This window comes from Myxococcus sp. AM010 (genome assembly GCF_013372585.1).
Taxonomy (GTDB): domain Bacteria; phylum Myxococcota; class Myxococcia; order Myxococcales; family Myxococcaceae; genus Myxococcus; species Myxococcus vastator.
Genome location: NZ_JABXEO010000023.1, coordinates 1 through 93,579 on the forward strand (window position 1 = coordinate 1; position 93,579 = coordinate 93,579).

The window sequence follows — 93,579 nt, forward strand, 5'->3', positions numbered from 1 at the left end:
ATGGGGGCGGACTCTAGCCGGTACGCGGCACCCCAGGCACCTACGCCCACCTGTCGGGCGGGCCCGAACCGACCCCATCCCACCTGGGTCCGGAACGTCCCCCAAGGGCTGCTGGCTGTGGTAGTTCCGCCCGCGCCGTCGGGACCCACGCGGTGGGCGGTGTCACAGGGCCAGGGAAGCGCCAGGGTGTTGCATCTGTAGCCCTGCTGGCGCCTGATGGGTGGCAGGCGGGGCGAGCGGCCGTGCGCGGTCCGCGGGCGGTAGGGAAGTGGCGTCCATCGTGTACGCTCGGCCTCCGGAGGGCTTGGGGGCGGCGGGGACCGACGTGGCCACATCCTCCCACCCATGCCCGCCGTTCTGGCCCCAGGGCGTGTTCAGCGGCATGATCGGGATCCGAACCATGAACTCTTTCGCACGCAGCGCGTTTTTGCAGCCTCTCTACCCAGCGCCATGCCGCCGGGGCTGGGGTTCACCGTGAGAGTCGAGATGCAGGCTGATCAGCGGGGACGCGTGCTGGTGGTGGCCGCCAAGGAGGCGGGCGACGCGCTCATGGAGCGGCTCACCTCGAGCGGCTACCAGTGCGCGTCGGCGGAGAAGGAGAGCGGCCTGGCCCAGGTCGCGGACACGTTGCAGCCAGAGGTCGTCCTGCTGGCGGTGACGGCGAAGCGGGCCGCGGAGATGCTGGAGTCGCTGCGCAAGGTGGACCGGCTCCAGCGCCTGCCGGTGCTGGTGGACCTGGGCCGCGCGCGCTCGGCGGAGGCCTTCAAGCGGCTGGCCGTGGACGATTGGATCCGCGGCGCCGACGAGGTGGTGCCCCGTCTGGAGGCCGCGCTGCGCGCGGGCCGGCTGCGCGACCGGGAAGAGCGGATCCGTCTGCGGATGGGGATGCTCCTGGAAATCACCCAGGCGGCCACCAGCTCGCTGGAACTGGAGGAGATTCTCCGCATCGCCGTGGACAAGGTCGGCCGCGTCACCGGGACGGACCGCTGCTCGGTGGTGCTGGTGGAGGGCAGCCATGCCCGCACCGCGAAGGTGGTCGCCACGCAGGAGGACCCGAGCCTCGTCCAGCTGGACATCGAGGTGATGCGCTACCCGGAGCTGCGCCGCGCGCTGGAGACGCGGGAGGCGGTGGTCATCGAGGAGGCGCAGCGCGACCCGCTGATGGCGGAGGTCCGCACCAACATCCTGCCGCTGGGCGTGAAGTCCATCCTGGTCCAGCCCCTCATCTGTCAGGGCGACCTGCTGGGGGCGCTGTTCCTACGCGTATCGCGCGCGGACGCGTCGTTCGGCCGGGACGAGCAGGAGTTCGCCCAGGCGGTGGCCGGCGTGCTGGCCAACTCCATCCGCAACGCGCGCCTTCACACGGCGGTGAAGAAGAAGCGCGAGGACCTGGAGGAGGCCTACGTCCAGCGCTACCAGGAGCTGAGCGAGGCCAACCGCCGGCTCAAGGAGCTCAACCGGCTCAAGGACGAAATCATCGCGGTGTGCAGCCATGACTTGCGCGCGCCGCTCCAGGTGCTCCTGGGGCACGGCCGGCTGTTGCAGGAAGGGCCGCTGGAGCCGCAGCAGCGCCAGTCCTCCGAGGCGATGATCCGCCAGGGCAAGAAGATCCTCGGCCTGGTGGAGTCCCTGCTGGAGAAGGGCAAGGGCGAGGCGGCGCGGCTGTCCATCGAGCCCCGAGTCCTGGACGTGGCGCAGCTGTGCCGCGATGCCGTCAACGAGCTGGAGATTCTCGCCGCGGAGCGGGGTGTGTCCCTGCGCGCCGACTGTCCGGACAGCCTGATGCTCATCGGCGACGAGGTGAAGCTGCACGAGGTGCTGCAGAACCTCATCACCAACGCCATCCACCACGCGCGCCAGGACGGCGAGGTGGTGGTGAGCACCCAGCGGCTGGGGCGTCCGGACGGAGACGCCGCCAAGGTGTGCGTGCAGGACGACGGCGTGGGCATTCCGCCGGACGAGCTGCACCTCGTCTTCGACCGTTACCGCCACGGCGGCAAGGGCACCGGGCTGGGGTTGGCCATCTGCAAGGAGTTCGTGGAGCTGCACGGCGGTGAAATCTGGGCGGAGAGCCCGCCGGACACCGGCTGCATCTTCGTCTTCACGCTGCCGCTGGCGCAGGAAGCGCCGCGCAACCCGCGTCCGCCGCCCGCCGCCGCGCCCTCGCCGCAGGAGCAGCCGCGCGTGCTGGTGGTGGAGGACGAGCCGGAGATCGCCGCGGTGCTGTCGGAGGTGCTGCGCTCCAAGTACCGCGTGGAGGTGGCGCGCGACGGCGCGGAGGGCCTGGCCCGGGCGAAGGCCCAGCGGCCGGACCTGGTGGTCATGGACGTATTCCTCCCCAAGCTGGACGGCCTGGACGCGGCCATGGCGCTCAAGTCCTCGACGGACACCGCGCGCATCCCCGTCATCCTGCTGTCCGCCCACCAGGGCGTGGCGGAGAAGGTCCGCTCGCTGAACCTGGGCGCGGTGGACTACATGAGCAAGCCGTTCAACGCGGTGGAGCTCCTCAACCGCACCGAGCGCGCCCTCAAGCTGCGCCAGGGCGAGCGCGAGCAGCAGGAGAAGGAGAAGGCCAGCGCCCTGCAGCGGCGCACCGGCAGCGACCCCGCAACGGGCCTGCACGACCGGCGCGGGCTGCTGCTGCGGCTGGAGCAGGAAGTGGCGCGCAGCCGGCGCTACCACCGCGCGCTCAGCCTCGCGGTGCTCCGGCCCGACCGGCCGGTGGAGCCCGTGCCGTCCACCATCGCGGACGTCATGCGCAAGCGGGTGCGCCACCCGGACGCCATCTCCCACCTGGGCGGAGGCGTGTTCGCCGTCGTCCTGCCGGAGTGCCAGGCGGAGGCGGCGCGCGCCGTCATCAGCCGCATGTTGCCGGATGTGGAGAAGGCGACAGACACGGAGTACCGGTCGGCGGTGGCGGATGTGAGCCAGGACAGCGACTCGGTGGAGAAGCTGCTGGAGAAACTGGGCGCGCCGGCCCCCGAGGAGACCTGAGGCGACTGCACGCGGGGCGGGCTCACGCTAGACTCAGGCTCGCGTGCGCCCCTCTCGCCTCCTCGTGTCCGCCCTGCTGGCCGTCCTCGTAGCGCCGGGTGTGTCCGCGGCCGCCCCGTCACGGCGGCCGCGCGTGGACCCGGAGGCCATGCGGGAGGCCATCGACGCGGGCGCCGCGGACGAAGGCCGCTACGCCTCGTCCGCCAGCTACACGAACTACCTCCAGTCCCGGCTGAAGCACCATGCCGGGGACCACCGGGGCGCGGTGGACGCGCTGCGGCTGGCCCTGGCCACGGATGACGGCAACCCGCTGCTGCTCACCCGGCTGGGCGAGGCGTACGCCCGGCTGGGCGATTTGACGCGCGCGGAGCGTGAGCTTCGCCGGGCCGTGCTGCGTGCCCCCGCCTACTACCCCGCGCACGTGCTCCTGGGCCGCGTCCTCACGGAGTCGAAGCGGTTCGCCCGGGCCCGGCTGCACCTGCGGCGCGCGGTGTCCCTCAAGCCGCGCGAGCCGGAGGCCTACCTCGTCCTGGCCCAGCTCCACCTGGAGACAGGGGCCACGGACGCGGCGGTGAAGGTGGTGGACGCGCTGGCGCTGGCGCTGCCGGGGGAGGCCTCTGGGTACCAGCGCCTGGGGTTGGCCCTGGCGGAGCGGGGCGACACGGCGCGTGCCGAACGCCTGCTGGTGGAGGCCGCCACCCGGGCCCCAGGCGACGTGGAGGTGCTGACGGCGCTGGCTCAGCTGTACGTGGACACCGGCCGGCCCGTGCAGGCGGAGGAGTCCCTGGCTCGGGCGCTGGAGCGGGAACCGGACAGCCGCGAGGTGCTGCTGGGCGCCGGGCGCGCGGCGCTGAAGGCGGGCTCCGCCGTCCGGGCGCGGGCGTACTTCGACCGGCTGTTGTCGCTCTCCTCCGAGCCGGAGATGCCGGTGCGGGTGGCCTTCAGCTACCTGGCCGCGCGCGAGCCCGGGGCGGCCGCGGAGGTGCTGGAGGCGGCGCGCAGAGGGGACCATGCGGACCCTCGGCTGGCCTACTACGCGGGGCTCGTCCATGAGCGGATGCGCCGCTTCGCCGACGCGGCGGAGGCCTTCGCCGGTGTTCCCTCGGAGTCGGATGTCCATGCCGACGCGCGCCTGCGCCGTGCCCGCAGCCTTTCGCTGCTGGGGGAGCACTCCCGGGCGCTCACGCTCTACCGGACGGCGATGCGGGTGTCACCGGAGGACGTGGAGGTCCGGATGCAGTTCGCCCGGGCGCTGGAGCGCGGCGGCACGCCGCACCGCGCGGAGCTGCTCCTGCGCGAGGCCCTGGCCGCCAGTCCCTCCGCGGCGCTGTATGACGCCCTGGCCGCCACGCTCCACCGGCAGGGCCGAGGCGACGAGGCGTTGACGCTGCTGCGCGAGGCGGTGGCGCGCGCTCCCCGGGACGCGGACCTGCTGTACGTGCTGGGCGCTGCCCACGAGCGGCAAGGCGACGTGACGGGCGCGCTGGCCCGCATGCGGGCGGTGCTGGCCGTGTCCCCGGACCACACCGCCGCGCTGAACTTCCTGGGCTACCTGCTGGCGCAGGCGGGGCAGCACCTGGACGAGGCCGAGCGGCGCGTGCGGCGCGCCCTGGAGCTGCGGCCGGACACCGGGGCCTACCTGGATTCACTGGGCTGGGTGTACTTCCGGCGAGGAGACTACGCCCGGGCCGTGGACGCGCTGGAGCGGGCCTCCACGCTGGCTCCGGACGAGCCCGTCATCCTCGAACACCTGGGAGACGCCTACCAGCGGGTGGCGAGGACGGACGATGCCGCGGCGGCCTGGCGCCGCGCCCTGGAAGTGCTGACGCTGGACCCCGAGTCCGCCGAGCCCCCCGGTCAGCGCGCCGCGTTGGAGCGCAAGCTCAAGGCGCTACCCACGCGTGCGCCAGACCGCTAAGTTGGTGCGCCTATGGCGCGTAGCGACGAGGGCTTTTTTCCCGGCAGGGATGGGACACGGCTGTACTGGAAGTCCATCCTTCCTGATGCCGAGCCCCGCGCGCATGTCGCGGTGGTGCATGGGTATGGCGACCACTTTGGCCGCTATGGCTTCGTGACGGACGCGCTGCTGGCGGACGGCTTCGCGGTGCACGGCTTCGACTACCGGGGCCATGGCAAGGCCGACGGGCGCCGGGCCTACTGCGAGAAGTGGCCGGACTACCTGGAGGACCTGGAGGTCTTCTGGGCGCGGGTGCGCGCGGTGTCGGAGGGCAAGAAGGCCTTCATGCTGGCGCACAGCCACGGCGGCCTGATGTCGGCGACGTGGGCCTCCAGCCGGCCTGTGGAGGGTTTGACGGGGCTGGTGCTGTCGGCGCCGTACCTCAAGCTGGCCATCACCCCTCCGGCCTCGAAGCTGATGGCCGCGCGCGCGGTGGGCAAGCTGGTGCCGTGGCTGAGCATCTCCTCCGGGCTCAAGGTGGAGGACCTCACCCATGACACCGACGTGCAGCAGGCCACCCGGGAGGACCCGCTCCACCAGGCCATCGCCACGCCGCGGTGGTTCGTCGAGTCCACGCGGGCACAGGGCGAGGCCGTGCTGCTGGCGCCGAAGATTCAAGTGCCGCTGTTCGTCCTGTGTGGCGCGGAGGATGGGGTGGCCGCTCCGGCGGCGGCGCGGGAGTACTTCGAGCGGGCGGGGTCGCCCGACAAGAAGTTCAAGGAGTACCCCGGAATGCGGCATGAGCCGCTCAACGAGGTGGGCCGTGCGGAGGTGTTCCGGGATATCTCCGGCTGGATCTCCGCGCATCTCTGACATAATCAGGTCGCCCGGCTCCTAGGGAGGAGCTGGCGCTGGGTGAGGTCACCGCATGGCAACGGGTGAAACGGGCATCATCGGCAAGGGCATCGTCATCAAGGGCAACCTCACGGGAGGTGGGGACCTGGTGATCGAGGGACGCGTGGAGGGGCAGATTGCCCTGAAGAACCACCTCACCATCGAGAGCACCGGCAAGGTGCAGGCGGACATCCGCGCCGAGGAGTTGACCATCAACGGCGAGGCCAGCGGCAACATCGACGCCTCGTCGCGCGTGGCCATCAACGCCTCGGCCAAGGTGGCCGGCGACATCAAGGCGCCTCGCGTCGTCATCGAGGACGGGGCCGTGTTCAACGGCTCCATCGAGATGGACGTTCGGCTTCCTGACGACATTTGAGCTTCACGCCGCGCGCGCCGCGGCACACACCTTTCGAGAGGCGGACAACACTCATGGCGAATACGGTCATTGGCTCGAGCATCGTCATCGACGGGGAGATCTCCGGCGACGAGGACCTGGTCATCCAGGGCACCGTGAAGGGGAAGATTTCCCTCAAGGAAAGCCTCTACGTGGAGGGCAGCGGCGTCGTCGAGGCGGACATCGAGACGCAGAACGTGGAGATCGCCGGCCGCGTCACGGGCAACATCGTCGCCAGCGACAAGGTGGAGCTGAAGACGGACTGCCGCGTGGTGGGCGACATCAAGGCGCCCCGAATCCTCATCGCCGACGGTGCCTCCTTCAAGGGCAACGTCGACATGGACATGAAGGAGCGCTGATTCGTGGCCACCGCGAAGGAGCTCTCAGCGAGCAACAACGTCGACAACACCGTGGTGGGGCCTTCCATCCTCATCAGCGGCCGGTTGACGGGCGACGAGGACCTCACGGTCCGAGGGCGCGTCGAGGGTGAGCTGACGCTCAGCCGCACCCTCATCGTGGAGCCCTCGGGGGTGGTGAAGGCGAACGTGGCGGTGAGGAACGCCATCGTCAGCGGCGTGGTGGTGGGCAACATCAACGCCACCGAGAGCGTGGAGCTCACCCGCGAAGGCCGCATGGTGGGCGACATCCGCGCCCCGCGCGTCATCATCGTGGACGGAGCCAGCTTCCGCGGCCGCGTGGACATGGGGGATGTGGAGCCGGGACGTCTGCCGGCCGAGCGCCCCGCGGTGGTCCGCCCCACGGCGGTGAGCCGTCCCTCGGTGACGCCCGCGCGTCCGACGATTCCCGCCGCGCGGCCCACGCCTCCGCCGCCGCCGTCGCGGCCCACGCCTCCTCCGCCGCCCGCGCGCCCCTCGGCGCCTGCCGCGACGACGCGCCCCTCGGCGCCCATCACCCGTCCGGGGTTGGGTGGCCTGGGAAGCAAGCCGCTGCCGCCGCCTCCGCCGACCCGCGTGGAGCGGGCGGAGTCGCAGGCTGAGCAAGCGGGCTCTGCCGAGCCGCCGACGCCAGTCCTGGTGGGTGCTGGCGCGAAGAAGAAGGTCGTGGTGAAGAAGAAGACCCGCTAGCGCGCACCGCCCGCGCCGTCAGTCGTTGGCGGTGCGGGCGCGTGGGCTTATCAGGGGTGCCACCATGGACGCCGAGCACAGGGTTGATGGACAGGATGGGACGGCGGGTGCTGGGCCCGAAGGCGGCTCACAGGCGTCGTCCGGGCAGGACGGCGGCCAGGGTGGTGCCGTGAGCACCGAGCCGCACGCTTCGGGGAGCTCCCCGGAGCAGGGCGAGCACAAGCGCGAGGACGCGTCACCGGAGTCCGGTGGCGAGCACCGCGCCGAGGGCTCGCCGCCAGCCGAAGGTTCCGAGCAGCGGGCCGCCGAGGGCGCGCCGTCGGAACAGGGCGCTGAGCAGCTCGCCGAGGGCACGCCGCCCGTCGAAGGTTCGGAGCACCGAGCCGCCGAGAGCACGCCACCCGCCGAAGGGCTGGAGCCTCGCGCCGAGGGTACGCCACCGGAACAGGGCGCTGAGCCGCGCGCCGAGGGCGCGCCTTCGGAACAGGGCGAGCCCCAGAACGCCGGCTCGGCGCAGGGGCAGGGCGGTGAGCCTCCCGTTGACGGAACGCCTTCATCGCAGGATTCGTCCCCGGCCACTGGCGACACGCAGGGCGAAGGCGCGCGGCCGCACGATGCGGGTAGCGGAGCGCCGGGCTCCGCGGACGCCTCCGTGAGCGAGGCGTCGAAGGACCCGACAGGTTCGCAGGAAGGTGGACTTCAGGCCGAGGGCACCCCGTCCCACGGTCAGGGGGCTCCACATGCCAAGGATGCGTCTCATGCGCAGGGCGAGCACCAGGCCGTGAGTGAGTCCCACGGGCAGGACGGAAGCGAATCAGGAGGCGGGTCCGCCGCCAACGCGGAGGCGCGCGCCGAGCAGGCCCTCTCCGACAGCGAGTCCCGCGCCACGCCCGGGCTGGACGAGCGCCCCCAAGGCGCGTTCTGGACGGGTGATGCCGACGGAGACAAGGCCAGCGACTCCGGCGAGGAGTCTCAGGAGGACGTCCTCGCCGAGCCCGAGCAGCGGCTCTCAGGCCGGGTGACGACGGTGCTCCTGTCGCTGGAGAAGCTGCAGGACGAAAGCGCGTTCAAGCTCCGCCCGGAAGGAGACGTGTCGGGGCTGGCCACGGACATCGCGCGGCTGGGGCAGCTGTTCCCGGTGGATGTCCGCCCGGCGGGGGAGGACCGCTACCAGCTCGTCTGCGGCTTCCGTCGCGTCGCCGCGCTGCGCTTCCTCAAGCGGGACGCGGTGCAGGCGCGGATCCACCTGCGGCTCTCGGACGAGGACGCGCTGGTGATGTCACTGGCGGAGGCGATTCACGCCACGCCGGTGGGCCCGGAAGTCCTTGAGGCGAAGCGCGACGAGCTCGAGGCGCAGGGGCGCTTGAGCGCGGCCGTCCGCGACATGCTGGAGAAGGCGCTCGCCACCGAGGACACGCTGGCGCCGGAGAGCGTGGAGGAGGAGATTGACGCCGACGAGCTGGCGCAGGAAGTGGCGCAGCGGCTCGGGGCCATCAATCAGGACCTCTCGCTGCTGGCGGACGTGTTCGCCGCGCTGGATGAGTCGCGCAAGGCGGAGCTCCTGATGCAGCTCCGCTACTCGTCCGAGCTGGTCACCTATCTGGAGGGGCTGTAGGCCATGGTGGAACCGCTCGTGCGCGACCGCGCCCGGCTGTTGGAGCTGCTCACCGAACGCTCCTTCGAGCAGCGCCGCGTGGTGCTCTCGTCCGGCAAGGAGTCGGACTTCTACATCGACTGCAAGCGCACGGCGCTGCTGGCCGAGGGCCACTTCCTCATTGGCCGGCTGTTCCTGGAGGCCATCCGGCGCGAGGCCCCCGAGGCCGTGGGCGTGGGCGGGCTGACGCTGGGCGCCGATCCGCTGGCGTCCGCGGTGAGCCTCACGGGCTACCTGTCCGGCACGCCGCTGGCGGCCTTCATCGTGCGCAAGGAGCCCAAGGGCCACGGCACGGGCCAGTGGATTGAGGGCCTGAGCGGGCTGGGGCAGGGCGCGGCGGTGGCCATCGTGGAGGACGTCGTCACGACGGGCGCATCCACGCTCAAGGCCATCGAGCGGGCCCAACTGGAAGGCCTGAAGGTGCTGGGGGCCTTCGCGCTGGTGGACCGGTTGGAAGGGGGACGTGAAGCCGTGGAGGCCTCGGGCCACCGGCTCCACACGCTCTTCACCCGCAAGGACTTCATTCCGTGAGGCGTCCGTTCCTCACCGCGGCGCTGCTGGGGCTGCTCGCGGGCTGTGTCACCACGCCGCCCACCGCCATCAGTGATCCGCCGCCGTCGCTGCCGGACGAGCACGCGGAGCACTCCTACCGGAAGATTCTCGCGCGCTACACGGGGCAGCAGGAAATCTACGACGGCTTCGACACGCGCGTGTTCGCGGGCGTGACGCTGCAGACGCAGTCCTTCCGCGAGGCGCGCGTGCATCGTCAGGCCGCCTTCCAGCAACTGCCCACGGTGAAGGTGGAGCAGATGCTCGCCGAGGAGCGGGCGAAGGCCGCGCAGGTCCATGAGTTCTTCCTGGGCGTGCACTTCAACGACTTCGTCTACGCCGACTTCGACTACAAGCACTCCATCTGGCGCCTGGCGCTGGTGACGCCCGCTGGCGAGGTGACGCCCTCGCGCATCCGCCGGCTGGGCCGGGTCAACATGCAGACGCGGGCGTACTACCCGTACACGTCGATTTTCTGGGTGGGGTGGGAGATTCAGTTCCCCACGCAGATGTCCGACGGGAGCCCCGTCATTCCGCCCGGCACGCAGACGGTGACGTTCCGCATGGCCTCGTCGTTGGGCAAGGCGGACATGCAGGTGAGCGCGCAGTAGCGCGGCTCACGTCTGGCTGGGGCGCTTCAGCCACTTCTCCGCGGGCGGCATCGTCGGGCCCGCCAGCAGCCGGTCCATCAGGGCGGTGGGCGAAGCGCTCACGGCGAAGGGCACGGCCTGCTCCACGGGGACGAAGCCTTCCTCCGCGTGGTGCCGCGCCATGGCCAGCAGGGGCTGGAAGAAGCCGCGCGTGTCCAGCAGGCCCATGGGCTTGCGATGCAGGCCCAACTGGGCCCAGGTCACGATTTCGAAGAGCTCATCGAGCGTTCCAAAGCCCCCGGGCAGCGCGATGAAGGCGTCCGAGCGCTCCGCCATCAGCGCCTTGCGCTCGTGCATGGAGCCAACGGAGTGCAGCTCCGTGAGGCCCCGGTGGGCCAGCTCCTTGGCGCCGAGGAAGCCGGGCAGCACGCCCACCACCTTGCCTCCTGCGGCCAGCGCGCCGTCCGCCACCGCGCCCATGAGGCCCACGCTGGCGCCGCCGTAGACGAGCGTCAGGCCTCGTCGCGCCAGCTCGGCGCCCATGCGGGTGGCGGCGTCCAGGTACTCCGGACGCGCGCCGGGCCGGGAGCCGCAGAACACACAGACACTTCGCACTTCCATGTCAAAAGCCTCCACGTCGCTCGGGGTGGGCCGCGTAGAGCGCCACCACCACCGAGAGAAAAAGAAGGATGGGCAGGGCGCGCGCGTAGACTTGCCGCCCCATGCGCAGGGCCAGCCCGCAGGGCAGTCCGAAGAGGAAGCCGCCCAGGTGCCCCGCCCAGCTCACGAAGGGGAGCAGGCTGAGGACGGCCACCTGCGCCAGCCAGATGAACAAGTCCCGGCGGCCCTCTCGCGTGGCGACGGGCAGCATGGCCCCCGCCCAGCCCAGAATCATTCCGGACGCGCCCACCGTGGGCACGTCGAAGTCGAAGATGAGCGAGAAGGTGGACGCCCCCAGCGCCGTCACGAGCGACAGGCCGAGGAAGCGCAGGCTGCCGATGCCCCGCTCCAGCGTGAAGCCAAGCGTCACCACCACCGACATGTTGAACAGGAGGTGGAGGGGACTGCCGTGCTCCAGCACCGCGCCCAGCAGCCGCCAGTACTGGCCCGCCTGCACGAAGGGGCCGTACAGGCCCAGGGGCGGAATCTGCATCCGCCCGAGCTCGCTCCGGACCACCTGGGAGATGGGCAGCACCTGCTCCGCCACGAAGAGCGACACCGCGCAAGCGATGAGGGCGTAGCACACCCAGGGCCGCGGCTGCGGTGGGCCTGGCACCGGTGGGCCAGGGGGCCGCGCGCCGGGGCCTTCACCGCCCGAGGCGGGGGAGGGTGCATCGAGAATGCGTCGTGGACGGGAGGACATGCGGGCTCACGGCTCCCTGGACACGACGGTGTCTCGCAGCCAGCGGTGGTCGTCCGGGCGCGGGTAGTCCAGCGTGTAGTGGAGGCCGCGGCTCTCCTTGCGGCGGCTGGCGCAGTCGACGATGAGGTAGGCGACGTCGGCGATGTTCCGCAGCTCGATGACGTCGCGAGTCACCTTGAAGCGCCAGTAGTAGTCGCGAATCTCCTCGCGCAGCAGCTCCAGCCGGCGCCGCGCGCGCATCAGCCGCTTGTCCGTGCGGACGATGCCGACGTAGTTCCACATCAGCCGGCGAATCTCGTCCCAGTTGTGGGTGACGACGACGCTCTCATCCGACTCCACCGCGCTGCCCGAATCCCAGGGCGGCGGGTCCTCGGTGGGAGCGGGCTGCGCGCGCACTTCGTCCGCGGCCACCTGCACGGCGCGGTGGCCGAAGACGAGCCCCTCCAGCAGCGAGTTGGACGCGAGCCGGTTGGCGCCGTGCAGGCCCGTACAGGTGACTTCACCGATGGCGTACAGGCCGGGCACGTTGGTGCGTCCCTCCAGGTCCGTCACCACGCCGCCGCACATGTAGTGGGCCGCTGGGACGACGGGGATGGGCTGCACCGCCATGTCGATGTTGAAGGCCTTGCAGGTGGCGTAGATGTTGGGGAAGCGCTCGGCGAGGAAGGCGCGCCCCAGGTGCGTCATGTCCAGGTAGACGCAGTCGTCGCCCGTGCGCTTCATCTCCGCGTCGATGGCGCGCGCCACCACGTCACGCGGCGCGAGCGCGCCCATGGGGTGGTAGCGCTCCATGAAGGACGCGCCGCTCTTGAGCTTCAGCTTGCCGCCCTCGCCGCGCAGCGCCTCGCTGATGAGGAAGCTCTTGGCCTCCGGGTGGTACAGGCAGGTGGGGTGGAACTGGTAGAACTCCATGTTCGCCACCTTCGCCCCCGCCCGGTACGCCATGGCCACGCCGTCACCGGTGGCCACGTCCGGGTTGGACGTGTACAGGTACACCTTCCCGGCGCCGCCGGTGGCCAGCACCGTCACCTTGGCCAGGAAGCGCTCGATGACGCCGTCCTCCAGCAGGGCGTAGACGCCCAGACACCGACTGACCCCAGGGGAGGGGCCGCGCCGCTCCTGGATGAAGTCGATGGCGGCCGTCTGCGGGAAGAAGGTGATGTTGGGGACTTCGTCACACGCGGCGAGCAGCGCGCGCTGCACCTCGCGGCCGGTGATGTCGCCCGAATGGATGATGCGGCGCGCGGAGTGGCCGCCCTCGCGGGTGAGGTCGAACTCGCCGGTGATGCGGCGGTTGAACTCCGCGCCCAGGTCCGCCAGCTCCCGCACCCGGCTGGGGCCTTCCTTCACCGTGACTTCCACCGCGTCCTGGTGGCACAGCCCCGCGCCCGCCACCAGCGTGTCCTCGATGTGGGCCTCGAAGGTGTCGGACGGCGCGAGCACGCTGGCGATGCCGCCCTGGGCATAGGCGGTGTTGCTTTCGGAACGCTCACGCTTGGTGAGGACGGCCACCGTGCCATGGCGGGCCGCCTGGAGGGCGAACGACAGGCCCGCCACGCCGCCTCCCAGGACGAGGAAATCGAACCGATGGGGCATGGTGAGCAGCCTTAACGACTGTAAGTGCTGGAAACAAGGCGTTTTCTTGAGGACTTTCCCGCGGGTGTCTAAGGTTCGTGGGCCGATATGCGTGCCTATTCCGCGTTCCTCTCCTTCGCCGTGCTGGCCCTGCCCTTGTCGGCGGGGGCGGATGCCATCTACCGGTACGTCGAGAAGGACGGCACCATCATCTATACGAACGTGCAGCCCACGGGCAGCAAGCGGGCCAAGACGCTGAAGGGTACGTTCACCAAGGCCCCCGCGAAGAACACGCCGGTGGTGGGCCGCAAGCGGACCCCGCCGGAGTTGGATCCGCACATCACCGCCGCGGCGCTGCGCTACCGCATCCCGCCGGCGCTCGTGCGCGCCATCATGCACACCGAGAGCAACTTCAACCCCAACGCGCTCAGCCACAAGGGCGCCAGCGGGCTGATGCAGCTCATGCCGGCCACGGCGACGGACATGTACGTGAAGGACATCTTCAACGAGCGCGACAACATCGAGGGCGGCGTGCGCTACCTGCGCGTGCTCGCCAACATGTTCGACGGCGACATGGTGAAGATGGTTGCGGCGTACAACGCTGGCCCCGAAGCGGTGAAACGCTACGGTGGCAAGGTGCCCCCCTATCAGGAGACGCAGGGGTACGTGCGCAAGGTGCTCAAGCTCTACTACCACTACAAGGAGCGCGAGGCGGCCGTCTCGAGCGGTCCCCGCGAGCCCACATCCCAGAATGACGACGCGCGCGAAGGGGCGGGGGGAGACGAGCCCCGCTGATGATGAGTTCCTCCAGCAGCTCTCCCGCGGTGGCGAGTTGTTGGCCGCAGGCCGGGTCCACGAGGCTCAGCCGTTCCTGGAGCGTGCCCACGAGCTCCAGCCCCGCATGGAGAAGGCGCAGAACCTGCTGGGCCTCTGCTACTTCAAGCTCGGCCTGTACGACAGGGCGGCCGAGCTGTACGAGATGCTGGTGCGCGACAACCCGGTGGACCCGACGCTGCGGGTCAACCTGGGCCTCGTGCACCTGAAGACGTCCGCGCTCCAGCGCGCGGCGCGCGAGTTCGAGACGGCCACCGACCTGGCCCCCGAGCACCAGAAGGCCCAGAACTACCTGGGCCTCACGCTGGCGCAGATGGGCGAATACGGCCGCGCCCGAGAGCACTTCCTGCTCGCCGGCAGTGACGTCATGGCGGAGAAGATGTCGCGCGCCATCGCGGGGGAGAGCTACGCGAAGCCGGCCGCCGCCGCCGCCACGCCGCCGCCCCGGAGCACACCAGTGGAGCCTCGCGCCGCCGAGCCGGCGCCGCCCGCGCCGTCATCGCCGCCAGCCGCCGCCGAGCCGGAGGACGAGGAGATTCGCTTCGCCGAGGACGAAGGCCCCAGCGCGCTCTCCGGCGCAGCGGTGGCCGAGGCGCCGGAGGCAGCGGCTGACAGTGGCGCGGCGCGGGAGCCGCCGCCCGAGTCGGCCTTCGATGAGACCTCCGAGCCGGTGGCGACGAGCGTGCCGCTGACGCCGGTGCCCCTGACGCGGCTGCAGCTGCGCAAGGTGCCCGCGACGTCGCTGGCGCCCGCGACCCCGGCGCCGGAGTCCTCCCCCGCGCGGGAGGGCGCGCGGTCGTCGCTGGCCGAGCTCGCCGGCTCGGTCGTCCTTCCTGGCGCGGAGGCGTCGCGGCCCTTCTGCGCGGGGCCGGGCTGCTACACCGTGGCGGTGGAGGGGGAGCTCCTGACGCGCCTGGAGGGTCTGGTGGCGCTGGCGGGGCAGCTCTCCTTCCAGCCGGAGATGAAGCGCTTCCGGGGCCGGGCCACGGACAAGGCGTTCGGGGAAGGGGCGGCGCGGATGGTGCGTGCCCGGGGGCAGGGCGTGCTCTACCTGGAGCCGGCCGCGACCCGTACCTTCCTGGCGGTGGACCTGGGCGAGGACTCCGCGTACTTCCGCGACGAGTGCGTGTTCGCCTTCGAGGAGCCGGTCATGTTCGAGAACGGCCGGGTTCCGTCGGACATCGCGCCGGACCTGGACCTGGTGCACCTGCGAGGGCAGGGTCAGGTGCTCTTGAGTCTCCCGGGGCCGCTGCGTGCGGTGGCGGTGTGTCAGGAGCAGCCGGTGACGGTGCCGCTGACGCACCTGGTGGGCTGGCAGGGGAACCTCACGCCGCGCATGGTGCCCGTGCTCAAGTCCCCCTCCGGAGAGCCGCTTCGAGCGGCGGTAGAGCTGGGCGGTGAAGGTTTTGCCCTCATCGCCCTCGGTGTCCGCTAGAAGGGCCCCTGCCATGGCCACGGACCGAGCGGCACGGAAACAGCGGAAGCGAGAGGAGCGCGCCCGGAAGCGCGCGGCTCGCAAGCCCAGCGTGTTGGTGCAGGAGTTCTGGAACCTGCCCAACATGCTCACGTTGGGGCGCATCCTCATCATTCCGCTCTTCGTGTGGCTGACCTACGACGCGGACCCCCTCAACTCGCTGCTGGCGGGGCTCCTCTTCGCGGTGGCCGCCATCACCGACGTGGTGGACGGCTACCTGGCGCGGAAGTGGAACCTCATCACCGTGGTCGGCAAGTTCATGGATCCGCTGGCCGACAAGCTCATCGCCATGGCGGCCCTGGTGATGATGGTGCGGCTGGGGCGCATCGCCGCGTGGGTCGTCATCGTCCTGCTGGCGCGGGAGCTCATCGTCAGCGGGCTGCGCACCATCGCCGCCAGCGAGGGCATGGTCATTGCCGCGGGCCAGGAGGGGAAGTGGAAGACGTCCCTCCAACTGGTGGGCATCATCTCGCTCTGCGTCCACTACGTGCATCCCCTGGAGTTCGGCAGCTTCTCCGTGCCGGTGGACTACAACCTGGTGGGCCAGGTGCTCGTCTACCTGTCGGGGGCCTTCTCGGTGTGGAGCGCGGTGGTCTATTTCCGGGCATTCCTGGCCATGCTGGCGAAGCGTGGGGGGGAGCCTGACGCCGCGAAAAGTGTTTGACGGGTCCGGAAGGGCTCTGTATACCCCACCTCACTTTCGGCCCGGCGGTCACACGGCGGTGACGAAAGCGCGGCACCTGATGCGGGAATAGCTCAGCGGTAGAGCATCGCCTTGCCAAGGCGAGGGTCGAGGGTTCAAATCCCTTTTCCCGCTCCAAAATCGGGCCCTCTGGGAAGCCAGAGGGCCTTTTAGTTTGCAGGGTCTGACGCGGGAATAGCTCAGCGGTAGAGCATCGCCTTGCCAAGGCGAGGGTCGAGGGTTCAAATCCCTTTTCCCGCTCCAAATTGAGGCCCTCTGGGAAACCAGGGGGCCTTTTGTTTTTCCGGTGCCCTGGTGGCTCAGGCGCTGGAGCCAGGGCCGGACATTCGCTCGGTGGGTGGCTTGCTCTTCATGTGAGCAGCCGTCCCAGGGCGCCAGCGGGGTAGGGCCGGGGGCGCCGGGCGTCCTCGCAACGGCAAGTGTCCCTGCTATAGAAGGCCCTCTCATGATTCGGCTCGTCCGTGAATTGTATCAGTACCGGGGCTTGCTCTTCAGCCTCGTCCAGCGGGAACTGAAGGCGCGCTATCGCGGCTCGTTCCTCGGCTTCCTGTGGACGTTCCTGAATCCGACGCTCCACATGCTGGTGTACGTGCTGCTGTTCACCGTGGTGATGCGGCAGAACATCCCGAACTTCCCGTTCTTCATGTTCGTGGGGTTGTTGCCGTGGATCTGGTTCTCCACGTCGGTCGGCGGCGGGGCCAGCGCCATCAGTGACCGGCGGGACTTGCTGACCAAGGTCCGCTTCCCGGCCCAGGTGCTGCCCACGTCGGTGGTGGTGACGAACCTCTGCAACTTCGTCTTGTCGCTTCCGCTGATGGTGGGGCTGGGCATGGCCTACGGACAGTGGCCGACCTGGCACGTGGTGTTGTTCCCGGTGGTGGTGCTCATCCAGCTCACCTTCACCCTGGCGCTGACCTTCATCCTGGCCGCCATCAACGTGACGTTCCGGGACCTGCAGCACATCGTCAGCAACCTGCTGACGCTGTGGTTCTTCGCCACGCCCGTGCTGTATCCGCTCTCCACCATCCAGGATGAGGGCGCCCGCTCGTTGATGCGGGCGCTCAATCCCATGGTCAGTCTGATGACGTCGTACCAGGCCATCTTCTACGAGCACCGGCTGCCGGACGCAGGGCCGTTGATGGCGCTGGCGGCCATCTCCGTGGTGCTGCTGTGGGGCGCCTCGTCCATCTTCGAAGCCCGCCGCGAAGAGTTCGCGGAGTCCATCTGAGCGTCGGTATGACTGAATCCATGGACGCCATCATCCTGAAGGACGTCGTGAAGAGCTTCCGGAAGCGGACCATCCGGGGCGAGTACACGACCTTCAAGTCCGAGCTGCTTCGCTGGTTGCGCGGCAAGCGCCAGTCGCGTGATGCGAGCCTCATCACCGCGCTGCGCGGCATCAACCTCACCATTCCCAAGGGGAAGACGGTGGGCATCATCGGGCGGAACGGCTCGGGGAAGAGCACGCTGCTCAAGCTCATCACCGGCATCTACACGCCCACCGCTGGCGACCTGCAAATCAACGGTCGCATCTCCGCCTTGCTGGACCTGGGCGCCGGTTTCCATCCGGACTTCTCTGGCCGGGAGAACATCCTCATCAACGGCATCATCCTGGGCATGACGCGCGCCGAGGTCCGGGCCCGGATGGATGAAATCATCGCCTTCAGCGAGCTGGGCGAGTTCATCGACGAGCCGGTGCGCACCTACTCCAGCGGCATGTACATGCGCCTGGCGTTCGCGGTGGCCACGCACGTGGACCCGGACATCCTCATCATCGACGAAATCCTCGCCGTGGGCGACGAGCACTTCAGCAAGAAGAGCCTGGCGAAGATGATGGACTTCAAGCGGCAGGGGAAGACCATCGTCCTGGTGACGCATGAGCTGGGCACCGTGGAGCGTTGGTGTGACCTGGCTGCGTGGATTGATGGCGGCTATGTCCGCCGCGTGGGCAAGCCCTCGGAGGTCACCGCCGAGTACCGTGAGGCCATCTCCCTGGCGGAGGCGCAGTCCGCCGCGTTCACGCCTCCGGCGCTCACGGAGGGCGGCGGTGCGCTGCCACAGGTACCGGTCGCGACGCTTCCCTCCGAAGGACCTGTCCGTATCCACCGGGTGCGGTTGTTGGACGCTCGGGGCGAGTCCCTGGAAGTCCTGTCTCCGGAGCAGGGACTGGAGGTCCGTGCGGATTTCTCCGTGGAAGGGCCGTGCGAGGACGAGGACGTGGACTTCCACGTGCGGCTGCAGGCCGCGGACGGACGTACCCTGTATGAGACGAGCACCCGCCGGGAGGCGGTGGTGCTCTCTCGGATGCCGACCCAGGGGGTGCTTCGCTTCGTGGTCGAGCGCCTGGGTGCGCTGGGGGGCGACTACTCGCTGGTGGTGTCGGCTCGGTCCTCGAAGGGTGAGTCGTCCGGGCGCTGTGCGTTCCGGGTGGTTTCGACGACCGAGGACGAAGGGGTGTTTCGTCCTCCTCACCGGTGGTTGGTGGAGCCGGGGACCGAGTCCCAGGCGGGCGTCCCGTTCGAGCCAGGCACGTCTCCGCGTGTGGAGGTGGGATGAGGGTTCAGGAGCGCGCCGGTACCCAGGGGGAGGGGTGAGTCATGTGGCAGAAGTGGGCTGATGTGACGCGGGGGCACGTGGCGGCGCCGGGGCCGGGGGAATTCGCTCAGATGGTGGCTGTCCTCCGGAAGGTGCTGGAGGAGCGTCAGCCGTGCGCGCCCGAGCAGTGCGACGAGCGCAGCGCCCTGGAAGGCGCGCTGCGCCTGGCGACGGAGCACCTCCACCGCGCGCTCCCCGATGGCGGCCAGGGCCTGTCCTCGCTCCAGGAGGCCGCGAGGCTGGCGGACCCGGCTGCGTTCTCCATCCCGGCGTCGCATCGGGCGCGTGGGGGGAAGCTGGTGACGTCCGCCAAGCGTGCCTTCGTCAACGGGCTGGAGCCCTTCCACATCGAGATGCTTCGGCCCCAGGCGAACTTCAACCGCGCGCTTGTGCGGGTGCTGGAGTACCTGACGGTGCACCGGGCCCTGGGCTTGCGTGATGACGTGTCCTCCTGGGCCGTCGCTCAACTGGAGCCGCTGGCGGTGCCCACCCGGTGGGCAGTGGGGTCGCATCGCGGGCGCGTGGCGGGAGCGCTGGTGGGCTTCGCCAAGCGGGGCTACCTCTACACGTTGGGGCCCGTGCTGGAGGCCGTGCTCCAGGGGCAGGCCCGGTGGAACCTGGCCATGGTGGAGGCCGTCCGCGCGGCGGCGGGTGCGCAGGCTCCAGGAGAAGCCGAGGCCCGCGGCCATGTGGCGGACGTCGAAGCGCTGCGCGAGCCGCTGGCGGGCCGGACCCTTCCCGGCGCCCTCCGTGTCACCCAACCGCTGTGGGGCGAGGTGCTTCGGCGCCAGTCCCGCTTCAATGCGGAGTCGGTGCTCGCGCTCGCCAACCTCCTGGGCACGCGGACGGCGCCGCCGCCGCCGCCGTCGCTGGCGGACTACCCCGCCTGGTGCGCGGCGCGGGAGCCGGCGCGTGTCACCGCGGCGCATGAGGCCGTCGCGCGGCTGGCTCGGCGACCGCTCATCTCACTCATCACGCCGGTCCACGACGCCTCGGAAGCCTTCCTTCGTGAGTGCCTCGCCTCGGTGGCCGCGCAAGTGTACGCCGACTGGGAGTGGCTCCTGGTCGATGACGCCAGCACCGCGCCGCGCCTGGTGCGCATCCTTCGGGAAGCGGCGGCGCGGGAGCCTCGCATTCGCGTCCTCACCGCGTCGTCCCATGGGGACATGTCCCGAGCCACCAACGAGGGGCTCGCGGCGTGCCGTGGTGACTTCGTGGGGTTCCTGGGCGCCGAGGACACGCTCTCTCCGCATGCCCTGGCCGAGGTGGCGCTGGCGTTCCTGGCGCGGCCCGAGCTTGCGCTCCTCTACACGGACGAGGACGTTTTGGACGCGCAGGGCCACCGCGCCGCGCCCTTCTTCAAGCCGGACTGGTCGCCCGACCTGTTGCGCTCCGTGGATTACGTCCGTCACTTCCTGGTGGTCCGTCGCGAGACGCTGGCGCAGGTGGGCGGCGTGCGAGAGGGCTTCGATGGCGCTCAGGGCCATGACCTGATGCTGCGGCTGAGCGAGGCCACCTCGTCCATTGGCCACGTCACGGAACCGCTGTACCACGCGCGTGTGGGGTCGGCGGCTTCGGGCAACCAGGGCGCTGGGCTGGACGCGGCCACGAAGGCGGGCGTGCGGGCACTGTCAGAGCACCTGGCTCGTCGGGGGGAGTCGGCGGAAGTGACGAACCCGGCGCCCAGGCAGTACCGGGTCCGCTATCCGGTGCGGGGCACGCCGAAGGTCTCCATCATCGTCCCTTTCAAGGACCGCCCGGACCTGCTGCGCACGCTGGTGGACAGCCTCCTGGCGCGCACCCGCTATCCACACTTCGAGGTGCTGCTCGTCTCCAACAACAGCACCCGGCCAGAGACGTTCGCGCTGCTGGAGCAATGGGTGGACCCGCGGCTGGTGAAGCTGACGTGGAATCACCCCTTCAACTACCCGGCCATCAACAACTGGGCCGCGAAGCAGTCCTCCGGGGAGCTGCTGCTCTTCCTCAACAACGACATGGAGGTGGTGGACCCCTCCTGGCTGGATGAGCTGGTCTCCCAGGCCCAGCGGCCCGAGGTAGGCGCGGTGGGGTGCAAGCTGCTCTTCCCCGAAGGCACCGTGCAACATGCGGGCGTCGTGGTGGGGATGACGGGCTTCGCGGGGCATCCTTTCTGGCGGCTGCCGGAGGGGCCCATCTCCACGCCTTTCGGGCACACCGAGTGGACGCGGAACTGGCTGTCCGTCACCAGTGCGTGCGTCATCCTCCGCCGCGAGGTCTTCGAGTCGCTGGGGGGCTTCGACGAGCGTTTCCAGGTGTGCGGCAGCGACGTGGAGCTGGGCCTGCGGCTGAATGCGAAGGGCCTCCGCGTGGTGTGCACGGCGCACACGCGGCTCATTCATCATGAGTCGGCCAGCCGGCGCGCGGACGCCATCCCCGAAGCGGACTACTGGCTGTCTTATGCCGCTTACCGACCGTGGCTGGGGCCGAAGGGCGACCCCTACTACAACCCTCACCTCACGTTGACGGCCACCGACTGCGGCCTCCGCCGACATCCGGAGGATGGCGAGCAGCTGGCGGTTCGGACGCTGGGGCGCGACGTTCCGAGCGCGCGGGATGTCCAGGGTGAGCAGCGGGCGCGAGCGCAGCGGCACCTCATCGAGCACCTGGACGCCTGGGACTACACGCCCGAACAGGCCCAGGCCTCGCGCGAGTCCGCGCCGGGGGCGCTGGCGGCGCTGCGCGCCAAGGGGCGTGTGGAGACGGCGACCTGGTTCGTTCCCGCCTTCGGCCATGTCTACGCGGGCATCCACACCATCTTCCGCTTCGCGGACCTGATGCAGCGCCGCCACGGCGTGCGCAGCGACTTCGTCATCTACGACCAGCCGAACGTGAGGCCAGGGGACATCGAGGCGCGTGTCGCGGCCATCTGCCCGGCCGCGGCGGGCGCCGTGCGGGTGTTGCAACGGCCCGAGGACGTGGCGTCCTTGCCCGCATGCGATCTGGCGCTGGCCACCGCGTGGACCTCCGCCTATCGCGTGCTGCACCACCCGCGCGCCGGCGTTCGCGGCTACTTCGTCCAGGACTATGAGCCGCTGTTCCACGCGGCGGGCACCCCCTCCGCGCTGGCAGAACAGACGTATGGCCTGGGCTTCTACGGCATCTTCAACACGCCCGGACTCCACGAGCACGTCGTGGGCCTGCACGGGATGGAGGGCGCCTGGTTCGAGCCCGCGGTGGATGGGGCTGTGTTTCATCCGCGCCGGCCCCCGCGCCAGGGGCCTGTGCGCGTGTTCTTCTATGGACGCCCGGGCAACGAGCGCAATGGCTTCGAGCTGGGGCTGGCCGCGTTGGCGCAGCTCAAGCGCGAGCTGGGCCCCGCCGTCGAGGTGCTCGCGGCGGGCGCGGAGTGGGACCCCGAGGCCTACGGCGTCCGGGGGCTTGTCACCAACTTGGGAATGTTGCCGGCGGAACGGACGGGGGCGCTCTACCGCGAGTGTGATGTCGGGGTGTGTTTCATGTTCACCCGGCATCCGTCGTATCTGCCGCTGGAGCTGATGGCTTGCGGTGTCACTGTCGTCACGAACGACAATCCCACCAATCGGTGGTTGCTGACGCATGGTGACAACTGCCTGCTTGCCGAGCCGACCCCGAGTGGCGTACTGGCCCGGCTTCGCGACGCGGTCTCGGACGGCGCGCTCCGGGCCCGGCTCGGCGCGAAGGCCGCGGAGCGGGTCAGCCAGACGACATGGGAGGCCGAGGTAGACCGGGTCATGAAGGGCTTGCTGAACACAGGGGCGCACCCAGCGGCGACGCGGGACGACCGGGCTTCAGCTTCATCCTAGGAACACGCCAGCTGAACACAGGGGCACTGGCGGTTGAACATTGGCCCTGGGGGGCCGCGGCAGAAGGAATCTCCACCATGCGGGATGACACCCAACTTCAAATCGCGTCGTCGCCGGAGCCGAGCGCGTCGCGGCAGCCGCAGGCGGAAGAAGCGGCGAGCAGCCAGTATTGGAAGGCCACGAGCGGCTACACCTACCGGGAGATGATCCGCACGCGTCAGGAGGCGGGAAACCCCGGGTATGGCCAACAAGAGGCGCTGCTCACGAAGCTGATGCAGGCCGAGCAACGCGCCCTGGGGAGGCCGCTGGACGTCCTGGAGTTTGGTTGCGGCTTCGGGCGGCATGCCTCCTATCTGGCGTCGCTCGAAGGCGTTCGCTACCACGGCTACGACTTCTCCGAGGCGATGATGGAGCCCCTGCGGCAAGCGCCGCCCGTGGGGTTGGAGACGCTGGACACGCGGCTCTTCAGTGGGCCGGATGCCCTGGAGGCAGTGGGGGACAGGACGTTCGACGTGGTGTTCACCGTGTCCGTCCTCATCCACAACCCGCCGGAGCGTCTGCCTGGCCTGATGGAATCGCTAGGCAAGCTCGTGCGTCCCGGCGGATTGTTGTGCCTGGTCGAAAACCAGCTTGTGCCCTTCGGCATCTGGGAGAACGCCTGGCACCAGGGCTGCTGGCTGCACCCCTACGCGGAGCTGACTCCCGCTGGCTGGGACATGCACCACGGCGGTGGCCTCCTGGCCACGCATGACGTCTACGTCTTCAAGCGCAACGCGTCCCAAGGCCGCCGCTTCTTCCAGCTCCAGTCCGTCGAGCACGCACGGGACGAGCACCGGGAGGTGACGTTGGAGTCGCTGAGCGTCCAGTCCCTGCCGCGGCTGCGGGCGTGGACGGAGCACGCGGGCGAGGCGCTCCGGGCCGGGGACGGACTCACGGGGATGCGGGCCTCCGAGCTGACGGAGCGCCTGACGGTCGAGCTGAAGCGCTCGGAGCGGCGGCAGCGCTTGTTGTCGCTTTCGGATGAGCTGGTCCGCCTTCGCGCCGCGTCGGTGGAGCCTGCGCGGGCGCCGGTCGACGCGCCCGCGCCGCGTTATGGGCATGACGCCGTAGCGGAGGCCGTCGTCGTCGATGCCCCGCTGGATACGACGTGGGCGCACGTGGACCCGCGGCTCTCCCGCGTGGTGCATCTCTTCCACCAGGAGTGGTACGGCATCCGCGCTGCGTCTGGCTATGCGCCGGGACACAAGATTGGCATTACCGCGAATCGCGCGTTGACCGCGGCGGACCACCAGCACATCGCCGAAACGTGTGAGCGGCTGGGCGCGCGGTCCATCATCTTCCAGGGGTTTTCGCCCAATGCCCTGGAAGTCATGCACATGCTTCGTCGCGTGTTCGGCAGCACGCTCAAGCTGTGCTGTGTGTGGCACGGCTCCACGGCTCAGTTCCACTTCGACTTCGAACTGGAGACCTTCAGCCGCTTGTTGGCGCTCCGGGAGCAGGGGCTTCTTGATTCCGTGGCGTGCGTCAAGCCAGAGATGCACTTGATGTCACCGCTGCTCTTCCAGAAGGTCCTGCTCAACCTTCCTCCTCGGGTCGCGCCGGCGGACCAACGTCACCGCGCTCCGCCAACGCGGGCCGCCTTCGTTCCCACGCCCAACAACTGGTGGAAGAACTTCTACTCCAACGTCTTCGTCGCCGCGTCACTGCCGGGGATGGAGCGCGTCTTCGTCACCAGTCCCTTCACGGCCCGTCCGGAGCTGCCCCTCAAGGCCTCCGTCATCAACGTGGGGCCGTTGAACCGTTCGGAGCTGTTCAACCTCATCCGGGAGACGGACGTCGTCCTCAACGTGACGCTCGCCGAGTGCCAGCCGATGACCGCCCTGGAGGGGCTGACTCACGGTGTGGCGTGCCTGACAGGGCCGCTGACCCTGGGGTCACTGGATGAACACCCCTTTCAGCGATTGGTTCAGGTCGCGGGCACCGGCTCGCTCGGACAGATTCGCTCGGCGCTGGAGCGGGTCGTCGGCCTCCGGGAGCGTTCGCCGGAGGAGTACGCGCAGATGCTGGAGGACTACACCCAGATGCTCTGCGCCCAAGCGATCAACCACTATCTTGAGTTCGCACAGCCATGAGCCTGACCCGCGTCTGCCTCGTCACCGATGAGCTCTACCCATTCACCGCAGGGGGCATTGGCCGCGTCGCGCACAACCTCATCATGGACTCGCAGCGCCACGGCGCGAACGTGGAGTTCCATGTCCTGTTCCCGCCCACCGTTTCCGTGCAGACGGCCCAGGTGGAGCTCTTCTTCGGGGGGCGGGTGAAGGCGCATCTGTGCGACTTCCGCGAACCGCAACAGACCGCCGCGGATGCGCATGGCCTCTATCCGCCCACGGAAGCCTTCCGGGATTCACGTTGGCACGGCGAGTCGTTGGAGGTGATGCGTTACCTGAAGGCGCGCGAAGCGGAGGGCCTGCGCTTCGACGTCATCGAGTTCGCGGACTTTCGCGGCTGGGCCTTCGCCGCGCTGCAGGAGAAGCACCTGGGGCTGGCTTTCGCGCAGACCACCCTCTCGGTGCGGCTGCACTCGAGCTACGGCACCATCATGCACCACGAGCCCAACACGCTCGAGGTCGAGAACCTGGGGCGGTTCGAGCTCGAGCGGAAGTCCTTGCTCGATGCGGACCTCGTGGTGGGGCATCTTCCCTGCATCGCCGAGTTCAACCGGCGCTTCTACGGCTTCGATGAAGCGTGGATGCGCAAGGTGCGGGTGGAGTTTCCCCCGGTGGTCCTGGAGTCTCCGGCGGCGCCGTCCCGGCAGGTCGACGTTCCCGCGACCCAGCGCAACCTGGTGTTCGTCACCAAGATTCAGCACTTCAAGCAGCCGGATGTCTTCGTCCGGGGCGCCGTGTTGTTGATGCGCACGTGGCCGGAGTACGAGGGCAAGGCCATCCTGGCGTGCCATGCCTTCGACCCGGAGTTCCTCTCCGAGGTCAAGGCGCTCATCCCTTCGGACCTGACGGACCGCTTCGTTTTCATCAAGCCAGGTCCTGACCGGGAAGCCCACATGCGCGCGGGGGTGGTGGTCATCACCTCCAGCTATGAGTCACTGAATCTCACGGCCTACGAGGCTTCCGTCGCGGGCACCCGGCTGGTGCTCAACTCGGCCTGTCTGGCCTTCGGTGACGACAGCCCCTTCGTCGACGGGGTCCACTGCCACAAGTATGACGGCAGCCTGGAGGCGCTGGTGGTGGCCATGCGCAAGGCGCTGGAAGGGCAGGAGTTGGCCCCCGTCCGCTGGACGGTGGACCGTCCCTACTGGGAGCGCCACGCGCCGGAGACGCCGCCCACGCGGGCCCCGCAGGCTCCGCTGGTCAGCGTGGTCATCATCAATCATGACCAGGGCCTCTTCCTGCCCATCGCGCTGCAAGGTGTCGCCGCCAGCACGTACCCGGAGGTGGAAGTCGTCATCGTGGATGATGGGTCCACGAGCGCCTTCGACATGCAGGTCCTGCAGCGCCTGGAGCGGTCCGCGGCTGAAGGGGAGGGGCTTCGTGTCGTTCGCTCCCCGGTTCACCGTGGTTTCGCGGGGGCTCGCAACCTGGGTGTCCGCGCCGCGCGCGGGGCGTATGTCGTGTTCCTGGAGTCGGACGACAGCCTGTCCCCGGACTTCATCCAGCACGCCGTCGCCGCGCTGGAAGCGCGACAGGCGTACGCGGGCGTGGTCCCCACCGGGGGCCGCTTCCACTCCAGCGAAGAGCTGGCCAACCGCCAGTTCAAGGGGTTCATGACGTACCTGGGGGACTGTCCGACGTACGCGCTGGCCGCGAACCAGGTCTCCGCGCCCACGGCGCTGCTGCGCCGCACCGTCCTGGAGCAGCACGCCTTCAATGAAACCCTGTCCGGCTACGCGGACTGGGATTTCTTCCTGCGGCTCGCGCAGGGGGGACACCGCTTCCTGGTGACGAACCAGGTCCACTTCTTCTCGCGGCGGGGGCAGGACATCACTCCGTCCGCGTCCCAGAAACGCCAGCACTTCCGCTGGCTGGTGCGGCTCTTCGAAGGCGTGCCCGCGCCACTGCACCCGTCGACGCGGCTCTTCGCCCTGCTCGCGCACTCCCGCGAGGCCATGGTCGACCCCCATGGCGCGCTTGACACGCAGGAGCGTCGGCCGTCCTCCGCGGCGTCCGCGGCCCTGGAGTCCGCCCATGTACTGGTCGAGGCCGTCCGGCCGCTGCGCTATGACGTCGTGGATTTGATGAACGCGGCCTTGAAGCGCCTGCCCCTCGTGCACCCCTTGCTCAAGCAGGCCGTCGCGGGCAAACCCGCTCCCGCCAGCGGAGCGCCGGGGAGCGGGAGCCCCGTGGAGACGCCTCCGCTTCGCTACGTGCTCGTGGACCGCGCGAACACGCTCTTCAAGCGGATGCCCGTCATTCACCGCGCGATTCGAAGCACCGTCAACCGGCTGACCTGAGCGTTGACGTGTCGTGCGAGCTGGAAGGCGCGCGTCGCGGTGCTTCAGCCGAGGGCGCCGCATTCAGTCGCATCCCCGCGAGCCACGCGGGAACGAACATCAGGGCCACGAGGAACACGGGGTACTGGTAGCGCACGTCGGGTGACGGGATGAGCGCGGCGAGCGCCGCCGTATGCAAGATGACGGGGAGCGCCACGGTGGCAAGCCGCCAGGTTCGGTGGCGGATGCATGCCACCGCGCACGCGAGCAGCAGCAGGTAGAGCGGCAGCGCGGGGCGCCAGAGCAGCCAGGCCAGGTCTGGCCGAAGCGTCCGGACGGTCCACCGGAGCAGGGGCTCACGGAGGGCTGGAAGGTGTGAGGTGGTCCGAAGGTGCCGCTCCTCGGGCTCGATGGTGCCCAGCGCCCCGTCGGGCCCCATCCAGATGGGAGGGCCATTGAGGTGGTCCGAGCCTTGCGAGAGCTTCCAGAGCACCGAGCTGCTGCACAGCACGTGTGAGAGCACCGGCGCTGCGTCTCGTTGAGTCAGGCGGACGAGGAGCGGAAGCAACGCCTCGTTGTGCCGCATCAGCGCGTCCATGTCGAAGCGCCCATCCCAGATGGTGAACACGTTGCTGAAACAGCGGTAGTTCCACTTGTCATCAAGCGGGTGGAGCTCCTCGAGGAGGGCGCGTTCACCGGGCTCCAGAGGTGTTCCCGCCGCCACGTGGGCGCCCAGGAAGCCGACCAGCGTCATCCCCTTGGCGAAGGGCTTGATGGTGTACGTCTGGCTCAGCACCCAGCGGGTCCCCGAGGCGACGACGAACGTGGCCACGAGCGCGAGCGCCACCGCTTTGTAGCGCTCCCTCCGGAGGAGCCCCAGCGCCAGGAAGGTTCCGACCACCGCGGGCAGACCGTTGTGACGGAACAACATGGCCATGGCGCCCAGCACCACCATGCTCACCCAGAACGGCACGTCCCAGCGCGTGCTGGTGTCGGTGGCGGAGCGGAAGACCCAGATACACAGCGCGAGGATGCAGAGGCTGAACGGGACGTCCTTCCAGAGGGTGACGGCCATCGTCCCATTCACGGGTGCCAGCGCGAACGCCGTCGCGGTGAGCGCGATGATGCCTCGGGAGACTCCTGCCCGCGAGAGCGCCGCGCAGCCCCAGCCCACCAGCGCCCCCAGGCCGGCAATCTGCGCGAGCGCCACCATCGCGGGTGATTCCCAGAGCTTCTGGAGGAATCGGATGGAGGCGGTGTGGAACAGCGGATGCGCATCATCCATGTACCCGGAAAGGGCGTCACGCCATTGTGCCGTCGAGTCGGGACTCAGCATCCCCGGGTAGACGGTCAGCAGCCAGATGCCAGCCACCACCACGGTAGGAATGGGCGTCAGCAGCCCCACCCATCGCCGTGACAGAGGCGTGGTGGAGGGAGGCGGACGGCTCGTGAGCCAGAGCCCCGTCATGAGCAGGAGCGTGCCGAGGACCAGCGCGTGGGCCGCCAACGTGACAGTGATTCGGAGACTGGCGCTGGCCGTCAAGGTGCTGTCGGGAGGATGGAGGACCAGGTCCTGGCGCGCGTCTGTCCCGGGCGGCGAATAGAGGTCGAGCCGCTCGGTTCGACCGTTCACCGTGTACTCCACGATGCCGGAGAACGCGTGCGCCAACACTTGGAGGACCCTGGGCTCGGGACCTCCGCCTTCCCAATGCAGGCGCGCCGGCTGATCGAGGTACGAAACCCAGGCGCTTCCAGCTCGGTGTTCCCAGCCCCCCTCGGGACGCCAGCCCGCGGGAGGCAGTGGGTTCCCGTTGGCGTCGAGCAGGCCGAGGACCCACACCTCGCTGCCCTGAGAACCGGGGTTCCGCTCGCCCGTGGCCTGGACCGTCACGGACAGCGGCTCCGCGGGCAGGATGACGTGAAGAGGGGTGGCCACCATCAGGAGCACGGCGACCAGGAAGACGACTCCCAGCCAGGTCCGTTGCTGAGCGGCCGAGTAGGGCGCCATCAGACTGCGCAGCCACGGAAGGAGAAAGCGGTACAGCACCGCGCCCAAAGCCAGGCACCCGAGGACGAGCAGGAGGCGGGAGCCCAGGGACTGAAAGGGGGGCGCCCATGCCCCCAGCGTCAATACCCCCGCGGTACTGAGCGCGAGCAGCATGCTCATCGCGGCGCAAGGCCAGCGCCGTGGGGCGGAGCGTACGTCAGGAACTGGCACCTGTGCTTCAGGGGATTGCATTGATGGCGTGAGTACCGTACGGAGGGGGGGGCAATGCAAACCGGAGAAGTGTGAGTGCTTCTCTGTGTGTTCGAACGGTCAGGCCATTGCTGTGGGGGACTCCGGAATGTCGCTGCCATTCATTACCGTGGTGGTGGGCTTCTTCTTCGTGGTCATTTCCCAGTTCGGCTCGCGGCTCGCGGCACGCCATTCCGTGACGTGGTTCATTGCCAGTGGCTTCGTGCTCGTGGCGGCCATCCGTCCGGATGGGTTGGTGCCCGTGGCTCGATTGCTGGGGATCAGCCTGGTCAGCAACATGGTCCTGGCTGGGCTCACCATGTTCCTGTTCGTTCAGATGCTGGCGCACTACGCGGAGAGCACGCGCGTGCAGCGGCAACTGGGGCAGGTCGTGTCATCGCTTGCCGCCCAGACGTTTCCCGACGCGCCAGCGGCCCCCGAGAGTGGTCGTCCTCGCGTGCTGGTGGTCCTCCCTTGCTTCAATGAATCGGAGAGCCTTCCAGCGCTCCTGCCGCGTCTCATGGCGCTGACTCGCGCCACGCCGGACTGGGAGCTGGATTTCTGTATCGTCAATGATGGGTCGGTGGACGGTACGGCCGGGGTTCTTCGGCGGCTGGCACCACGAAACCACGTCACGCACCACACCAACATCGGCGTGTCCGGGGCGCTGCGGACAGGGTTCCTCCTGGCCCAGCGGTTGGAGGTCAGCTGCGTCGTGCAGTGTGACTCCGACGGACAACATCCGATTGAGTCCATCCCTGACCTGGTCCGCTCTGCGTGGGACAAGCAGACCGATCTGCTCATTGGCTCGCGTTTCTGCGATGTCGCGGCGAGCGGGACGGACACGCTGGCCAGCACGACGCCCCTTCGCTGGGTGGGAGGGCGCGTCGTGAACGTGCTGCTGGGGATGTTTGGCCAGAGGGCACGGGTGACAGACCCGACGTCGGGCTTCAGGGTGTACTCGCCTCGGGCCGTGGCCACCTTGCTGCGCCTCATGCCAGATGAGTATCCGGAGCCAGAGTCGATCGCGCTCGTCGCGCTCGCCGGGCTCCGAATCGGAGAGGTCGCGGTCGCGATGCGCCCACGCACCACGGGGACCTCGAGTCTGACGGGGCTCAACGGGCTCCAGTTCATGACGAAGGTGGCGTCCGCCCTGTGCGGGTTGCGGCTGCGCTCGTTGCTTCGCAAGGAGCCGCGCGCGCTCGCGCCGCATTCGGAACACGTCGCGAGCCCTGTGGTGTCGTTCGTCCCACGCGAGCCCGTTTCACGTCCGCCGGCGGAGCAGGATCGGCTGGGCGGGTAGCGAGGGGATGACGTGGTCCGGGCCTGCTTCGTCACGTGGCGCGGCCAGCGTTTCAATTGCGGCGTCTGAAGAACCGCTCCATGACCTGATGGCGCAGTGGGCGGGAAGCGTCGTCGGCACCCGCGACCCAGACCGCGGCGCGGCGCAAGGTGGCATGGGCGAAGTCGAACCGCTTGATCGTGGCGTTCACCGTGTCGGCGAAGCGATTCAGGAGCGGTGGGGACGCCGTGCCTGTGGCGCGCAGGTGGAGTTCCTGCCTCTGGGCGCGCCCGAGCTGCATCCGAAGTGTTCGCTCCGGGTGGAGCGGCAGCGTGGGGTGCTTCTGGCACAGGTAGGCCATCTGCGCGTAGCGGTCATGGACGCGCATGCTGCGGGTCATCGAGTCGGGACGCAGCCGGTAGTGGAAGAGCGGCTCCGGGATGACGGAGCCCACGAGCCCGCGCTCGGCCAGGGAGCAGAAGACGTCCCAGTCTTCATAGGCCGTGAGCCATTCGTCGTAGCCGCCGACTTCTTCGATGCGCTGTCGCTCCATCAGCGCGGTGCAGGTGGAGGCCACGTTCTCCGCGAGGAGCGCGTCACGCTCTGTACCCCAGGGAATCCAACCGCCCACTGGCTGGTCCGGCGTCTCGACGAAGTAGGAGACGAGCGACGTGACGTAGGCCAGCCCAGGTGTGCTGTCCATCACCGCGACGGCTTTCTCCAGGAAAGTGGGCTGGATGAGGTCGTCGGGATCCAGCGGAAGGACATACCGGCCCCGTGCTGCGCGCAGACCGACGTTCCTGGCTGAGCTGAGTCCTCCGTTGGGCTTGCGGAGGATGTGGAGGTCGGGCGCATGGAGCGTCTCCAGTACGTCTCGACTCTCCGAGCCAGTGGAGCCGTCATCCACTAGGATGATTTCGTAGTCCGTGAACGTCTGGGCTCGAATGGACCGCAACGTCTCCGGCAGGTAGCGCCCCATGTTGTAGTAGGGAACGAGGATGGATACGTACGGCGTGGCCGGGTTCTTCTGTCTGGGCGCGGCGGCGCTGATGGGGCCCACGTGACGGTGGCTCCTCGCGCCCTCCACTGCTGCTTCGAACTGGCGGACGATGCTGGTAGGGGCGCAGCAGGCCGCGATACGGGCGGGCGCTGTCTGCCAGACGGCTTCGTGTAGCGCTGGTGTGGACAGGGCTCGAGCGAGCGCGCGGGCGAGCTGCGCAGCATCGTCGCTCCGGAACAGCAAGCCGTTATGGCCGTCCTCGATGAGCTCGGCCATGCCTCCGGCATCGCTGCCCACCACGAGCGCTCCTGCAGCCATCGCTTCCATGCACACAAGGGAGAAGTGCTCCCAGCGAGAGGGGATGCAGCACACCGTTGCTTCGGCGAGTGCCAAGGCGCGGTCTGCTCCCTCTCGCGGAGGTGTGAAGTGGAACCTGTCCCGCCAGACAGGCGCGATGCGCTGCTCCAACCAGTGTCGGAGGGAGCGGCCGAACGGGCCGGTGCGCGTGTCATCTCCGATGAGCCGGACCTCCGCGGTGACTCCTTGCTCGAAGAGTGCCTGCATGGCTTCGACGAGAAGGTGCACGCCTTTTCGGTACTCCAGGTCTCCGAAGTAGAGCACCTGGGGCAGTCCTTCGCGGGAACGAGGGGCTGCGAGGGGCTCCCGAACTGCCGCGAGCGGAGGTGGAATCACGACGCCGGTGCGCTTGAGCGCCAGCCTGGTGCGGACGCGCTCCAGGGCTGCGCCAGAGGGAGACAGCACGAGGTCCGCCTCCCGGATGGACGTGTCCTCCATGTGTTCGCGCTGGGCGGTGTCCATGTCGAGCGTGGCCACCCTGTTGAGCAGCAGTCGGTCGTGGGTGGAGTCGTGCAAGCGCACCGCGAGGACCGCTGGCTCGAAGTGCCCCAGCGTCCGCCGGGCGCGCATCGCGAAGTAGCCTTCGCCTGCGTCGTCGGGGAACTCGATGACGTCGAAGGGATGCCGCGCGTGGAGTTCCAGCAGGCTTCGGTACGCCGACCACGCATGGCGAAGCGGTGCGTGTGGAAACGCGCCCTTGAAGTCCACCTCTCGCTCATCCACGGCGTGCAGGTGCACGCCGGGAAGGTGGGACACGGCGCGCTGCCAGTCGGCATGCGCAGCCGTCAAGACATGAACCTCATGGCCTGCCGCTGCAAGCGCCCGGCTCATGGTTGCCACATAGGTCGCGATGTCGCCTCTGTCGAAAGGGGCGAGTTCTTTGGAGACGAGGCAGATGCGCAAGGACCGGACCTTGGACAGAGGAAAGCGTCGAACAGGTGGGGAATACACCCGAACGGCCGCTCGCCTCAACGCCGCCCCAGCGCCGCATGCTCATCGCACGTCGAGGACCGCGGCGGTCGCGCAGCCACCCGCAGGACGCGGAGTCACGGGGATGACGTGCCGAGGTCTCGAGCCCCGGTCGTCACCGGCCTCGCTTGCGTGTGCGCTTGGAGGACGCGGCGGGCGGGGACGCCTGCTGCTCGGCAGCGATGGCTTCGGTGCGAGTGCCCGTGGCTTCGAGCTTCGCCAGCCTGCGCTCCAGTTCCTTGCGCCAGGCGGCCTGGGCCCGCGCCTGTTCGCGCTGCACATCGTGCAGGGTCGCCAGCGCGTCGAGGATGGACTCGTTGAACTCCACCTGCTTGCGCAGCACCTCGTTGATGAAGGGCTGGAACGTGAGGCGGAAGGCGCGCTTGGCCAGGACGAGCGCGGTCCCCGTGAGGCCTCCCCGGTGGGAGGTCGCCGGCTCCACGTAGCGGCTGTCCATCTTCCCTCGCGCCTCCTGGAGCAGCGCGGGCCAGGGCGTGGGCGTAGGGGGGCGTGCCGCCGCCTCCAGCGTCTGGCGAAGTGCCTCCTGGGTTTCATCGGAGGGCGCGGGAAGTTGCTGCGTTTCGCGCGCCACGGCCTCGGCTGTGGGGCTGCGCGTGATGAGGTCTTCAGTTCGCACGTGAGATGACTCCCGTCGACGCCAGCGTCGTGAACAGTGCCTGCAGTGCCGTCTCGACGTGAGCCGGCTCCTCCTCCACCACCAACCTGTCACCCAGTTGCTCCCGGACGGATGCGAGCAGGGCTGGCTGGCTGGAAGGTGCACAGACGCCCCAGGCTCGAGCCGAGACATGGGGCAGCAGCGTCTGCGCTGACACGGTGTCCGCGCCCAGCAGCACCACGGGCGCGCTCGAAGCCCGCACCGCCGTCTCCAGCGCGGACGACCCCGGCAGGGCCGCCTCGGCGTTTGAGCCAACGGGTTGGTCCGGCGTGAAGTGCGTCACCTCGACACCTTCGACGCTGATGGGCTCCGGCGCCAGGGACGCGGCTTCACCCCAAGGCCGCAGGGCCAGCACCCGAGCCCCTGGCAGGCGCTCCGCCAACCGGCGGGCCAGACGTGAGGCTGGCTCCTCGGGCCGTACCGTGAAGCCTGGGCAGACGAGGTCCACCGTAGTGGCAGTGGTGATGGCCACCGGGCGCCGCGGAGCCGTGCCGGAGCAGAGGCCTTCGAAGGCCACGCGGACCTGTTCGGCCACGGCCTCCTGCGACAGCTCGGCGATGCGCTCACGCTGCGCGGTAATCACCTGCGCGCGCAGCTCTGCGTTGCGGTCCAGCACGGCGAGCAGCTTCGCGACCTCGCGCGGCTCGTCCGTGCACGTGGCGAGCCCCGCGCCGCCCATCGTCTCCGGCACGGCGGCGGCGCCGTAGGCCACCACGGGCACGCCCCGGTACATGGCCTCCAGCAGCGGCACGCCGAAGCCCTCGTGCCGGCTCATGGAGAGGTATGCGGACGCCGTGGCGAAGCAGGCGGAGAGCTGCGCGGCGCTGACGCGTCCCAGGAAGCGGACCTGCTCGGCGCCCAGCACGTCCTTCAGTCCATGCAGGTAGGCGCCATAGGCCCCATCCCGGTGAAGGGCGCCCGCGATGACGAGCCGGCTGCGGGGCTGGTAGAGCCGCTGGTACGCGGTGAAGACGCGCAGCACGTCATCCACCTTCTTGCTGGGCACCGCGCGGCCCACGAAGAGGATGTTGGTCATGCCGTCGTCCAGCTCGGCCTGGAGCGCCGGGTCCGGCGCCGTGTCGAACGCCGCCCAGTCGATGGCGAAGGGCAGCACCGCGACGTTCGGGTAGCCGGCGGCCACCAGCTCCTCGGCGCTGAAGCGCGAGTAGGCGAAGGCCGCATCGACGTGAGGCCGAAGCGCCAGCAGCTCGGCTCGCGCGGCGTCACACGCGGCGGCCACCTTGCGCTCGAAGCCCGCGAACAGCCGCGCGGGCGTCACGTTGTGGTAGACGAGCACCTTGCGGCCGGGGCTCTTCGCGATGCGAGGCACCAGCCGCGATTCGAAGCTGTGATGCACCAGCAGGACGGCATCGCGATCCGCTTCCCGCGTGTAGTTACGCACCGGGCGGACCTGGTCCTTGCAGGCGTCGTCCCAGGACTCGGCGTAGATTTCGGAGGCATGTCCCCAGCGGCGCAGCAGGCCCTGGAGATAGCGCACCTGATTGCCCACGGCGTCGCCCCAGGCGAGCCGGGGGAGCACCTGGTGGATGGCGGGAAGCCCAATCCGACGGGGAGGGGTGCGTGGTGTGCTCACGACCGGCTCCCTTACCGCCGTGCAGGGCCGCCCACAAGCCTTGCCTCCCTCTCGCCTTGACGGTCGTGGACCCCTTCGATACGCAGGCGCTCGCTCCGAGCGCACGAGGTCCACGGGACAATGAACGTACTGGTGACAGGCGGCTGTGGCTTCATCGGGTCCAACCTCGTGAAGTACCTGCGCCGCGAGCGGCCTGCCTGGACGGTGGTCAACCTCGACAAGCTCACGTACGCCGGCAACCTCGAGAACCTGTCCGAGCTGGAGGGCGACCCCCAGCACGTCTTCATCCGGGGCGATATCGGCAACCGCGAGCTGGTGGAGCACCTGCTGTCCGTGCACGCCATCGACGCGGTGATGCACCTGGCGGCCGAGAGCCACGTCGACCGCTCCATCCTCGGGCCGGAGGTGTTCGTCACCACCAACGTGCTGGGCACCCAGCAGCTCCTGGAGGCCAGCCGCGCCCGGGGCGTGAAGCGCTTCCTCATGGTGTCCACCGACGAGGTCTACGGCTCGCTGGGGCCCACGGGCGCCTTCACCGAGTCCTCGCCGTTGCAGCCCTCCAGCCCGTACTCGGCCAGCAAGACGAGCTCCGACCTGGTGGCGCTCGCGTATCACCACACGTTCAACCTGGACGTCGTCGTCACGCGCTGCTCGAACAACTACGGCCGCTACCAGTTCCCGGAGAAGCTGATTCCGTTGATGGTGGTGAACGCGCTGCACGACAAGCCGCTGCCCGTGTACGGCGACGGCGGCAACGTGCGCGACTGGCTCCACGTGGAGGACCACTGCCAGGCGCTGCTGTTGGCGCTGGAGCAGGGCCAGGCCGGCGAGGTCTACAACATCGGCGGCGGGGCGGAGCGCCGGAACATCGACATCGTGAAGGCGATTCTGGGCCTCGTGGGCAAGCCGGAGTCGCTCATCCAGTACGTGAAGGACCGGCCGGGGCATGACCGGCGCTACGCCATTGACCCGTCGAAGATTCGCGCGGAGCTGGGCTGGACGCCCGCGCACACCTTCGAGCAAGGCCTGGCGGACACCGTGCGCTGGTTCGTCGATCACCCGGCGTGGTGGCAGCGCGTCACCAGCGGTGCCTATCGCCAGTACTTCGAAACGCAGTACCGCACGCGCCTGCAGGGGAGGGCCTGAGCCATGCGCTTCCTCGTCACGGGGTCCAACGGATTGGTGGGCAGCCGCGTGTGTTCCTTGCTCCAGCAGGGCGGGCACCCGGTGGTGGGGCTGGGCCGCGGCGCCCGGCGCACCGGTGGGGAGTATGGATATGTGAGCGTGGACCTCACGCGCGAGGCGGACGTCGCCGCCGCCGTGGAGACCGCCGCTCCCGAGGTGGTCATCCACTGCGCCTCCATGACGGAGGTGGATGCCTGCGAGAAGGACCCGGAGGCCGCGTACGCGGGGAACGCCGCCGCCGCCGCCGCCGTGGCGCGGAGTGCTCGCAAGGCCGGTGCGCACCTGGTGCACGTGTCCACCGACTACGTCTTCGACGGCGAGGCCGGGCCCTATGGCGAGGACGCGGTGCCCAATCCTCGCGGCGTGTACTCGGTGACGAAGCACATGGGCGAGCAGGCCGCGCGGGTGCTCGCGCCCGGCTGCGCCATTGCGCGCACCGCCGTGGTGTACGGCTGGCCTCCGGTGGAGGGGCGGCTCAACTTCGGCGCCTGGCTGGTGACGGCGCTGGAGAAGGGGCAGCAGGTGCGCCTCTTCGAGGACCAGCTTGTGTCACCCAGCTTCGCGGACAACGTGGCCGCCATGCTGGTGGAGCTGGGGACGCGGCGGCTGGGTGGCGTGTGGAACACTTGCGGCGGAACGGTCATCGACAGAGTGGGCTTTGGCCGCGCGCTGTGCGAGGTGTTCGGGTTCGATGCAGGGCTCATCGTCCCCACTCGCATGGCGGAGCTGAAGCTCGCCAGCCCCCGCCCGCTGAAGAGTGGTCTGCGCACAGACAAGGTCCGTGCCGAACTTTCCGTTCCTCCCTTGGCGCTCGCGGAGTCCTTGTCGCGCTTCCACGCGACCTGGCTCGCGGCTCGGGGACACTGACGTGCCGAGGTGGACATGAAGGGCATCATCCTCGCCGGTGGCTCGGGGACGCGGCTGTACCCACTGACGCGCGTGGTCAGCAAGCAGCTGCTGCCCGTGCACGACAAGCCGATGATCTACTACCCGCTGAGCACGCTGATGCTCGCGGGCATCCGGGACGTGCTGGTCATCTCCACGCCGCAGGACCTACCGCGCTTTCAAGAGCTGCTGGGCAGCGGCGAGCAGTGGGGCATGCGCTTCAGCTACGCGGAGCAGCCCAGGCCGGAGGGGCTGGCCCAGGCGTTCGTCATCGGCCGGGAGTTCGTGGGCGGTGACTGCGTGTCATTGGTGCTGGGCGACAACATCTTCTACGGCCACGGCCTGAGCGAGCTGGTGAAGCGCGCGGCGTCGCGTGCCTCGGGCGCGACGGTGTTCGGGTACTACGTGAAGGACCCGGAGCGCTACGGCGTGGTGGAGCTGGACGCCGGGAACCGCGCGGTGAGCCTGGAGGAGAAGCCGCTGAGGCCGAAGTCGAACTACGCCGTCACCGGGCTGTACTTCTACGACAACCAGGTGCTGGACATCGCCGCGGGCCTCAAGCCTAGCAAGCGGGGCGAGTTGGAGATTACCGACGTCAACGCGGAGTACCTGCGACGCGGCCAGCTCGACGTGGAGCTCATGGGGCGCGGCTACGCGTGGCTGGACACCGGCACGCACGAGTCGCTGATGCAGGCGTCGAACTTCATCGAAATCATCGAGCGCCGCCAGGGCCTCAAGGTGGCGTGCCCGGAGGAGATTGCGTTCCGCATGGGGTACATCGGCGCGCAGCAGCTGCTGACGCTGGCCGAGCCCATGCTCAAGAACGACTACGGCCAGTACCTGCGGGCGCTCGCGGAGAACCGGGGAGCCGTTTCATGAAGGTGACGCCGCTGGAGCTTCCGGACGTGCTGCTGCTGGAGCCCAAGGTCTTCGGTGATGACCGCGGCTTCTTCATGGAGATGTTCCACGCGGCGCGGTTCGCGGCCGTGGGCATCCCTGGGCCCTTCGTGCAGGACAACTACTCGCGCTCGGCGAAGGGGACGCTGCGGGGCCTGCACTTCCAGGAGCCACAGGCTCAGGGGAAGCTGGTGCAGGTGCTGGCGGGCGCCGTGTACGACGTCGCGGTGGACGTGCGGCGCGGCTCGCCCACCTTCGGGCAGTGGGTGGCGGTGGAGCTGTCCGCGGACAACCGCCGTCAGCTCTGGATTCCGCCGGGTTTTGCCCACGGCTTCTGTGTGGTGAGTGACTCCGCGGACTTCCACTACAAGTGCACCGCGCTCTACGCGCCGGAGACTGAGCGGAGCGTCGCGTGGGATGACCCAGACCTGGCGATTGCCTGGCCGGTGAGCGAGCCGCTGCTTTCGCCCAAGGACGCCCGGGCCCCGAGACTGCGCGACGCGCCGTTGCTTCCGGAGTACGTGGGCTGAACGGTGCCTGAGCATCCGGTCCCCAGTAGCGCCGGCGCAGGTGGAGATGCTCCCCGAGGCTCGCGCCTGGCCTCGATGGCGGTGGCCAGCGCGCTGTTCATGGAGTTCGTCGACTCCACCGCGCTGTCCACCGCGTTGCCCCGGCTGTCGCAAGCGTTCGACACCGACCCCATCCACCTGAAGCTGGCTCTTACGTCCTACATCCTGGCGCTGGCGGTGCTCGCGCCCGCGAGCGGCTGGGTGGCGGACCGCTTCGGACCCCGTCGCGTCTTCATGTTCGCGATGAGCGTGTTCCTGCTGGGCTCGGTGCTCTGCGGGTTCTCCCAGTCGCTGACCCAGTTGGTCATCTTCCGCACCCTCCAGGGGCTGGGCGGCGCGCTGATGACGCCCGTGGGGCGCATCATCGTGGTGAGCTCGGCGCCGCGAGAGCGCCTGGTGGCCGCCTTGAGCTGGTTCACGATGCCCGCGCTGCTGGGTCCGCTGGTGGGGCCACCGCTGGCGGGCCTCATCCTGGGCGTCGCGGACTGGCCGTGGATTTTCTTCATCAACGTGCCCGTGGGCATCCTGGGCATGCTCGCGGTGGCGCGCTTCGTTCCCCCACTGCGCCAGCCGGACCCGGGGCCCTTCGACACGCGCGGCTTCGTGCTCGCGGCCGTCGCCATCACCACGCTGATTGGCTCGGCGGAGACGGTGGGCATCGGGCTGATGCCGCCGCCGGTGCAGCTGGGGCTCGCGGTGGTCGCGCTCTCGTCGCTGGGGGCCTTCGTGTGGCACGCGCTGCGCGTGGAGCGGCCCGTGCTGAACCTCCGGCTGCTGCGCATCGACACCTTCCGGGCCAGCATGATTGGCGGAACCCTGACGCGCATGGGCCTGGGGGCGTCTCCCTTCCTGCTGCCGCTGCTGCTCCAGGTCGGACTGGGCTGGACACCCGTCGAGGCGGGGTTGGTGATGATTGGCAGCGGAGTGGGCGCGCTCAGCTGCAAGTCGGTGGCGCCCTCCATCATCCGGCGCTTCGGCTTCCGGCAGACGCTCATCTTCGCCAACCTGGCGTCCGCCGTCCTGACCTCGCTGCCGGCCTTCTTCCGGGGCAGCACGCCGATTCCGCTCATCGTCGGCGTGCTCGTCGTCAGTGGTTTCATGCGCTCGTTGCAGTTCACCGCGACCAATACGGTGGCGTATGCGGACATCCCCCCGGAGACGGTGAGCAGCGCGTCCACGGTGTCCGTGGTGACGATGCAGATGGCGCTGGGGCTGGGCATCAGCTTCGGCGGGTTGATGCTGCACCTGGCGCGCGGCGCTGACGAGGCGCCGTTGACGCCAGACCGCTTCGTGCTGCCGTTCATCGCCGTGGGCGTCGTCTCGTCGCTGGCGGGTCTGCTCTACCGCCGGCTGTCGCCCAACGCGGGGGCGCACATCGGGGGCCGCAGGGTGGGGTGAGCCGGGCGGCTCATGTGCCCGAGCGAGGGGGCGATGCTGGCAGATACGTCCGAAGGCTCACCCGTGACGAAGGTCAACCAGGCGGTTGTGCATGGCCACGTCCAGGAATATGTTGAACCAAGTAGTTTAGCAAAGGCCTCTCCGGCCCTTGGAGGGAAGAAAGCCCATGTCCGCTGCGCAGAGCGTCCAGGTTCGCGTTACCCGGCAGTTCAATGCGTCGCCCGAGCGGGTGTTCGACGCCTGGCTCAATCCGGAGATGGTGGGCCAGTGGATGATAGGCGCGTCGGTCCGCGACGAAGAGGTGCTGCGGCTCGCCATCGACGCGCGCGTGGGCGGCAAGTTCTCGTTCTTCGTGCGGCGGGCCGGAGAGGAGCTCGACCACGTGGGCACGTACCTGGAAATCGACCGCCCGCGCCGGCTCGTCTTCACCTGGCACATCGACAAGGAAGAGGAAGCGCTCAGCCGAGTGACGGTGGAAATCTCCCCGCGCGCCACCGGCTGCGAGCTGACGCTGACGCATGAAATGGACGCGAAGTGGGCGGAGTACACGCGTCAGACGGAGCAGGGCTGGGCCACCATGCTTGACGTCCTCATCCGCGTGATGGCGCCAGGGCAGGTGCCGGCCGCACCTTGACCGTTCAGTCGGACACCTCTGGAGGCAGCATCTCCTGGCAGCGCCGGATGCCCCGCTGGGCCTCCACGAGGTGCGGATGGTCGCGCCTCAGGGCGCGGTAGAGCGCGATGGCCGGCTCGCAGTTGCCGTCGTTCTCCAGGGCGCGGGCGCGGACCATGCGCTTCGAGGCGTCCTCCACCTTGCTCGCGAGCGTCGCCAGCTCGGGCTCCACGGCTTCCAGCCCCAGGCTCCGTGCCTGTGCCAGCCGCTTCATCGCGCTGTCCAGCCGGCCCTCGTTGAAGTCATTGTTGATGTCGATGGCCTGTCCCGCCGCGAGCACCTTGAGCTGCCGGGTCGCGACGTCGTCTGGGGGCGCCTCCGCCGCTCCCGTCGCGCCGTGAGGTGACGCGCCCGTGTCCGCGGCGGGCGGGGCCTCGGGAGGCGTGGGCCGCGCGGGGACGTTGACGGGGACCAGGGTTCCAGCCTTCACGTCGTCACCGCTTCCGCCCCGGAAGGCTACGACGCCCACGCCGCCCAGGAGCAGGACGCCCGCGATGCCCAGCCCCAGCACCGCGCCGGACTTCGAGCGCTTCGGCTCCGCGTAGGGAGAGGCCGCGTGCGCTGTCTTGTTGAAGCCCTCCGGCCCCACCCGGAGCCCGGTGCCCGAGACGGGCTGGGTCAGGGGAATGGGCGAGGTGCCCGTCACGGGCGCGGCCTCCGCCGGGGCGGCGCGCACCAGCGTGGCCTCGGAGCCCTCCGCGCCGAAGAGGAGCGTCGCCGGGCGCGCTGGCTCCGGGCCGCCCGCGACGGCGGGGTTGACGCCACTGACGGCGCGGCGGCTGGTCAGCGTGGGCAGCGCGTTGACCAGGTCCGACGCGAAGGCCTCCATGGTGGCGTGGCGCTCCTCGCGGCGCTTCGCGGTGGCCTTCTGGATGACGGCGTCGACGGCCGGGTGCTGGAGGTCCGCCACCGCCTGCGCCAGTCGCGGCATGGGCTGGTGGACCTGCTTCTGCATGATTTCGGAGATGCTGGTGCCGTCGAAGGGCTGCCGGCCGGTGAGCAGCTCGAAGAGGACGATGCCCACCGCGTACACGTCCGCGCGGGCGTCCACGTCCAGGCCCATGGCCTGCTCGGGGGACATGTAGCGCGGCGTGCCGGCCACCGAGCCCTGGAGGGTGAGCCGCGTCGCGCCGTCGGTGATTCGCGCGATGCCGAAGTCCAGCACCTTCACGTGCCAGCCGCGCATGCCCTGCCGGACCATGATGTTCTCCGGCTTGAGGTCGCGGTGGATGACCTGCCGGGCGTGGGCATGGGCGAGCACGTCCGCCACCTGGAGGACGATGTCCACGGCCTCGTCGAGCGCGAGCCGGCCACCCGTGGCGAGCAGGCTCTTGAGGTCATTCCCCTCCACGTACTCCATGGAGATGTAGAGGCTGCCTTCCTCGTCCTGCCCGAAGTCGTGCAGCGTCACCGCGTTGGGGTGGGCCACCCGCGCGTAGCTCTTGGCCTCGTTGAGGAAGCGGCGGGCCACGTCCGGGTCCATGGACAGGCCGCTGTTGAGGAACTTCATCGCCACCTGCTGGCCAATGCCCACCTGTTCGGCCAGGTACACCGAACCCATGCCGCCCTGGCCCAGCCGCCGGAGGATGCGGAAGCGGCCCGCCACGACGCGGCCGAGCATCCTGTCCACGGCCGGCGCCACCGTCAGCAGGTCGGTGCCACCACAGGCCGGACAGGCGCCGTCCCACTTCTCATGTTGGACCTCGCACCGCTGGCAGATGAAGAGCGACATGGTGTCCTCGCAGGGCCGGAGGGGAGGGGGGCCGCCGTCAGCGCGTGGCCGGGGCGTAGCGCTGGAAGAGGAGGCGCTCCAGCTCGCGAGCCCCCGCCTCGGGGGACTTCCGCCAGGCGGAGGCCGCGCGGAGGACGTCCGTGCGCGCATCTTGCGGCAGGTCCGACGTCATCACCGTCAGCGCGCCGTCCAGGTCTCCCGCGCGCTGGAGCGCGGCGGCGCGCCACACGCGGTACTCGGTGCGCTTGGGCTCCGCGGCGGCGGCCTGGGCGAACAGGCGCTGCGCTCCGGCGAAGTCTCCCTCCTGGAGCGCCGCGAGCCCTTCCAGGAAAGGCGCCTGGGCCGCGGCCGTGGCGGACGGCTCCCCCGTGTCGCGCGCCAGGTCGAAGAGCGCGCCGGACTCCCGCAGGCGCGCCGTGGGGAGCGCTTCTCCGGCCAGGGCCCGCTGGTGCACGTCATCGGTGGTGGCCTGGGAGGCCACGCTCAGCCGCGCGGCCATGTCTCCCAGGTCCGTGCCCAGGTAGCCCTCGGACACCAGCGTGCGCAGCGTCTCGCCCGCGGCGCCGGGGCCCACCAGCCGGCCCTCCTCCAGCGCGGCGAAGAAGCCGGCCTTCAGCTCCACGTGCCGGGCCGTCATGTCGGGCGGCACCTTGTTGCGCTTCTTGCGGCGCGCGGCCTTCAGCTTGCGCTCGCACAGGGCCAGCTCGCGCTGGGCCTTGGCCCGGTCCCGGATGTCCGGCGCGCTGCGAACGTAGGCGCGGTAGGCGGCGCAGGCCCCGGGGACGTCCTTCGCCCCCATGCGCGCGCGGGCCAGGCCCAGGTAGGCGGGCAGCAGGGACGGGTTGGCGCGCGTGGCCTGGAGCAACACCGCCGCCGCGTCCTTGTGCTTGCGCTTGTTGTAGAGGCGAGTGCCCTCTGCCAGCAGGGCGTCACCCCGGCCGACGGAGGGCCCCACCAGGGGCTCCGCCAGGCAGAGGCCACACGTCAGCAGCACACAGGCCCACGTCAGGCGCCGCAGGTCAGAACGCATAGCCCAGCCCTCCGCGAATGTTGCTCGTCCCGGCAATCTTCTTCAGCAGCGTGAAGCTGTGCTGGTACGCGACGGAGGCGTACAGGCCCTCGTACACGTAGATGCGCGCGGTGGCCTGTCCGGACGCGTGCAGGTCCAGCGCATAGAGGCCGTCCTTGAAGACGGCCGCGTCCCCCGCGCGCTCCTTCACCAGGAGCCCTCTGCCCTCCAGGCCCGCTTGGAGGGCGAAGGACACGGGCCCGAGCACGTAGCGCAGCTGCGGCTGGAGCGCGCGCAGCGACACCGCTTGCACCTGCGTGTCCAGCGACGAGATGCCGTCCGGCCCCACGCCGCCCACGCCAGGCGGCACGTCGATGCCCAGCGTCCACGTGTCGCCGGTGGAGGCGTAGGTGGCGCCCACCAACATGACGCCGAAGAACTGGCCATAGCGGCCGTATTCGATGCCCACGCCGCGCAGGTTGCGTGAGCCCGGCGCGCGCACGTCCTGGGTGCGCAGCCCCTCCAGCTCCTCCGAGGTGCTCAGCGGCTGGGACGCCAGCGACGTGCCGGTGAGGCGCTGCAGCTCGAACGAGGCCTCCAGGTAGCTCTGCCGCGCCATGGTGGCTTCCTCGCGGCGGCGCATGGCCAGCTTGAAGGACTGCATGGAGGTGGGCGTCAGCGCGTGCTCCAGCGTGTACGTCCCGCCGGGGGCAATCTCCGCCGTCACCTCGTGGGGCTCGTAGCCGTCCAGCGTCAGCGACACCACGCGGGTGCCGGGCTGGATGCCCTGGTCCACCGCGGTGGTCCCCACCGGCTGGCCGTCCACGCGAATCTCCGCGCCCTCCGGCTGCGCCTTCACCACCAGCCGCGCGGGCACCTTCTCCAGCGCGGCGTCCAGCTTCACCTGCTGGCGCGAGCGCATCACCCGCGTCTCTTCCTTCGGGAGGTGCGAGGCCAGCTCGAAGCGGAAGGTGTGCTCTCCGGGCAGCACCTCCGTGGTGAAGGGCGTGGTGCCTACCTTCACGCCGTCCAGGAAGACGGTGGCCCCCGCGGGCGTCGTCTCCGCCACCACCGTGGCGTTGAGCGACAGGAACTTCACCAGCACGCCGGCCAGGGCCTTCTCGAACGCCGGGTTCGCCGTCTCCGCCTGTCCGCGGGCGCCGGTGCCGGGCCGGACGCTGACGGCGCGGAAGCGGTAGCCGGCGTCGTCCTGGCCCACCTGCACCAGCACCACTCGCTCCAGGCCCAGTGACTCCAGGTACGCCTCCAGCGGCTCCCGGCAGCGCGCCTCGCCGGACACGCAGCGCAGGTCTCCGCCCTGGCCCTTCAGGTGCGTGGCCAGGGCGTCCCGGCCGATGAGCTGCCGCGCCTGCACGTCCTGCGGTATCAGCGCGGCAATCCCTGCCTCGGTGCGTTGCAGCAGCGCGTCCTGTCCTGGGTACAGGGCCTGGACGAGCCACAGCGTGTGCGAAGGAGTGGGTGCCTGGGGGCCCGGGGGCATTCCGGGTGCGGCGCCGGCGCTCAGCGCCAGGCTGACACTCAGGAGACAGGAGACAAACATGGCGTCCTCGGGGGAGGGGGCCGCGGCGGAACCGACCGGCGGCCCCCTCCCATGGTGTACGCCAATGAACGCTCTCCTGCCTAGGGGGGTGGCCTGAGAACGGGGGGATTTCTGGGAAAGCCTCTCCCAGGTCGTTTCTGCTCGCCTGCCCTGCGGGCGCATGCAGGGAAGCTGGGGGCTGGAGGTCGCCTGGGGTGTGGGGAATGCGCATCGTTCCCCCGGTCGCAACACCTCCGAGGAGGCGGAATGGTTCTCCCTGGCAAGGGAATGAGCTGGAAGAAGTTCTTTCTGGCGCTGAAGGACGAGTGGACCCGCGATGAGGTGGGGGACGTCGCCGGCGCGCTCACCTTCCGGGTGATCCTGGCGCTGTTCCCGTTCCTGCTGTTCCTGGTGTCGCTGGCGGGCCTCCTCATCGAGCCCGCCCAGGCCCAGGTGCTCATCCAGGAGCTGGCGCGGGTGGCGCCCCAGGAAGTGACGTCCATCCTGAGCGAGCGCATCGAGGCGCTCGCGGACAGCCGGCCGGTGGGGCTGCTGACGGTGGGCGGCGTCGGTGCCGTCTGGGCGGCCTCCGCGGGCGTGGTGGCGCTGATGACGGCGCTCAACAAGGTCTACGGCGTGACGGAGTCGCGTCCCATCTGGAAGCTGCGCGGCGTCGCGCTGCTGGTGACCTTGGGCGGCGCGGCGGTGGCCATCCTCGCGGCGTTCGCGGTCGTCGTCACCCCCGTCATCGCCGGCAAGCTCCCCGGCGGGCTGGGCACCGCGCTCATGTGGCTGCGGCTCCCGGTGGCGGGCCTGATGATGATGTTTCTGTGGGCGGTGCTGTACTTCGTGCTGCCGGACGTGAAGCAGCGGTTCCGCTTCATCACCCCGGGCTCGGTGGTGGGCGTGCTCATCTGGGTGCTGGCGTCGTGGGGCTTCTCCCAGTACGTGGCCAACTTCGGCAGCTATGACGTCAACTACGGCGCCATCGGTGGTGTCATCGTCATGCTGCTGTGGATGTGGATCTCCGCGCAGGTCGTCCTGCTGGGCGCGGAAATCAACGCCATCCTCGAGCACCGCTCCCCGGACGGAAAGGCGCCGGGCCAGAAGGATGCCGCGCAGGGCAAGGCGTTGTCCGCCACCAAGACGGAGCTGGAGGCGGGGGGCGCATCGCTTCCGGGCGCTCCGGGCTTCCAGCCCGCGGTGGATCCGGTGACGGGCCGGCCGCTGGCGAGTCCGCCGTCCCCGCCGCCCAGGCTGCGAGACACGCCGCTCGCGGCGGCCATCAAGTGGACCGTGGGCCTGGGCCTGGGGTTGTTCCTGCTGCGTAAGTCGGCCCCCCGGTAGGCCGACTTTCTCTTCCCAGCGAAGAATGGGCAGTCACGCCCCGCTTCCCTCCGCGCCACCTGCCGCGGAGGGGAGCGGGGCGTTCGCGCGTGACGACGGGTGGCGTTTGACTCGCGGCGCCCTGTCGGTGGGACGGGCTGCTGGGGCAGGGGGCTTGCGGAGCGCCCGCCCCCAGTGCGAGCGTGCGCGCCCCGTTGACTGGACGACAGTGCCTGACGTCGTCCACTGGCAGTCCCCCTCGGACATTCTCCCTCGCACCCTGCTTGCCCCGGCGCACAGATGACGTGCGCCCTGGAGTTCCGATGTCTCAGATTCCCTCCTGGCCCCTGCGTCGCGTCGTGGTGCTCCTCACGGCACAACTCGTCGTCGCGTGTGGCGGCGGCGAGCCGAAGCCTCCCCCTGCCACCGACCTCACGCCGCCCACGACGCGCGCCACGCCCGCGGGAGGGGACTTCACCACCTCCGTGGTGGTGACGCTGGCCTGTGACGACGGCGGCGGCAGTGGCTGCGCGGCCACGTACTACACGGTGGATGGCACCACGCCGGGCACCGGCTCCACGCAGTACCGCGAGCCCTTCACGCTGGGGAGCACCACCACGGTGCGCTTCTACTCGCTGGACGCGGCGGGCAACGCGGAGGCGCCAGGGGCGGCGACATACACGCTGGTGGGCGGGGCGGACACGGAGCCGCCCAGCACGGTGGCCAGCCCGGCGGGCGGCGCGTTCAACAGTCCCCGGAGCGTGACGCTGACGTGTGACGACGGCGAGGGCAGCGGCTGCGAGGCCACGCACTACACGCTGGATGGCAGCGTGCCCACGCAGGCCGCGCCGCGCTACACGGCGCCCCTGGCCATCACCACGTCCGTCACGCTGCGTTTCCTCTCCGTGGACCGGGTGGGCAACCTGGAGGCGGCGCAGCAGGCCCGCTACGTCGTGGACACGCAGGCGCCCCAGGTCGCCGCGACGCCCACGGGCGGCAGCTTCACCACGTCGCGGGCCGTCACGCTGACGTGCGACGACGGCGAGGGCAGCGGCTGCGCCGCGATTCACTACACCACCAACGGCAGCCTCCCCTCGCTGGAGTCCCCCGTCTACGCGGAGCCGCTGCTGCTGACGGCCACCACCCGCGTGCGGTTCCTCGCGGTGGACTGGGTGGGCAACACCTCCGACGTGGCGTCGGAGCAGTACACGCGAGACACCTCCGTGGAGGACCGCACCGCGCCCACGACGACGGCCTCTCCCGCGGGCGGTGACTTCTGGAGCCCGCTGTCCGTCGTCCTGTCCTGCACGGACGACGCCGAGGGAAGTGGCTGCGCGGGCACGTACTACACAGTCGACGGCAGCGCGCCGACGACGTCCAGCACCCGCTACGCGGGCCCCATCTCCGTGGCGGCCACCACCACGCTGCGCTTCTTCTCCCTGGACCTCGTGGGCAATGTCGAGCTGGCGAAGACCGAGCAGTACACGATGGACACGACGCCTCCAACGACGACCGCCACGCCCGTGGGCGGCGTCTACCAGGACGCCGTCACCGTGACGCTGGCGTGCAGTGACAGCGGCTCGGGCTGCGCCCAGACGCGCTACACGCTGGATGGCTCCGCGCCGGGCGCGGGCTCGCCGCTGTACACGGGGCCCCTCACGCTCACGCGCAGCCTGATGGTGCGCTTCGCCTCCACGGATGTGGCGGGCAACGTGGAGCAGGCCAAGCAGGAGTCCTACGTCCTGCCCGACCTGGACCGGCAGGCGTCCGACCAGATTCAAGCGGTGCGCGACGCGCCGAGCGGCCCGGTGAACCTCGTCATCAGCGGCGCCTCGATTACCTATCTCAAGCCTGGCGTGGGCAACCTGACGAACGACCCGGCGGGCTTCTTCCTCCAGGCGGAGCGGGCCGGTCCGGCCCTCTTCGTGCCGGTGGACCCGTCGACGTTGTCTCCGGTGCCGCAAGTGGGGGACCGTGTGCGCGTCACGGTGAACGGGAAGAGCGTCGTCAATGGCCAGACGCGCGCGACCCTCTCCAGCTTCAGCGTGCTCGGCAGTGGCACGCCGGTGACGGAGCTCGTCCAGGACGTGAGCGAGGTGGACGTCACCATCGGCGGGACGCTGCCCGCCTACGAGTCCGAGTACATCTCCATCACCGGCACCATCGGCTCGCCTGGGTTCTCCGCCGCTGGGCCGGGGCATCTCCAGGCGCCCTTCACGACGGTGGGGGTGCCCGCGGGTTCGTCGTCCGCGTCCGTGCTGCGGCTGCGGCTGGTGGAGCCCCTCCGTGACAGCCTGTTCCTCACGTCGGGCTGCACGCTGACGGTGACGTCGCCGCTGTGGGTGTTCATGAACGGGGTGCAGACGCGGCCCACCATCCAGCCGTCCGTGTGGACGGCGAGCGATGTCTCGGGGCTCGTGTGCCCCGCGCCCCGCGTCATCAACGCGTGGGCCACGGGCCGCGACACGGTGATGGTGCGGTTCGGCCGGCCGCTCGACCCGACATCGCTGCTGGCCAACGGCAGTCAGTTCTCCGTCCCGGGGCTGAATGTCACGCAGGCCCGGATGGAGGACGACACCGTGGTCGCGCTGACCACCGGCGACCAGACGCCCCGCCAGCCGTACACAATCACCGTGGCGACCACGATTCGGGACATGCGCGGCCTCTTCCTCGATCCGGCGGCCACCCAGACGAGCTTCCCTGGCTACATGCTGGCGGCCCGGCTGCGCCTGAGCGAGGTGGCGCCCAACGTCCCCAATGGCAGGGACCTGGTGGAGCTCATCGTCCGGGAGGGTGGCTCCACCGCTGGCGCCACGCTGATGGATGGCAACTCGACGCTGGCGACGTTGCCGGACGTACAGGTCGCGGCGGGGGACATCATCGTGGTCCACCTCAACCCGGACCGGGTGACGCCGGGGACGGACGCGCCGGCCGCCGAGACGCTCAGCAAGACGCAGTATCCCGCGTCGAGCTACAGCTCGAACTTCGACAACGCCTGGGACTTCCAGGGCGGAACGTTTGGCGTGGGGACCGGCAACCGGACCCTGCGCATCCGGGATGCCTTCGACGTCACCCAGGACGGCGTGGCGGTCGTCGTGACGGGCAACACCTTCGCGGGCTACCCGGCGCTGCTCCAGGCGCTTCAGGGCGAAGGGCAGTGGTCTCCGGCAAACTGCGGCGGCGTGCCGTGTACGTATGAATCCATCCCTTCGGCCATGGATGTCTCGTTCGCCTGGGAGGATGCGTTCATCTACCCGGGCCGCGATTACACGCTTCAGCGCAATGGCAACATGGACAACGGCACACGGGGCGACTGGCGGATCGACTTCGCCACGCTTGGCGCGCCCAACCCCAATTAAGCGCCGCGAAGCGGACTGAAACGCCAATCGCCGCCTCGTCCCGGGAGCGCATCCCCGGGCCGGGCGGCGATTCGTGGTTCCGCCTGTGTCTGACGGCCTACCGGCGGCGCGCGGCGACGTCGGAGTGCTTCTCCACGAACTCCGAGTAGGGCCCGTTGAAGTCGAGCACCTCCTGGCCCGCCTGGAGCGACCAGATGCGGGTGGCCACCTCGGAGATGAGCTCCTGGTCGTGCGTGACGACGATGACGGTGCCCTCGTACTTCTGGAGCCCTTCGGCCAGCGCGGCGATGGACTCCAGGTCCAGGTGGTTGGTGGGCTCGTCGAGCACCAGCACGTTGTCCTGCATGATCATCAGCTTGGACAGGAGCAGCCGCACCGTCTCACCACCGGAGAGGGTGTCGGTGTTCTTCATCCGCTCTTCACCGGAGAAGAGCATCCGGCCCAGCACGCCGGAGATCTCCTCGTTGGTGAGCTTGTCGTGCAAATCTCGCAGCCAGCCGAAGCAGGTGGTGCCCTTGCGCACGACGCCGTGGTGGTCCTGCGGCAGGTAGCCCACGGTGGCCTGGTGGCCCCAGCCAATCTTCCCGCCATCCGGCTCCAACTGGCCGGCGATCATCTTCACCAGCGTGGACTTGCCCACGCCGTTGCGGCCGATGACGCAGACCTTCTCACCCTTGCAGACCAGGCCGTTGAAGGGCTTGATGACCTCCTGGCCGTCGAAGGACTTGTGGATGCCTTCAACCATCAGCGTCTGCTTGCCGCTGACCACCTTCTGGTCGAAGCGGATGAACGGGCGCGCGATGTTGGAGCGCTTGAGGTCGTCCGACTTCAGCTTGTCGATCTGCTTGATGCGGCTCTGCACCTGCGAGGCGCGGGTGCCGGCGTGGAAGCGCGCGACGAAGTCCTGGAGCTGGGCAATCTTCTTCTTCTTCTCCGCCGTCTCGGACTCGACGCGGGTGCGCACCTGCGCCTTCTGCCGGACCATGTCGTCATACCCGCCCGGGTAGTTGATGATGGCCTCGTAGTCGATGTCCGCGATGTGCGTGCAGATGGCGTTGAGGAAGTGCCGGTCGTGGCTGATGGTGATGAGCACGCCCTCGTAGTCGTGGAGGAAGCTCTCCAGCCAGCGGATGGAGTCGATGTCGAGGTTGTTCGTGGGCTCGTCGAGCAGCAGGCCCTCCGGCTTGCCGAACAGCGCCTGCGCGAGCAGCACGCGGAGCTTGAGGCCGCCGGTGAGCTGCTTCATGGGCTCTTCGTGGAAGGCCTGGTCGATGCCAAGGCCCGCCAGCAGGGTGGCCGCGTCGCTCTCCGCCGAGTAGCCGTCCTCCTCGGCGATGACGCCCTCCAGGTCCCCCAGCCGGTTGCCGTCCTCCTCGGTGATGTCGGACTTGGCCAGCAGCTCGTTCTTCTCGGTCATGGCCGCCCACAGGGCATGGTTGCCCATGAGCACCACGTCGAGGACGCGGTTGTCCTCGTAGCGGAAGTGGTCCTGACGGAGGATGCCCAGCTTGCGAGGCCGGACGATGTTGCCCATGTCCGCTTCCTCGTCCCCGGCGAGGATCTTCATGAACGTGGACTTCCCGGCGCCGTTCGGGCCGGTCAGGCCGTAGCGACGGCCCGGCGAGAACGTGACGTTGACGTCCTCGAAAAGCTTCTTGGGCCCGTAGGCCTTGGAGACGTTGATGACGTTGAACATGGCGGCGGCGTTGTAGCGGAAATGGTGCGGTGGGCCAAAGCGGTGAGGTGTTTCGCGTTCTGCAGGTGACCGCGAGGACTCCCTGTAACCGCTGGGGAGGCGGGAGAATGCCGGGCGGCCGGCGGCGTTCCGCCTCGGACGGAATGCCAGGAGGCCTGTACGGTTGTCCAGGAGGGGAGCGGGCGGGGCAGATGGATGCGGTGCCTGCCGGGCGTGACGGGTATAAGGGCCGGCCCATGGCCGTTCGCTTCGAGCTCCTCACCACCGACCCCACGGGCGCCCGTGCAGGCCTCCTGCACACCCGCCGGGGTTCCTTCAAGACCCCCATGTTCATGCCGGTGGCCACCCACGCGGGCTTCCGGCACCTGGCCATGGAGGAGGTGAAGGAGGCGGGCGCCAGCATCCTGCTGGCCAACACCTACCACCTGATGCTCCGGCCCGGCGCCGAGGTCTTCCAGCGCTTCGGTGGCATCCACCCCTTCATGCAGTGGGACGGGGGCGTGCTCACCGATTCGGGCGGCTTCCAAATCTTCTCCCTGCCGGAGGACCGGCTCATCACGGAGAAGGGCGCCCACTTCCGCAGCTTCTACGACAACAGCCGGCAGCTCCTCAGCCCCGAGTCGAGCATCGCCATGCAGCAGGCCATCAACTCGGAAATCATGATGGTGCTGGACGTGTGCATCGACTCGCGGACCGACGAGGCGGGCACGCGCGAGGCCATGGAGCGCACCCACCGCTGGGCGGTGCGCAGCCTGGAGGCGAAGGCGGCGCGGGACACCGGGCAGGCGATGTTCGGCATCGTCCAGGGCGGCGTCTTCCCGCACCTGCGTGACGAGAGCGCGGCCTTCCTGACGAAGCTCCCCTTCGACGGCTTCGCCATTGGCGGCCTGGCCGTGGGCGAGACGAAGGTGGAGCGCGAGTCCATGACGTTGCGCGCCGCCGCGTCCCTGCCCGCCGACAAGCCGCGCTACCTGATGGGCGTGGGCACGCCCACGGACCTGGTGGAGGCCGTGCTGCGCGGCGTGGACATGTTCGACTGCATCATCCCCACGAAGATGGCGCAGCAGGGGTATGCGTACACGTTCAGCGGGCTCGTCCGTGTCTCCCGCAGCGTGTTCCGCCTCTCCGACGAGCCGCTGGACGCGGAGTGCGACTGCTACGTGTGCAAGCGCTACACGCGCGGCTACCTGCAGCACCTGATGCGGGGCAAGCACCACCTGGGCTCGCGCTTCCTGTCCGTGCACAACGTCCGGCACTACCAGAAGCTGATGGGCCGCATCCGCGAGGGCATCCTGGGAGGCACGTACGCGCAGGTGTACCGCGAGCTGAAGGCGGCCATCGCCACGCCCAAGGACTTGAAGGACGAGGCCAACGCGCGCGAGGTGACGTTGAAGGAGGTCGGGTGAGCACCGCGCCCGACGCCAACCCGCGCGACGGCGACTTCGAGCTCATCACCCTGCGCAATGGCGCTCGCGCCGTGCGGCACCTGGGCCATGGCGAGGTGATGCACCCCGCCGTGGGGCCGTGGCAGGAGGCGCTGCGCCTCTATGTGGAGCAGGCGCGGCTGGCGGACCGGCTGCGCCAGCCCGGCCCTCCGCTGGTGATTCATGACGTGGGGCTGGGCGCCGCCACCAACGCGGTGGCCGCGCTCACCTGTGCCAGGAGCCTGGGCGTGGAGCAGCGCCGGCTGTTGGAGGTGGTCAGCTTCGAGGTGGACCTGGCGCCGCTGCGGTTGGCGCTGGCGGACGCGGCGGGCTTTCCCTTCCTCCAGCCGTTTCGCGAGGCTGCGGAGACGCTGATGCGCGACGGGGTGTGGGAGGCGGAGGGCCTCCGCTGGCGGCTGCTGCTGGGGGACGCGGTGCCGCACCTGGACGGCGCGCTGCCCGTGGCCGACCTCGTCTACTTCGACCCGTTCTCCCCGGCGTCCAATCCGGACATGTGGACCGAGGCGGTGCTGGCCCGCGTGCGCCGGCACTGCCGCGAGGACGGGGAGGGGACGTTGCTGCTCACGTACAGCGCGGCCACGCCCACGCGGGTGACGCTGCTGCTGGCCGGGTTCTTCGTGGGCGCGGGCGTGTCGACGGGGACGAAGGGCGAGACGACGGTGGGCGCCACGCGGCGTGAGTCGCTGGCGGCGCCGCTGGGTGAGCGGTGGCTGGCGCGATGGAAGCGCTCGTCCTCCCGGGCGCCTCATGGCGGGCAGCTCACGCCCGACCTCGAGGCGCGCGTGCTGGCGCACCCGCAGTGGCGGTCCGCCTCCGAGTGACGGAAGACATCCGCCGCGGTCCGGGGTAATCGGCAGGTCATGCGCGAAGCACTTCAGATGGAGGACTGGGGCGGCACCGGTCCCGTGCTGCACCTGGCCCACGCCAATGGCTTTCCTCCGGGCTGCTACCGGAAGCTCATCGAGCACCTGAAGCCGCGTTACCACGTCTTCACGCTTCGCACGCGGTGCCTCGTGCCGGGCTCCGACCCGCTGGAGCTGCGGACCTGGGATGACATGGCCGATGACCTGATTCACGCCCTGCGTGCTCAGGGCGTGCAGGGCATCGTGGGAGTGGGGCACAGCATGGGCGGCGTGGCGACGCTGCTCGCCTCCGCGAAGGCGCCCGCGCTCTTCCGGGCCGTGGTGGCGTTGGACCCGGTGTTGTTCACGGGGGCGCGGGAATGGGCGCTCCGTGCCTTGACGCTGCTCGGGCTGCGAAGCCGGGTGCCTCCCGCGAGTCTGGCGAGGCGGCGGCGGGAGGCCTGGGGCGCTCGCGAGGACGCTGCCCGGAGCTACGCCAAGAAGGCGTTGTTCGCGCGCTTCGACCCGGAGTGCTTCCAGGACTACATTACCCACGGCCTCACCGAGGCCCCGGGCGGTGGCTTCCGGCTGACCATCCCCAAGGCCTGGGAGGCGCGTGTCTTCGAGACGTCTCCCAAGGATGTCTGGCGGGAGCTGGGCACCGTGAGCGTCCCGTCCCTGGTGATTCGCGGCGGCGAGTCCGACACGCTGACAGGCGATGCGCTGGAGCGGGCCCGCCTCACACTGAATGACACCCAGACGGAGGCGCTCTCCGGCACGGGACATCTCTTGCCGCTGGAGCAGCCGGAGCGCTGCGCGCAGCGCATCCTCGCGTTCCTCGATGGCCTGGAGTCAGTCCGCGCGGTGGCCAGGGCCGCGCGTTGAACCGCCGGAGCGGGTGCTGACGCCTTGCCTTGGGGACACCTCCGGCAGTGACTCGCACGACGTGCGCTGGCCGCACCCCTCCGGAGCAACCTTGAGAGGTCGCTGTTCGGAAATGTCGGGGGTTTTGGCGCCACAAAAGTCCCGACATTTCCGAACAGCGAGCTCCGAGTGCGCGACCGGCCCCCGTCGGGTCGTGGGGACACTTCGGGCGAGGCGGCCCTGCTCGCGAATGCCCATGCGTCGGCTTCGGCGCTTCCGGGTAGCCGGTTAAAGGCCTTCAATCTCCGGATGGCCGGCGACCTGGTGGAGAAAAGGCGCTTCCTGGCGCCGCGCCCGTGCCTCCTCGCGTGCGAGGAAGGCCTGTCTCGCGCGTTGGATGTCGTGGCCTCGCCGTGCTTCAAGGACGTCGAGATAGGGGCCGACACTCTTCGTGACGCGGCAGATTTCCGAGAAGCGCCGGACCTCGTCCGAGGTGGTGAGCCCTGAGAGGAGGGCGTCGCGAAGTGCTCGCACGGCGATGGGGAATCCCAGCTTGTTGCGATACTTGAAGAGGTCCGCGACGGTCTTCGCGACGCCGTAGACGGTGACGGGCAGTCCCCAGAACAGCCGGTGCTCGACGCCTTCGGTCTGCGCGCGCCCCGAGAAGCGGACCACCTGGAGCGTTGGCTGGTCCCAGCGGGGTTTACGTGCGTGCTCGCCGATGGCCATCCAGACCTCGGCGGAGGACTCAGGCAACAGTCCGTGGACCCACAGCGCGGACTTGAGGCAGAGCACGCCCCGGGGGACGCGCTTCGTGGCAATGGCCTCCGCCGTCACCATGGCGCCCGAGCGCGCCCAGATGCCGGGCGCGACTTCTCGCAAGGCTCTGACGTTGCACAGCAGGTTGAGCTGGCTGCGTGGGGCACCGTGTGCCTCCAGGTCTCGCGACCGCAGCAGCCCCAGTGACTCCGCCAACGTGGCCACGGAAGGCCGGGTCTTGTAACCAGGCCTCCGACGCATTCTGCTCCCCATTCCCCGTCCCTCCCCAGCGCCCGGCGTTCCCGGGACGCATTCCGGGAGCAGCGTACCGGGGTGGCCCGACAGCCTTCCGGTGGCTCAGCGCGTGGCTCGCTCCGCCGAGGAGAAGGAGAACTCCGCGCGGCGGTTCTTGCGGAACGCCTCTTCTGTGTGGGCCTCGGACAGCGGCCGCTCCTCGCCGTAGGAGACGATGGAGAGCTGCTTGGGCTCCACGCCCAGGTCGCGCAGGTAGTCGCGCACCACGGCAGCGCGCCGGTGGCCCAGTGCGACGTTGTACTCCGTGGTCCCCAACTCGCACGTGTGGCCCGACACCGTCACCCGCGTCAGGGGCCGCTCCCGCAGGCCGGTGGCGAGCTGCGCGAGCATGTCGCGGGACTCGGGCCGCAGCGTGGCGGAGTCGAGCTCGAAGTACACCGGCCCGGCGGACAGCGGGCCCGTGGCCCGGCGGGCCGCGTCCGCGTCTTCATCAACGGTCCGGTTGGACGTCGCCGCCGTGGCGGTGGGGCCGCGCTGCCGGTCCGGCAGGTGGTCCGCGACGGAGGTCGTCTTGGGCTTGGAGGCGCAACCCACCAGGCTGAGCGCGGCGAGGAGAGACAAGAGGGCTCGGTTCATGCCCTGTGTCATCTACAAGGCCCATGCCGCGCTCACGTCCCTCTGAGATACCTCCACAATGGACCGCGCACCGTTGCAGCGTGCCCAGGTCAGCGTTGCGGATTGCCCTCCGCGCGCTCGCGCCGGTGGATGGTGGAGACGTCGATGCCGAGCAGCTCCGCCGCCTTCGTCTTGTTTCCCCCGCAGCGGGCCACGGCCCAGGCGATGTACTCCGTCTCCAGCTGCCGCAGGGGGACGATGGTGCGCTGCGCCGCGGCCAGCGGGTGGTTCTCCTGTCGGGTGTCGGAGGGCAGGTGGGGACGCAGCTGCGGCAGGTCCACCACCTCCGTCGAGCCGAGCACGACCAGCCGCTGCACCAGGTTCTCCAGCTCGCGCACGTTGCCCTCCCATGGCAGGGCCCCCAGCGCGGCCAGGGTCTCCGGGGAGAAGCGCTGCACCACGGAGCGCGGGTTGCGTGCCCTGGCCTGCTGGAGGAAGTGCTCGATGAGCGCGGGGATGTCCTCGCGGCGCTCGCGCAGGGGCGGCAGCCGCAGGGTGACGACGTTGAGCCGGTAGAAGACGTCCGCGCGGAAGCGGCCTTCCCTGACGCGTGCCTCCAGGTCCTGGTGCGTCGCGGCCACGACCCGCACGTCCACCGTGCGCGAGCCATCCGCGCCCACGGCTCGCACCTCTCCGTCTTCGAGTACGCGGAGCAGCCGGGCCTGGAGCTCCGGGGCCATGTCGCCAATCTCGTCCAGGAACAGCGTGCCGCCGTCCGCCTCCACGAAGAGGCCACGCCGGGCCGTGGTGGCGCCGGTGAAGGCGCCCTTGACGTGGCCGAACAGCTCGCTCTCCAGCAGGGCGTGGGGCAGCGCGGTGCAGTTGACGGCCACGAAGGGCCCCGCGCGCCGGGTGCCCTCGAAGTGCAGCGCCCGGGCGACCAGCTCCTTGCCGCTGCCGCTCTCGCCACGCACCAGCACCGGGGCGCTGGACCAGGCCACCCGCTCAATCAACGTGTAGAGGTCCCGCATCGCGGTGCTGCTGCCCACCAGGGCGCCCAGGCCCGCGCGGTCGGCGGCCTGCTGCTTGAGGGCGCGGTGCTCGGTGCGCAGGCGGCGCTGCTCCAGCGCGCGCTCCAGGGACAGGCGCACCTCGTCCAGCCGGAAGGGCTTGGTGAAGTAGTGGAACGCGCCGCGCTTCATCGCCTCCACGGCGCTCTCCACGCCGCCGAAGGCCGTCATCATCACCACGGGCAGGTCCGGGTCGAGCTTGCGCGCGGCGTCCAGCACGTCGAAGCCGTCCACGTCCTGCATGCGCAAGTCACACAGCACCGCGTCGTAGACGCGCGCGCGCAGCTGGGCGATGGCATCCGCGCCGCCGGTGGCGATGTCGACCGTGTAGCCGTCGTCCGTCAGCGGCTCCTTCAACATCTGCCCCATCTCGACGTGGTCGTCGACGACGAGGACCCTGGCTCTAGATGACATGTCGCTCCTCTCCGGCGGGCGCCGCGGCGGGCCAGCGCACGGTGACGCGAGTGCCTCGCTCCGACGCGCTGTCCAGTTCGATACGGCCTCCATGGTTGCGCACGATGTGCGCCACCATCGTCAGGCCCAGGCCGGTGCCCTGGCCGCGCTTCTTGGTGGTGAAGAAAGGGTCGAAGACCTGGTGGACGTGGCGGGGGGCGATGCCGCAGCCGTTGTCCTCGACGTCCACGCGCACCATGCCCCAGGCGCCCGGTGCGTCTCCGGTGTCCATGCTCGCGCTCAGCCGGACGCGCCCGCCGGCCTCGCACGCGTCACACGCGTTGAGCACCAGGTTGATGAGCACCTGCTGGAACTGGTCTGGGTCGGCCGCGACCGCGGGCATGGCTGAGGCGACCGTCACCTCCAGCTTCAGGCGCCGCCGCTCGGCCTCCATCCACAGCAGCTCCCGCACGCTGTGCACCAGCGGCTCCAGCGGCACCGCCTGCGCGTCCGCGGGCTGGAGCCGGGAGAAGTCGAGCAGCTGCCGCAGCGTCCGGCTCACCCTGTCAATCTGCTCGACGATGGTGCCCAGGCCCGCCGCCTGCGGGTGCTCGCGCCCCAGCTTCTCCTGCACGTACTCGGCCCGGCCGCGGACGATGCCCAGCGGCGTGCCAATCTCATGGGCGATGCCCGCCGCCAGCACGCCCACCGTGGCCAGCTTCTCCGCGCGCAGCAGCTGTCCTTCCAGCGCCCGCAGGCTGCTCAGGTCCTCGATGACGACCAGCGTGTGGACCTCCGGCGTGTTCGGCTCCAGCGGCACCGCGTGGACGTTGTACTGGCCCGGCTCCTCGAAGAGGCAGAGGGGTTCGCCGTGGAGGCTGCGCACGCGGCCGTCGCTCGTGGCCGCGTGGACCAGGTCCTCCAGGCGCTGGATGACGGGGGCCTGGGCCTGGGGAAAGGCCGCCATCAGGGGCTGGCCCACGGCGTCCGCCGGCATGCGGAGGCTCAGCGCGCGGTTGGCGGCGGAGATGTGCCGGGTGGAGGAGAGCGCGAGGACGCCAGTGGGGATGTTGTCGAGAATCTTCTGCGTCTTGTCGTGCAGGTGCGCCAGCCGCTGCGCATGGCGCAGGCTCTCCCGCAGGGCCTCCGCCCGGCTGCGCGCGAGCACCACGTACACGCCAAAGGCGATGAGGAACGCGGAGACGAGCACCGCGGCCAGCGACAGGCGCAGCACCAGGCCGCGCTCATGGGTCCGGAGCACGCGCGTCGAAGCGAGCGTCGCCACCGGCCACGCCGCGCCATTCTTGAACCGAACCGGGCTGAAGGTGACCACCACCTCCGAGTCGCCCAGGCCGAGCCGGGCGGCTTCCTCGCGCTCGATGATGCGCGTGCCCGACTCACCGTCGCGAAAGGCCTGCGCCAGCGCCGCGAGGCCGGGCGTCTGATGGCCGTCGGTGTCCAGCCGCCGGTACCCGTCCGCCAGGCTCGGGTGCGTCAACGCCGTCGGCGTGCCATGGGCCCCCAGCACCAGCAGCCGCGTCTCCGAGTCCGACGCGAGCAGCTTCAGCGGAGCGAAGAGCGGCTCGGCGTCCACCAGCACGACGACGACGGCGCCGCTGTCCTGCGCGTCCTCCGGCAGCGCGGTGGCGAAGGCGCGCAGCCAGCCCGACTGGGCCCGGGGGAGGGGCGGGGATGAGACGACATGGCCCGGCGGATGACCGCGGGCCTGCGCCACGGTGAGGGCCAGGTCCTCCGCGGTGAACTGGTGCGTCATCGCCGCCGCGCTGCGCCGGTCCACCAGCCGGAGCCGCTCCTGTCCATCCGTCCCGAAGACGAGGATGGCCTTGTACTGACCCACCGCCTCCAGCAGGGCGCGCATCTCCCGCCGGTGCTCCTCGGCGGTGCCCGGCTGGGCCAGCAGCTCGCCCGCGAAGCGCAGGTCCTCCTCCGCGCTCTCCAGCGCGGCGGACACGCCGCGAACGGCCTCCAGCAACTGCGCCTGCCGCTCGCGGGCCATCTGGTCCACCAGCGCCTGCCGGTCGCGCTGCATGAAGTGCAGGACACCCGCGATGATGCCGGAGAGCATCAGACACAGCAGCAGCACGGGGAGGACAGGCAGGCGCATGAACACCGGACCCAGGGGCGACACCGGTGCGGGGGCTCCGGCGCTTGCCGGGTCTCCACGCCGCCAGGCGGCGCTTCGTCCCGAGAGGAAAGACTCCTCCCCTAGCAACGCCCATGCCCCCGGCCTGTCCCTCTGCGCGGCGACGGCGCACCCTGGCGAAGCGCCGCAATCTGCGTGGCCCCCGTTGCATCCTGCCAGAGCCTGCGCGGGTGACGCGCGCTGGCGAAGGCAGGCGGGGCTTGTTTCAGCGGCGAGACGCCTGCCGGGTGAGCTGCTGGGACGCCTCGCGCACCTTGTCCTGGATGCGGCGGAGGTTCCGCGGCCCCATCCGCAGCAGGTGCTTCTGCGCGGCCGTCAGCCCTTCGAGCTGCGGGTCGGCGTAGACGAACACCGCCCCCTTGGGGACGACCTCCACGTCACCGTCGATGACGGGGACGGCGAGCACCTGCTCGAAGGCGAGGTGGAGCGTGGCGTCGAAGGTGCTTCCGGGGCGGGCCGTCTCCTTGTGGAGGCGCTCGGCCAGGTGACGCACCTCGCGGTAGGTGGACACCAGCACGCCCATCTCGAGCGAGCCCACCACCTGGCCGATGACGTCGTAGCGCGCGTGGCTCTGCTTTCCGATGACGAGCTTGCCGGCCTTGCGGCGTGCTTCGAAGGTTCCGGCCGGAGCGAGGAAGCGCACCGCCTCGCGGGGGCTGTCACCGTTGGCCACGTTGCCCACGACGGTGACGAAGCGGCGCAGCAGGTCCCGTTCCTTCAACCCCGCGGCGAACTCCGGCATGAGCGAGGCCCGCGCGAGCCGCGTGCGCAGCAGCGCGTCCAGCTCCGCGGCGGAGGGCAGCGGCGGCTCCGCGCGCGGCGGCGCCACTCCGGGGTGGGACGGCTTGGGGATGACCGCCAGGGACGGCCGCGGCAGCGCCGGCGCCGACTGGCGCAGCACCCGCCATGCGCCCACGCCCGCGGACAACATCACCAGCGCCGCCACGCCCACGCCCCAGTGCATCCGGCGCTGGGACTTCGTCACCACTTCAGGGTTGCTCATGCGTCCATCCTCCAAGGGATGCCGCATGGGATTGCAGCCGCGATGCCAGCAGGTCCGCGCCGCCGTGAAGCCGCGCGTTTCCCTCTGAGACGCGGGCCGCCGTGTGGCCCCGCGGCCACGCTCGCCTGCCTCGCGAGCGTGGCGGGCTGCGCGGCATCCCGTGGCGAAGCGCCACGAGGCGCGCGGGGGGAACGCTACGCGCGAGGCCGGGACGCGCCCGAGTCGCCGTCCGTGGCGGCGAGGGCGGCCTCGGCCGGGGCCTCGGCCCAGCGGATGTGGAAGGTGGCCGCGGTGCCGTCGAACTCCTCGGGGATGCTCACCACCCGCCACCCACCGCACAGCTCCACCGCGCGCGCCAGCAGGCCCGCGGAGAAGGTAGGCAGGTCCGCCAGCACGTCATTCATCCGCAGCTCCACCGAAGTGGGGCTCCGCTCGACGATTTCAACCACACTGAAGTTGTTGCCGGCGCGAAAGCCCATGCCCGCGCGCAGCAGCATCCGCCGGGGCCCTGCCAGCCGGACGACGCCCAGCAGGGCCCGGCCGAAGAAGGTGCCGAAGTACGCGTCCATGAAGCGCTCGCCCAGCGAGTAGTAGGCCGCCTCGGCCGGGACGCCACCGTAGACATGACCGGCGGCGATTCGGAGGAACTCCTTCCACTGCTCCAGGGTGTAGGTCCGCTCCAGCTTCTGGTCGAGCGCCAGCCCCGCCCGGCGCAGGTGCTCTCGGCACGCCGGGGTGAGGCGGTTCTCGAGGGCGCGCACGAAGAGCGCCTCGACGGTCTGGGTGAAAACAAGCTTCTCGGAAGGAGTCATAGAGGCGCTCCGTATACACCGAGCGGGCCGTGGGATGCTTGCCTACTGGTGAATGTTCGTTCAGTGAAACTGTCCGCGAGTGTCAGAACGGCCCGCGTCACGTACTGGCTGTCAGAGCGACATGTGGGTGACGTGCGCAGGGTGCGCCTCGGGTTTTCCGTGCAGGGAGTGCAGTTATTCCTGTTCTAGCCCATTCACGCGAGGACCTGGGAGGGGGGGGCGCTCACGGGCAGGCACGAGAAGGCGATTGCGCCCTGGCGAGCCCGGCCGCAATGACGGAGGCCATGGACCCGCGCGCCCCTGGCTCCTCGAAGACGGACCCGTCCTACAACGTGCTCCACCAGCAGCGGACGCGGCTGCCGCTGGACGTCCTCTTCGCGCCGCGCAGCGTGGCCGTCGTCGGCGCCACCGAGCGGCCCGGCAGCGTGGGGCGCACGGTGCTGTGGAACCTCATCAGCAACCCCTTTGGCGGCACCGTCTACCCCATCAACCCGAAGCGGCCCAACGTGCTGGGCATCAGGGCGTGGCCGTCCCTGGGGGCCTTGCCGGAGCGGGTGGACCTGGCCATCGTCGTCACGCCCGCGCAGGCGGTGCCCGGCGTCATCGAGGAGTGCGCGGCGCTGGGCATCCGGGGCGCCATCATCCTCTCCGCGGGCTTCAAGGAGATTGGGGCGGAGGGGGAGCGGCTGGAGCGGGAGATCCTCCGCATCGCTCAGGCGGCCCAGGTGCGCATCATCGGCCCCAACTGCCTGGGGGTGATGCGCCCGCCCGGCGGCTTCAACGCGACGTTCGCTGGCGCCATGGCCCGGCCGGGCAACGTGGCCTTCATCAGCCAGAGCGGCGCGCTGCTGACGTCCATCCTCGACTGGAGCCTGCGCGAGGCGGTGGGCTTCGGCGCCTTCGTGTCGGTGGGCTCGATGCTGGACGTGGGCTGGGGCGACCTCATCGACTTCCTGGCCGATGACGCGATGACGCGCTCCATCCTGCTGTACATGGAGTCCATCGGCGACGCGCGGGCCTTCCTCTCCGCGGCGCGCGAGGTGGCGCTCACCAAGCCCATCATCGTCATCAAGGCGGGGCGCACGGCGCAGGCCGCGCAGGCCGCGGCGTCCCACACGGGCGCGCTGACGGGCAGCGATGAGGTGCTCAGCGCCGCCTTCCGCCGCACCGGCGTGCTGCGCGTGGACTCCATCGCGGACCTCTTCTACATGGCGGAGACGCTGGCCCGGCAGCCGCGCCCGGCGGGGCGGCGCCTCACGGTGCTCACCAACGCGGGCGGCCCCGGGGTGCTGGCCACGGACGCGCTGGTGTCGGGGGGCGGCGAGCTGGCCACGCTCAGCCCGTCCACGCTCGAGGCCCTGGACGGCTTCCTGCCGCCGCCGTGGAGCCACGGCAATCCGGTGGACATCCTGGGAGACGCGGACCCGGAGCGCTTCGCGAAGGCGCTGGAAGTCACCGGAAAGGACGAAGGCAGCGACGGGCTGCTCGTCATCCTCACGCCGCAGGACATGACAGCGCCCACGCAGACGGCGGACCGCCTCAAGCCCTACGCGAAGCTGCACGGCAAGCCGGTGCTGGCCAGTTGGATGGGCGGCTCGGAGGTGGCGGCGGGGGAGCGCATCCTCAACGACGCGGGCATCCCCACCTTCGGCTATCCGGACACGGCCGCGCGCATCTTCAATTACATGTGGCGCTACGCGTACAACCTGGAGGGCTTGTATGAGACGCCCGCGCTGGCGCAGGCGGCGGGCAGCGCCCGGGACGAGGTGCGCCGGTGGGTGGAGGCGGCGCGCGTGGAGGGGCGGACGCTGCTGTCGGAGTACGAGTCCAAGAAGCTGCTGGCCGCCTATGGCATCCCCACGGTGGAGACGCGGCTGGCGGTGACGGAGGACGCCGCGGTGGCGGCGGCGGCCCTGGGCTACCCGGTGGTGGTGAAGCTCCACTCGCTCACGGTGACGCACAAGTCGGACGTGGGCGGTGTGCGGCTGAACCTCCCGGACGCGGAGGCCGTGCGCGGCGCCTTCCGGGACATCCGGACGCGGCTGGAGGCGACGGGGCAGGGGAGCGCGTTCGACGGCGTCACCGTGCAGCCCATGGTGCGGCTGGACGGCTATGAACTCATCGTGGGCAGCAGCGTGGACGCGCAGTTCGGGCCGGTGCTGCTCTTCGGCGCGGGCGGGACGCTGGTGGAGGTGTTCAAGGACAGGGCGCTGGGGCTGCCGCCGCTGACCACCACGCTGGCGCGGCGGCTGATGGAGCAGACGCGCATCTACGAGGCGCTCAAGGGCGTCCGGGGCCGCCCGCCGGTGGACCTGAAGGCGCTGGAGCAGCTCATGGTGCGCTTCAGCCAGTTGGTGGCGGAGCAGCGCTTCGTGAAGGAGGTGGACATCAACCCGCTGCTGGCCTCGCCCGAGCGGTTGCTGGCCCTGGACGCGCGCGTGGTGCTGCACCCGGCCTCGGTGACGGAGGCGGAGCTGCCGAGGCTGGCCATTGAGCCGTACCCGAACCAGTACGTGGCGCCCTTCCGGCTGCGAAGCGGCGAGGAGGTCCTGCTGCGGCCCATCCGCCCGGAGGACGAGCCGAAGATGGCGGAGTTCCACCGCACGCTGTCGGAGCAGACGGTGTTCCTGCGCTACGCGGGGCTGATGCAGTTGAGCACGCGCGTGGCGCACGCGCGGCTGTCCCGCATCTGCTTCAACGACTACTCGCGGGAGCTGGCGCTGGTGGCGGAGCGAAAGGACGGAGCGCTGCTCGGCGTGGGCCGGCTCACGCGGCTTCGAGGCACGCGCGACGCGGAGTTCGCCATCCTCATCAGTGATTCGGTGCAGCGGCAGGGGCTGGGCGCGGAGATGCTGAAGCGGCTGGTGGACATCGGCCGGGACTGGGGCATGGAGCGCATCGTCGCGGACATCCTCGCGGGCAACCGCGCCATGCAGACCATCAGCCGGAAGCTGGGCTTCGCCATCCTCCAGCACGAGGAGCTGTCGCCGGACATGGTGAAGGCCGTGAAGGTGCTCTGAGGGGGGCCTTGGCCGCTGCGAATCAGGGCCTCCGTCCGGGAGGGGGTGCCCACCCCGGACGGAGGCCTCGCCGCGGCTACGGCTGCCAGGCGTTGTAGAGAGTGGTCTGGATGTTCGAGGCCTCCTGGAGGTGGGCCTGGACCGTCTTCCGAATCGCCATCAGCTCTTCCTTGAGCGCCGGGTTCTGCACTTGCGGCGCGAGCAGCGAATCCCCCAACAGGGCGGTGCCGGCGTGGGCGGAGACCTGCGCATCCATCACCGACACGTCGAAGTAAGGGGCCTGCGTGGCGCTCAGGAGGTCCACGGTCTTCTGCACCGTCTGCTGGAGGTGCTGCGTCACCGGGCTCTCCGCGGGCGCGATGCCCTGGGCCGTGGCCACCTGCTCCAGGCGCTGGATGACCTCTGTGTGCATGGTGACCATGCGTGCGTTGTAGTCACGCGCCGTCGGGTCGGTGGCCTGCGCCTGGCCCACCTGGCTCAGCATCACCTCACCCGCGTTGGCCACCAGGAGCACGCCCAGTATCTGACTGTCCGTGAGCGTCACCGCCTGGCCCGCGGCCGCCTGTTGGGGGCCCAGCGTGTTCTCACTGGCGCTGCTCTCTCCGCAGCCGGCGAACATCACGGCCGCCCCCATCATCGCCACCCCCACCATCGCTCGTGTGATTCGCATGACTGTCGTCCCCCTCATCTGCTGTTCAGCTGAAGGTTGAGCAGTTGAAAAGCACACCGCCATGGCCGGGAAGCACGAGCCAGATGTGCGCGCGACAACGCTTCGGTGGACAGGAGGGAGGCGACGGCCGCTACTTGAAGTCGGCGGGGGACAGCCCGTGGCGGCGCAGGAGTTCGTAGAAGTCTGTGCGGTTGCGGCTGGCCATGCGCGCGGCGGCGGCCACGTTGCCCTTGGAGCGCCGCAGCACCTCGCACAGGTAGCGCCGCTCGAAGCGGTCTCTCGCCTCGCGCAGCGTCGGCAGCTCACCGGAGGCGCGCAGCAGCTCCGGCTCCTCTTCGCGCGCGGTGTCGGGCGGCGTTCGCGCGGAGGTGGGTGGGTCGAACATGCGGGCCAGGTGCTCGGAGCGCACGTCGTCCTCGGGCGCCAGCAGCACCACCGCTTCCATGGTGTTCACCAGCTCGCGCACGTTGCCCGGCCATGAGTGGGCCTGCAGCAGCGCCAGGGCATCCGGCGCCAGCCGCGGCAGCCGCAGGCCATTGCGCGCGGCGGCCTGCTCCAGGAACCTCGTGGCCAGAATCGGGATGTCCTCGATGCGCTCGCGCAGCGGCGGCATCACGATGGGCAGCACGGCCAACCGGTAGTAGAGGTCCTCGCGGAAGCGCCGCTCCTCGACCTCTTCGCGCAGGTCTCGGTTGGTGGCCGCCACCACGCGCACGTCGGCCTCTTCCTCCGTGGCGCTGCCCACCCGCGCGAAGCGCCGCTCCTGGAGCACGCGCAGCAGCTTCACCTGCACCCGCGGCGAGGCCTCGCCCACCTCGTCCAGGAAGAGGGTGCCGCCGCGCGCCGCGCCGAACAGGCCTTCGCGCGTCTGTGTGGCGCCGGTGAAGGCGCCCCGGACATGGCCGAACAGCTCGCTCTCCAGCAGCTCCGGTGGCAGCGCGCCGCAGTTGACGGCGATGAAGGGACCGCTGGCCCTGCGGGACAGCGCATGCACCTGCCGCGCCGCCAGCTCCTTGCCCGTGCCGGACTCGCCCAGGACCAGCACGGTGGCCTCCGACGGGGCCACCCGGGCGATGCGGTCTCTCACCTCGGCGATGGCGGGGCTGGCGCCCAGCAGCCGCTCCGGCGTGGTGCCCGCGACGATGCGGCGCAGGTCGGCGAGCTCGCGGTGCAGGTCGCTGCGCTCCGTCGCGTGCAGCAGCTTCTGGAAGAGCTCGTGGTCCTGGAAGGGCTTGGTGAGGAAGCCATACGCGCCGCGCTGCATGGCCTCCACGGCCGTCTCAATGGTGCCATGGGCGGTGAGGATGACCACCGGCAGGTCCGGCGAGCGCGCGCGCATCTGGGCCAGCACCTCCAGCCCGTCCACGCCCTCCAGCCGCAGGTCGAGCACCACCGCGTCTATCTTCTCGGACTCCAGCAGCGCCAGGCCGCGCGCCGCCGTGAGGGCGGTGGTGACCTGCATGCCCTTCGCCTCCAGGCGCAGGGAGATGAGCTCGCAGAGCTCCGCGTCGTCGTCCACCACCAACACATGTCCGCCGCGGGCCTTCATCCGTCGCTCCTCTTCGTCCCCGCTTCGGGGGCGGTGCTGGCCGGAACACCCCGGCCCAGCGGCAACACCAGCGCGAAGCGCGCGCCGGGGTTCGCGTTCTCCAGCAACAACACATCCCCGCCCAGCGCCCGCATCATCCGCTGCGCCAGGGGCAGGCCCAGGCCCAGCCCGTCCGCGTTCGCCGCGCCCACCGCCCGGGTGAAGAAGGGCTCGAAGACGCGCGGGCGCGCGTCCTCCGGGACACCGGGGCCTTCGTCCCGCACCTCCACCCGGGCCCACGTCCCGGGCTGGCCGTCCGGGCCCTGGGGCGCGAGCGTGCGGGTGACATAGATGCGCTGCCCAGGGGCGGAGACGCGCACGGCGTTCGTCATCAAGCTCACCAGCGAGCGCTCCACCAGCGCGGCATCCAGGGACGCGGGCGGCGTCGTGCCCTGGGCGATGACCACCAGCTCCGTGCCACGCTCCTCCGCCAGCTCGGACACCTCCTCGACGGCCCGTTCAATGAGGTCGTCCAGGCGGCAGCCCTCGTCCCGTCGCACGGCCTTGCCGGCCTGTACGCGCGTCAAATCCAACAGCGCGGTGACCAGCCGGATTTCACGCTCGCAGGCCACGCGCGCCAGCTCCACCACGCGGTGCTGCTGCGTCGTCAAGGGGCCGGCGGTGCCATCCGCGAGCAGGCCAATGGCTGTCCGGAGCCGGGCCAGCGGCGTGCGCAGGTCGTGGGATGCCGACGCCACGAAGGCGTCCTTGAGCTGGTCCAGCTCGGACAGGCGGCCTCGCATGCGGTCCAGGTCCGCCCATAGATTCCGAATTTCCCGGGGGCCTGACACTTCCGGGAGCGGCGCGAAGTTGCCGTCGCCCACCCGGTGCGCCAGCGCGGACAGCTGGCCCAGCGGCCGCGTCACGCCCCGCGCGACCCAGAGGGCAACGGCCCAGGCGGCGACGACTGCCAGCGCGCCCAGGGTGAGGCCCACCGCGATGGCGGACGAGCCGATGTCGTGCGCGCGCATCTCCCGTTGGCGGATGGCCGAGTGGAGCGCGAGCGTGGTGCTGATCCACGCGTCGGTGAGCTGCTCGGCCAGGAAGAGGCGCTCGCTGCGCAGGGCCGTGTTCTGCAGCCGTTCGCAGGTGTCACCCGCGAGGATGTGTCTTGCGTATGTTTGATAGCCCTGGGCGGCGCGCAGCAGCAGCGGCTGGGTGGAAGCGCCGTGGAGGGCGAGGCGGGCGTCCAGGCGGGTCAGCCGTTCCCTGAGCGTGTCAGCCGCGGCCGGCACCTCGCGGGCGCTGTGCTCACAGGCGAACAGTCCATGCCTCGCGGCGACCTCGACGCCCCAGGCCGCCTGGTGGACCGCTTCCTCCTTGATGACGCCGCCAAGCTGCTCCTCGCGGACCTCGGTGAGCAGGGACGTCATCCGCACGATGGCGACCACCGAGAAGGCGGCGGCCCCCAGCAGTGCGGCGGTGAGGAGGGCATGAGAGATGAGCAGTCGGTGTGCGAGTCGCATGGGCCGGATGCACGTTGCGCGTGGGGGCGCACTCGTTCCGGGGTACACCTCTACTGAGCTTGCGAACCGCGCGCAGCATTTTCGAGCGAATGTTCGTGTTTGAAATTCCGCGTGTCGGCTTGGGCAGACAGGTGTCGGTCCGGGCGCGGCGAAGGGGCGTCGGGAGAGGCCGACAGGTGAATCAGGCTTCAGAGTGGGAAGCCGTTCGGCACGTTCCATGAAAACAGCCCGAGCATGGTCGAGACACCTACGCTCAAGACTCCCCGGGGATGGACAGACCGTCCGAGGCAGCTGTGGACGGAGTGGAAGCAGATGGTGTCCCCCCGGACGCTACCGGGTGATGCGGGCGCCGCGCTGACGGTGGCCTGTGTCGCGCTTCCGCTCAACCTCGCGCTGGCGGTGGCCTCGGGGCTTCCGCCGGAAGTGGGACTGGTGACTGGCGCGCTGGCCGGTGTGGTGGCCGCGTTGCTTGGAGGCGGCCGGCTCCAGGTGACGGGGCCGGAGGCCGCGCTCGTTCCCACCGTCCTGCTCATCGCCACCAGGCACGGCGCCGCGGGCGTTGTCGCCGCGACGCTGATGTGCGGCGCGCTGCAGCTCGTCCTGGGGTTCGCGCGCGCGGGCCGGCTGGCGCAGTGGATGCCCGCCGAGGTGACACGAGGCTTCACCGCGGGCATCGGACTGTTGCTGCTCGACAGTCAGCTTCCCCGGCTGCTCGGTGCCTCCGGTGGCGCGTCCTCGGCGCGCTCCATGGTGCTCCCGGAGCTCTGGCCAGGCTGGTCCGTGCACGGGGCCTCCGTGGTGGTCGGCGCCCTGGTGGTGGCCTGCATGCTCGCCATCCCCAAGCTCCACCGCTCCATCCCCGCGGTGCTGGTGGGCCTGGTGCTGGCCACGGCGGCGTCGTTCGTCGGCGGTCTCTCTGATGGACTGACGCGTGTCGGCGCGCTGCCCACGGGGCTGCCCATGCCCGTGCTGCCCTCGTTCGCGGAGCTGGACTTCGCGGCCCTGTTGCCGGACGTGCTGGCCCTCACGGTGCTGGCGTCGTTGGGCTCGCTGCTCGCGTCCCGGGCGCTCGACCAAATGCCCGGGTTGACGGACCACCGCACGGATGGGGACCAGGAGCTGGTGGCCCAGGGCTTCGCCAACACGGCGTCCGCGCTGTTCGGCGGCATGCCGGTGATGGGCGCCATCGTCCGCTCGTCCGTGTCGGTGCAGGCGGGCGCGCGCACGCGGGCCGCGTCGGTGCTGCACGCAGTGATGTTGCTGGCCGCCTGCATCCTCGCCGGTGCGCTGGTGGCCCGGATTCCCATGGCCGCGCTCGCCGCCATCCTGGTGGTCGTGGGCACCCGGCTGCTGGACTTCCGCGGGCTGCACGCGCTGTGGACGGACAACGCCGGCAAGGCCATGGTGGCGGTCGCCACCGCGCTGCTCATCGCCTCGCTGGGCTTCCTGCCGGGGCTGGCCGCGGGCGTGCTGCTCTCCCTGGCGCGCAGCTTCTTCTCTCCGCCCAAGGCCCACGTGCGCAGCCACCTGCTCCGCACCGACGGGCGCCCGCTCTTCCGTCCCCTTGGCACCAATGGCGAGGGCCTGGACGTACGCCCCCCCATGCAGTTGCTGCGCGTTCGCGGCGACCTGGATGTCCGCTCCGCCGCCAACCTGAGCGCGGCGCTTCAGGGCCCGCCGTGGCCGCGGCACCTGGTGCTGGATTTGTCGGACGTGAAGTACATGGACGCCGCCGGCCTGCGCACCGTGCGCGAGTTGTCGGAGGTCCTGGCGGTCCGAGGCGGCCGGGTCATCGTGGTGGGCGCGCGCGGCGGCGTCGAGGCCATGCTCCAGGAAGCCGGGACATGGACGGGCACCGGGCCGCATGCGCTGATGTCGTCGATGAACGACGTGCTGGAGGACATCAAGCAGCAGGGTGGGCAGACCCCCATCATCCAGACGACGCAGCCGACGACGTAGTCCGCGTCACCTGGGGTTGAGCGCGGGGGATGGGCGGCACGGGTCCGCTCATCCCGCGCGATGGCAACGCGCGTCGCGGTGCGGCGGCGTCACAGCCCCAGCATCCCACCGGACCGCGAGCCTCCCGAGTCGCTGCCATCGCCGGACGCGCTGTCGCCGCCACTGGCGCTGTCCAGCCCGCCACTTCCCGTGGCCGAGCCGCCCGCGCTGGCTCCTCCGCCGCGCGAGCCCGTGGTTCCACCCGAGCCACCGCCGCTGGAGCTGACGCCGCCGCCGTGACGGGTGCTGCTGCCGCCCCCTGTCATGCTGGTTCCGCCCGTCACGCTGTTGCCGCTCGACAGGCTGCCGCCACCGGTGGCGCTGTGGCCACCCGTGAGGCTGCCTCCGCCTCCGAAGCCACCTCGGCCAGCGCCGCTGCCACCACCGGTCCGGCTGTCGCTAGCCCTCAGGCTGCTGCTACCGCTACCAGTCCGACTGCCGCTGTCCCTCAGGCCCCTGCCGAGTGTGTCTCCGCGCGCGCCGGGAGGCGCGCTCTGGCTGGCTGTCTCGCCGGGGGAGTCCGCGCCATCCGTGCCGGTGCCGGCATGGCCTGGTGACTGGAGCGACGCGGCGCCGTCAGGTCCGCCCTCGGCCGCGGGAATCGTGTCGGTGGGTGGACCGCCTTCCAGCCCCGCGACACTTGGGGCCTCGGCGCCGCCGGCCGCGTCCACCGTGGGGCCCCGCTGCTGCTCACAGCCACTCCAGAGACAGGGCGCGGAAGCCAGGCCCCCCAGCAGCGCCGCGCGCTTGAGGCGCGTTATCTTCTTTTTGACGGTTCCCCGCATCCCCACCCCCTGACCTTCAGTCCAGGGGCAACGGTAGGGAGGGGGCCGGGGCCCGGGTATCGCGCTCCCGGCCCTTGCGCCCTGGGACTCGCGGACACCCTCCACGGGGCCTTCTTTCACGCCCCGTGCCTCCGATTGCGATTTTCCCGGTGGGGGACGGGCGCGCCGCCTATTGTCGGCGGGTGATGGCAACCCCTGAAACCCAAGCTCCGCTCGCCGCGCTGCTCCCCAAGAAGGGCGAACCGCCCCTGGACGCGGACGAAATCCTCAACCGCTTCGTCGGCTACGTTGAGGCCAATGGCTTGAGCCTCTATTCGGCGCAGGAGGAGGCCATCCTGGAGCTGCTGGCGGGCAAGCACCTGTTCCTCAAGACGCCCACCGGCTCCGGCAAGTCGCTGGTGGCCACGGCGCTCCACTTCAAGGCCATGGCGGAGGGGAAGGTCTCCTTCTACACCTGCCCCATCAAGGCCCTGGTGAACGAGAAGTTCTTCGCCCTCTGCGACGCCTTCGGCGCGGAGAACGTGGGCATGCTCACCGGCGACGCGAGCATCAACCGCGACGCGCCCATCATCTGCTGCACCGCCGAAATCCTCGCCAACCTGGCCCTGCGCGACGCGAGCGCCCGCGTGGACTACGTCGTCATGGACGAGTTCCACTACTACTCGGACCGCGAGCGCGGCGTGGCCTGGCAGCTTCCGCTCATCGCGCTGCCGGACACCACCTTCCTGTTGATGTCCGCCACGCTGGGCCCCACGCACGTCATCGAGGAGAGCCTGGCGAAGCTCACCGGCCGGGAGGTGGCCACCGTGCGCAGCGCCGAGCGCCCCGTACCGCTGGACTTCGACTACCGCGAGTCGCCGCTGCACGAGACGATTGAAGACCTCATCGCGCGCGGGAAGTACCCCATCTACCTGGTCAACTTCACCCAGCGCACCGCCGCCGAGCAGGCGCAAAACCTGATGAGCGTGGACTTCTCCACCAAGGAGGAGAAGGAGGCCATCCGGCTGGCGCTCCAGGACGCGCCCTTCGACACGCCCTACGGCAAGGAGTTCCAGCGCTTCCTGCGCCACGGCATCGGCATGCACCACGCCGGCCTGCTGCCCAAGTACCGCCTGCTGGTGGAGAAGCTGGCCCAGCACGGGCACCTCAAGGTCATCAGCGGCACGGACACGCTGGGCGTGGGCGTCAACATCCCCATCCGCACGGTGCTCTTCACGCAGCTCTTCAAGTTCAACGGCGAGAAGCTGACCACGCTGAGCGTGCGTGACTTCCAGCAGATCGCCGGCCGCGCGGGCCGCAAGGGCTTCGACACGCAGGGCAGCGTGGTGGCCCAGGCGCCCGAGTACGTCATCGAGAACATCAAGCTGGCCGCCAAGGAGGCCGCGGGCAAGAAGAAGACGCCCAAGGCCAAGCCGCCGCAGAAGAACTTCGTGCAGTACGACCGGAGCACCTTCGAGCGGCTCCAGAGCGGCATGCCGGAGCCGCTGGAGTCCCGCTTCGCGGTGTCGCACGGCATGATCCTCAACCTGCTCCAGAGCGACCACCAGACGGAAGGCAACGGCGGGTACAAGCGGCTGGTGACGCTGGTGCAGCGCAGCCACGACTCGGACTACCTCAAGCGCCGGCACCTCAAGGAGGCCGCGCGCGACTTCCGCACGCTGCGCGAGGCGGAGATCCTGGAGGTGGAGAAGGGGCAGGGCGGCTCGGGCGCCACGGTGAAGGTGGCGGGGGAGATGCAGCACGACTTCAGCCTCAACCACACGCTGTCGCTGTACCTGCTCGACACGTTGGAGCTGTTGGATCCAACCACGGACACGTATGCGCTCGACGTGGTGTCGCTGGTGGAGGCCATCCTGGAGAACCCGGACGTGGTGCTCTACGCGCAGCTCCACCAGCTCAAGGGCGAGAAGATCAACGAGCTGAAGGCGCAGGGCGTGGAGTACGACGACCGCATGGCGGAGCTGGAGAAGCTCGAGTGGCCCAAGCCCAACCGCGACTTCATCTACGGCACCTTCAACAAGTTCGCGCAGAAGCACCCGTGGGTGGGCGAGGAGAACATCCGGCCCAAGTCCATTGTCCGCGACATGTTCGAGCGGTTCATGTCCTTCCCGGACTACATCCGCGAGTACGGCCTCCAGCGCAGCGAGGGCGTGCTGCTGCGGTATGTGAATGACACATACAAGACGCTGGTGCAGACGGTGCCGGAGCGCTTCCGCACGGAGGAGGTGGAGGACTTCATCGACCACCTGCGCGCCACGCTCCGGCAGGTGGACTCCAGCCTGCTGGATGAGTGGGAGCGCATGCGCAACCCGGAGGCCGCCGTCGAGGCGAAGCCGGTGGTGGAGCTCAAGCCGAAGGAGCTCACCGACGACCCGAAGGCCTTCGCCGCGCGTGTGCGCGAGGAGCTGCACCGGCTGCTCAAGGCGCTGGGCCAGAAGCGCTATCTGGACGCGCTGTCCATGCTGGACAACGCGCTGGGCGAATGGACGGCCCCTAAGCTGGAGCAGGCCATGGCGCCGTACTTCGAGGAGCACAAGGTCGTGGTGCTCACGCCTCAGGCGCGCAAGCCCGCCAACACCTTCCTGAAGGAGGCGGGCACGCGGCTGTGGGAGACCCAGCAGCGCATCATCGACCCGGAAGGGCACGGCGACTGGATGATCGACTGCGAGATAGACCTGCGGGACAGGCGCCTGGATGAGGGCCCCATCCTGATGCTCCGCCGCATCAGCGTGTAGCCCGGGCTCAGCCCTCGGAGGCCGGCGCTTCCAAGGGACGCGCCGCCGACAGCGACTCGGGCTCCGGCGGCGTCAGCTCACGCACCTCCAGCTCGCCGCCCGCGTCGGGCGTGAGCACCATCCGCCAGTCGCCCGCGGCCAGCACCACGCGGTCCGTCTCGCAGCGCACCTCCAGGCCCGCGTCCTCGACGGTCCACGCGCCCGCCCACACGGTCGTGAGCGGCGCGCAGCCAGCGTCGTCGCACGTCTGCGTCTGGGCCACCCAAACCCGGCCCTCCGGCGCGGCGGGGCAGGACACCGGCTCCGCGTAGCGGAGCACGGGGCCGTCCAGCTCGTCTGGGCCCGCGTCGGGGAACAGCGGCTCGGAGGGGAGCAGCTCCACGCCACGCGCGGCCCTCGCCTCTCGCGGCACCCCGTCGAGCATCGCCGTCTCGGCCAAGGCCACCGGCGCGGCCAGCCAGCCACACAGCAACGTCACCTTCCATCCCCGCATCGTCCACATGGCGACAAGCTCCTTGGCCGCGGTGTCGTTCGCGGCCCACGGGAGTCGGGTTGTGCAAGGCCTGGACCGGGCGGGTGTGTGGCTCTGGAGCCACGGGGTGGGCCGTGGCGCGTACAGGCGTGTTTCGGGGCCATGCCTGTCGGGAATGGCAGACACCTCGCCGTGCTTCGCGGGCGCTCGTCGCTTTCTCGCGCGGAAATGCGGGCCAGCCCGCCGCGCAGCGGCTACCGTCGGACCATATGGCCCGACTGCGTGCCGTGGATCAGCCGCTTCGCCGGGATGTCCGCCTGCTTGGTCGGCTCCTGGGAGAAGTCCTCGTCGAACAGGAAGGGCAGGCGCTCTTCGACCTGGAAGAAGAAGTGCGCCGCCTCGCCATCCAGCGTCGCCGGGGCCCCGTGGCCGGGCGGCGCGCGGTGGCGGCCGAGCTGGCGGAGGTGCTCCAACGTCTGCCGCTTGAGCAGGCCGAGCCGGTGCTGCGCGCCTTCTCCGTGTACTTCCAGTTGGTGAACCTGGCGGAGCAGCACCACCGCATCCGCCGCGCCCGCACCCACGCGGAGGCCGCGTCCGCCAGGCCCCAGCGCGGCTCGTTGGAGGCCACGCTGCTCCTGCTCAAGGACGCGGGCATCCCCGCGGAGCGCGTGCGCGAGGCCGTGCGCACCCTGCGCGTGACGCTGACGCTCACCGCGCACCCCACGCAGGCCGTGCGCCGCACGCTGCTGGAGAAGCTCTACCGCATGGCGGGCCTGCTGGAGGAGCGGGACCGCTGCGAGCTGACGCCGCGCGAGTCCTCGGTGAACCTGGCGCTGCTGCGCGAGGAAATCACCCTGCTGTGGCAGACGGACGAGCTGCGCCGCGAGCGCCCCACCGTGGGCGACGAGGTGAAGAACGTCCTCTGGTACGTGGAGGAGGTGCTCGCCGACGAGCTGTCCCTGCTGCCGGAGCTGCTGGACTGGGCCTTCGAGCGCGCCTACGGCGAGCCGCTGGGGCCGGTGGACACGCCCGTGCGCATCCATTCGTGGGTGGGCGGGGACATGGATGGCAACCCGCTGGTGACGCCCGACGTGTTCGCGGACACGCTGCGCGCGCACCGGGCCCGAGGACTGCGGCGGCTGCTCCAAGACCTGGAGCGGCTGGGCGGGCGGCTGTCCCAGTCGGAGCGTCACGCGAAGCCGTCCGAGGAGCTGCTGCGCTCGGTGGCGAAGGACGCGGAGGAGCTGCCCGACGCCGAGCGCCGCTACGGCCCCCGCACCCCGGGCGAGCCGCTGCGGCACAAGCTGCGCTTCATGGAGGAGCGGCTGCACCGCGCGCTCCACTATGTGACGCAGCAGCGCGCCGGGGCGAGCGTCCCCATGCCGCCGGGCGCCTACCGCACGCCGGAGGCCATGCTGGCGGACCTGGACGTGCTGGGCCGCGCGCTGGAGGCGTCGAAGGGCACGCACGCGGGACTTCGGGACGTGCGGCAGGTCCGGGAGCGGCTGCTCGCGCTGGGGCTGTCGCTGGCGGAGCTGGAGGTGCGCGCGCCCGCGGAGGACGCGGTGAGCGCGGCGGGCTCGTTCAACGGGGGCCCGGCGCCGACGGAAGGTGGGGCGCGGCTCCTGGAGGTGCTGGCGCGGCTGAAGGAGGCCCAGTCGGAGTCGGGTGAGCCCGCGTGCCGCACGCTCATCCTGAGCATGGCCAGCACCGCCGAGGACGTGCTCGCGGCCTTCCGCTGCTTGAAGCACGCGGGCCTGTGGGACGCGCGGCGGGGCTGCGCCACGGTGGACGTGGTGCCGCTGTTCGAGCAGCTGGGCGCGCTGGACTCGGGCCCGGACGTGCTGCGCACGCTCTTCGCGGACGCGGAGTACCGCAAGCACCTGGACGTGCGCGGTGGCCAGGAGGTGATGGTGGGCTACAGCGACTCCGGCAAGGAGGTGGGCCTCCTGGCGGCCAGCGCGGCGCTGTACCGCGCGCAGGTGGCGCTCACGGAGGTGTCGCGCGAAGCGGGCGTCCCGCTGCGGCTGTTCCACGGCCGCGGCGAGTCCGTGGCGCGTGGCGGTGGCCCCGCGCAGGAGGCGATTCTCGCGCTGCCGCCCGGCGCGGTGGCGGGTGGCTACAAGGCGACGGAGCAGGGCGAGGCGCTGGACCACAAGTACGCGCGCCCGGAGCTGGCGCGGCGCACGCTGGAGCTCATCCTGGGCGGCGTGTTGCTGCACACGCTGGACGCGCAGCCGCGTCCGGAGCCCGAGGCCGAGCGCACCTTCCGCGCCGCGTTCGACACGCTGGCGGAGACGGGGCGCAAGGCGTACCGCGCCCTGGTGTGGGAGGACCCTCAGTTCCTGGCGTTCTTCACCGCCGCGACGCCGGTGGAGGAGATTGCGTCGCTGCCCATCGGCTCGCGCCCCAGCAAGCGCAAGGCGGGAGGGCTGGACACGCTGCGCGCGATTCCGTGGGTGTTCGGCTGGACGCAGAACCGGGCCATCCTCCCGGGCTGGTACGGCGTGGGCTCGGCGCTGGAGGCCTTCTCGAAGGAGGACGGTGGGGCGGCGCAGCTCAAGCGCATGTACCGGGAGTGGCCCTTCTTCCGCGCCGTCATCGACAACGTCACCATGGTGCTGGCGAAGTCGGACATGGCCATCGCGGGGCGCTACGCGTCGCTGGCGCCTCCCGCCACCCGGTCGCTGTGGCGGCGCATCCAACAGGAGCACCGGCGCACGCGCAGGCAGGTGAAGCGGCTGACGGGCGAGTCGAAGCTGCTCGACAACAACCCGCAGCTCCAGCGCAGCATCTCCCTGCGCAACCCCTACGTGGACCCCATGTCCTTCCTCCAGGTGGAGCTGCTCAAGCGCAAGCGCGAGGGCCAGGCGGAGGTCAATCGTCCACTGTTGCTCACGCTCAACGGCATCGCCGCAGGCATGCGCAACACCGGGTAGGCTCCGCGACGTCGGACACCCGAGGAGGCGGCGATGGCCAGGGAGACGTTCAGCGTGGTGGAGGTCAACCCGGCGCACCGCTTCGCGCGGCTGCGGCCCGAAGCGGGCGGGCCCCTTCTGCACGCGGGGCTGTACCCGGAAGAGGAGGCCCCGGAGCCCCCGCTCCAGCTGCGTGAAGGGGACCGGGTGGAAGGCCAGCGGCGCGGGCAGTCGGTGGCGGACTGGGGCTGGGTGTCCCGGGCCGAGCCGCCCGCGGACCTGGTGGAGCGGATGGGCGAGCTGCTCACGAAGCTGGAGAAGTACGAACTGCGCGTGCCCGCCACGGCCTATGACCTGGCTGAGCACCACTGGCGGCACAGCCGCGCCAACCCGCTGCACCAGGAGCTGCTCGCGCAGCTGCCCACCTTCTTCGACTGGGAGCTGTCCCACCCCTACGAGGACGGCGCGCTGCTGGAGCGGCTCCAGGCCGCCATGCAGCCGTACCTGCCCGGCTTCGAGGTGACGCCCCAGCCAGGCCGCGCCGCCTTCCGGCTGGAGCCCGGCGGCCACGACGTGTCGGCACCGGAGGGGAGCCGCGAGGCCCCCGCCTCCACCTTCGAGCCGCTGCTCCTCCAGGTGAACAGCCTGCTGGAGGGCGCCGGGGCCCCGGTGCGCTGGGTGCCCACGGAGGACGACTGGATGCTGGCGCCGCCGGGGCTCGCGGAGCTGCTGGTGCTCCACGGCGTGCTCGGCGCGCGCCAGGGCTGAGCGCGGCGGCGCGGCTAGAGGCCGCCCTCGTCGCGCAGCACGCGCGCGACCTCGTCCGCCATCACCCGGTGGCCTTCGACGCTGGGGTGGATGCCGTCCACCTCCAGCCCGTCGAGGAACAGGTGCACGTCCGCCGGCTGGCGCGTCACCGCCTCCAGGTCGATGATGTCCGGGCCGGTGCCACCGCCGCGGACCCACGTGTTGAACTCCAGCCGCTGGGTCTTCACCGTTTCGTAGGGCGCGTGGTTCGACTTCTCCTTGGGCAGCAGGGTGCTGACCCAGGTACGGCAGAAGGGCGCGAGCCGGCTCAGCAGCGTGTTCATCCGCGCCTGGATGACGGACAGGGAGTCCTTGTCGCCCAGGTCGTTGGTGCCCAGCAGGACGATGCAGTCGGTGATGCCCTGGAGCGCCAGCACCTCGCCGTCGAGCAGCGCCAGCGCGTCGTAGAAGCCCTGGCCACTCACGCCCGCGTTCACCACGGGCACGCCCAGCGCGGCCTCCACCTTCGCGGGCCAGGCGTTGCGCGTGTCGTTCTTCGTGTCGACGTAGCCCTCGGTGATGCTGTCGCCAAGGGCCACGAAGGCTCGGCCCGTGGGGCCCTCCACGTCCACGGTGGCCACGCCGACGGCGCGGTCGAACAGGGTGCCGCCCAGCGCGCCCGTCACCAGCGCATGGTTCCCCGCGCGCGCGAAGCTGCCCGGGAAGGCGCTGATGGCGCTGGCCGCCAGCGCGCCACGGGCCTCGAAGGTGATGGCCAGCTCGTCCCGGAACGCCACCGGGAAGTCCACCGGGTCCGACGTCTTCCGCGAGCGCGCGGCGACGGTGAAGCCCTCCGCGCCGTCGAAGGTGAGCGTCACCGGCGGGGACCCCAGCGCTCCATTGGCGCCCGCGTGGGCCACGGTGGCACGCACGAGCGTCATGTTCCCGTCGCCCGCGCGGAACGTCACGCGGAGGCGCCCGCCGTCACGCGCCACCGGCACGCGCATGCGGAAGGTCGTCACGCTCCCCGCTGAGTGGGACGCGCGGAGCGCTTGGTGGAAGCCCGGTTGGAACGAAGTCGCCGGCGGCGCGAAGGGCGGCGCGGCCTGCACCTGCCTCCCGTCGTTCAGCACCAGCACGGGCGCGACTTCCAGTGACGCGTCCGGCGCGTTCTGCTCCACCGTGGAAGTGTGGCGGTCGTCATCTGGCGGCAGGTCCCCGTCGGCTGAGTCCGCCACGCCGCCAGCACACGCCAGCAGCGCGCTGCTCGCGCACACGACGACCCATCGCCACCCTGGCTTCATTCCCATTCCCATCCCTCCCGGCTTTGCAGGATGCACACCACACCGTGCCCTGCCAGCCGGCCGTCTGGGAACCCTCTGCCTCCGAAGCCTCGCCTGTCTGGCCGCCCTCCACAGCGGCCGGCCTGGTGCCTAGGGGACGCAAGCCCCCACGCCTGGGTTGCCATCCAACGCCCGGCAGCTGCCCGCCGGGCAGGCGGGCGTGCCTCCAGGCTGACAGAGCGGGCGGCAGGTGAGGCCGCCTCCCGCATTCACACACGCGCTCCCAGGCGCGCACTGATTGCTGAAGTCACACGACTGCCCCTCCGTCCGATTGCCGCTGCCCGCGCACAGCGGGCCGGACGTGGACGGGTAGCAGCTGAGTGGGGCCTCGCAGTCATCACCCAAGGGGTCGCACGCCGTGGACAGCGGGCCGCAGACCAGCGGCAGCTCGTCGGTGCCTTCCAGGCGGAGCACGGTGTTGCACTCGCTCGTGTTCCCACAGTGGGTCGTGGCATGGCACAGGCGCTGGCAGGTGAAGCCACTTCCCGCGCCGTCAGGTGCCTCGCGGCAGAACAAGCCTTGCCGGCAGGTGTCGTAGGCCACGCCTCCGTCGGTGGGGGCCAGCGTGCAGGGCGCGCCTTCGTCCGCGGTGCCCGGGGCGACGCAGCGCCGCTGGGTGACGCCATGCTCCGCCGCGTACGTGCAGCGCTGGCCCTGGGCGCAGTCCTGGGCCACCACGTCGCACTCCGCATCGAAGCAGCGGCTGCCGGTGCCGCCGTCCGCCAGGTCCGCGAAGTAGCAGTCCTGGCCGTCGGCACAGCCCTCCTGCCGCGCCACGTTGCAGGCGAAGTCCCGCGCGCCGCCGCCCGCGTCCGTTCCACCGCCGTCCCCCGTGGGTGTCCCGCCTCCATCAATGCCCGCGTCCCCCTGGCCGTCGGGCCCCGGCCCGTTACCGCCGTTGCAGGCCGCGGCCCAGAGGGCCAAAGCCAGGGTTCCAGTCAACACACCGAGGCGGTCCACACGCATTCCAGAGCTCTCCCAGGGAAGTCCCCGAGGACATAGGCACCCGAATTCGATAGAGGGGGCCCCTTGAATCAGGCGTGGAAAGCAGCGGACACTTGGCGGACGCTCGGGGCCTCGAGGTTGGCCCGGCGCGTCACCCTGTGGGACTGTGGGTGTGGAAAGCAGCGTGGTGTTCGCCAGCAGCGTCGAACGTGGGGGCTATCGGGTGCGTATGACAACCAAGGCGGCGGATGACATGGAGAACGGGGATCCAGCCGCATACGCGAACCGGCGGGCGGATGAGCGTGTGGCGGCGCGGTTCGAGGTTCGCTTCAACCAGACGCAGGACGCGGCGCGGGCGCTGCGCGCGTACTCCATCAACATCTCCGCGGGCGGCCTGTGCCTGCTGACGCGGAAGTCCTATGACGTGGGCGCCCACGTCCGGCTGTCCATGGCGATTGAAGGTGAGGAGTTCCACATCACCGGCGTCATCGCCTGGGTGCGCGACGAGGCCGAGGCCATTGGCGTGCGCTTCACGGACCTGAGCGACGAGGACCGGGCCCGGCTTCAGCGCGTGGTGGACAGCATCAAGCGGTAGCGGCCGGGGGCGGGCCCCGGCGCTTCCCTAGCGCTGGGATTCCGTATCGACGTGGCGGAACACGCCCGAGTCGATTTCGGAGAAGCCACACGCCGTGTAGAAGTTGCGCGTCTCCGGCGTCGTCGTCATGGGCGAGACGAGCTGGAGCTGCTTCGCGCTCAGCACCTTGCAGCGCTCCAGAATCTGCCGGATGAGCGCGCGGCCCACGCCGCGGCGGCGCCAGGTCTCCGTCACCACCAGCTCGTCGATGGTGGCCACGCGTCCGCGCAGCCGGAGCTGGGGCCGGTGGGAGAAGGACACCATGCCCACGGGCCGGTCCTGCGGGTCGCCGGCCACGAAGATTTCAATCTCCGGATGGCTGACGACCCAGTGGACCGTCTGCTGGTCCGTCCCCAGGGGGTAGCCCAGCTCCTTGAGGAGCGACGCCATGGCTTCGGCGTCACCCCGGCGGGCGCGACGGATACGGAAGGCCGGCGCATCGGCACCAGCGACGGGAGTGACTGTCCGGACGATTGGTTGTGACAAAGCCCCCGGAGTCTAACGAATGGGCCGCCATCCCTCCAAAGAGGAACGGCGGCCCAGGGTGCTTCTCCCGTGCGACAAGGGACTCACGAGCAGGGGATTGTGGGTGTCGCGCTTACGGCTGCTCGCCCGCGAGCGAGCGGATGGCGGTGGTGATGTCCGCCAGCTGGGGCACCGACGCCATCTCCAGCGCGTCCGACAGGCCAATGCCCGGCAGGAACTTGCCGGCCAGCAGCCGGGGCGGCGCGAGCAGCGAGTAGAACAGCTCCTCCACCGTGCGGCGCACCAGGTGCTCGCCGAAGTTCGTCACCTCGGTGTCCTCGTTGACGAAGAGGACGCGGCCCGTCTTCTGGACGGAGGCCTTGATGAGCTCCCAGTCGTACGGCCACAGCGAGCGCAGGTCGATGACCTCCGCGCTGATGCCGTCCGCGGCCAGCGTCTCCGCGGCCTTCGCGCACAGGGGCAGGGTGCGGCCGTAGCTCACCACGGTGAGCTGCGTGCCCTCGCGGACAACCTTGCCCTTGCCGAAGGGCACCGCGTACGCCTCCAGGCCCGCGGGCCACTGCGGCTTCCACTGGGAGCGGTCTCCCAGGGGCGCGTCGATGAGCTTCGACAGCGCGCGGTCGTCATCCGGCTCGCCCGGAATCCGCTCCTCGCCCTTCACGCGCAAGAGCGCCTTGGGCTCCAGGAACATGACGGGGTTCTTCTCCTGGCACGCGGTGATGAGCAGCCCGTACGCGTCCAGCGGCGTGGAGGGCATGACCACCTTCCACCCGGCGATGTGGGTCATCGTCGCGTCGAACGAGTGCGAGTGGTAGATGGACCCGCGGATGCCGCTGCCCACCGGCGTGCGCACCACCATGGGCAGGTGCCAGTCACCGAAGGTGGACCAGCTGGTGTTGCCCGCCAGCTTCAGCAGGTCGATGGTGTTGTAGACGTAGTCGCAGAACTGGATCTCCGCCACCGGCCGACCGCCCGCCATGGCGATGCCCATGGCCGCGCCGATGATGCCGCGCTCGTCCAGGGGAGAGTTCCACGTCGTCTTCAGGCCTTGCGTGCAGGTGAAGACGCCGCCCAGCGGGGCGCCCACGTCCTCGCCGAAGATGTCGGTGACGCCCAGGTGCTCCTCGGCGTAGTGCAGGGCCATGCGGATGGCCTGTGCCATGTTCGCCATGGGTTACTTGTCCTCCGCGTAGATGTGCTTCCAGATGGATTCCGGGTCGGGCTGCGGCTCGTCGCGCACCAGCCGGGCGGCGGCGGCCATCTCCTCGGTGTAGCCGTTGCGCAGCGCGTCCATCTGCTCTCGCGTCAGGACGCCGTCCTTCTCCAGCTTCGCCTCGAAGTCCTTGAGGCAGTCGACCTCGTTGCCCACGTAGTTGGCACCGGAGGCGGACGAATGGCCGTAGAGGCGCGACACGTTGGCCTCCAGGAGGAAGGGCTTGCGCTCCGTGCGCACGTAGGCCATGGCCTCGCGCAGCTCGGTGTAGGCCTCCACGGCGTCGTTGCCGTTGATGGTCTTGCTGCGGATGCCAAAGGCCTTGCCGCGGTCGCTGATGCGCTGCTCGCCGTGCTGGCCCTCCGCCGACGTGGAGATGCCCCACTTGTTGTTGGTGACGATGATGAGGATGGGCAGCGGGTTGGCGGGGCGGCTGCTCCACACCAGGCACGAGGCGAAGTCACCCTCGGCCGTGCCGGCGTCGCCACCGGTGACGATGGTGATGCCCTCACCGCCGTGGCGCTTCTGCACCATGGCCGTGCCCGGGGCGATGGCGTACTGGACCTCGATGGGCGAGGACACCGGCGCCACGTTGAGCCGCCGGGCGGAGTAGTGGCCCGCGAAGTTGCGGCCGCCCGAGTACGGGTCCGTGGCCGTGTTCTTCATCTGCCGCAGGGAGCCGATGGGCTCCTCACCCATCGCGAGCAGGGTGCCGGACTGCCGGTAGTGCGCATGCAGGTAGTCGAAGTCGGGGCCCTGGCCCTTCTTCATGAGCATGCCCAGGGAGACGTTGAACGCCTCCTCGCCGGGGCCACCAATCCAGAAGTACCCGTGGCCTTGCTTGTACATCTGGATGAGGCGCTCCTCGAGGACGCGCGTCTTCACCATGAGGTCATGGAGGCGGACCAGCAGCTCCCGCTCGAGCGGCGCGGACGCTTCTGAGGATTCTTTGATGAGTCGGGGACGAGACACGCGCGACCTTCCTCTGGCTGGAGGGGACGCCCCTATAACCCGGATGGGTGCCTCCCGCTCAAGGCAGTTGATGGGTTGTCTGTCGGGACGTCAGGCGGAGAGCACCTTCTGGCGCGGCGCGGCAATCAGCGGGGCTCATCCGTGGCAGGAGTCCGCCCGTGCCGCAGCGCGGTAATCCGCTCGGTGAGTGTGGCCTCCGTGGTCGTCCCGGCGTGCTCGGCGATGAGGGCCAGGGTGTTCTCGGACAGTTGCCGGGCGTGCGAGCTGTCCAGCAGCGAGGCCAGCTCCGGGAGCCGCCCGGTGCGCAGCAGCGCCAGCACCAGGGCATGGCCGGTGCGTGGCAGGGGCGCCTGGGTGAAGGCGGACTGGAGCGAGCCCACGGCCAGCTCCGGCAGACCGCTGTCCAGGAGCAGCTCGCCCACCAGGGCGGGGTCGTGAGGGCCCTCCAGTTCATCCTCCGCGTCGGCCGCGTCCGGAGGGAGCGGCGCTCCCCGGAGCGCGTCCATCAGCCGCTCGACGGAGACGGCGCCCGCCGTCGTCTGCCGGTGCTCGCGCGTCTCGCGAACCCCGCGGGGAGCGGCGAACCGCGGCTCGGCGGGGCGCAGCTTCGGCGTGCGGCGGAGCTGCTCGACGTTCATCATCCCCATCATCATCGCCATCAGCCCCAGCCACAGCTGCTTCCCCCAGATGGCCAGCCCCAGCACCCCCACCGCCGTGGCGATGCCCACGCCGAGCACCGCCCGCTCATGGCGGTAGCCGCCGCGGGCGCGCACCAGGTCCGCCAGCAGGTGGCCACCATCCAGCGGCTGCATGGGCAGCAGGTTGAAGAGCCCCCAGCCGATGTTGACCCACAGGAACTGCCGCACGCCCTGGTCCACCAGGCCGCCCGGCGCCCCCAGGGGCGCCAGCTGCGACAGGCCCCAGACGAGCCCGCCCGCCAGGAAGCCGATGCCCGGCCCGGCGAAGCTCACGAAGGCCGACTGCGGGTGGGTGAGGTGCGCGGCATCGTGCGCCTGCGTGGTGCCGCCCATGCCGTGCAGCTCGATTTCAGAGGGACAGCCGTAGCGGCGGTAGGCCAGCGCATGCCCCAGCTCATGGAGCAGCACCGACACGAAGACGATGCCCACCCACAGCGCGAGCCGCGCGGGCTCGGAGATGAGCGTCCAGCCCGTCGCCAAGGCGACGAGGAAGAAGAGCGGATGGAGCCGGACGGGGAATCCGGCCACGTGGAAGTGGGGCCGCATGGACCTCCGACTGTAACGGGCATGCCCGCGCCGCGCCCGGCGAAGGGGGCGGGGCGCGGCGTACCCCGGGTCGATGACGCGGGGCTCCATGCAGGGCCATGACCTTGGCATGACATGGCTTCAGTGACATGCCGACCGTGGCGTCCTCCCCAGCGCGGCGTGGATGTGGGGACGGGGCCTCGCGAAGCACGAGAAGTGAGATAGAGTCTCGACACACCCCTGTTTCCCGCGCCCCCGCGCGTCCCCACCCCCCGGTCCGCCCTTGTCCAGTACGAATCCGCGACTGAAGTCCGCGCCCGCGTCCGACGAGTCCCTGGACGACGCCGCGCTCCCGCCGTCCGAGCGGACCGGCACCCAGGAAGCCACCGGCGCGCGGGAGTCCACCGCCACGCGCCTGACGGGCCCCCTGGGGCTGGCGGAGGGGGGCACCCGCACCCTCATCGCGCCCCTGGAGGCGGGCGAGCTGCCCAACGTGGCCCAGATCAAGGGCCTGCGGCTGGACCAGATTCTCCTGCTCACCACGGGCATCCTGGTGGTGCTCATCGTGGGCTTGCTGGCGGCGCTGTCGGTGGCCTCCACCAAGTCCCAGTTCGAGGAGACGGCGCTCGTCTCCAAGGAGCGCATCCAGGAGCAGGCGCGCGAGCTGGGCCAGACGGTGGGGCAGACCATCGCGCTCACGTCCGCCACCAACCTGCGCGACAACAACTACGCCTTCCTCGAAGAGGTGGCGGGCTCCATCGTCAAGACGAACCCCAACATCCTCCGGGTGCAGATTTTCGACCCGGACGGGGTGCGGATGGCGGACAGCGAGGGCGCCAGCGAGGACAAGGAGGACGCCGCACAGGTCCGCCGCGCCGAGCGCCGGCTGGTGAGCGCCTTCTACCGGGGGCAGCCCATCTCCGAAATCCAGGAGCCCATCGACTACGGCTCCAGCAGCGGCAAGGGGCTGGTCGTCATCAGCTACTCGCTGGGCGGGCTGCAGAAGCAGCTGGAGTCGCTGGAGCAGGACAAGCGCGCCACGGTGCGCGCCACCACGCTGCGCATGCTGGGGCTGGGCTTCGGCTTCGTGGTGCTGGCGGGCGTGCTGGTGGCCTACCAGAGCCGCCGCATCACCCGGCCGCTGGGCATGTTGACGGGCAAGGTGATGCAGCTGGCCTCCGGCAACCTGGGCGCGCGGGCTGGAACGGCGCAGGGCGCGGGCCGCGAGGTGGTGACGCTGGGCGTGGTGTTCAACCACATGGCCGAGCGCATCAAGGTGCTGCTGGAGGACGTGCGCGCCAAGGCGCAGCTGGAGCGCGAGGTGTCGCTCGCGCGCACCGTGCAGGAGACGCTGCTGCCGGGGCGCGAGGGCGTTCAGGTGGGGCCGCTGCGCATCGCCGGCCTGGCCGTCACCGCGGACGCGTGCGGCGGTGACTGGTGGTTCCGGGCGGCCCTGGACGACCGGCGCATCGTCATTGGCATCGGCGACGTGACGGGCCACGGCCTGTCCACGTCGCTGGTGGCCACCAGCGCCACCAGCGGCTTCGCCTCGGCGATGACGCTGCGCGAGCCGTCGCAGGTCAACGCGCAGATGCTCATCACCGCCCTCAACGTGACGCTGGCCAACGTGGGCCGCGGTGAGCACCAGATGTCCAGCGCGCTGGCCGTCATCGACGTGTCCAACGGCTACATCGACTACGCGGCGGGCGCGCACCCCAGCCCGCTGGTGTTCAACAAGCGCAGCGGGCAGATTGCGTCGCTGCCCGCGCGCGGCCCGCTGCTGGGCGCCTCCGTCGACTCCCAGTTCACCTCGCGCCAGGCCCAGCTTCGGCCAGGGGACGTGGTGGTCTGGTACACGGACGGCCTCACCGAGGCGCGCGACGGCGCGGGCAAGCTCTACGGCACCCAGCGGCTGGCCGCCGCCGTCCAGGCGCACGCCCACCTGTCCGCGGAGGCGCTGCGTGACGCGGTGCTGGCGGACGCTCGCGCCTTCAGCGCGGGCCAGCCGCAGCGGGACGACATCACCGTGGTCGTGGCCGAGTTCAGCCCCGCCGCCTGACTTCCTTTCGGGACCCCACACGCATGCGACGCTCCCCACGACATCCCCGGTCGCGCCGTCTCACGCCGGCGCTCGCGCTGCTGACCACCCTGTGCGGCCCGCCCGCGCTGGCGCAGTACCGCCCGCCGCCCATGTCCGAAGCCCAGCGGCTGGTGCGGGACGGCGAGGCGGCGCAGGTGGCCGCCAGCGCCGCCAGCGCCTCGGGCGACAAGAAGGAGGCCGAGGAGAAGCACCGCAAGGCCCTGGCCCTCTTCGAACAGGCGCTGACCGCCGAGCCCGGCTCCGTGGCCGCCGCCGCGGGCCTGGGCGCCAGCGCCAACGCGCTGAATGACTGGCAGCGCACCGTGGACCGGGTGCAGCCGGTGTTGACGGCGAACCCCGCCGAGCTGGCCCTGGCCTATCCGGTGAGCGTGGCGTACTTCAAGCTGCGCCGCTTCCCGGAGGCCGTGCCGTTGATGGAGCAGGTGGCCACGGCCGACAAGGCCGAGCACCTCATCGTCCACTACTACCTGGCCAGCTACTACCTCTACCTCCAGCAGGGAGACGCGGCGGCCACGCGGCTGAAGCGCTACCTGGCGCTGCGCCCGCAGGCCCTGGCGCCCAACGACTTCCAGATTCACGAACTGCTGGGGCGCGCGCACGTGCTGCGCCGGGACGCCGCGGCGGCGCGCGCGGCCTTCCAGCAGGCCCAGGCGGGGAAGCCGGAGTCGCCGTCGGTGCAACTGGGCCTGGCGCAGGTGCTGGAGCTGGAGGGCAGGGTGGTGGAGGCGCGCACGCTGCTGGAGGGCGTCACCACGCGCTTCCCGCGGGCGGGCGACGCGCGGGAGAAGCTGGCGCGGCTGTACCTGGGCGCGGGCGACGTCGCCAGGGCGGACGCGCAGGCCCAGGCGGTGGTGAAGCTGGGCAGCTCCCCCGCCGCGCACCTGCTGCTGGGGGACGTGCGCTTCGCCCAGAAGAACGCGGCCGCCGCGGAGGCGGAGTACCGCAAGGTGCTCCAGCTCCAGCCGGGCCTGGTGCTGGGGCAGATGGCGGTGGGCAAGGCGCTCCAGGCCCAGGGCCGGCACGAGGAGGCCATCCAGTTCCTGGAGGGCGCGGTGCGCGCGGGGGCCAACAGCGTGGAGCTGTGGGCCAACCTGGGCTCGGTGAACCGGCGCGCGGGCCGCTTCCAGCGCGCGGTGGAGGTGCACCGGCGCGTGGTGGAGCTGGCGCCGCGCCACGCCCTGGGCTACGTGCTGCTGGGCGCGGACCACTTCGCCACCGGCCAGTGGGACCAGGCCATCGAGGACTACGCCAACGCGCTGCGGGTGGAGCCGGAGCACGCCGGGGCGAAGCAGTGGCTGGCCCGGACCCTGGCGCACCGGGCGCGGGACAGGGCGAGCACGGGACGGCTGGAGGACGCCGTCCGGGACCTGCGCCGCGCCTACGACCTGGACCGCGGCGCCCCCATGGCCCGCCGGCTGGGCGCCGCGCTGCTGGAGACGCGCGCCTACGCGGACGCGCGCAAGGTGATGGAGCAGGGCGTGACGCTGCCCGGCGCCGCGTGGCGTGACAGCCTGCTGCTGGGGTACGCGCGGCTGGCCACGAACGACGCCCAGGCGGCGCTGGAGGCCTTCACCCGCGCGGGCGCCCAGACGGAGGAGCCCGACGAACAGGCGGAGGCCTCCGTCGGCGCCGCGCTGGCCGAGGTGGAGCTGGGGCAGGTGGACGCGGCGGTGCAGCGCCTCACCGCGGTGGGCCCGTCGCGCGCCGCGGCGCAGGTGGCGGGCGCCAACCTCCCGCGCGTCCTGGTGCGCCGGGCGCTGGCGCGTCTGGAGACCGGCGACGCCGAGGCCGCCGAGCGCGATTTGGAGCTGGTGGACAAGCTGGGCACGGGCAACCGCAAGGAGCTGGCGCGGCTGGCCCAGTTCGCCCGCGGCCTGGCGCGCGCGGAGGCGGGGCGGCACGCGGAGGCGAGCGCCGCCATCGCCAAGGCCCTCACCCCCATTCAGCCCTGGGCCTGGCCCAACACGCGCGCGCTGGCCACCGCCTTCGTGCTCTACAAGAAGGGGCAGGTGTCCGCCGCGCGCAGGCAGCTGGCCGTGGCGGCGAAGAAGCCGATGCCCGGCCAGCCCCGGTGGCTGACGGCGATGACGGGCGCGCTCCACCGGCGCGAGGCGTCGCTGGCGTACAACGCCGGCAACATGCGGGTGGCGGAGAAGGCCTTCAAGGCCGCGCTCGCCGGCGACCCGGAGAGCCCGCTGGTGCAGCACAACCTGGCCTGCGTCGACTGGCGCAAGGGCCGCACGACGAACGCCGTGGAGACGTGGCGCCGGCTGGAGTCGGGCGTGCCGGTGGCCGCGCTCAACCTGGGCATCGACGCGCAGGAGCGCCGCAAGGACGCGGGCGAGGCCGTGGAGGCCTGGCGCCGCTACCTGGCCGGCGGCAGCGGCCCGCGCATGGCGCAAGTGCGCGAGTGGAAGGAGCGCCTGCAGAGCCTGCACGGCCTGTCCGAGCCCGCTGGCGCCACCGTGGAGGAGACCCCATGAAGACCTCACCTCGCTTCCTCCTGGCGGGCCTCGTGCTGGCCTGCACCCTGACGGCCAGCACCGCGCTCGCGGCGCCGAAGAAGGCCACGCTGGGGGTGTTCCTGGCCACCACGCTCGCGGATGGCCAGGAGCGCTTTGAATACGCGGAGGCCCTGGCCGCCCGGCTGACGGAGCTTCTGGACATGCCCGTGGCCGCCAAGAGCTTCGGCCGCTACGAGGACTTCTCTCGCGCGGTGGCGGGCGGGATGGTGGACTTCGCGGTGGTGGATGCGTGGGCCGCCGTGCAACTGGGCGCGAAGGCGAAGCCGGTGGCCTGGGCCTCGCGCGCGGGTGACACGCAGCAGCGCTGGGCCATTGTCGCGATGCAGCGCGGCGTGGTGAAGGACCTCGCCGGCAAGCGCCTGGCGCACGTGAAGGGCGCGGGCCCGGCGGACCCGAAGTTCGTCACCCACGTCGTGCTCGGTGGCGACCTGGACGCCAAGAAGCACTTCAAGCTGGCCCCCGTGCCGAACGTGGAGTCCGCGCTGAAGATGCTGGAGGCCAAGGGCGCGGAGGCGGCGCTCGTCCCGCTGGCGCACGTGCCCAAGGGCAAGGACGTGCGCGTCCTCTACCGCAGTGGCCGGGTGCCGGGCGCCGTGCTGGTGGACCTGCGCAACCACGAGGCCGCGCTCACCGGCGCGCTGGGGAAGGTGGGCGCGGTGGCGCCCTTCGATGCCTTCGCGCGGCTCCAGGACAAGGCCTTCGACGATTTCCGCAAGCTCGTCACGCGCGGCCCGCCGCGGCGCCAGCCCGTGCTGGCGGAAGGGGCCGAACTGCACGTTGAGGCCGAGGTGCTGGTGCGCTCGGAGGAGCTGGGCCCCGCGCTGCCGTCCTTCGTCGGAGACCTCGCTGTCTCCGCGGAACAGCCAGACGACTGATACTTTCCCGAGTTTCTAGAGAATGAGAGCCAACGACTTGGCCCGGCGTGGGCTCTGGGGTAGCTTGAAAATGATGGCGTTGATGTTCAGCCGTGAAACGGCGTTCCCCCGGACGCAAGCGCTGGCGCCGAGCCCGTCTCCAGATCGTACGTACAGGACCTCGGGTGTCCATGCTCCACCCTTGGATGTGAGAACGATGCACTCGACTGTGTTCGGTGAGCCGCGGCAAGGCGCGGCGAAGGCGGTTGCCGGACGCCGCGCTCTGCGCGCCGGCCTGCCTCTGTCCATCATGCTGTGCGTGCTGTCCCTCGTCGTCCCTTCGAGCGCGACAGCGCAGGAGGTCGCGCAGGCGGAGGCTCCCGCCAAGGTGAAGCGCCGGAAGCGGGTGGTGAAGCCCGCGCGCCCCGCCGCCCGGACGGCGAAGAAGCCGAAGAAGCCCGTGCAGCCGCCCGCCGACGACCCGGCCGACGAGCCGGAGATTCCCGTCCTGGGAGGCGAGCCCCCCCCGGAGGAGCCGCCGCCGGCCCTCGCGCCCGCCGCGCCCCTGGCGCCGGCCACGCCGCTGACGGCCGAGCCGCTGCCCCTGCCTCCACCGCCGGTGGGCACGGACTTCATCCCGCCGGACGCGCCGACGAATCCCCCGCCGGCCACCGCGCAGCCCGAGCCCGCGTCGAACGTCCCCATCACCGCGCCCTTCGCCGAGCCGGCCATGAACCGGCCCCTGCCTCCACCCTCCGGGCTCGCGGGCCTGGACGGGGACCCGCTGGGCGGCGCCGACGCGCTGGAGGAGTCCGTCAACCGCGTGCTGAGCGAGGCGGTGGTGACCACCGCCGGCAAGCGCAACCAGCGCATCTCCGACGTGCCCCTCACGGTGTCCTGGATTCCGGCTGATGAGCTGGAGGGGACCGGCCAGTTCACGCTGTGTGAGGCCATCCAGTACTTCCCCGGCATGGAGTGCCGCCGGGGCTCCATGCGCAAGGCGGCGGTGAGCGCGCGCGGCCTGGGCTCCAACTACCTGTCCAACCGCCTGCTGCTGCTCCAGGACGGCCGTCCGCTGACGGACCCGTGGACGGGCCAGTTCTACGCGGACGAAACCACGCCGCTCACCAACCTCAAGCAGGTGGAGGTCATCCGCGGCCCGGGCTCCTCGCTGTACGGCTCCAACGCCTTCAGCGGCGTCATCAACATCATCCAGCGCCAGCCGTCGGACCTCATCGAGAAGGGCAAGAACGTGGGCGCCGAGGCCCGGGTGCTGGCGGGCCAGGACCAGACGTGGCGCCTGCACGGCACCGTGGCCGGCCGTGGCGGCCCGGTGGAGGCCCTGCTGGGCTACTACGGCTTCGGCTCGGACGGCCCGCAGCTCTTCAACGACCCGCGCGTGGGCCGGGTGGACACCAACCAGGACTCGCTGGTGCACCAGGTCAACGGCAAGGTGCGCATCGGGCCCCTGGCGCTGGACGCGGACTTCACCGACGCGGAGATTGGCCGCCCGGGTGGCACGCACATCTCCACCGTGGGCAACTGCGGACGCTGCCACTACACGCCGAACGACTCCGAGTCGGTGCAGAACTTCAACGCGTCCGCGCAGGTGGACCAGCAAGTCACCGACAACCTGCGCCTCTTCGGCCAGGCGTACGGCTTCTTCAAGCGCCGCGACGTGCTGATGGAGAACGCCTTCGGTGGCGACCCCACCCGCGCGCTGGGCAAGCGGCGCCGGCTGGGCGGCGAGGCGCGCGCGCTGTGGACGGTGGGCAACCTCAACGTCACCTTCGGTGGTGACTTGAAGGCGGACGCCGTCAACGTGCCCAACGTCCTGCCCGAGCTGAGCATGGACGACACGCGGCAGACCATCCTGGGCGGCTTCGTGGACGCGGAGTACCGCCTCTTCGACCGGCTGGTGTTCGGCGCGGGCGCCCGCTACGACCGCTACCAGATTCCGGAGCAGGTCTGGCAGAACCGCACGGACCAGATTTCCCCGCGCGCCAGCGTCGTGTTCCACGCGGTGCCGGAGCTGCTGACGCTGCGCACCAACTACGGCCGCGCCTTCCGTGCGCCCACGTTGGCGGAGCTGGCCATCAACCAGCAGATGTACGCGGCCACACTGGTGGGCAACTCCAACCTGCGCGCGGAGACGCTGGACACCATCGAGGCATCGGTGGATTTCTGGCCCTTCGACAGGAGGGTGCGCCTGACGGGTACGGGCTTCTACAATCTGGCGAAGAACTTCATCAACCAGCAGCTCGTCTTCGGCTCGGTGTCGCAGTTCCAGAACATGGGCGACGCGCGGGTGGCGGGCTTCGAGCTGGAAGCGGCCGCGCAGATTCCGTCCATCAACTCGTCCTTCGACATCGCGTACCAGTTCCTCAACGCCAGGTCGCTGCCGTACGACGACGGCCCGCAGTCGCCGCTGGACTACGCGCCGGCCCACCGCATCTACGCGCGTGGCCGGACCAACATCGGCAAGGTGGCCTTCGTGGAGCTGTACGCGCTGCTGGTGGGCTCACGTTATGACCCGGGCTTCGAGGTGGACGAGGCGACGGGCCTGCCCACCACCCGCGTGCAGCTGCCCAGCTACGTCACGGCCAGCGCGCGCGTGGGCTTCAACGTCTACGACGGCATCTCCGTGTCGTTCCTCGGCTCCAACCTCTTCAACGCGCAGTACGAGGAATCCCACGGCTTCCCAGCACCGCCCCAGTCGTTCTTCAGCGAAGTCAAGGTTCGATACTAGCCCTTGAGTACCGCCCCCCACCTCGAGGCCGGCGGCCTCCTGTTGATTGCAGACGAGTCGCTCTCTCCGGCGCTGGTGGAGCAGGCGGCTCCCGTCCTCGCGCAGGGCGGCCTGGCGCTGTGCCAGGGGCCCGGGTCGCCTTCAGGGCCTCGGCGCCTGGTGCTCTTCGACGGGAAGCTGACGCCCACGCACGCGGAGGCGCTGCGCGGCGAGCCGCCCGCGCTGCTGCTGGCGACACGGGCCTCCGACGGACGTCCCTCCACGTGGGAGGCGCGCCTGTTGGGGGACCTGCTTCGCGGCGCGCCGCTGCTGCCCGCGGGGGCCTCGCGGCACCGGCTCCAGTCGGTGGCGGACATCAGCGCCGCTGGTGGGGCCGCCGCGCGGGCCGTCACGCAGGCGGGGGGCTCGCGCACGGCGGCGGCGCTGGTGGCGGACGTGGTGCACGAGCTGGCGGCCAACGCGATGTGGGACGCGCCGGTGGATTCGCGGGGCCAGCACCGGTACGCGCACCGCCGCTCCGAGGTCCGCGAGGTGGCGCCGGAGGACGCGTGCGAGCTGGCCTACGCGGTGGAAGAGGGCCGCATGTGGTTGGAAGTCGTGGACCGCTTCGGCGGTCTGCGTCCGGGGCCCTTCGCCCGGGCGCTGGGCGGGTGGGGCG

General features: G+C 70.4%; 68 protein-coding genes and 2 tRNA genes. 42 read left to right on the plus strand and 28 right to left on the minus strand.

Features of this window, described 5'->3' with window-relative positions; genetic code table 11:
• Nucleotides 1-486: 486 nt before the first annotated feature.
• The 9 genes from HV826_RS13865 to HV826_RS13905 all read left to right on the plus strand — a co-directional run bounded on the left by HV826_RS13865 (nt 487) and on the right by HV826_RS13905 (nt 10,078).
• Nucleotides 487-2,994 carry an ATP-binding protein gene (locus HV826_RS13865; RefSeq protein WP_176417492.1) on the plus strand — a complete coding sequence of 836 codons (2,508 nt, stop codon included), beginning with the start codon at nt 487-489 and terminating at the stop codon, nt 2,992-2,994.
• A gap of 43 nt (nt 2,995-3,037) precedes the next feature.
• Nucleotides 3,038-4,912: a tetratricopeptide repeat protein gene (locus HV826_RS13870; RefSeq protein WP_176417493.1), complete on the plus strand. Its 1,875-nt coding sequence runs from the start codon at nt 3,038-3,040 to the stop codon at nt 4,910-4,912.
• Between the two features lie 12 nt (nt 4,913-4,924).
• Nucleotides 4,925-5,764: an alpha/beta hydrolase gene (locus HV826_RS13875; protein WP_176417494.1), complete on the plus strand. Its 840-nt coding sequence runs from the start codon at nt 4,925-4,927 to the stop codon at nt 5,762-5,764.
• A 55-nt stretch (nt 5,765-5,819) separates the two neighbouring features.
• Entirely contained in the window at nt 5,820-6,161 is a 342-nt protein-coding gene (gene bacN / locus HV826_RS13880) for a bactofilin BacN (RefSeq protein WP_002636699.1), read from the plus strand.
• The gene (gene bacO / locus HV826_RS13885; RefSeq protein ID WP_176408989.1) at nt 6,158-6,538 is read left to right on the plus strand and encodes a bactofilin BacO; all 381 of its coding nucleotides are present in this window, start codon (nt 6,158-6,160) and stop codon (nt 6,536-6,538) included. Before bacN ends, bacO begins: the two co-directional genes overlap by 4 nt.
• Nucleotides 6,539-6,541: 3 nt before the next feature.
• Nucleotides 6,542-7,264: a bactofilin BacP gene (bacP, locus tag HV826_RS13890; protein ID WP_176417495.1), complete on the plus strand. Its 723-nt coding sequence runs from the start codon at nt 6,542-6,544 to the stop codon at nt 7,262-7,264.
• Nucleotides 7,265-7,328: 64 nt separating this feature from the next.
• Nucleotides 7,329-8,879 carry a ParB N-terminal domain-containing protein gene (locus HV826_RS13895; protein ID WP_176417496.1) on the plus strand — a complete coding sequence of 517 codons (1,551 nt, stop codon included), beginning with the start codon at nt 7,329-7,331 and terminating at the stop codon, nt 8,877-8,879.
• 3 nt (nt 8,880-8,882) lie between these two features.
• On the plus strand, nt 8,883-9,449 hold the full coding sequence (gene pyrE / locus HV826_RS13900; RefSeq protein WP_163783725.1) for an orotate phosphoribosyltransferase: 567 nt from the start codon (nt 8,883-8,885) through the stop codon (nt 9,447-9,449).
• Nucleotides 9,446-10,078, plus strand: a complete 633-nt coding sequence (locus HV826_RS13905) for a hypothetical protein (RefSeq protein ID WP_176417497.1) — start codon at nt 9,446-9,448, stop codon at nt 10,076-10,078. The genes pyrE and HV826_RS13905 overlap by 4 nt, the downstream gene beginning before the upstream one ends.
• A 6-nt stretch (nt 10,079-10,084) precedes the next feature.
• On the opposite strand, the gene HV826_RS13910 is transcribed toward HV826_RS13905, so the two are convergent.
• From HV826_RS13910 to nadB, 3 genes are all read right to left on the minus strand, one after another.
• Nucleotides 10,085-10,678 carry a TIGR00730 family Rossman fold protein gene (locus HV826_RS13910; RefSeq protein ID WP_176417498.1) on the minus strand — a complete coding sequence of 198 codons (594 nt, stop codon included), beginning with the start codon at nt 10,676-10,678 and terminating at the stop codon, nt 10,085-10,087.
• 1 nt (nt 10,679) lies between these two features.
• Nucleotides 10,680-11,333: a rhomboid family intramembrane serine protease gene (locus HV826_RS13915; protein ID WP_176417499.1), complete on the minus strand. Its 654-nt coding sequence runs from the start codon at nt 11,331-11,333 to the stop codon at nt 10,680-10,682.
• A gap of 93 nt (nt 11,334-11,426) precedes the next feature.
• Entirely contained in the window at nt 11,427-13,016 is a 1,590-nt protein-coding gene (nadB, locus tag HV826_RS13920; RefSeq protein WP_176417500.1) for an L-aspartate oxidase, read from the minus strand.
• A gap of 87 nt (nt 13,017-13,103) precedes the next feature.
• Here nadB and HV826_RS13925 point away from each other — a divergent pair, with 87 nt between their 5' ends.
• From HV826_RS13925 to HV826_RS13970, 10 genes are all read left to right on the plus strand, one after another.
• On the plus strand, nt 13,104-13,790 hold the full coding sequence (locus tag HV826_RS13925) for a lytic transglycosylase domain-containing protein (protein WP_176417501.1): 687 nt from the start codon (nt 13,104-13,106) through the stop codon (nt 13,788-13,790).
• Nucleotides 13,747-15,264 carry a tetratricopeptide repeat protein gene (locus HV826_RS13930; RefSeq protein WP_176417502.1) on the plus strand — a complete coding sequence of 506 codons (1,518 nt, stop codon included), beginning with the start codon at nt 13,747-13,749 and terminating at the stop codon, nt 15,262-15,264. The genes HV826_RS13925 and HV826_RS13930 overlap by 44 nt, the downstream gene beginning before the upstream one ends.
• A gap of 13 nt (nt 15,265-15,277) precedes the next feature.
• Entirely contained in the window at nt 15,278-15,967 is a 690-nt protein-coding gene (gene pgsA / locus HV826_RS13935; protein ID WP_176408997.1) for a CDP-diacylglycerol--glycerol-3-phosphate 3-phosphatidyltransferase, read from the plus strand.
• Between the two features lie 81 nt (nt 15,968-16,048).
• Nucleotides 16,049-16,123: transfer RNA gene (locus HV826_RS13940), tRNA-Gly, on the plus strand.
• Between the two features lie 51 nt (nt 16,124-16,174).
• Nucleotides 16,175-16,249, plus strand: a tRNA-Gly gene (locus HV826_RS13945).
• Between the two features lie 202 nt (nt 16,250-16,451).
• On the plus strand, nt 16,452-17,234 hold the full coding sequence (locus HV826_RS13950; RefSeq protein ID WP_176417503.1) for an ABC transporter permease: 783 nt from the start codon (nt 16,452-16,454) through the stop codon (nt 17,232-17,234).
• 8 nt (nt 17,235-17,242) lie between these two features.
• Complete coding sequence (locus HV826_RS13955; protein WP_176417504.1) at nt 17,243-18,562, plus strand: ABC transporter ATP-binding protein; 1,320 nt, start codon at nt 17,243-17,245, stop codon at nt 18,560-18,562.
• 41 nt (nt 18,563-18,603) lie between these two features.
• A complete protein-coding gene (rfbC, locus tag HV826_RS13960) occupies nt 18,604-22,422 on the plus strand; it encodes an O-antigen biosynthesis protein RfbC (protein WP_176417505.1) in 3,819 nt (1,272 codons plus the stop codon).
• A gap of 77 nt (nt 22,423-22,499) precedes the next feature.
• The gene (locus tag HV826_RS13965) at nt 22,500-24,554 is read left to right on the plus strand and encodes a class I SAM-dependent methyltransferase (RefSeq protein ID WP_176417506.1); all 2,055 of its coding nucleotides are present in this window, start codon (nt 22,500-22,502) and stop codon (nt 24,552-24,554) included.
• Entirely contained in the window at nt 24,551-26,893 is a 2,343-nt protein-coding gene (locus tag HV826_RS13970) for a glycosyltransferase (RefSeq protein ID WP_176417507.1), read from the plus strand. The genes HV826_RS13965 and HV826_RS13970 overlap by 4 nt, the downstream gene beginning before the upstream one ends.
• Here the strand turns inward: HV826_RS13970 and HV826_RS13975 are convergent.
• Nucleotides 26,877-29,039, minus strand: coding sequence for a hypothetical protein (locus HV826_RS13975; protein WP_255208176.1), 2,163 nt, complete (start codon nt 29,037-29,039; stop codon nt 26,877-26,879). The genes HV826_RS13970 and HV826_RS13975 overlap by 17 nt on opposite strands.
• 178 nt (nt 29,040-29,217) lie before the next feature.
• On the opposite strand from HV826_RS13975, the gene HV826_RS13980 reads away from it, so the two are divergent.
• The gene (locus tag HV826_RS13980; RefSeq protein ID WP_217917543.1) at nt 29,218-30,411 is read left to right on the plus strand and encodes a DUF2304 family protein; all 1,194 of its coding nucleotides are present in this window, start codon (nt 29,218-29,220) and stop codon (nt 30,409-30,411) included.
• Between the two features lie 52 nt (nt 30,412-30,463).
• Here HV826_RS13980 and HV826_RS13985 read toward each other — a convergent pair whose 3' ends face one another.
• The 3 genes from HV826_RS13985 to HV826_RS13995 form a co-directional block, all read right to left on the minus strand.
• Nucleotides 30,464-32,698: a glycosyltransferase gene (locus tag HV826_RS13985; protein WP_368670917.1), complete on the minus strand. Its 2,235-nt coding sequence runs from the start codon at nt 32,696-32,698 to the stop codon at nt 30,464-30,466.
• Nucleotides 32,699-32,831: 133 nt separating this feature from the next.
• Nucleotides 32,832-33,353, minus strand: a complete 522-nt coding sequence (locus HV826_RS13990) for a hypothetical protein (protein WP_176417509.1) — start codon at nt 33,351-33,353, stop codon at nt 32,832-32,834.
• Complete coding sequence (locus HV826_RS13995) at nt 33,343-34,986, minus strand: glycosyltransferase (RefSeq protein WP_176417510.1); 1,644 nt, start codon at nt 34,984-34,986, stop codon at nt 33,343-33,345. The genes HV826_RS13990 and HV826_RS13995 overlap by 11 nt, the downstream gene beginning before the upstream one ends.
• A gap of 120 nt (nt 34,987-35,106) precedes the next feature.
• Here HV826_RS13995 and rfbB point away from each other — a divergent pair, with 120 nt between their 5' ends.
• The 6 genes from rfbB (at nt 35,107) to HV826_RS14025 (ending at nt 40,554) form a co-directional block, all read left to right on the plus strand.
• Nucleotides 35,107-36,132: a dTDP-glucose 4,6-dehydratase gene (gene rfbB, locus HV826_RS14000; RefSeq protein WP_176417511.1), complete on the plus strand. Its 1,026-nt coding sequence runs from the start codon at nt 35,107-35,109 to the stop codon at nt 36,130-36,132.
• A gap of 3 nt (nt 36,133-36,135) precedes the next feature.
• On the plus strand, nt 36,136-37,038 hold the full coding sequence (locus tag HV826_RS14005) for an SDR family oxidoreductase (protein ID WP_176417512.1): 903 nt from the start codon (nt 36,136-36,138) through the stop codon (nt 37,036-37,038).
• 15 nt (nt 37,039-37,053) lie between these two features.
• Nucleotides 37,054-37,935 (plus strand): glucose-1-phosphate thymidylyltransferase RfbA, encoded by an 882-nt coding sequence (rfbA, locus tag HV826_RS14010; protein ID WP_176417513.1) that lies wholly within the window; start codon nt 37,054-37,056, stop codon nt 37,933-37,935.
• Nucleotides 37,932-38,483 carry a dTDP-4-dehydrorhamnose 3,5-epimerase gene (gene rfbC / locus HV826_RS14015; RefSeq protein WP_176417514.1) on the plus strand — a complete coding sequence of 184 codons (552 nt, stop codon included), beginning with the start codon at nt 37,932-37,934 and terminating at the stop codon, nt 38,481-38,483. The genes rfbA and rfbC (HV826_RS14015) overlap by 4 nt, the downstream gene beginning before the upstream one ends.
• Nucleotides 38,484-38,564: 81 nt before the next feature.
• Nucleotides 38,565-39,920 (plus strand): MFS transporter, encoded by a 1,356-nt coding sequence (locus HV826_RS14020; RefSeq protein WP_368670919.1) that lies wholly within the window; start codon nt 38,565-38,567, stop codon nt 39,918-39,920.
• Between the two features lie 166 nt (nt 39,921-40,086).
• Nucleotides 40,087-40,554 (plus strand): SRPBCC domain-containing protein, encoded by a 468-nt coding sequence (locus HV826_RS14025; RefSeq protein ID WP_176417516.1) that lies wholly within the window; start codon nt 40,087-40,089, stop codon nt 40,552-40,554.
• A 4-nt stretch (nt 40,555-40,558) separates the two neighbouring features.
• Here HV826_RS14025 and HV826_RS14030 read toward each other — a convergent pair whose 3' ends face one another.
• From HV826_RS14030 to HV826_RS14040, 3 genes are read right to left on the minus strand one after another with little or no spacing between them, the layout of a single operon-like run.
• Entirely contained in the window at nt 40,559-42,325 is a 1,767-nt protein-coding gene (locus tag HV826_RS14030; protein ID WP_176417517.1) for a serine/threonine-protein kinase, read from the minus strand.
• 37 nt (nt 42,326-42,362) lie between these two features.
• A complete protein-coding gene (locus HV826_RS14035; RefSeq protein WP_176417518.1) occupies nt 42,363-43,355 on the minus strand; it encodes a tetratricopeptide repeat protein in 993 nt (330 codons plus the stop codon).
• Nucleotides 43,345-44,895 (minus strand): PEGA domain-containing protein, encoded by a 1,551-nt coding sequence (locus HV826_RS14040; protein WP_255217212.1) that lies wholly within the window; start codon nt 44,893-44,895, stop codon nt 43,345-43,347. The genes HV826_RS14035 and HV826_RS14040 overlap by 11 nt, the downstream gene beginning before the upstream one ends.
• A gap of 246 nt (nt 44,896-45,141) precedes the next feature.
• Between HV826_RS14040 and HV826_RS14045 the strand changes: the two genes are divergently transcribed.
• Both HV826_RS14045 and HV826_RS14050 read left to right on the plus strand, forming a co-directional pair.
• Complete coding sequence (locus HV826_RS14045) at nt 45,142-46,221, plus strand: YihY/virulence factor BrkB family protein (protein WP_176417520.1); 1,080 nt, start codon at nt 45,142-45,144, stop codon at nt 46,219-46,221.
• A 302-nt stretch (nt 46,222-46,523) separates the two neighbouring features.
• A complete protein-coding gene (locus tag HV826_RS14050; protein ID WP_176417521.1) occupies nt 46,524-49,559 on the plus strand; it encodes a chitobiase/beta-hexosaminidase C-terminal domain-containing protein in 3,036 nt (1,011 codons plus the stop codon).
• Nucleotides 49,560-49,656: 97 nt separating this feature from the next.
• On the opposite strand, the gene HV826_RS14055 is transcribed toward HV826_RS14050, so the two are convergent.
• Entirely contained in the window at nt 49,657-51,255 is a 1,599-nt protein-coding gene (locus HV826_RS14055; protein WP_176417522.1) for an ABC-F family ATP-binding cassette domain-containing protein, read from the minus strand.
• A gap of 236 nt (nt 51,256-51,491) precedes the next feature.
• Here HV826_RS14055 and tgt point away from each other — a divergent pair, with 236 nt between their 5' ends.
• The 3 genes from tgt to HV826_RS14070 are packed head-to-tail and all read left to right on the plus strand — an operon-like array spanning nt 51,492 to nt 54,427.
• The gene (tgt, locus tag HV826_RS14060; protein ID WP_176417523.1) at nt 51,492-52,661 is read left to right on the plus strand and encodes a tRNA guanosine(34) transglycosylase Tgt; all 1,170 of its coding nucleotides are present in this window, start codon (nt 51,492-51,494) and stop codon (nt 52,659-52,661) included.
• Nucleotides 52,658-53,521 (plus strand): MnmC family methyltransferase, encoded by an 864-nt coding sequence (locus HV826_RS14065; RefSeq protein WP_176417524.1) that lies wholly within the window; start codon nt 52,658-52,660, stop codon nt 53,519-53,521. Before tgt ends, HV826_RS14065 begins: the two co-directional genes overlap by 4 nt.
• Nucleotides 53,522-53,560: 39 nt before the next feature.
• A complete protein-coding gene (locus tag HV826_RS14070) occupies nt 53,561-54,427 on the plus strand; it encodes an alpha/beta fold hydrolase (protein ID WP_176417525.1) in 867 nt (288 codons plus the stop codon).
• A gap of 267 nt (nt 54,428-54,694) precedes the next feature.
• Here the strand turns inward: HV826_RS14070 and HV826_RS14075 are convergent, their stop codons facing one another.
• The 6 genes from HV826_RS14075 to HV826_RS14100 form a co-directional block, all read right to left on the minus strand.
• Nucleotides 54,695-55,390, minus strand: a complete 696-nt coding sequence (locus HV826_RS14075) for a hypothetical protein (protein ID WP_368670918.1) — start codon at nt 55,388-55,390, stop codon at nt 54,695-54,697.
• A gap of 132 nt (nt 55,391-55,522) precedes the next feature.
• Nucleotides 55,523-56,056 carry an OmpA family protein gene (locus tag HV826_RS14080; protein ID WP_176417527.1) on the minus strand — a complete coding sequence of 178 codons (534 nt, stop codon included), beginning with the start codon at nt 56,054-56,056 and terminating at the stop codon, nt 55,523-55,525.
• Nucleotides 56,057-56,145: 89 nt separating this feature from the next.
• Nucleotides 56,146-57,519: a sigma-54 dependent transcriptional regulator gene (locus HV826_RS14085; protein ID WP_176417528.1), complete on the minus strand. Its 1,374-nt coding sequence runs from the start codon at nt 57,517-57,519 to the stop codon at nt 56,146-56,148.
• A complete protein-coding gene (locus HV826_RS14090; RefSeq protein WP_176417529.1) occupies nt 57,509-59,623 on the minus strand; it encodes an ATP-binding protein in 2,115 nt (704 codons plus the stop codon). The genes HV826_RS14085 and HV826_RS14090 overlap by 11 nt, the downstream gene beginning before the upstream one ends.
• Nucleotides 59,624-59,867: 244 nt before the next feature.
• A complete protein-coding gene (locus HV826_RS14095) occupies nt 59,868-60,665 on the minus strand; it encodes a DUF3014 domain-containing protein (RefSeq protein ID WP_255208129.1) in 798 nt (265 codons plus the stop codon).
• A 194-nt stretch (nt 60,666-60,859) separates the two neighbouring features.
• Nucleotides 60,860-61,477: a DUF2378 family protein gene (locus tag HV826_RS14100; RefSeq protein ID WP_176417531.1), complete on the minus strand. Its 618-nt coding sequence runs from the start codon at nt 61,475-61,477 to the stop codon at nt 60,860-60,862.
• 284 nt (nt 61,478-61,761) lie between these two features.
• On the opposite strand from HV826_RS14100, the gene HV826_RS14105 reads away from it, so the two are divergent.
• The gene (locus HV826_RS14105) at nt 61,762-64,497 is read left to right on the plus strand and encodes a bifunctional acetate--CoA ligase family protein/GNAT family N-acetyltransferase (RefSeq protein ID WP_176417532.1); all 2,736 of its coding nucleotides are present in this window, start codon (nt 61,762-61,764) and stop codon (nt 64,495-64,497) included.
• A 76-nt stretch (nt 64,498-64,573) separates the two neighbouring features.
• Here the strand turns inward: HV826_RS14105 and HV826_RS14110 are convergent, their stop codons facing one another.
• The 3 genes from HV826_RS14110 to HV826_RS14120 all read right to left on the minus strand — a co-directional run bounded on the left by HV826_RS14110 (nt 64,574) and on the right by HV826_RS14120 (nt 68,221).
• Nucleotides 64,574-65,167, minus strand: a complete 594-nt coding sequence (locus HV826_RS14110) for a DUF4142 domain-containing protein (protein WP_255208130.1) — start codon at nt 65,165-65,167, stop codon at nt 64,574-64,576.
• Between the two features lie 130 nt (nt 65,168-65,297).
• On the minus strand, nt 65,298-66,716 hold the full coding sequence (locus tag HV826_RS14115) for a sigma-54 dependent transcriptional regulator (RefSeq protein ID WP_176417533.1): 1,419 nt from the start codon (nt 66,714-66,716) through the stop codon (nt 65,298-65,300).
• Nucleotides 66,713-68,221 (minus strand): HAMP domain-containing sensor histidine kinase, encoded by a 1,509-nt coding sequence (locus HV826_RS14120; protein WP_176417534.1) that lies wholly within the window; start codon nt 68,219-68,221, stop codon nt 66,713-66,715. The genes HV826_RS14115 and HV826_RS14120 overlap by 4 nt, the downstream gene beginning before the upstream one ends.
• Before the next feature lie 312 nt (nt 68,222-68,533).
• On the opposite strand from HV826_RS14120, the gene HV826_RS14125 reads away from it, so the two are divergent.
• A complete protein-coding gene (locus tag HV826_RS14125; RefSeq protein WP_255217213.1) occupies nt 68,534-70,180 on the plus strand; it encodes a SulP family inorganic anion transporter in 1,647 nt (548 codons plus the stop codon).
• Between the two features lie 89 nt (nt 70,181-70,269).
• On the opposite strand, the gene HV826_RS14130 is transcribed toward HV826_RS14125, so the two are convergent.
• Entirely contained in the window at nt 70,270-71,004 is a 735-nt protein-coding gene (locus HV826_RS14130) for a hypothetical protein (protein ID WP_176417536.1), read from the minus strand.
• A 185-nt stretch (nt 71,005-71,189) separates the two neighbouring features.
• Between HV826_RS14130 and HV826_RS14135 the strand changes: the two genes are divergently transcribed.
• A complete protein-coding gene (locus HV826_RS14135) occupies nt 71,190-73,739 on the plus strand; it encodes an RNA helicase (RefSeq protein ID WP_176417537.1) in 2,550 nt (849 codons plus the stop codon).
• Nucleotides 73,740-73,746: 7 nt separating this feature from the next.
• Here the strand turns inward: HV826_RS14135 and HV826_RS14140 are convergent, their stop codons facing one another.
• Nucleotides 73,747-74,241, minus strand: coding sequence for a hypothetical protein (locus tag HV826_RS14140; protein WP_176417538.1), 495 nt, complete (start codon nt 74,239-74,241; stop codon nt 73,747-73,749).
• A gap of 239 nt (nt 74,242-74,480) precedes the next feature.
• Here HV826_RS14140 and HV826_RS14145 point away from each other — a divergent pair, with 239 nt between their 5' ends.
• Entirely contained in the window at nt 74,481-77,150 is a 2,670-nt protein-coding gene (locus HV826_RS14145) for a phosphoenolpyruvate carboxylase (RefSeq protein ID WP_176417539.1), read from the plus strand.
• 33 nt (nt 77,151-77,183) lie between these two features.
• Entirely contained in the window at nt 77,184-77,897 is a 714-nt protein-coding gene (locus HV826_RS14150) for a hypothetical protein (protein WP_176417540.1), read from the plus strand.
• Between the two features lie 14 nt (nt 77,898-77,911).
• Here the strand turns inward: HV826_RS14150 and HV826_RS14155 are convergent, their stop codons facing one another.
• Complete coding sequence (locus tag HV826_RS14155) at nt 77,912-79,186, minus strand: GDSL-type esterase/lipase family protein (protein WP_176417541.1); 1,275 nt, start codon at nt 79,184-79,186, stop codon at nt 77,912-77,914.
• A 123-nt stretch (nt 79,187-79,309) separates the two neighbouring features.
• On the minus strand, nt 79,310-80,185 hold the full coding sequence (locus HV826_RS14160; protein ID WP_176417542.1) for a hypothetical protein: 876 nt from the start codon (nt 80,183-80,185) through the stop codon (nt 79,310-79,312).
• A 208-nt stretch (nt 80,186-80,393) separates the two neighbouring features.
• On the opposite strand from HV826_RS14160, the gene HV826_RS14165 reads away from it, so the two are divergent.
• Complete coding sequence (locus HV826_RS14165; protein ID WP_217917514.1) at nt 80,394-80,759, plus strand: TIGR02266 family protein; 366 nt, start codon at nt 80,394-80,396, stop codon at nt 80,757-80,759.
• Nucleotides 80,760-80,786: 27 nt separating this feature from the next.
• Here the strand turns inward: HV826_RS14165 and HV826_RS14170 are convergent, their stop codons facing one another.
• The 4 genes from HV826_RS14170 to HV826_RS14185 form a co-directional block, all read right to left on the minus strand.
• A complete protein-coding gene (locus tag HV826_RS14170; RefSeq protein ID WP_240358132.1) occupies nt 80,787-81,188 on the minus strand; it encodes a GNAT family N-acetyltransferase in 402 nt (133 codons plus the stop codon).
• Nucleotides 81,189-81,396: 208 nt separating this feature from the next.
• On the minus strand, nt 81,397-82,455 hold the full coding sequence (locus HV826_RS14175) for an alpha-ketoacid dehydrogenase subunit beta (RefSeq protein WP_176417544.1): 1,059 nt from the start codon (nt 82,453-82,455) through the stop codon (nt 81,397-81,399).
• 3 nt (nt 82,456-82,458) lie between these two features.
• Entirely contained in the window at nt 82,459-83,469 is a 1,011-nt protein-coding gene (locus HV826_RS14180) for a thiamine pyrophosphate-dependent dehydrogenase E1 component subunit alpha (RefSeq protein ID WP_176417545.1), read from the minus strand.
• 125 nt (nt 83,470-83,594) lie between these two features.
• Nucleotides 83,595-84,713 (minus strand): M50 family metallopeptidase, encoded by a 1,119-nt coding sequence (locus HV826_RS14185; protein ID WP_176417546.1) that lies wholly within the window; start codon nt 84,711-84,713, stop codon nt 83,595-83,597.
• A gap of 262 nt (nt 84,714-84,975) precedes the next feature.
• On the opposite strand from HV826_RS14185, the gene HV826_RS14190 reads away from it, so the two are divergent.
• The 5 genes from HV826_RS14190 to HV826_RS14210 form a co-directional block, all read left to right on the plus strand.
• Nucleotides 84,976-86,751 carry a PP2C family protein-serine/threonine phosphatase gene (locus tag HV826_RS14190; protein ID WP_176417547.1) on the plus strand — a complete coding sequence of 592 codons (1,776 nt, stop codon included), beginning with the start codon at nt 84,976-84,978 and terminating at the stop codon, nt 86,749-86,751.
• A 23-nt stretch (nt 86,752-86,774) separates the two neighbouring features.
• Nucleotides 86,775-89,276 carry a tetratricopeptide repeat protein gene (locus HV826_RS14195; RefSeq protein ID WP_176417548.1) on the plus strand — a complete coding sequence of 834 codons (2,502 nt, stop codon included), beginning with the start codon at nt 86,775-86,777 and terminating at the stop codon, nt 89,274-89,276.
• Entirely contained in the window at nt 89,273-90,193 is a 921-nt protein-coding gene (locus HV826_RS14200) for a PhnD/SsuA/transferrin family substrate-binding protein (protein WP_176417549.1), read from the plus strand. The genes HV826_RS14195 and HV826_RS14200 overlap by 4 nt, the downstream gene beginning before the upstream one ends.
• A 22-nt stretch (nt 90,194-90,215) precedes the next feature.
• The gene (locus HV826_RS14205; RefSeq protein ID WP_176417550.1) at nt 90,216-92,921 is read left to right on the plus strand and encodes a TonB-dependent siderophore receptor; all 2,706 of its coding nucleotides are present in this window, start codon (nt 90,216-90,218) and stop codon (nt 92,919-92,921) included.
• Between the two features lie 3 nt (nt 92,922-92,924).
• Nucleotides 92,925-93,579: hypothetical protein (locus HV826_RS14210; RefSeq protein WP_176417551.1), on the plus strand; the 655-nt coding region annotated here is incomplete at its 3' end.

Coding starts and splice junctions, on each gene's coding strand:
- HV826_RS14155 (WP_176417541.1), bottom strand. CDS start 79,186: ATGGGAATGAAGCCAGGGTGGCGATGGGTCGTCGTGTGCGCGAGCAGC.
- HV826_RS14165 (WP_217917514.1), top strand. CDS start 80,394: ATGACAACCAAGGCGGCGGATGACATGGAGAACGGGGATCCAGCCGCA.
- HV826_RS14150 (WP_176417540.1), top strand. CDS start 77,184: ATGGCCAGGGAGACGTTCAGCGTGGTGGAGGTCAACCCGGCGCACCGC.
- HV826_RS14120 (WP_176417534.1), bottom strand. CDS start 68,221: ATGCGACTCGCACACCGACTGCTCATCTCTCATGCCCTCCTCACCGCC.
- pgsA (WP_176408997.1), top strand. CDS start 15,278: ATGGCCACGGACCGAGCGGCACGGAAACAGCGGAAGCGAGAGGAGCGC.
- rfbC (WP_176417514.1), top strand. CDS start 37,932: ATGAAGGTGACGCCGCTGGAGCTTCCGGACGTGCTGCTGCTGGAGCCC.
- HV826_RS13925 (WP_176417501.1), top strand. CDS start 13,104: ATGCGTGCCTATTCCGCGTTCCTCTCCTTCGCCGTGCTGGCCCTGCCC.
- HV826_RS14005 (WP_176417512.1), top strand. CDS start 36,136: ATGCGCTTCCTCGTCACGGGGTCCAACGGATTGGTGGGCAGCCGCGTG.
- HV826_RS13980 (WP_217917543.1), top strand. CDS start 29,218: ATGTCGCTGCCATTCATTACCGTGGTGGTGGGCTTCTTCTTCGTGGTC.
- HV826_RS14145 (WP_176417539.1), top strand. CDS start 74,481: ATGGCCCGACTGCGTGCCGTGGATCAGCCGCTTCGCCGGGATGTCCGC.
- HV826_RS13910 (WP_176417498.1), bottom strand. CDS start 10,678: ATGGAAGTGCGAAGTGTCTGTGTGTTCTGCGGCTCCCGGCCCGGCGCG.
- HV826_RS13965 (WP_176417506.1), top strand. CDS start 22,500: ATGCGGGATGACACCCAACTTCAAATCGCGTCGTCGCCGGAGCCGAGC.
- HV826_RS14025 (WP_176417516.1), top strand. CDS start 40,087: ATGTCCGCTGCGCAGAGCGTCCAGGTTCGCGTTACCCGGCAGTTCAAT.
- HV826_RS14130 (WP_176417536.1), bottom strand. CDS start 71,004: ATGCGGGGAACCGTCAAAAAGAAGATAACGCGCCTCAAGCGCGCGGCG.
- pyrE (WP_163783725.1), top strand. CDS start 8,883: ATGGTGGAACCGCTCGTGCGCGACCGCGCCCGGCTGTTGGAGCTGCTC.
- HV826_RS14115 (WP_176417533.1), bottom strand. CDS start 66,716: ATGAAGGCCCGCGGCGGACATGTGTTGGTGGTGGACGACGACGCGGAG.
- HV826_RS13955 (WP_176417504.1), top strand. CDS start 17,243: ATGACTGAATCCATGGACGCCATCATCCTGAAGGACGTCGTGAAGAGC.
- HV826_RS14185 (WP_176417546.1), bottom strand. CDS start 84,713: ATGCGGCCCCACTTCCACGTGGCCGGATTCCCCGTCCGGCTCCATCCG.
- HV826_RS14040 (WP_255217212.1), bottom strand. CDS start 44,895: ATGTTTGTCTCCTGTCTCCTGAGTGTCAGCCTGGCGCTGAGCGCCGGC.
- HV826_RS14105 (WP_176417532.1), top strand. CDS start 61,762: ATGGACCCGCGCGCCCCTGGCTCCTCGAAGACGGACCCGTCCTACAAC.
- HV826_RS13975 (WP_255208176.1), bottom strand. CDS start 29,039: ATGAGCATGCTGCTCGCGCTCAGTACCGCGGGGGTATTGACGCTGGGG.
- HV826_RS14095 (WP_255208129.1), bottom strand. CDS start 60,665: ATGAGCAACCCTGAAGTGGTGACGAAGTCCCAGCGCCGGATGCACTGG.
- HV826_RS14070 (WP_176417525.1), top strand. CDS start 53,561: ATGCGCGAAGCACTTCAGATGGAGGACTGGGGCGGCACCGGTCCCGTG.
- HV826_RS14135 (WP_176417537.1), top strand. CDS start 71,190: ATGGCAACCCCTGAAACCCAAGCTCCGCTCGCCGCGCTGCTCCCCAAG.
- HV826_RS14050 (WP_176417521.1), top strand. CDS start 46,524: ATGTCTCAGATTCCCTCCTGGCCCCTGCGTCGCGTCGTGGTGCTCCTC.
- HV826_RS14195 (WP_176417548.1), top strand. CDS start 86,775: ATGCGACGCTCCCCACGACATCCCCGGTCGCGCCGTCTCACGCCGGCG.
- HV826_RS14170 (WP_240358132.1), bottom strand. CDS start 81,188: ATGGCGTCGCTCCTCAAGGAGCTGGGCTACCCCCTGGGGACGGACCAG.
- HV826_RS14030 (WP_176417517.1), bottom strand. CDS start 42,325: ATGTCGCTCTTCATCTGCCAGCGGTGCGAGGTCCAACATGAGAAGTGG.
- HV826_RS14175 (WP_176417544.1), bottom strand. CDS start 82,455: ATGGCGAACATGGCACAGGCCATCCGCATGGCCCTGCACTACGCCGAG.
- bacN (WP_002636699.1), top strand. CDS start 5,820: ATGGCAACGGGTGAAACGGGCATCATCGGCAAGGGCATCGTCATCAAG.
- HV826_RS13950 (WP_176417503.1), top strand. CDS start 16,452: ATGATTCGGCTCGTCCGTGAATTGTATCAGTACCGGGGCTTGCTCTTC.
- HV826_RS14205 (WP_176417550.1), top strand. CDS start 90,216: ATGAGAGCCAACGACTTGGCCCGGCGTGGGCTCTGGGGTAGCTTGAAA.
- HV826_RS13970 (WP_176417507.1), top strand. CDS start 24,551: ATGAGCCTGACCCGCGTCTGCCTCGTCACCGATGAGCTCTACCCATTC.
- HV826_RS14045 (WP_176417520.1), top strand. CDS start 45,142: ATGGTTCTCCCTGGCAAGGGAATGAGCTGGAAGAAGTTCTTTCTGGCG.
- HV826_RS13865 (WP_176417492.1), top strand. CDS start 487: ATGCAGGCTGATCAGCGGGGACGCGTGCTGGTGGTGGCCGCCAAGGAG.
- nadB (WP_176417500.1), bottom strand. CDS start 13,016: ATGCCCCATCGGTTCGATTTCCTCGTCCTGGGAGGCGGCGTGGCGGGC.
- HV826_RS13875 (WP_176417494.1), top strand. CDS start 4,925: ATGGCGCGTAGCGACGAGGGCTTTTTTCCCGGCAGGGATGGGACACGG.
- rfbC (WP_176417505.1), top strand. CDS start 18,604: ATGTGGCAGAAGTGGGCTGATGTGACGCGGGGGCACGTGGCGGCGCCG.
- tgt (WP_176417523.1), top strand. CDS start 51,492: ATGGCCGTTCGCTTCGAGCTCCTCACCACCGACCCCACGGGCGCCCGT.
- HV826_RS14090 (WP_176417529.1), bottom strand. CDS start 59,623: ATGCGCCTGCCTGTCCTCCCCGTGCTGCTGCTGTGTCTGATGCTCTCC.
- HV826_RS13895 (WP_176417496.1), top strand. CDS start 7,329: ATGGACGCCGAGCACAGGGTTGATGGACAGGATGGGACGGCGGGTGCT.
- HV826_RS14085 (WP_176417528.1), bottom strand. CDS start 57,519: ATGTCATCTAGAGCCAGGGTCCTCGTCGTCGACGACCACGTCGAGATG.
- HV826_RS14080 (WP_176417527.1), bottom strand. CDS start 56,056: ATGAACCGAGCCCTCTTGTCTCTCCTCGCCGCGCTCAGCCTGGTGGGT.
- HV826_RS14035 (WP_176417518.1), bottom strand. CDS start 43,355: ATGCGTTCTGACCTGCGGCGCCTGACGTGGGCCTGTGTGCTGCTGACG.
- HV826_RS14100 (WP_176417531.1), bottom strand. CDS start 61,477: ATGACTCCTTCCGAGAAGCTTGTTTTCACCCAGACCGTCGAGGCGCTC.
- HV826_RS14125 (WP_255217213.1), top strand. CDS start 68,534: ATGGTGTCCCCCCGGACGCTACCGGGTGATGCGGGCGCCGCGCTGACG.
- HV826_RS14055 (WP_176417522.1), bottom strand. CDS start 51,255: ATGTTCAACGTCATCAACGTCTCCAAGGCCTACGGGCCCAAGAAGCTT.
- rfbA (WP_176417513.1), top strand. CDS start 37,054: ATGAAGGGCATCATCCTCGCCGGTGGCTCGGGGACGCGGCTGTACCCA.
- HV826_RS14140 (WP_176417538.1), bottom strand. CDS start 74,241: ATGTGGACGATGCGGGGATGGAAGGTGACGTTGCTGTGTGGCTGGCTG.
- HV826_RS14110 (WP_255208130.1), bottom strand. CDS start 65,167: ATGCGAATCACACGAGCGATGGTGGGGGTGGCGATGATGGGGGCGGCC.
- HV826_RS14160 (WP_176417542.1), bottom strand. CDS start 80,185: ATGCGTGTGGACCGCCTCGGTGTGTTGACTGGAACCCTGGCTTTGGCC.
- HV826_RS13930 (WP_176417502.1), top strand. CDS start 13,747: ATGACGACGCGCGCGAAGGGGCGGGGGGAGACGAGCCCCGCTGATGAT.
- rfbB (WP_176417511.1), top strand. CDS start 35,107: ATGAACGTACTGGTGACAGGCGGCTGTGGCTTCATCGGGTCCAACCTC.
- HV826_RS14200 (WP_176417549.1), top strand. CDS start 89,273: ATGAAGACCTCACCTCGCTTCCTCCTGGCGGGCCTCGTGCTGGCCTGC.